Source organism: Microvirga rosea, assembly GCF_020595095.1.
Classification (GTDB): Bacteria; Pseudomonadota; Alphaproteobacteria; order Rhizobiales; family Beijerinckiaceae; genus Microvirga; species Microvirga rosea.
On record NZ_JAJDOP010000006.1, the window covers coordinates 115344 to 230686 of the forward strand.

95 protein-coding genes (1 of these 95 only partly in view) are annotated in these 115343 nt (G+C 59.1%); 53 read left to right on the plus strand and 42 right to left on the minus strand.

The genetic code is table 11. The features are described from left to right. Positions 1-468, minus strand: the start of a protein-coding gene (gene aldA, locus LJD17_RS16610; RefSeq protein ID WP_227385314.1) for an aldehyde dehydrogenase. Its footprint begins 1005 nt before the window's first position; the window shows 468 of its 1473 coding nt (coding positions 1-468); its start codon is at positions 466-468; its stop codon lies off the left edge, out of view. Positions 469-813: 345 nt separating this feature from the next. On the opposite strand from aldA, the gene LJD17_RS16615 reads away from it, so the two are divergent. The 10 genes from LJD17_RS16615 (at position 814) to LJD17_RS16660 (ending at position 12475) form a co-directional block, all read left to right on the plus strand. Next, positions 814-1542 carry an FCD domain-containing protein gene (locus LJD17_RS16615; protein ID WP_227385315.1) on the plus strand — a complete coding sequence of 243 codons (729 nt, stop codon included), beginning with the start codon at positions 814-816 and terminating at the stop codon, positions 1540-1542. Positions 1543-1759: 217 nt separating this feature from the next. After that, on the plus strand, positions 1760-2848 hold the full coding sequence (locus tag LJD17_RS16620) for an ABC transporter ATP-binding protein (RefSeq protein ID WP_227385316.1): 1089 nt from the start codon (positions 1760-1762) through the stop codon (positions 2846-2848). An 8-nt stretch (positions 2849-2856) separates the two neighbouring features. Continuing rightward, positions 2857-3957: an ABC transporter ATP-binding protein gene (locus tag LJD17_RS16625; protein WP_227385317.1), complete on the plus strand. Its 1101-nt coding sequence runs from the start codon at positions 2857-2859 to the stop codon at positions 3955-3957. Beyond that, entirely contained in the window at positions 3954-4850 is an 897-nt protein-coding gene (locus LJD17_RS16630; RefSeq protein ID WP_227385318.1) for a carbohydrate ABC transporter permease, read from the plus strand. Before LJD17_RS16625 ends, LJD17_RS16630 begins: the two co-directional genes overlap by 4 nt. Before the next feature lie 101 nt (positions 4851-4951). Then, positions 4952-5728, plus strand: a complete 777-nt coding sequence (locus LJD17_RS16635) for a carbohydrate ABC transporter permease (protein WP_227385414.1) — start codon at positions 4952-4954, stop codon at positions 5726-5728. Positions 5729-5741: 13 nt separating this feature from the next. Beyond that, positions 5742-6023, plus strand: a complete 282-nt coding sequence (locus LJD17_RS16640) for a DUF2160 domain-containing protein (RefSeq protein WP_227385319.1) — start codon at positions 5742-5744, stop codon at positions 6021-6023. 85 nt (positions 6024-6108) lie between these two features. Then, the gene (locus tag LJD17_RS16645; protein ID WP_227385320.1) at positions 6109-7863 is read left to right on the plus strand and encodes an ABC transporter substrate-binding protein; all 1755 of its coding nucleotides are present in this window, start codon (positions 6109-6111) and stop codon (positions 7861-7863) included. Positions 7864-8504: 641 nt separating this feature from the next. Further along, on the plus strand, positions 8505-9383 hold the full coding sequence (locus LJD17_RS16650; RefSeq protein WP_227385321.1) for an HlyD family efflux transporter periplasmic adaptor subunit: 879 nt from the start codon (positions 8505-8507) through the stop codon (positions 9381-9383). Continuing rightward, complete coding sequence (locus tag LJD17_RS16655; protein WP_227385322.1) at positions 9384-11354, plus strand: glycosyltransferase family 2 protein; 1971 nt, start codon at positions 9384-9386, stop codon at positions 11352-11354. A 17-nt stretch (positions 11355-11371) separates the two neighbouring features. Next, the gene (locus LJD17_RS16660; protein ID WP_227385323.1) at positions 11372-12475 is read left to right on the plus strand and encodes a cache domain-containing protein; all 1104 of its coding nucleotides are present in this window, start codon (positions 11372-11374) and stop codon (positions 12473-12475) included. 76 nt (positions 12476-12551) lie between these two features. On the opposite strand, the gene LJD17_RS16665 is transcribed toward LJD17_RS16660, so the two are convergent. Further along, positions 12552-13256 (minus strand): glutathione S-transferase N-terminal domain-containing protein, encoded by a 705-nt coding sequence (locus LJD17_RS16665; RefSeq protein ID WP_227385324.1) that lies wholly within the window; start codon positions 13254-13256, stop codon positions 12552-12554. Between the two features lie 284 nt (positions 13257-13540). On the opposite strand from LJD17_RS16665, the gene LJD17_RS16670 reads away from it, so the two are divergent. The 3 genes from LJD17_RS16670 to LJD17_RS16680 all read left to right on the plus strand — a co-directional run bounded on the left by LJD17_RS16670 (position 13541) and on the right by LJD17_RS16680 (position 18808). Further along, complete coding sequence (locus tag LJD17_RS16670) at positions 13541-14689, plus strand: amidohydrolase (protein ID WP_227385325.1); 1149 nt, start codon at positions 13541-13543, stop codon at positions 14687-14689. 238 nt (positions 14690-14927) lie between these two features. Further along, a complete protein-coding gene (locus LJD17_RS16675) occupies positions 14928-16907 on the plus strand; it encodes a methyl-accepting chemotaxis protein (protein WP_227385326.1) in 1980 nt (659 codons plus the stop codon). A gap of 1568 nt (positions 16908-18475) precedes the next feature. Then, positions 18476-18808 carry a hypothetical protein gene (locus LJD17_RS16680; RefSeq protein WP_227385327.1) on the plus strand — a complete coding sequence of 111 codons (333 nt, stop codon included), beginning with the start codon at positions 18476-18478 and terminating at the stop codon, positions 18806-18808. Positions 18809-19041: 233 nt separating this feature from the next. Here the strand turns inward: LJD17_RS16680 and LJD17_RS16685 are convergent, their stop codons facing one another. Beyond that, on the minus strand, positions 19042-19965 hold the full coding sequence (locus tag LJD17_RS16685) for a LysR family transcriptional regulator (RefSeq protein WP_227385328.1): 924 nt from the start codon (positions 19963-19965) through the stop codon (positions 19042-19044). A gap of 200 nt (positions 19966-20165) precedes the next feature. Here LJD17_RS16685 and LJD17_RS16690 point away from each other — a divergent pair, with 200 nt between their 5' ends. The 9 genes from LJD17_RS16690 to glgA (LJD17_RS16730) all read left to right on the plus strand — a co-directional run bounded on the left by LJD17_RS16690 (position 20166) and on the right by glgA (LJD17_RS16730) (position 31183). Beyond that, positions 20166-21140: an ABC transporter permease gene (locus LJD17_RS16690; protein ID WP_227385329.1), complete on the plus strand. Its 975-nt coding sequence runs from the start codon at positions 20166-20168 to the stop codon at positions 21138-21140. Further along, entirely contained in the window at positions 21137-22039 is a 903-nt protein-coding gene (locus tag LJD17_RS16695) for an ABC transporter permease (protein WP_227385330.1), read from the plus strand. The genes LJD17_RS16690 and LJD17_RS16695 overlap by 4 nt, the downstream gene beginning before the upstream one ends. Before the next feature lie 10 nt (positions 22040-22049). Then, positions 22050-23024, plus strand: coding sequence for an ABC transporter ATP-binding protein (locus tag LJD17_RS16700; protein WP_227385331.1), 975 nt, complete (start codon positions 22050-22052; stop codon positions 23022-23024). Then, the gene (locus tag LJD17_RS16705; RefSeq protein WP_227385332.1) at positions 23021-24052 is read left to right on the plus strand and encodes an ABC transporter ATP-binding protein; all 1032 of its coding nucleotides are present in this window, start codon (positions 23021-23023) and stop codon (positions 24050-24052) included. The genes LJD17_RS16700 and LJD17_RS16705 overlap by 4 nt, the downstream gene beginning before the upstream one ends. Before the next feature lie 18 nt (positions 24053-24070). Further along, positions 24071-25657 (plus strand): ABC transporter substrate-binding protein, encoded by a 1587-nt coding sequence (locus LJD17_RS16710; protein WP_227385333.1) that lies wholly within the window; start codon positions 24071-24073, stop codon positions 25655-25657. Next, complete coding sequence (locus tag LJD17_RS16715) at positions 25654-27588, plus strand: CocE/NonD family hydrolase (protein ID WP_227385334.1); 1935 nt, start codon at positions 25654-25656, stop codon at positions 27586-27588. The genes LJD17_RS16710 and LJD17_RS16715 overlap by 4 nt, the downstream gene beginning before the upstream one ends. Positions 27589-27891: 303 nt before the next feature. Beyond that, entirely contained in the window at positions 27892-28326 is a 435-nt protein-coding gene (locus LJD17_RS16720) for a DUF2934 domain-containing protein (RefSeq protein ID WP_227385335.1), read from the plus strand. A 140-nt stretch (positions 28327-28466) separates the two neighbouring features. Next, positions 28467-29735 (plus strand): glucose-1-phosphate adenylyltransferase, encoded by a 1269-nt coding sequence (glgC, locus tag LJD17_RS16725; RefSeq protein ID WP_227385336.1) that lies wholly within the window; start codon positions 28467-28469, stop codon positions 29733-29735. Beyond that, complete coding sequence (glgA, locus tag LJD17_RS16730; RefSeq protein WP_227385337.1) at positions 29732-31183, plus strand: glycogen synthase GlgA; 1452 nt, start codon at positions 29732-29734, stop codon at positions 31181-31183. The genes glgC and glgA (LJD17_RS16730) overlap by 4 nt, the downstream gene beginning before the upstream one ends. A 25-nt stretch (positions 31184-31208) precedes the next feature. On the opposite strand, the gene glgX is transcribed toward glgA (LJD17_RS16730), so the two are convergent. The 4 genes from glgX to treZ form a co-directional block, all read right to left on the minus strand. Further along, on the minus strand, positions 31209-33413 hold the full coding sequence (glgX, locus tag LJD17_RS16735) for a glycogen debranching protein GlgX (RefSeq protein WP_227385338.1): 2205 nt from the start codon (positions 33411-33413) through the stop codon (positions 31209-31211). A 64-nt stretch (positions 33414-33477) separates the two neighbouring features. After that, entirely contained in the window at positions 33478-35694 is a 2217-nt protein-coding gene (gene glgB, locus LJD17_RS16740) for a 1,4-alpha-glucan branching protein GlgB (RefSeq protein WP_227385415.1), read from the minus strand. Positions 35695-35911: 217 nt separating this feature from the next. After that, on the minus strand, positions 35912-40762 hold the full coding sequence (locus tag LJD17_RS16745) for a malto-oligosyltrehalose synthase (protein ID WP_227385339.1): 4851 nt from the start codon (positions 40760-40762) through the stop codon (positions 35912-35914). Beyond that, positions 40759-42576, minus strand: a complete 1818-nt coding sequence (gene treZ / locus LJD17_RS16750; protein ID WP_227385340.1) for a malto-oligosyltrehalose trehalohydrolase — start codon at positions 42574-42576, stop codon at positions 40759-40761. Before treZ ends, LJD17_RS16745 begins: the two co-directional genes overlap by 4 nt. A 305-nt stretch (positions 42577-42881) precedes the next feature. Between treZ and glgA (LJD17_RS16755) the strand changes: the two genes are divergently transcribed. Then, positions 42882-44408, plus strand: coding sequence for a glycogen synthase GlgA (gene glgA / locus LJD17_RS16755; RefSeq protein ID WP_227385341.1), 1527 nt, complete (start codon positions 42882-42884; stop codon positions 44406-44408). 97 nt (positions 44409-44505) lie between these two features. Here the strand turns inward: glgA (LJD17_RS16755) and LJD17_RS16760 are convergent, their stop codons facing one another. After that, the gene (locus tag LJD17_RS16760; protein WP_227385342.1) at positions 44506-46197 is read right to left on the minus strand and encodes a methyl-accepting chemotaxis protein; all 1692 of its coding nucleotides are present in this window, start codon (positions 46195-46197) and stop codon (positions 44506-44508) included. Between the two features lie 265 nt (positions 46198-46462). Beyond that, positions 46463-46717 (minus strand): PilZ domain-containing protein, encoded by a 255-nt coding sequence (locus LJD17_RS16765; RefSeq protein WP_227385343.1) that lies wholly within the window; start codon positions 46715-46717, stop codon positions 46463-46465. Between the two features lie 268 nt (positions 46718-46985). Between LJD17_RS16765 and LJD17_RS16770 the strand changes: the two genes are divergently transcribed. Then, positions 46986-47231 carry a DUF6894 family protein gene (locus LJD17_RS16770; protein WP_227385344.1) on the plus strand — a complete coding sequence of 82 codons (246 nt, stop codon included), beginning with the start codon at positions 46986-46988 and terminating at the stop codon, positions 47229-47231. 72 nt (positions 47232-47303) lie between these two features. Here LJD17_RS16770 and LJD17_RS16775 read toward each other — a convergent pair whose 3' ends face one another. The 12 genes from LJD17_RS16775 to LJD17_RS16830 form a co-directional block, all read right to left on the minus strand. Continuing rightward, positions 47304-48239 carry a sugar-binding protein gene (locus LJD17_RS16775; RefSeq protein WP_227385345.1) on the minus strand — a complete coding sequence of 312 codons (936 nt, stop codon included), beginning with the start codon at positions 48237-48239 and terminating at the stop codon, positions 47304-47306. 90 nt (positions 48240-48329) lie between these two features. Then, positions 48330-49385 (minus strand): ABC transporter permease, encoded by a 1056-nt coding sequence (locus LJD17_RS16780; RefSeq protein WP_227385346.1) that lies wholly within the window; start codon positions 49383-49385, stop codon positions 48330-48332. Beyond that, positions 49385-50125 carry an ATP-binding cassette domain-containing protein gene (locus tag LJD17_RS16785; protein ID WP_227385347.1) on the minus strand — a complete coding sequence of 247 codons (741 nt, stop codon included), beginning with the start codon at positions 50123-50125 and terminating at the stop codon, positions 49385-49387. Before LJD17_RS16785 ends, LJD17_RS16780 begins: the two co-directional genes overlap by 1 nt. A 142-nt stretch (positions 50126-50267) precedes the next feature. Further along, positions 50268-51551, minus strand: a complete 1284-nt coding sequence (locus tag LJD17_RS16790) for an L-fuconate dehydratase (protein WP_227385348.1) — start codon at positions 51549-51551, stop codon at positions 50268-50270. A 33-nt stretch (positions 51552-51584) separates the two neighbouring features. Next, entirely contained in the window at positions 51585-52430 is an 846-nt protein-coding gene (locus LJD17_RS16795; protein ID WP_227385349.1) for a fumarylacetoacetate hydrolase family protein, read from the minus strand. 23 nt (positions 52431-52453) lie between these two features. Beyond that, positions 52454-53185 carry an SDR family oxidoreductase gene (locus LJD17_RS16800; protein ID WP_227385350.1) on the minus strand — a complete coding sequence of 244 codons (732 nt, stop codon included), beginning with the start codon at positions 53183-53185 and terminating at the stop codon, positions 52454-52456. A 37-nt stretch (positions 53186-53222) separates the two neighbouring features. Further along, the gene (locus tag LJD17_RS16805) at positions 53223-54233 is read right to left on the minus strand and encodes a zinc-binding alcohol dehydrogenase family protein (RefSeq protein ID WP_227385416.1); all 1011 of its coding nucleotides are present in this window, start codon (positions 54231-54233) and stop codon (positions 53223-53225) included. Between the two features lie 14 nt (positions 54234-54247). After that, on the minus strand, positions 54248-55084 hold the full coding sequence (locus LJD17_RS16810) for an amidohydrolase family protein (RefSeq protein ID WP_227385351.1): 837 nt from the start codon (positions 55082-55084) through the stop codon (positions 54248-54250). 4 nt (positions 55085-55088) lie between these two features. Beyond that, complete coding sequence (locus LJD17_RS16815) at positions 55089-56102, minus strand: aldo/keto reductase (protein WP_227385352.1); 1014 nt, start codon at positions 56100-56102, stop codon at positions 55089-55091. A gap of 67 nt (positions 56103-56169) precedes the next feature. After that, positions 56170-57117 carry an ABC transporter substrate-binding protein gene (locus LJD17_RS16820; protein WP_227385353.1) on the minus strand — a complete coding sequence of 316 codons (948 nt, stop codon included), beginning with the start codon at positions 57115-57117 and terminating at the stop codon, positions 56170-56172. A gap of 95 nt (positions 57118-57212) precedes the next feature. Further along, the gene (locus LJD17_RS16825; RefSeq protein WP_227385417.1) at positions 57213-58232 is read right to left on the minus strand and encodes an ABC transporter permease; all 1020 of its coding nucleotides are present in this window, start codon (positions 58230-58232) and stop codon (positions 57213-57215) included. 43 nt (positions 58233-58275) lie between these two features. Then, on the minus strand, positions 58276-59919 hold the full coding sequence (locus LJD17_RS16830; RefSeq protein WP_227385354.1) for a sugar ABC transporter ATP-binding protein: 1644 nt from the start codon (positions 59917-59919) through the stop codon (positions 58276-58278). A 280-nt stretch (positions 59920-60199) separates the two neighbouring features. On the opposite strand from LJD17_RS16830, the gene LJD17_RS16835 reads away from it, so the two are divergent. Further along, a complete protein-coding gene (locus LJD17_RS16835; RefSeq protein ID WP_227385355.1) occupies positions 60200-60892 on the plus strand; it encodes a FadR/GntR family transcriptional regulator in 693 nt (230 codons plus the stop codon). A gap of 47 nt (positions 60893-60939) precedes the next feature. Continuing rightward, a complete protein-coding gene (locus LJD17_RS16840; RefSeq protein ID WP_227385356.1) occupies positions 60940-61395 on the plus strand; it encodes an RbsD/FucU family protein in 456 nt (151 codons plus the stop codon). 6 nt (positions 61396-61401) lie between these two features. Here the strand turns inward: LJD17_RS16840 and LJD17_RS16845 are convergent, their stop codons facing one another. Beyond that, a complete protein-coding gene (locus tag LJD17_RS16845; RefSeq protein WP_227385357.1) occupies positions 61402-62481 on the minus strand; it encodes an ABC transporter ATP-binding protein in 1080 nt (359 codons plus the stop codon). Between the two features lie 91 nt (positions 62482-62572). On the opposite strand from LJD17_RS16845, the gene LJD17_RS16850 reads away from it, so the two are divergent. The 8 genes from LJD17_RS16850 (at position 62573) to LJD17_RS16885 (ending at position 70006) form a co-directional block, all read left to right on the plus strand. After that, positions 62573-63262, plus strand: coding sequence for a GntR family transcriptional regulator (locus LJD17_RS16850; protein ID WP_227385358.1), 690 nt, complete (start codon positions 62573-62575; stop codon positions 63260-63262). After that, the gene (locus LJD17_RS16855; protein WP_227385359.1) at positions 63262-64251 is read left to right on the plus strand and encodes an alpha/beta hydrolase; all 990 of its coding nucleotides are present in this window, start codon (positions 63262-63264) and stop codon (positions 64249-64251) included. The genes LJD17_RS16850 and LJD17_RS16855 overlap by 1 nt, the downstream gene beginning before the upstream one ends. Before the next feature lie 16 nt (positions 64252-64267). Further along, the gene (locus tag LJD17_RS16860; RefSeq protein ID WP_227385418.1) at positions 64268-65476 is read left to right on the plus strand and encodes an ABC transporter substrate-binding protein; all 1209 of its coding nucleotides are present in this window, start codon (positions 64268-64270) and stop codon (positions 65474-65476) included. 60 nt (positions 65477-65536) lie between these two features. Continuing rightward, positions 65537-66457 (plus strand): carbohydrate ABC transporter permease, encoded by a 921-nt coding sequence (locus tag LJD17_RS16865; protein ID WP_227385360.1) that lies wholly within the window; start codon positions 65537-65539, stop codon positions 66455-66457. Positions 66458-66474: 17 nt separating this feature from the next. Next, complete coding sequence (locus LJD17_RS16870) at positions 66475-67290, plus strand: carbohydrate ABC transporter permease (protein WP_264478456.1); 816 nt, start codon at positions 66475-66477, stop codon at positions 67288-67290. A gap of 20 nt (positions 67291-67310) precedes the next feature. Next, positions 67311-68192 carry a sugar phosphate isomerase/epimerase family protein gene (locus LJD17_RS16875; RefSeq protein ID WP_227385362.1) on the plus strand — a complete coding sequence of 294 codons (882 nt, stop codon included), beginning with the start codon at positions 67311-67313 and terminating at the stop codon, positions 68190-68192. Beyond that, entirely contained in the window at positions 68189-69184 is a 996-nt protein-coding gene (locus tag LJD17_RS16880) for a Gfo/Idh/MocA family protein (protein ID WP_227385363.1), read from the plus strand. Before LJD17_RS16875 ends, LJD17_RS16880 begins: the two co-directional genes overlap by 4 nt. A 66-nt stretch (positions 69185-69250) precedes the next feature. Next, positions 69251-70006, plus strand: coding sequence for a hypothetical protein (locus tag LJD17_RS16885; protein WP_227385364.1), 756 nt, complete (start codon positions 69251-69253; stop codon positions 70004-70006). A 23-nt stretch (positions 70007-70029) separates the two neighbouring features. On the opposite strand, the gene LJD17_RS16890 is transcribed toward LJD17_RS16885, so the two are convergent. Genes LJD17_RS16890 through LJD17_RS16900 form a run of 3 tightly spaced genes read right to left on the minus strand, consistent with a single transcriptional unit; the run spans position 70030 to position 74993 of the window. After that, positions 70030-73170 carry an efflux RND transporter permease subunit gene (locus LJD17_RS16890; protein WP_227385365.1) on the minus strand — a complete coding sequence of 1047 codons (3141 nt, stop codon included), beginning with the start codon at positions 73168-73170 and terminating at the stop codon, positions 70030-70032. Next, positions 73171-74352 carry an efflux RND transporter periplasmic adaptor subunit gene (locus LJD17_RS16895; protein ID WP_227385366.1) on the minus strand — a complete coding sequence of 394 codons (1182 nt, stop codon included), beginning with the start codon at positions 74350-74352 and terminating at the stop codon, positions 73171-73173. Then, a complete protein-coding gene (locus LJD17_RS16900) occupies positions 74349-74993 on the minus strand; it encodes a TetR/AcrR family transcriptional regulator (RefSeq protein WP_227385367.1) in 645 nt (214 codons plus the stop codon). The genes LJD17_RS16895 and LJD17_RS16900 overlap by 4 nt, the downstream gene beginning before the upstream one ends. 202 nt (positions 74994-75195) lie before the next feature. Here LJD17_RS16900 and LJD17_RS16905 point away from each other — a divergent pair, with 202 nt between their 5' ends. Continuing rightward, the gene (locus tag LJD17_RS16905; protein ID WP_227385368.1) at positions 75196-75420 is read left to right on the plus strand and encodes a hypothetical protein; all 225 of its coding nucleotides are present in this window, start codon (positions 75196-75198) and stop codon (positions 75418-75420) included. A 200-nt stretch (positions 75421-75620) separates the two neighbouring features. Here the strand turns inward: LJD17_RS16905 and LJD17_RS16910 are convergent, their stop codons facing one another. Further along, the gene (locus LJD17_RS16910) at positions 75621-76295 is read right to left on the minus strand and encodes a helix-turn-helix transcriptional regulator (protein ID WP_227385369.1); all 675 of its coding nucleotides are present in this window, start codon (positions 76293-76295) and stop codon (positions 75621-75623) included. A 100-nt stretch (positions 76296-76395) separates the two neighbouring features. On the opposite strand from LJD17_RS16910, the gene LJD17_RS16915 reads away from it, so the two are divergent. The 4 genes from LJD17_RS16915 to LJD17_RS16930 all read left to right on the plus strand — a co-directional run bounded on the left by LJD17_RS16915 (position 76396) and on the right by LJD17_RS16930 (position 81772). Further along, the gene (locus LJD17_RS16915) at positions 76396-77799 is read left to right on the plus strand and encodes an MFS transporter (RefSeq protein ID WP_227385370.1); all 1404 of its coding nucleotides are present in this window, start codon (positions 76396-76398) and stop codon (positions 77797-77799) included. A 453-nt stretch (positions 77800-78252) separates the two neighbouring features. Continuing rightward, entirely contained in the window at positions 78253-79113 is an 861-nt protein-coding gene (locus LJD17_RS16920) for an urea carboxylase-associated family protein (RefSeq protein ID WP_227385371.1), read from the plus strand. 199 nt (positions 79114-79312) lie between these two features. Then, on the plus strand, positions 79313-80119 hold the full coding sequence (locus LJD17_RS16925) for a GAF domain-containing protein (protein ID WP_227385372.1): 807 nt from the start codon (positions 79313-79315) through the stop codon (positions 80117-80119). A 171-nt stretch (positions 80120-80290) separates the two neighbouring features. Next, positions 80291-81772 carry a methyl-accepting chemotaxis protein gene (locus LJD17_RS16930; RefSeq protein WP_227385373.1) on the plus strand — a complete coding sequence of 494 codons (1482 nt, stop codon included), beginning with the start codon at positions 80291-80293 and terminating at the stop codon, positions 81770-81772. 13 nt (positions 81773-81785) lie between these two features. On the opposite strand, the gene LJD17_RS16935 is transcribed toward LJD17_RS16930, so the two are convergent. Continuing rightward, entirely contained in the window at positions 81786-82250 is a 465-nt protein-coding gene (locus LJD17_RS16935; RefSeq protein ID WP_227385374.1) for a hypothetical protein, read from the minus strand. 197 nt (positions 82251-82447) lie between these two features. Between LJD17_RS16935 and LJD17_RS16940 the strand changes: the two genes are divergently transcribed. The 11 genes from LJD17_RS16940 to LJD17_RS16990 all read left to right on the plus strand — a co-directional run bounded on the left by LJD17_RS16940 (position 82448) and on the right by LJD17_RS16990 (position 96826). Beyond that, positions 82448-82705, plus strand: coding sequence for a DUF2171 domain-containing protein (locus LJD17_RS16940; RefSeq protein ID WP_227385375.1), 258 nt, complete (start codon positions 82448-82450; stop codon positions 82703-82705). A 950-nt stretch (positions 82706-83655) separates the two neighbouring features. Beyond that, entirely contained in the window at positions 83656-85482 is a 1827-nt protein-coding gene (locus tag LJD17_RS16945; RefSeq protein ID WP_227385376.1) for an ABC transporter permease, read from the plus strand. 48 nt (positions 85483-85530) lie between these two features. Further along, a complete protein-coding gene (locus LJD17_RS16950) occupies positions 85531-86769 on the plus strand; it encodes an ABC transporter substrate-binding protein (protein WP_227385377.1) in 1239 nt (412 codons plus the stop codon). Positions 86770-86804: 35 nt separating this feature from the next. Then, the gene (locus LJD17_RS16955) at positions 86805-87932 is read left to right on the plus strand and encodes an ABC transporter ATP-binding protein (RefSeq protein WP_227385378.1); all 1128 of its coding nucleotides are present in this window, start codon (positions 86805-86807) and stop codon (positions 87930-87932) included. 66 nt (positions 87933-87998) lie between these two features. Further along, positions 87999-88622 (plus strand): protein-tyrosine phosphatase family protein, encoded by a 624-nt coding sequence (locus tag LJD17_RS16960; protein ID WP_227385379.1) that lies wholly within the window; start codon positions 87999-88001, stop codon positions 88620-88622. Positions 88623-88636: 14 nt separating this feature from the next. Further along, complete coding sequence (locus tag LJD17_RS16965; protein ID WP_227385380.1) at positions 88637-89467, plus strand: inositol monophosphatase family protein; 831 nt, start codon at positions 88637-88639, stop codon at positions 89465-89467. A 361-nt stretch (positions 89468-89828) separates the two neighbouring features. After that, positions 89829-91694 carry an ABC transporter permease gene (locus LJD17_RS16970; protein ID WP_406600830.1) on the plus strand — a complete coding sequence of 622 codons (1866 nt, stop codon included), beginning with the start codon at positions 89829-89831 and terminating at the stop codon, positions 91692-91694. Next, positions 91694-92830, plus strand: coding sequence for an ABC transporter ATP-binding protein (locus LJD17_RS16975; protein ID WP_227385382.1), 1137 nt, complete (start codon positions 91694-91696; stop codon positions 92828-92830). The genes LJD17_RS16970 and LJD17_RS16975 overlap by 1 nt, the downstream gene beginning before the upstream one ends. Before the next feature lie 98 nt (positions 92831-92928). Next, a complete protein-coding gene (locus LJD17_RS16980; RefSeq protein ID WP_406600831.1) occupies positions 92929-94077 on the plus strand; it encodes an ABC transporter substrate-binding protein in 1149 nt (382 codons plus the stop codon). Positions 94078-94174: 97 nt separating this feature from the next. Further along, positions 94175-95044: an inositol monophosphatase family protein gene (locus LJD17_RS16985; RefSeq protein WP_227385383.1), complete on the plus strand. Its 870-nt coding sequence runs from the start codon at positions 94175-94177 to the stop codon at positions 95042-95044. 15 nt (positions 95045-95059) lie between these two features. Then, positions 95060-96826 (plus strand): metallophosphoesterase family protein, encoded by a 1767-nt coding sequence (locus tag LJD17_RS16990; RefSeq protein WP_227385384.1) that lies wholly within the window; start codon positions 95060-95062, stop codon positions 96824-96826. Here the strand turns inward: LJD17_RS16990 and LJD17_RS16995 are convergent. Together LJD17_RS16995 and LJD17_RS17000 are read right to left on the minus strand one after the other, a co-directional pair. Next, positions 96784-97809, minus strand: a complete 1026-nt coding sequence (locus tag LJD17_RS16995; RefSeq protein ID WP_227385385.1) for a LacI family DNA-binding transcriptional regulator — start codon at positions 97807-97809, stop codon at positions 96784-96786. The two genes, LJD17_RS16990 and LJD17_RS16995, sit on opposite strands and share 43 nt — an antisense overlap. Before the next feature lie 337 nt (positions 97810-98146). Beyond that, positions 98147-98458 carry an HU family DNA-binding protein gene (locus LJD17_RS17000; protein WP_227385386.1) on the minus strand — a complete coding sequence of 104 codons (312 nt, stop codon included), beginning with the start codon at positions 98456-98458 and terminating at the stop codon, positions 98147-98149. Between LJD17_RS17000 and LJD17_RS17005 the strand changes: the two genes are divergently transcribed. Next, entirely contained in the window at positions 98442-98624 is a 183-nt protein-coding gene (locus LJD17_RS17005; RefSeq protein WP_227385387.1) for a hypothetical protein, read from the plus strand. The two genes, LJD17_RS17000 and LJD17_RS17005, sit on opposite strands and share 17 nt — an antisense overlap. A 583-nt stretch (positions 98625-99207) precedes the next feature. Here LJD17_RS17005 and LJD17_RS17010 read toward each other — a convergent pair. The 4 genes from LJD17_RS17010 to LJD17_RS17025 all read right to left on the minus strand — a co-directional run bounded on the left by LJD17_RS17010 (position 99208) and on the right by LJD17_RS17025 (position 102837). Next, a complete protein-coding gene (locus tag LJD17_RS17010; protein WP_227385388.1) occupies positions 99208-99768 on the minus strand; it encodes a GNAT family N-acetyltransferase in 561 nt (186 codons plus the stop codon). Positions 99769-100378: 610 nt separating this feature from the next. Beyond that, positions 100379-101506 (minus strand): DUF2778 domain-containing protein, encoded by a 1128-nt coding sequence (locus tag LJD17_RS17015; RefSeq protein WP_227385389.1) that lies wholly within the window; start codon positions 101504-101506, stop codon positions 100379-100381. Between the two features lie 195 nt (positions 101507-101701). Next, positions 101702-102232, minus strand: a complete 531-nt coding sequence (locus LJD17_RS17020; RefSeq protein WP_227385390.1) for a GNAT family N-acetyltransferase — start codon at positions 102230-102232, stop codon at positions 101702-101704. Between the two features lie 251 nt (positions 102233-102483). Then, positions 102484-102837 carry a DUF1428 domain-containing protein gene (locus tag LJD17_RS17025; protein ID WP_227385391.1) on the minus strand — a complete coding sequence of 118 codons (354 nt, stop codon included), beginning with the start codon at positions 102835-102837 and terminating at the stop codon, positions 102484-102486. A 661-nt stretch (positions 102838-103498) separates the two neighbouring features. Here LJD17_RS17025 and LJD17_RS17030 point away from each other — a divergent pair. Both LJD17_RS17030 and LJD17_RS17035 read left to right on the plus strand, forming a co-directional pair. Continuing rightward, positions 103499-103906 (plus strand): DUF1236 domain-containing protein, encoded by a 408-nt coding sequence (locus LJD17_RS17030; RefSeq protein ID WP_227385392.1) that lies wholly within the window; start codon positions 103499-103501, stop codon positions 103904-103906. 587 nt (positions 103907-104493) lie between these two features. Continuing rightward, a complete protein-coding gene (locus tag LJD17_RS17035; RefSeq protein ID WP_227385393.1) occupies positions 104494-104766 on the plus strand; it encodes a hypothetical protein in 273 nt (90 codons plus the stop codon). An 11-nt stretch (positions 104767-104777) separates the two neighbouring features. Here LJD17_RS17035 and LJD17_RS17040 read toward each other — a convergent pair whose 3' ends face one another. From LJD17_RS17040 to LJD17_RS17080, 9 genes are all read right to left on the minus strand, one after another. Beyond that, on the minus strand, positions 104778-105755 hold the full coding sequence (locus LJD17_RS17040) for a nitrilase family protein (protein ID WP_227385394.1): 978 nt from the start codon (positions 105753-105755) through the stop codon (positions 104778-104780). Between the two features lie 189 nt (positions 105756-105944). Further along, positions 105945-106892 carry a dihydrodipicolinate synthase family protein gene (locus LJD17_RS17045; protein ID WP_227385395.1) on the minus strand — a complete coding sequence of 316 codons (948 nt, stop codon included), beginning with the start codon at positions 106890-106892 and terminating at the stop codon, positions 105945-105947. A 68-nt stretch (positions 106893-106960) separates the two neighbouring features. After that, complete coding sequence (locus LJD17_RS17050; RefSeq protein WP_227385396.1) at positions 106961-107989, minus strand: ABC transporter ATP-binding protein; 1029 nt, start codon at positions 107987-107989, stop codon at positions 106961-106963. Continuing rightward, the gene (locus tag LJD17_RS17055; protein WP_227385397.1) at positions 107979-108992 is read right to left on the minus strand and encodes an ABC transporter ATP-binding protein; all 1014 of its coding nucleotides are present in this window, start codon (positions 108990-108992) and stop codon (positions 107979-107981) included. The genes LJD17_RS17050 and LJD17_RS17055 overlap by 11 nt, the downstream gene beginning before the upstream one ends. Continuing rightward, positions 108989-109867, minus strand: a complete 879-nt coding sequence (locus LJD17_RS17060; protein WP_227385398.1) for an ABC transporter permease — start codon at positions 109865-109867, stop codon at positions 108989-108991. Before LJD17_RS17060 ends, LJD17_RS17055 begins: the two co-directional genes overlap by 4 nt. Positions 109868-109897: 30 nt before the next feature. Continuing rightward, on the minus strand, positions 109898-110818 hold the full coding sequence (locus LJD17_RS17065; RefSeq protein ID WP_227385399.1) for an ABC transporter permease: 921 nt from the start codon (positions 110816-110818) through the stop codon (positions 109898-109900). 68 nt (positions 110819-110886) lie between these two features. After that, positions 110887-112530, minus strand: a complete 1644-nt coding sequence (locus LJD17_RS17070; protein WP_227385400.1) for an ABC transporter substrate-binding protein — start codon at positions 112528-112530, stop codon at positions 110887-110889. A gap of 128 nt (positions 112531-112658) precedes the next feature. Next, positions 112659-113717, minus strand: a complete 1059-nt coding sequence (locus LJD17_RS17075; protein ID WP_227385401.1) for a D-2-hydroxyacid dehydrogenase — start codon at positions 113715-113717, stop codon at positions 112659-112661. Positions 113718-113879: 162 nt separating this feature from the next. Then, positions 113880-114773 (minus strand): LysR substrate-binding domain-containing protein, encoded by an 894-nt coding sequence (locus tag LJD17_RS17080; protein ID WP_227385402.1) that lies wholly within the window; start codon positions 114771-114773, stop codon positions 113880-113882. Positions 114774-115343: the final 570 nt, after the last annotated feature.

A 115343-nucleotide genomic window follows, 5' to 3' on the forward strand; every position in this document is an offset into this window, starting at 1 on the left:
GACGACGACGCCATAGGGGACCCGGCGAATCCAGACCTCTTCGTTAGGGAAGTCGGAAGGAAGGATATCACCTTCGATGCGACGTGCGCTCTCGGCAGCATAGGTGAGAAAAAGTGCGACGGCGTCAATCTCGCCTTCTGCTTGATTGAGCGGCTTGCCCTGTTCACGAACAACGATCCGGGCCAAATGGCCCTTGTCGCGCCGCACGGCCGCGGCGAGATCCTGGACATAGCCTGCGCGGACGATCGGCGGGAGCGCTGCCCATGCAGGCTGCGCCCGCCGCGCCGCTTCGAGGGCGCTTGTGGCGTCTTTTATGGTGCCGACGGGAACAGTGGCAAAAACGGTCTCGTCTGCGGGATTTTCAACTTCCATTCGCGCAGATGCGTGGCCATCCGTCCAGGCGCCGTCGATATACATCTGATAGTGAGTTGAGGTCACGCCGGAGCCGAGTGCCACGGATACGGTCATGGGATCCTCACGGCTGCCGGACTTGATGCATCAAGAAAATGCGATGCGGCGGGGCAGGGCACGAGAATGGCGTCACGCGTCTTTCCTCCGAGGTAGTTCCGCTGGAACTATGTCTTACCAAACGTCATTCTTTGGATCTTTTTGGTAAGACCATTGGAAGGATGGCGAGATGACCAAAACCTGTCAAGTGTAGTTCTCAACTGGGATCATCCAGGCATCTTCGTTAGAGGGTCGATGTGCAACTATTGAGGATACTGGTTTTTGGTCGGACCATATGCTAGGCGGACCGAAGGCGGATTTCCAAGACGCGGCTCTGCCGTGTGGCTGCTTCGAACCGGAGGAAATATGGATCACGTCGCGCGCCTGTCGAGCCGGGATCCCGCTGGCCGCCGATCGGACGTCGTTGCCGAGGGGCTGGCCCGTCTGATTCAGTCCGGCGGCCTCAAGGAAGGAGATCGTCTTCCGGCAGAACGGGATCTGATGCAGCGCTATGGAGTGAGCCGGGCGGCGATCCGCGAGGCTATTCTCGCGCTGGCAAACCGTGGTCTGGTGGTGACGCGGCTCGGTCATAGGCCTGTTGTCCGCAAGCCCGACTATGAGATCGCAATTGATAAGGTCGGAAACCTTGTGGGGCACTTGGTGGTGGACCGTAAGGGCGTTTGGAACCTCTTCGATACGCGTATTTTTCTTGAGGCTGCCCTTGCCCGTTGGGCGGCGTCAAACGCGCGGCGTGACGATATTGACGAGCTTCGGGCCGCTCTTGCGGCCAACCGTGATGCGATCGGCCACTCACACGATTTCGACGAGACCGATGCGGCATTCCATGCCATCTTATACCGCATTCCGGGAAATCCGATCTATCCGGCTGTCCATAAGGCATATGTCGAGTGGCTTGTTCAGCACTGGCGAACAATGAAGCGGGGAGGTGATATCGACCAAATGAACTATGCGGGTCATGTCGCCATCTTCGATGCGATTGCCGGGCGGGATCCGGACGAGGCAGAGATTGCTCTCAGGCGCCATTTGGTGGCGGCATGGGAGTTCGTCAGATCCACCTTCCCGGCCGAGGACTGAGGCCGTAAGGCGGGCCTTGCGCTCCGCCGACGCTGAACTTAAGCTTCGACAATAAGAATAAGAAGATTGCCGAATCGCACGAGGGCTTCAGGGAGGGAGCGCTTGGAAGAACGGTTCCGCTATGCTGGGAAAACACTGTCCTTCAGGACACGGCTTCTGGTTGTGAGGTTCTTGGCGACAGCACAAGGCGCTCATCGCTATCTTCGGGACATGAGCCATGTCCTTCGTCCTTGAAAAGATAGGCAAGACCGTAGGGGCCGAGACGCATATCGCGGATGTCTCCCTGTCGCTCGATCACGGCTCTCTGAACGTGCTGTTGGGAGCGACCTTATCGGGTAAGACCTCCCTCATGCGGCTCATGGCGGGCCTGGATGCCCCAACGACTGGCCGCATCCTGATCGACGGAAGGGATGTAACGGGATGGCCTGTGCAGCGGCGCAGCGTCGCCATGGTCTACCAGCAGTTCATCAACTATCCCTCTTTCTCGGTTTATGACAATATTGCTTCTCCGCTTCGTGTCGCCGGCTTGCCCAAGAGCGAAATAGAGAGCCGTGTTCGTCAAGCGGCAAAGCTTTTGAGGCTTGAGCCGTACCTGGACCGGAAACCCCTGAGCCTGTCGGGAGGTCAACAGCAGCGGACCGCGATTGCGAGAGCTCTGGTGAAACAGGCCGACCTCGTTCTCCTGGATGAGCCACTGGCGAACCTCGACTATAAACTGCGTGAAGAACTGCGCGAGGAGTTGCCTCGGGTCTTCTCAGCCTCTGGTGCCATCTTCGTCTATGCAACGACCGAGCCTTCCGAAGCGCTCTTGCTGGGTGGTCGTACAGCCACGCTCTTTCAGGGCCGCGTCACACAGTTTGGGCCGACACCGCAGGTTTATCGACAGCCGCATGATATCACCACGGCCAGGGTCTTTTCCGATCCGCCGCTCAATACCATGCGGGCTCAGAAATCGGGTGGCACCATGACTTTGAGCGCAGGAGGAAGACTCGATACCGCGAGCTTCTTTTCGTCCGTTCCTGACGGGGATTATGTCATCGGTTTCCGCGCCCATCATCTCGGGTTGGAGCCCGGTTCTGATGATGCCATTCCCATTCCGGCTACTGTTTCAGTCGCGGAAATCACCGGATCTGAGAGCTTTCTCCACCTCGACGCAGGCACGCATCGTTTCGTGGCTCTGGTTCCCGGAGTGAAGCGACTGGAGCCCGGCTCCTCCGTCACAGCTTTTCTCGATCCCCGGAGAGTGCTCCTGTTCAACGAAGCGGGTACCCTCGTCGCCGCCGTCCCGTCGCGACAGGCAGCTTAGGAGGCAGCATGGCGCGGATCTCTCTGGACCATCTCGCCCACGCCTACAAACCGGATCCGCAAGGTCCTCAGGATTATGCACTCAAAGAAATCGATCACGTTTGGGAGCAAGGCGGAGCCTATGCGCTTCTGGGTCCGTCCGGTTGTGGCAAGACCACCCTTCTCAACATCATTTCAGGTCTCGTGCATCCTACTCGGGGTCGTATCCTTTTTGATGATCGGGACGTAACGGATCTGCGAACTGAGGAAAGGAATATCGCGCAGGTTTTCCAGTTCCCGGTTGTCTACGACACTATGACCGTTCGCGAGAATCTTGCCTTTCCACTCAAGAACAGAAATGTCCCGAGCAGTAAAATTGCCCCGCGAGTTGAAGAGATCGCGCGGCTTCTCGACCTCACACCTGTTCTGGACCGGAAGGCGAGTAACCTGACGGCCGATATGAAGCAGAAGATCTCATTGGGGCGGGGCTTGGTGCGGGCAGATGTGGCCGCAATTCTCTTTGACGAGCCTCTGACTGTGATCGACCCCCATCTGAAGTGGCAGCTGCGCTCGACTTTGAAGGAGATTCACCGCGCGCTCGATATTACCATGATTTATGTCACGCATGACCAGACCGAGGCGCTGACCTTTGCAGACAAGGTTGTCGTCATGCACGATGGCGCGGTGGTTCAGACCGGCACGCCGGAGGAGCTTTTCGAACGACCCGCTCACACTTTCGTCGGTCATTTCATCGGGTCGCCTGGGATGAATATACTGCCATGCCGTCTCGACGGCATGACGGCTTATATCGGCGATGACCCGGTGATCCTTCAGCGCACCTATCCCGAGCTCGCAAGTCAGCGACAAGTCGAACTTGGGATCAGGCCGGAATTCGTCAGCGTCCAACGGACTGGCAACGGATTGCCAGCTCGGCTCAAGCGCATCGACGATATCGGCCGAACGAGGATCGCACGGGTCGAGATGGCAGGACGTCAGCTTGCGGCAAGTGTGCCGGAGAACTTTTCCCTGGATGGCGATGAAGTATCGCTGATCATGGACCCGCATCGCATTCATATTTATGCAGATGGGCATCTGCTTCCCGGCGAGCCAACTACGGGGGGGCACCAGTGACCAAGACCCTGAATCACAAAGCTTGGTTCCTGGTGCTTCCGGTCTTCGCCGTTGTTGCATTTTCAGCAGTTCTGCCACTCATGACGGTCGTGAATTACTCCGTCCAGGATACCTTCGGCAACAATCAGTTCTTTTGGAATGGGGTCGCTTGGTTTCAGGACCTGCTCGATCCTTCGACGGAACTGGGAGGCCGGTTCTTTGGCGCCTTGTGGCGCACGCTGCTCTTCTCGGCCATTATTCTGACGATCGAGATCCCGCTTGGCATTCTGGTTGCTCTTTCCATGCCTCGTGAGGGGTGGCGAGTTGCGTTCTGCCTCGTATTGATGGCATTGCCGCTCTTGATCCCCTGGAATGTCGTCGGCACCATTTGGCAGGTTTTTGCGCGCAGCGACATCGGACTGCTTGGCTGGGTGGTTAATCACATGGGGATTGACTACAACTACACCGGACATTCGCTCGACGCGTGGATCACCATCATTGTCATGGATGTCTGGCATTGGACGAGCCTGGTTGCTCTCCTGTGCTACGCAGGACTGAAGTCCATTCCAGATGCCTATTATCAGGCGGCACGGATCGACGGAGCGTCCCGCTGGGCCGTCTTCCGTACGATCCAATTACCGAAGATGCGCCGTGTCCTGCTGATTGCGGTTCTTCTACGTTTCATGGATTCATTCATGATCTATACGGAGCCATTCGTTCTCACTGGTGGAGGACCTGGAAACGCCACGACCTTTTTGTCGATCGATCTCGTGAAGCTGGCGCTCGGGCAGTTCGACCTGGGCAAGGCCGCTGCGATGTCATTGGTCTATAACCTTATCATCCTGGTCATCTGCTGGATATTCTACACTGTCATGACCAATGTGGATGCAGACCGCGAAAGGCGTGAGGCGTGACGGAGAGCATTGTCATCGACCGCAGCAATACATCGGAACTCAGGGCGGATGCGGCCAATCGTGCCGCTTACCGTCAGAGGATCAATGGAAAAGCGGTCGTGATGACGGTCTACCTCGTATTTCTCATGCTCCCGATTTACTGGCTCGTGAATATGAGCCTGAAGACCAATATGGAGATTACGAGTGGGCTGACCCTGTGGCCACGTCAGCTGACGTTCGGCAATTATATCAAGATTTTTACAGACCAAAGCTGGTACTCGGGCTACATCAACTCGCTTACATACGTAATCATCAACACACTCCTGTCGATCTCGTTTGCTCTTCCGGCTGCTTATGCTTTCTCACGTTATCGCTTTCTCGGGGACAAGCATCTTTTCTTCTGGCTGCTGACCAACCGTATGGCTCCGCCCGCGGTTTTTGCCTTGCCTTTCTTCAACCTCTACTCCGCCATCGGGCTGTTCGACACTCCTTGGGCCGTGGCCCTCGCGCACTGCCTCTTCAATATTCCGCTTGCCGTTTGGATACTTGAAGGTTTTATGTCCGGTGTGCCACGGGAAATCGATGAAACGGCAGCGATCGACGGCTACTCGTTTCCTCATTTCTTTATAAAAATCTTCATGCCTCTCATCGCCAGTGGAATCGGAGTGGCCGCGTTCTTCTGCTTCATGTTTTCATGGGTTGAGTTGCTTCTGGCACGAACGCTGACAACCGTAAATGCAAAGCCGATTGCTGCTACGATGACCCGAACGGTCTCGGCTGCGGGAATGGACTGGGGCCTGCTTGCTGCAGCAGGAGTCCTCACGATCGTTCCGGGGGCTCTCGTGATCTGGTTCGTCCGGAACTACATCGCCAAGGGCTTTGCCTTGGGACGGGTTTAGAGGAGGGCACCCCATGTCTGATTTCGCATGGATGGCGTGGACATGGCAGACGGCACTCTTCTTTGCCGGCATCGCTTGCCTGCTTGCCGTCATGACCGCGGCCGCCATTTATTGGCCTGAAACGGAGCGGGTCGGGGTACTGCGCATTCCTACCACCCGCGGGGATCGTCTTTTTATCAGCTTGTTGGGGGCAGCATTCATTCACCTGGCATGGCTCGGCCTTGTTGGGCCTGATCTATGGTGGGCTTTTGGTCTATCTCTCGCCTATGCGGCGCTCGTGTTCCGCTATGTCTGAGATAGGCCCGGAAGACTCAGCGGCGGTGCGCCGGTGAGAACACTCGATCGAACAAAGAGGTCGATCGATCACGGGAGGAAGATCAATGGTGCCAAGATCGCGTCTCAGGCTTCTCGCTTCAGTAAGTGTTGCAGCAATGGCGCTCGGATCGAGCGTGGCCTTCGCAGGGATGGACGAGGCTCGCCGCTGGGTCGAGACCGAGTTCCAACCGTCAACGCTGTCGAAAGACGAGCAGTTGAAGGAGATGGAATGGTTCGTCAATGCGGCAAAGCCGTTTGCTGGTATGGAAATCAACGTCGTCTCGGAAACGATCACGACCCACGAGTATGAAGCTCGCACCCTCGCAAAGGCATTTTCCGAGATTACCGGGATAAAGCTGACCCACGACCTCATCCAGGAAGGTGACGTCGTGGAAAAGATCCAGACGCAGATGCAGTCTGGTCGCAATCTCTATGATGCTTGGGTCAACGATTCCGATCTCATCGGGACGCACTTCCGTTACAAGCAGGCAATCGCTCTCGATGATTGGATGGCGGGTGAGGGGAAGGACGTCACGTCTCCGACACTGGATGTGAACGACTTTATCGGAAAATCGTTCACGACTGCGCCGGACGGCAAGATGTATCAGCTTCCGGACCAACAATTCGCGAACGTGTACTGGTTCCGGTATGATTGGTTCCAGCGTCCGGATCTGAAGGAAAAATTCAAGGCGAAGTACGGCTATGATCTCGGTGTGCCGGTCAATTGGTCGGCCTATGAGGACATTGCCGAGTTCTTTACGAATGATGTCAAGGAAATCGACGGCGTCAAAGTCTATGGACACATGGACTACGGCAAGAAAGATCCATCGCTCGGCTGGCGCTTCACGGATGCCTGGCTCTCGATGGCAGGTAACGGTGATAAAGGCATTCCCAATGGTCTCCCTGTCGACGAGTGGGGGATACGCATGGAGGGGTGTCGCCCTGTTGGATCGTCGGTCGAGCGCGGCGGCGACACCAATGGTCCGGCAGCGGTCTACTCGATCGTAAAATATCTCGATTGGATGAAGAAATATGCTCCACCCCAAGCGAACGGCATGAACTTCTCCGAATCTGGCCCCGTTCCCGCTCAAGGCAATGTGGCTCAGCAGATCTTCTGGTACACAGCGTTTACCGCCGACATGGTGAAGCCCGGTCTGCCGGTGGTGAACCAGGACGGCACCCCGAAATGGCGGATGGCGCCGTCCCCGCACGGTTCTTATTGGAAGGAGGGGATGAAGCTTGGCTATCAGGATGCCGGATCCTGGACGCTTCTTAAATCCACGCCATTGGAGCGTCGCAAGGCAGCTTGGCTTTATGCCCAGTTCGTCACATCGAAAAGCGTCTCACTCAAGAAAAGCCATGTGGGACTGACCTTCATTCGTGAAAGCGACATTTGGGATAAGAGCTTTACGGACCGCGCGCCCAAGCTTGGCGGTCTCGTCGAGTTCTATCGCTCTCCTGCCCGCGTTCAATGGACGCCGACGGGCAATAATGTTCCGGATTATCCCAAGCTCGCGCAGCTCTGGTGGCAGAATATTGGCGATGCCGCTTCGGGAGCAAAGACCCCGCAGCAGGCTATGGACGCGCTGGCTGCTGCGCAGGATGACGTTCTTGGACGCCTTGAAAGAGCCAATGTGCAGGGGGAATGCGGTCCGAAGCTCAATCCAAAAACCTCCGCTGAGGAGTGGTTCAAGAAGGCGGAGGCATCCGGTCATATCGCACCACAGCGGAAACTGGCCGATGAGAAGCCTAAGGGTGAAACGGTCGACTACGATACTTTGATCAAGAGCTGGCCCGCTTCGCCCCCCAAGCGTAGCTGATCAGTGGGCGAGTTTAAAAAGAAATGAAAGAGGTGCCGGAGCATTGACAGCATGCTCCGGCACCATTTGTTCTGGATGAGGCATTCCTAGCAATGCGGTTATATTCCAACCAAGCAGGAACAAATGTTCCATGGTCGTGATTATTTCAAGGGATGATGCGCCTTGAAGGATTTCTCTGGATTAGTCAGAGAAATTTCTATGACTTGAGGCGAAGTTCGTCATGAAAGCCTTGATGAACGGCGATATTCGTAGGAAGGAATGGTAGATCCGAAATCGCCGCCTTGCGATCAACTCAGCTACACTTCCGCAGATCAATGACCCGCTTACGTATTTTCATCGGTGCGCTTCTCCTCCTCGGAGGGCTTTATATTGTTGTCGGCGAGCATCTTGCTGGAACGAGCGCGGACGCCACAGTGAATGCGCGCACATCCGTACTACGAGCGCCCGTGGAGGGCGTCGTGGCGTTCAGTGTTCGCAGTATCGGTGCGAGAATATCGCCTGAGGAAGCCGTCGCCCATATCACGGATGATCGCTTTGATACGGCTCGGCTGATCGATCTGGAGCGCGCTCAGTCTGCCCTCGAAATCGAACGCAAGCGCCTTGCAGCACAGATCGCGGCTGTCTCGGATGCTCGTAAGATCATGCAGACGCAAGCGAAGGACTATCAGGAAGGGCGTATCCGGCAGATCCAGTCGCGCATCGGAGAAGCGCAGGCCGCACAAGAATCCGCTGCGGCCAAGCTTCGAGAAGCCGACAGCGCCTTGAAGCGGACGATTTCTCTGAATGATCGTGGCCTGCAAACAAATATTACCCTCGATAAGGCCAAGGCCGACTACGACGTTGCACAGCAGGACATTCAAGGCGCGCAACAACGTTACAATTTTCTGACAACGGAACTTGCTGCGGCAAAAAACGGGGTCTTCATCGGAGATTCCTATAACGATGCTCCCTCGTCGACGCAGCGAATTCGTGAATTCGATCTCCGGCTTGCGGAACTCAATGCCGAGTCGCAGCAGGCCGAGATGCGTTTGAAGCTGAGCACGGAACAGATCGCCGCAGAGCGCCTCCGTGTGAACAAACTCACGGCGGCTGATCTGAATACAGAGAATCCCAGCATCGTCTGGAACTTCCTGGTCAGTGGTGGCGAATACGTCAATCGTGGACAAGACTTGATGCGGCTTGTCGATTGTTCGACCACCATGGTGACGGCAAGCGTCAGCGAGAGCGTCTACGCGCGCCTCAAAGTTGGGATGCCCGCGCAGTTCCGCCTGAATGCGGACAAAAGAGTGTTCGATGCCACAATTACCCGATTGGGTGGCTCCGGCGCATCCGGCCTTTATGCGACGCTCGCGATCGGGCCGAGCACGGAACACCTGACGCGGTTTGATGTGGCATTGGACGTGCCGGGGCTTTTGGAAGATCAGGAACTTGCCTGCGCTGTGGGAAGAACAGGGCGCGTTCTTTTCACCGGCGGTCCGCTGTCGGGTGTTCGTGAGACCCTGGCACGGTTCGGCTTCTAGATGCTGACGCTTGATATATATTGGTCGAGCTATGCTCTCGTCGCGGTTGTCGTGGGGCTCATTCTTCTCGTTGGGCCGCTTGCACGGAGATCCGATTCGTGGGTGCGAGTCTCGCTGCTCATCCTGACTACCGTTCTCGCCTGGCGGTATATGATCTGGCGGATCACTGCGACTGTTCCGCCATTCAGCTTTACCTTCGACGCTATCGCGAGCTGGGTCTTTCTCCTCATAGAGACCCTGGCGTTAGTATCTTCCACGTCCGCCTATTTCATATTAACGCGGCGAAAGGAGCGCCATCAGGAAGCTGATGCGAATGTCGGATGGTGGGGAGATAACCCTCCACAAGTCGACCTCTACATTGCAACGTACAACGAGGAGCGGGCTGTTCTTGAGCGAACGCTGGCTGGGGCACGGGCGATCGACTATCCGAGGCTGCGTGTCTTCGTGTTGGACGACGGCAGGAGAGAGTGGCTGACGGAACTCTGCCGCGAATACGGCGCCGAGCATCGGACGCGGCCGGATAATCATCACGCGAAAGCGGGAAACATCAATTATACGCTTATGCAGCGCCTTCAGGATGTTGATCCTCCGGCGTTCGCGGCGGTTCTCGACGCTGATTTTGTCCCTCACGCAAACTTCGTGAAGCGCGTTCTAGCGTTGTTTCATGATCCGAAGGTCGGCTTGGTTCAGACACCGCAGCATTTCTTCAATCCGGATCCGATTCAGCATAACCTTGGCATCGCGCAGGCCTATCCGGACGAGCAGCGCTTCTTCTTCGATCATCTCGAGCCGGCGCGGGACGGTTGGGGAGTCGCAGTTTGCTGCGGTACGTCCTCGATGGTTCGGATCGCGGGCGTCCAGAAAATCGGTGGACTTCCGACCGAAAGCGTGACGGAGGATTTCCTCCTGACGATCAGGTTGGATGAGAACGGCTATCGAACAGTCTATCTCAATGAGCCGCTGACTGAAGGGCTCGCACCAGAAGGCCTTCAGGAATACATCGTACAGCGCGGCCGTTGGTGTCTGGGAATGATGGAGATCATTCGGAACGTCTATAATCCTCTGGGCGGCAACCGTTTGAGGCTGATGCAACGCGTCAGCCTCATGGACTCGCTCATGTATTGGACGACGACGTTTCCCTTTCGCCTCATCAGCCTCGTTTGCCCATTGCTCTATTGGTATTTCGGGATCATCGTCGTCAATGCATCCGTGAGCGATGTCGTCTCGTATTACATGCCGTATTACTTCGCAGTTCTGTTTACGCTGAACTGGATTTCAGGCGGCCTGATCATGCCAATTCTCAACGATGTCTCACAGCTCCTGGCGGCTTGGCCGATCACACGGGCTGTCTGGATGGGGCTGTTCACTCCTGGCCCTCATAAATTCCGTGTCACGGCAAAGGGGGGCGACCGCACCAAGGCTGTGGTCCAATGGCCCATCATGAGGCCGTTTGCGATCCTGTTCGTTCTCACAATCCTTGGCCTTCTGCTGCCGCTGACCAACGACGTGCTCTTCAGTCACGTCAGTAAGGCCGGCGACGGTCTGCGGATTATTCTCTTCTGGACACTCTACAACCTTGCGGTGCTGACCGTGACGATGTTGGCATGCATCGAACGGCCGCGCGCTAACCGGCCTCAGAGAATTGTCACCGAGCAGGCACTGCTTTCCATTGGAATCAATCGTTTCTATGGCTGGATAACCGATCTCGGCATCGATCGCGCCCGGCTCCGCGGGCCTGCTGGGCTCAATGTCGGTGACCGAGGAACGATTGAACTGAAGGGGGTCGGCGAGGTCGGGGTGCGAGTGAGCGAGGCCGTCGCTGACGGCTATCTTCTCGACATACTCACGACACCTCAGCAATATCCGTTGTTATTGCGCAAGCTTCATACGGCGGATGCGGCACCCGGTACGACCCGGGGCGATCTGAGCGTCATGATCAAGAGTTGGGCGCGACTATTTGCATCGCGATAAAGTACGAGGGCTACCGGATGCGACTGAATCTCAAGTCTGCCATTTTTCTTGGCGGAGCCATTCTGGTGGTGATCCCGGCTCTCGCGTCCGGACTGTATTTCGCCAATACTCTGCAGCAAAGGGTCGAAACGACGAATACGAATCGCCTGCGCTCCCTAGGAGAGCTGGCTGCGGATCAACTGGCGCGCCGAATGCACCAGCTTTGGCGAGATGTCGAGGGCATGGCTCGTACGACTAATCTCGCGACACCGGAACACCTTCGGGATCAATTTTCCTTTTTGGCGCAGCTGGATCCTCGCTATTCCTGGGTCGGTGCCGCGACCATTGACGGCAAGGTGGTCGCCGCGGCTCAGGGGCTGCTTGAAGGGCAGAGCGTCGCGGAGCGCCCCTGGTTCCGGCGTGGCTTGAACGGCCCGTCGGCGAGCGATGTGCACGATGCCAAACTGCTTGAGAGATTGCTCCCAGCTAGCCCGCAACCACGTCGATTTGTGGATTTTTCCGCTCCCATCAAGTCTCAGGACGGCAACGTGACGGGAGTCATCGGAGCGCATTTCGATTGGAACTGGGTAGGAGAGAACATCGGTAGTCTCGCAACTCCGGGGGTCGATATTCTGCTGTTGTCACGGGACCGAACAGTTCTCTACGGACCTGCGGATCTGCAGGGAAAGAAACTCTCTGTGGGGTCGGCCATTGCAGCCGGGCAGGCGACATCTATCTCCCTTGACGAGCGGTGGCCCGATGGCCGTCAGTACGTGACAGCCGTTGTGCCGAATGTGCAGTTCCAGGACATGCCGAGTTTCGGTTGGAGTCTGATCGTGCGCGCTCGTGCGGATGAGGTCTTCGCCCCGGTCCGTGCACTGATCCGCTCGTTCTGGACGGTTCTTATCATCGGAATCCTGTGTACGCTTGTTCTTCTCTATCTTTTCGCTCAGTGGGTTTCCGTTCCGATCAGAAGACTTCTCGCCTCGGCCGATGCTCTGGCAAACGGCAGCGCCAACGAGCCGGTCTATGAGGAAACACGCTATGAGGAGGCGTCCAAGCTGGCCGCTGCGCTTGTCCGGTTGCAATCCCAGTCCATGCGTCCCTATCAGAAACGGACGACTTCCGTGACGTCCGATTGACTGTCGTAAAGACCGCTCATGTCGCGAGGGGCCACGAGCCCGGCAGCCTGATGCCGGGCTTTTCTGCTGCTCCGCGCTAGCCTCTCTTGGGGATATCCAATCCCCGCTGCACGGCAGGCCGCGCAAGTCCACGCTCCAGCCATGCCGGAACATGAGTCAGCGTGTCGAACTCCACCAATTCGCCCGCTCCGTAGAAACCTACGAGATTTCGGACCCAGCCAAGAAGTGAGATATCGGCAATGGTGAATTCGTCGCCCATGATCCACTGCCGCCCGTCGAGCCGCCCTTCGAGAACGCCAAGAAGGCGCTTGGATTCGGCGCGATAGCGCTTAAGTGGACGCTTGTCCTCGATCTCGCGGCCGGCGAACTTGTGGAAATACCCGAGCTGGCCGAACATGGGGCCGACCGCCGCCATCTGGAAGAACACCCACTGAATGGTCTCGTACCGCTGAGCGGGATCGCGCGGGAGGAGTTTGCCGGTTTTTTCGGCAAGGTAAAGCAAGATCGCGCCCGACTCGAACAATGCGAGCGGTTTTCCGTTAGGCCCATCCGGATCGATGATCGCCGGGATCTTCCCGTTGGGATTGAGCGACAGGTATTCAGGTATCCAGGTTTCGTTCTTTCCGATGTCGATCAGGTGCGGTTCGTAAGGCAGTCCGAGCTCCTCGAGGGCTATCGACACCTTCACCCCGTTTGGCGTCGGCAGAGAATAGAGTTGCAGCCGGTCGGGATGCTGCGCCGGCCAGCGCGTGGCGATGGGGAAGGACGAGAGATCTGACATTCAAAGCTCCATAGTGAGGAGCGCCATCCGGACCGAAGAGGATCTTTCCGTCAAGAGATGATTGTGCAAGGGGGTCTTGCAGCCTTGTCCCTGGCGTATCCCGGCTGTCCTGCTGAAGGTCCGATGTCCGGGATGCCGTGCCTGTCTGCGGCCCCATTCGTCCTGAGGGGCCGCCCTGGACTCTTCCCCGATCTTATGCCTGTTTTGCAGGAAGCCGGACCGGAGGAGGCTTGCTCCTCCTGTCCTCCAGGCACGGAGCGGTGGTTCCACATATCGAGGCTATCATGTTCCTGACAGACCAGGATATTGCCGGACTGACGACATGGCGGCGTGAGCTCCATCGGTTTCCGGAGCTGTCCCGCGAGGAAGCCGAGACGGCCCGGAAGGTTCGCGAGGTTCTTCTCTCGACAGGAGCGGACCGCATCGTCACCGATCTCGGCGGCCACGGGATCGCCGGTATTTACGAGGGCAACGAGCCCGGACCTACGGTCATGGTGCGTGCGGAACTCGATGGCCTGCCTATTCAAGAGATCTCGAGCATTGCCCATCGCTCGACGCTGCCGGGCAAAGCCCATCTTTGCGGTCATGACGGCCACATGACCATCCTGACCGCGCTGGCAATCGGCCTCGGCCGGCAGCGGCCCGTGCGAGGGCGCGCGGTTCTCATGTTCCAACCGGCGGAGGAAGACGGTTCCGGAGCAGCGGCCGTCGTCGCGGATCCGAAGTTTTCGGAGATCGTGCCCGATTTCGCCTTCGCTCTGCATAATCTTCCGGGGATGCCCTTTGGCAAAGTCGCCTTGACCGAGGGGCCCGTGAGTTGCGCTTCGATGGGAGTCCGCATCGTCCTGAGCGGGAAGACGGCGCATGCATCCATGCCTGAATTCGGAATCTCTCCGGTCGGCGCCATAGCGCAGCTAATTCCCGTCCTAAGGGCTCTCGGGCGCGGAGGCGTCCTCGACGAGAGCTTCGCGATGGTGACGGTGACGCATATAAGGGTTGGCGAGCCTGCTTTCGGCATTGCGCCAGCTCATGGGGAGATCTGGGCAACCCTGCGGACCCTGACCGATTCCGGGATGGAGTATCTGCGAACAAGAGCTGTCGAGGCGGCGGAGACGATTGCCCGTGATGCCAACCTGGGTTTGGATATCACTTACCACGACGTTTTTCGTCATTGCGAGAATGCGCCAGAGGCTGTCGCCCATCTCCGGCGGGCCCTTGAGGCAGAGGGCGTGCCGTATGATCGGGGCGACCTCCCCATGCGTCCGTCCGAAGATTTCGGCCGGTTCGGCGACTATGCGCCAGCGGCCATGTTCTTTCTCGGCGCCGGCGAAAATCACCCAAGTCTCCACAACCCCGACTACGATTTCCCGGATGAGCTGATCGGTATCGGAGCGCGCGTCTTTATGCGGACCCTCCGCGACATTCTGGGGTGAGGCGATCACCGCCCGCCACTTTCAGGCATTCGGATCCATGAATGCAGATCAACATTTCTTGCAGCATTGTATCTTTCAAAATTCGGGCTGCGCGGATCTAAGGTTGTAGAAGCACCAGAAGATCTCGTCCGTTCAGAAGATGCAAAAGTACATTTTGCTTTTCTTTTGTTACATACTCTTAACGACCGAGTGCTTTACTGGCTGCGCAGTCTTTGAACTGCAAGCCGGGGGGCATTTCATGACGACGGTAAGATCCATAAAGATAAAGACGATTGGCGCGAAGCTCATGCTTGCCGTCACAGTTACGGCATTGGCCGCCGCAGGCGCCGTTGGACTTGCAGGGTACATCCAGCAGGACGCGCTGAGCGACATGACGATCGAGCAACAACTCTCGTCGCGTTACGAGGCCATTACGGACGCCATGCAGGAGCAGGGCAGGCGTGCCCTTGGCGTCGCCTACACGATCGCGAACGAGCCCGGCATTGCGGAAGCCTTCGAGAAGGACGATCGCGAGGGGCTGCTGTCTCATTATAAAGTGCTGGCTGCCGCGCTGAAGAAAGAGCTGAACCTCAGCCTTGTCAGCTTCCAGAAGCCGACGGGCAACAATTTGGCCCGAGCCCATGCGCCGGATTCGTTCGGCGATAACGTTTTCGGTCGCCGTCGCATGCTGGTCGACGTCGTACAGCAGAGCAAGCCTCTCCTCGGTATCGAGCCCGGACGCGACAACATCAGCATTTTCGCTGCCGTCCCTGTCCTGAAAGACAACAATGTCGTCGGAATCGTCGATATCGGGGCCACCCTCGGGGCAGATTTCCTTGCGGACCTGAAGCGTAGGTTCGGCGTCGATATCGGCATGAACCTGGTGTCGAAGGACAAGATCGATTCTCTGGGCGCGACGTTCAAGGACAAGACCTTGCTTGATCCGGCGAGCCACAGGGAGGCGCTTGAGCGCGCGACGCCGTGGCGCTCGGGTCAGCTTGAAGGTCACTCCGCCGGTATCCTCGTCGGTCCCCTGAAGAACTATTCCGGGCAGCCGATCGGGACGATCGAAGTGGTTCTCAATACCACAGCTTTCGTGTCGGCGCGTTCCGACGCGATGACGATCCTTCTGGCCGTACTTGGTCTTGTCGCTTTGGCGGGAATTCTGATCGCGCTGCTTCTGACCCGGCATCTCGGACGTCCGATCCGTGAGCTGACCGGCACGATGGCCCGTCTCGCCCATGGCGACTGGCGAGCTGAAATCCCCGGGCTCAAGCGACAGGATGAAATCGGCCAGATGGCGTCCGCCGTTCTCGTGTTCAAAGAGAACGGTATCGAGAACGAGCGCATGGCGGCGGCGAGCATCGCCGAGAACGAGGCGAAATCCCGTCGCGCTCTGATCCTCGACCAGATGATGACGCAGTTCGAGCGCAATGTGTCTGCCTTGACCCAGGGGTTGTCGTCCTCGGCAACCGAACTGGAGGCAACGGCGGAATCCATGGCGGCCATCGCCGACCAGACCAACAGCCAGTCGGTTGCCGTCGGGTCTGCGGCGGAGAAAACATCGAGCAACGTGCAGACGGTCGCGGCCGCGACGGAGGAGCTGTCCATTTCGATCCGCGAAATCGCGAGCCAGGTCAGTCAGTCCACGCAGATCTCCGAACGCGCCGTCGAAGACGCCCGTCGCACCAACGCGACCGTCATGAACCTCGCGAACACGGCGGAGAAAATCGGCGACGTGGTCGCGCTCATCAATAGCATCGCATCGCAGACTAACCTTCTTGCCCTCAACGCCACCATCGAGGCGGCCCGCGCCGGGGAGGCCGGAAAGGGCTTTGCCGTTGTGGCGACCGAGGTGAAGGAACTGGCCGGGCAGACCGCGAAGGCAACAGATGAAATCGGGTCCCAGATCACGCAGGTGCAGTCCGCCACCCGCGAAGTCGTGTCGGCGATTCAAGGGATCGCCAAGACGATCTCCGAGATGTCGCAGATCTCTCTCGGCATCGCGGCCGCCATGGAAGAGCAGGGGGCTGCAACATCCGAAATCTCTCGCAACGTCCAGGAAGCCGCGCGGGGCACGGAGCACGTGACCGGCAATATCGGCGAGGTGAAGCGGGGAGCGGGCGAGACGGGTGCGGCAGCCTCCCAGGTGCTTGGAGCCGCAAGAGAATTGGCACGCCATTCGAGCAGTTTGAGTCACGAGGTCGACGAGTTCCTTTCAGGGGTTAAAGCGGCCTAGCGCCTCGGCCCTTGCGGTGTGGGAGTAACAAAAGAGAGCGCGGCACACGTGCTCTCTTTTTGCTGTTGGCCTGACACCAGCGTTCGATGGACGCCGCACTCGTGGGGGATGATCGATCAGCATGGCTGCCGTCGTTCCCTATCCTGAGCCGTGAGCGGCGCAGTGTCATTGCGGGGCCGCGCAGCGGAAGGACAAGGCTCCACTGTCATTCCGGGACGGCCCTGCGGGCCGGCGAGGTTTGTGGAAGGATGCGCGGCTGCCATGGCTCCTGATCCGGGATCGTTGGCGGCTCTGGGTTCCGGGCTCTCGCGCTGCTCGCCCCGGAAGGACAGAGCAGCCCCGTCATTCCGGGGCGCCGCAGGCGAGCCCGGAACCCATACACGCTGCGGGTGCCGGAAAAGAACGCACCGGCTGCCATGGCTCTTTCTCCTGAACGGTCGTGTTGATGGGTTCCGGGCTCTCGCTGATGCTCGCCCCGGAATGACGGCGGAGTTCATCACGGCATGGGGCGGTGTCCTCCGGGCTGGGTGGCCCGGAGGGGAAGCGATCGAGGGTGGCGCGTCGGGCAGCCCGGCTCGCGGATGATGAGAAGGGAAGAGCCGGGAGGCCTCTTCGCGCACGGTTCTTTTAGGCGGACAGGAGAGGCAAGGCTCAGGTCTCGCCGCAGGCGGGATCCGTCTCGTGCGACGGGGGCCTGCGACCGATCCCGACAACCCGCCCAAGCATCCTGGGCCTCCCATCCGGTGCGGCTGCGTGACCGCACGGACGGGACCGTGTCCGGTCCCGCTCTTGCGACGCCTCGCGAGTGCGCCCCTCGTCAGGACCTGATCTGTGAAACGATATAGCTCAGCTTGTACCGTCAGTCAAGAACAAAATGAGAACATCGAGGTACTGCTCGATGCGCCGCCCCATCAAGCCAATCCTCGTTGCTGGCTTGTCAGGCAATTAGGCCGTCTCTCGCCCGTGCGGATGTCATGAGACATATGCCTAGAAGGCCGTTCGTCGCCTCTGCTCGCCTCTTTGCAAACACGCCCGCACGCGTGGCGTACGCCGGTGAGATAAAAATGCCGTGCGACAAGAATGATGAAACGGGCGTCACACCAGCAATAGGCAAGGCGCATGGTCAGGGGTGACAGGCAGTCGTGTTCTGTCCTGCGTAGCGCCGTCGTCTTCGTCGCCCCGTCGTGGCTGTTGCCGCCTGCTCAGCGCCGTCGTTCATGGCAGGTCGTGGGTGAGTGAAGGCGGCAGCCGTTTGGGTCTGCTCCGCAAAGGACCCATCCGTTTATCATGGAAACTCTCGTCAGTGGCGCGGCAATGCTCGGTCCGCTTTTCCTCCGGTATTGGCGGACGCGCCATCCGGATCCGGTGCGCAAGCTGAAGCGTCACTTTCCTGACGACTGATCAACGCAGAAAAACAGCTGACGACCATATTGGCAGCATGGACGCGAGGTCTGCGGCACAAGGCCGATGCAGCAGAGCGCCTCGTCATAAAACTGTCATGGAAACTTCACTGTTACCGAGACATTTTGCCTGCTACCGATGCCGCCACATTATCGAGGAGGCATTCGGTGCCACGCAAAAAATCCAACGACCGCATTGACCTGACATCCGTTTTCGAGAAAGCCCTGCGCCGCGCCAAGAAGCTGGAGCGGTCGCTGACCAAGATCGTGGCCCAGGGCGAGCCGGGCTCTGCCTTGGAGGATGTTTTGAAAAGCGTGCAGAACGGTCTTGCGACGATCAGGAAGGAATCGAAGGCCCACAAGCCGAAGAAGCGCCCTAACGCCCGCGCCAAGAAGCAGGAAGCCGCGACCCCTCGTTCCAAGAAGGACGTTGCAGTGATTCAAAAAGCCGAGCGTGTGGAAGCCAATGCGCAGGCTCCCAAGCAATCTCGAGAAAATTAACGATTTGTTAACCATTCTTAAGCGATAATGAATCGTGGGCAGCTGATGGGGGCTTCAGCTGCCTCTTCGGAAAATCTTTTGGACTGGCAAAGACTTAAGAGCACCGTAAAAGGTGCTCTTTTTATTTGTGCCGAGGGTGCCGCACGCGAACCGTCACGGGGACAGGATCCGTCGTGGGTTTCAATCAGACGGAACTCTGAGTGCTCGCCCGTGGAGAACGGCACACCGAACCCTTACGGCCGATGCTCGATTCGCGCGGTGCCTGTCGCGCCCGCAAGCACCTCCTCGATGAAGATGCCGATGAAATCCTCCGCGGCGCGCGAAAGCGGCAGGCCGGGAAGGCTCACGATGCCATAGTCCAGCATCCGCGTCGGGCGAAACGGACGCATTTCGATTTCGGGAGAGCGAAAGAAGCTCGCAATCAGCGCCGGGACGACCGCGATGCCGAGGCCTGCCGCCGCGCATGCGCAGGCTGCCTCGACCGAGTGGACTTCGATGCGGCAGTGATGCGGTGCCCGTGCTTCGCGCAACTCGTATTCCAATTCATGCCGCGCGGTTCTCTGGCGTCCAAGCAGAATGAGGTCGTTGCGCGCAAGGTCCCGCAGACTGATCTGCTCCTTCGCCGCAAGGGGATGGCTCTTCGACATGACGCATGTCGTCTCGCCCGTGAGAACCGGACGAATCTTAAAACCCTGATCTTCCGTGGGCAGACGCACGAACCCGAGATCGGCGCTCCGCGCTTGAATCATCTGCTCGATCGCCCCATACGGTCCCGACAGGGTCTCGACCACGGCTTTGGGATATTGGGCGAAGTATCGGGCGAGGACCTTCGGCAGAAGGGTTGTCGTGAGGCTGTGCGGGAATGCGACCCGCAGGAGCGCATCGCCGGTGGCGCCGGCCTTGATATCCGCCGCCTTGCGCTTGACCCGCGCCAGCACCTCCGTGAGCTCCTCCACCTCGGGCACCAGGGCTCTCGCTTCGGGCCGGGGGATGAGACGGCCCTTATCGCGGATGAAGAGCTCGAAACCGATCTCCGCTTCCAGGCTCGTCAGGTGCCGGCTGATGGCGGACTGGGAAATGCGCAGGCTCGTGGACGCTCCAACCGTCGAACCGGTAGCAATGACGGCCTTCAAGACCTCAAGCTGTTTGAGATTCATGTTTTTACGCGACCCTTTTTACACGCCGAGGCTTTCGCAAAATTTCATTAGCCTATCTCATTTGCTCATACTATTGCGCGCCTCTCATTGCGAAGCATAACGTTGCCGCAGCGACCGAATGAAAGGCCGTCGATGATACTTTGTTTAAATAGTCCCATGGCTACCCAGCCGGGCCGGAACCGGCGGGTGGAGCCGACGCCATGACCGTTTTCATCATCCGGCGCCTGTCGCAGAGCCTGCTGGTTCTGTTTCTGACGTCCATCATCGTCTTCGCCGGCATCTATGCCATCGGCAACCCCATCGATATTCTCATCGCCGGAGACGCAACCCCGGCCGAGCGGGAGCAGGCGATCCGCGCCCTCGGTCTCGACCGTTCGCTGATCGAGCAATACGGCACCTTCGTCTGGAACGCGCTTCACGGGGATCTCGGGCGCTCCTTCGTCTTCAATCAGCCGTCCATCGACCTCATCTTCAACCGGATGCCCGCGACCCTGGAGCTGGCGTTCGTGGCTCTCGCCCTCTCCTTGATCCTGGGAATTCCCCTTGGTCTCTGGGCGGGGCTGAAGCCCGGGACGGCTCTCGACGAGACGGTCATGACCGGATCGATCCTCGGATTCAGCTTGCCGAATTTCTGGCAGGGCATGATGCTCATCATGATCTTCTCCGTATGGCTCGGCTGGCTGCCGTCTACCGGGCGCGGAGAAGTGGGCAGCGTCCTGGGGATTCACACGAGTCTCGCGACCTGGTCGGGCTTGACCCATCTCATTCTTCCCGCGGTCAACCTGGCGCTGTTCAATATCTCCCTGGTGATCCGCCTGACCCGCAGCGGCGTCCGTGAAACGATGCCGCTCGATTTCGTCAAGTTCGCGAGGGCCAAAGGCCTCTCGGAGCGCCGCATCGTTTCCGTGCACGTGCTCAAGAACATCCTCATTCCGATCGTCACCGTCGTGGGCGTCGAGTTCGGCAGTCTCGTGGCCTTCGCCATCGTCACGGAGACGATTTTCGCGTGGCCCGGAATGGGCAAGCTCCTGATCGACTCCATCATGCGCCTCGACCGCCCGGTGGTGGTCGCCTATCTGCTTGTGGTCGTCACATTGTTCATCGTCATCAACTTCGTGGTCGATCTGCTTTATTCGCTGCTTGACCCGCGCATTCGCCTGGGGAGCGCATCATGACCGCGATCGCGCTTCGAAAGCCCAGCTCCGATACCCTCGTCGGACGCGCGCTCAACGGTCTTTTGAAAAGTCCGAAGGCGACAATCGCGGCCGTTATCTGCCTGTTGTTGCTTCTCACCGCATTGATCGGGCCCTGGCTTGCGCCGCAGGACCCTTACGACCTGATGCAGATCAGCATCATGGACGCGAAGCTGGCACCCGGCTCGGAGAGCATGTCGGGCGGCACCTATTGGCTCGGCACGGACGGTCAGGGGCGGGACATGCTCTCGGCCATGATCTACGGCCTGCGAACGAGCCTCGCCGTCGGCCTCGTCAGCGGCATCGTCGCGCTTGGGATCGGCACGACGCTCGGCCTCATGGCCGCTTATTTCGGAGGGCGTGTCGACACGCTGATCATGCGCCTTGTCGACCTGATGCTGGGCTTTCCGACCATCCTTGTGGCCCTGATGCTGCTCGCGACCATCGGGCAGGGCGTCGGCAAGGTCATGTTCGCGCTTGTGCTGGTGCAATGGGCTCTTTTCGCCCGTGCCGTCCGAAGCGCTGCGCTCATCGAGAAGAGCAAGGAATATGTCGAGGCAGCCGCCTGTCTCGATCTGAGCAAGCCGCGCATCCTGTTCGGCCACCTTCTTCCCAATTGTCTGCCGCCCTTGATCGTCATCGGCACCCTGCAAGTGGCAAACGCCATCTCGGCCGAGGCGACCCTGAGCTTTCTCGGGATCGGCTTGCCGATCACCGAGCCGTCCCTCGGTCTTCTCATCGCCAACGGTTACGAAGTCCTCATGTCGGGACAGTACTGGATCAGCGTTTATCCCGGTCTTCTGCTGGTTCTCCTCGTCTTCAGCATCAACATCGTCGGCGATCGCCTGCGCGAAGTGCTGAATCCCCGGCTCGAGCGATGAGGAGGCATCCGTGAGCAATCCAACCCTCGTCGTCGAAAATCTGCAGACACACTTCCCGACCGAGAAGGGGATCGTCAAAGCAGTGGACGGCGTCAGCTTCGAGGTCGGCCGTGGCGAGGTTCTCGGCCTGGTCGGCGAATCCGGCTCGGGCAAGTCGATCACGGGCTTTTCCATTCTCGGACTCGTGGACCCGCCCGGCAAGGTCGTGGGCGGACGCATTCTCTTTCAAGGACGGGACCTCGTCGGCTTGCCGCCGCATGAAATGAGGAAGCTCCGGGGCCACAAGATCGCGATGATCTTTCAAGACCCGATGATGACGCTGAACCCGGTGCTCAGCATCGGCACCCAGATGGTCGAGACCGTCCTGGCCCACGAGAACGTCAGCGTCAAGGAAGCGCGGGCGCGGGCGCGCGATACCCTCGGCATGGTGGGCATTCCGTCGCCGGAAGAGCGCCTTTCCGCCTATCCTCACCAGTTCTCCGGTGGGATGCGGCAGCGCGTGGCCATCGCGATCGCGCTTCTCCATCGCCCCGACCTGATCATCGCCGACGAGCCGACGACCGCGCTCGATGTGACGATCCAGTCGCAAATCCTGGCCCAGATCCAAGCTCTCTCCAGAGATCTCGGGATGGCCCTTGTGTGGATCAGCCACGATCTCGGCGTCGTGGCGGGTCTCGCGCATCGCATCGCGGTCATGTACGCGGGGCGGGTCGTCGAATCCGGGCCGACCGACCATGTTCTCGATTATCCGGTCCATCCATATACGATCGGGCTCCTGCAATCCGTTGCGGCGAATGCGCCGCGGGGCGCGCCTCTGCGGGCCATCCCCGGCATGGCGCCGTCGCCCCTCAACCGCCCTTCGGGCTGCGCTTTCAGAACGCGGTGCTCCTTCGCGACACCGATCTGCGAGAACGAGCCTCCGCTCGACGATGCGGGCTCCATGGCGTGGCGGTGCTTCCATCCGCAGGCAAGGAGGGTGGCATGACGCCGCTGATCGAAGCTGCCCATGTGTCCAAACGTTTCGTGCGCGATCTCGATTACGCGGAACGAATCGCACGGTTTCTCGGCGCGGATCTCAAACCCCAGACGGTGCATGCGGTCGACACCGTCGATCTGAAGGTCATGCCGGGGGAGGTGGTCGGCCTCGTCGGCGAGTCCGGTTGCGGAAAATCGACTCTGGGTCGGATGCTCGCTGGGATCATGCCGCAATCCGAGGGCACGATCCTCTGGAACGGGCAGGATCGCCGCACGCTCGTCGGGCGACCCGCGCGGGAAGCTCGCCTTGCCGCGCAAATGATCTTCCAGGATCCCATGTCATCGCTCAATCCGCGCAAGCGGGTCATCGACATCGTCGGCGAAGCGCCTGTCGCGCACGGGATCGTGCCCCGCCGTGAAAAGGATGCCTATGTGGCCGGCCTCATGGAGCGGGTCGGCCTCGATCCGAGCTATCGGGAGCGATATCCTCACCAGTTCTCGGGCGGACAACGCCAACGCATCGGGATCGCCAGGGCCCTCGCGGTCAAGCCGCAATTCATCGTCTGCGACGAGTCCGTCGCGGCGCTCGACGTGTCGATCCAGGCGCAGATCATCAACCTGTTCATGGATCTGCGGCGCGAGCTCGGTCTCACCTACCTTTTCATCAGTCACGATATCGGCGTCGTGAAGCATATCAGTGACCGGGTGGCCATCATGTATCTCGGCCGTATCGTCGAGAGCGCACCGGCCGAAGCGTTCTTCGCGCAGCCGAACCACCCTTATACGGTCGCCCTTCTGAACGAGGTTCCCACCATCGCCAACCGGCGGCGCGTGTTTTCCCCGATCAAAGGGGAGATCCCGTCTCCGCTGTCTCCGCCGAGCGGATGTCATTTCCATCCCCGCTGCCCGCACGCTTTCGAGCGCTGCCGCCGCGAAGCCCCCAAGCTTCAGGAAATCGCTCCCGGCCACATCAGCGCCTGCCACCTCAACGATACGTCCTCAACCCAACCTCGGCCCGAAGCCGTTGCTGCTTTCTAATCCGGAAGGAAGTCGTCCATGAAACCGCTCGCTCGTCTCAAAGCTCTCAGCCTCACCGTATCCATGGCCGCGCTTCTCGGCCTCGCGCCGGCCGGCGCGGCCGATCTCATCATCGGCAGCTCCACCGAGCCTTCCGCGTTGGATCCGCAGTTTTCCCGCACCGGCAACAATCAGAACATCGCCGCGCAGATCTTCGACCGCCTCATCACGCCTGACCCGAACCTTCAGGTGACGCCGGCGCTCGCCGAGTCCTGGCAGAATGTCGATCCCACGACGTGGCGTATCAAACTCCGCTCCGGCGTGACGTTCCAGGACGGCAACCCGCTGACCGCCGAGGACGTGATCTACTCCCTCAACCGGGCGAAGGACATTCCCAACAGCCCGGCGCCGTTCACCGGCAATGTCGGCGCGATCGCCAGCATGACCATCGTCGATCCCCAGACCATCGAGTTCAAGACCAAGGGGCCGACGCCCGATTTCATCGAGCAGATCGGGCTGGTGTATATCGTCCAGAAGAAGCTGGCCGAGGGCAAGTCCATCGAGGCCTTCAACGATCGTTCCGCTGCGGTCGGAACGGGTCCCTACAAGGTGAAGGAGTGGGTCCCGGGCGATCACATCACGCTCGTGCGCAACGACAGCTACTGGGGCAAGAAGCCTACGTTCGAAAACGTCACCATCAAGTTCATTGCCAACGACGCGGCGCGCGTCGCGGCTCTGCGCTCCGGCTCCGTCGACCTCATCGATGCCGTCCCGCCCGGCGACGTGCGCTCGCTGTCGAGCGCCGGCGGATTGAAGCTGTGGTCCATCGCGTCCGCCCGCGTGGTCTACCTTGCGCTCGACGCAAGCCGGGATGAAAGCCCCTTCATCGTGGGCGCTGACGGCAAGCCATTGAATCCCAATCCCTTGAAGGACGTTCGTGTCCGCCAGGCCCTTTCCAAGCTGATCAACCGGCGCCTGATCGTCGATCGCATCCTCGACAGCGCCGGCGATGCGGCCGGACAGATCGTTCCCGAGGGAATTGGCGGCGCCGATCCCACCTTGAGGGCATCCCCATTCGATGTCGCCGGCGCCAAGAAGCTGCTGGCTGACGCGGGATATACGCAAGGTTTCGGCATCACCATTCACACATCCAACGATCGTTTCCCGGGGGATGCCGAATCCGCGCAGGCCATTGGCCAGATGTTCGCTCAAGGCGGCCTCAAGGTGAACGGCGTGGTTGCCCAGCCTTACAATGTTTATGCCTCCGCCGCCGGCAAGCAGAGTTTCAGCGCCTTCATCTTCTCTCTCGGCACGACGACGCCGACATCCGCCACCAGCCTGCGCAATCTCCTGATGACTCCGAACAAGGAGGCTGGAACGGGATCCTTCAACCGCACCCGTTATTCAAACGCGGCGTTCGACGAGAAGATGAAACAGGCGACATCCGAATTCGATCCGCAGAAGCGCATCGCTCTTCTGCAGGAGGCGACTCGCATCGCCATGGAGGATGTCGGCGTCATTCCCCTGTTCTGGCCGAAGGTTTATTGGGCGTCGAAGGCGAACGTCACATACATTCCGAACCGCGGCGAGGATCTGCTGGCGACCCTGGCGGGAACCGCTCAATGACCTCACAAGCCTTACGGTCCACCATCGCCTCCACCGCAGACGCGGTGGAGGTCCTTTCCTCCGATGTGGTGGTGCATCGGGACGTGATGGTCAGATTGCGCGACGGAGTCCATCTCGCGACGGACGTCTACCGTCCCGCCGTGGATGGGAAGCCTGTCACGACGCCGCTTCCCGTGATCATGGAACGGACGCCCTACGGCAAGACCCAGCGCTCGCGCTCGGAGATCGAGCCCGGAATGAGCCAGCCCATGACAAGGGCCGAGGTGGCGATGCACTTCGTGCGGGCGGGATTCGTGGTCGTCTACCAGGATTGCCGCGGTCGCTACAATTCGGAAGGGACGTTCACCAAGTATCTCTCCGAAGGACCCGACGGTTACGACACCTGCGCATGGATCGTCGACCAGCCGTGGTGCGACGGCAAGATCGGCACCATGGGCCTGTCCTACGCCGCGCACACCCAGGCGGCGCTGGCCTGCCTGAATCCGCCTGGCCTTGCCTGCATGGTGCTCGACTCCGGCGGCTTTTCCAGCGCCTACCGGACGGGCATCCGCCAGGGTGGGGCCTTCGAGCTCAAGCAGCTGACCTGGGCCTACAACAATGCCAAGGAGAGTTCGGAAGCCCAGAGCGATCCGCTCGTGCTCAAGGCCCTCGAGGCGGAGGACCTGAAATCCTGGTTCACCGTGCTGCCATGGTCGGAAGGGCGTTCGCCTGTCCGATGGGTTCCAGAATATGAGAGCTATGTTCTCGAGCAATGGCGGCAGGGGACCTTCGGCGAGTTCTGGAAGAAAGTCGGCATCTATGCGGAAGGCTCCTACGAGACCTTCCCGAAGGTGCCGGTGGCGCTTCTGTCGAGCTGGTACGATGCCTATGTGCGAACGACGTTCGACAACTACGGAGGACTCGCGCGTGACGGATCGCGTCCGATTTCTCTCATCATGGGGCCATGGCTGCACGGCAACCGGAATACGACGTCGTCGGGCGATGCCTTCTTCGGCGAGAATGCCACTATTTCCGGAAACGTCACGCCGTCATGGCTCGAATTCCGGCGGCGCTGGTTCGAGCGGTGGCTGAAGGCCGTCGAGAACGGCGTCGAGACGGAGCCGCCGGTGCGGCTGTTCCTGATGGGTGGTGGAACGGGCCGCAAGACGAAGTCCGAGAAGCTCGATCACGGCGGGCGCTGGATCGAGACGGAGCGTTGGCCGCTCCCCGAGACGGAATTTTGTCCTTTCTACATTCATGGCGACGGTCGGCTCAGCGACACTCCGGCGGTGCAGGGGGCAAGGCCCCTGAGCTATGATTTCGATCCTTCCGATCCGGTTCCGACGATCGGCGGCGCCTTGACGAGCGGACAGCCCGTCTTTGAAGGCGGAGCGTTCGACCAGCGGGAAGCGCCCCAGTTCTTCGGATGCCGAAATCCTGGGCTTCCGCTCTCCGCGCGGAGAGATGTGCTGTCGTTCGAGACGCAGCCGCTCGAGCAGGATCTGGCGGTCATCGGCCCAATCACTGTCGATCTGTGGGTCTCGTCCGACGCGCTCGACACCGATTTCACGGCGAAGCTGATCGACGTCTATCCGCCATCGGAGGACTATCCGACGGGATATTCCATGATCCTGACCGACGGAATTCTGAGATGTCGCTATCGGAAGTCCTGGGAGGCGCCTGAACTGATCACGCCCGGCGAGATCTTCAAGATCACGATCGAACCCTTTGCGACAGCCAACGTGTTCGCCAAGGGCCACCGCATCCGTCTCGATGTCTCGTCGTCCAACTTCCCCAAGTTCGATGTGAATCCCAACACCGGAGAGGCGGAAGGGATGGGCCGGACGCGCAAGGTCGCGCGCAACACGGTTTACTGCGACGCGGTTCATGCGTCTCGCATCCTTCTTCCTTGCGTGCCGACGGGGCACATCAGAAACCTCAGGAACATCTGAAGCGAGAGGCCCTTCGGAACATTCGTCATTTCCACCGACGGCCGGCCTGCTTGAGACAGTCTTCTCAAGCAGGCATCGCCACGTGTTCACGATGTTCGTCCGGTCACGTGTCAGCGCCGGAGGAGCCGGGCTCGTTCGCGCCATTGGAGCGGAACAGTTTTTTCAGGCTGCCGTTGTCAATTCCGACAGGCGCCCAATAATTCAATCCTACCTGAACCCTATTGAACGCACTCCTCGTCGGCGGCTGTCGGAACGACTTGTATCCGCACGTGGAACGCAAGGGTGTAACGGAAGGCTTTGAGAATGATCATCGATAAAGATCTTGAGCGGCGGGTGCGCGAGCGGGCATACGAGCTTTGGATGCAGAACGGCTGCTTGCCTGATCGCTCTGATGAATATTGGTATCAGGCCGAACAGGAAGTTCTCGCTCGGCCGGCGTCGGAGGACGATCGGGGCCCGGTCCCGGAGAGCCTGTCTCCCGAGGTTGAGGCAAATGCGCCCGAGCCGGGCGTGATGCGCAGCTTCGAGCCGGATGAGGTCCAAGGTTCCTTCGACGTGAGCTCCGCCTCACTGAATTCCGATGACGTGGCAACCGATGAAGCCATGCCGGCACCGTCCGAACCCAAGACGCGCAGACGTCGCAATGTTGCGCCGGCGGTCAATCCGATCGACGGAGATGCGCCCGCAACGGGAGCGCCGAGGCGCAGGCGTTCACCCCGCACCTCCGGAGAGGTGTGATCGTCTCCGCTCATGGTGTCGGCGTGCGGAAGCTCAAGGACGGTAATCCTTCCGAATACGAATAAAGCCACAGAACCCGGACGAGCTTCGTGCGTCTACATGATGAGGCAAAGGTTGCCTTGTGATGTGAGGATCCCGTCTTGCCGAACGCTCCTACCGCTTCCGGACCGCTCGCCCGCCACACGATGGCTTATATTCTCGCAGGAGGCCGTGGCAGTCGCCTGATGGAACTCACCGATGTTCGCGCAAAGCCCGCGGTTTATTTCGGCGGCAATACGCGGATCATCGATTTTGCGCTCTCCAATGCCCTGAACTCCGGCATCAGGCGGATCAGTGTGGCAACACAGTACAAGGCGCACAGCCTCATCCGGCATCTTCAAAGAGGCTGGAACTTCCTCCGGCCGGAGCGCAACGAAACATTCGACATCCTGCCCGCGAGCCAACGCGTTTCCGAGCACATGTGGTACGAAGGTACGGCCGACGCCGTCTACCAGAACATCGACATCATCAGGAGTGCCGATCCCGACTACATCATCGTCCTTGCGGGCGACCACGTGTACAAGATGGATTATGAGCCCATGCTGCAGCAGCATGTGGACTCGGGCGCCGACGTGACGGTCGGATGTCTCGAGGTGCCGCGGATGGAAGCGACGGGTTTTGGTGTCATGGCGGTGGACGAGACGGACCGCATCGTCTCGTTCCTGGAAAAGCCGGCCGATCCTCCTGGAATGCCGGACAACCCAGAAATGGCTCTTGCCAGCATGGGGATCTATGTTTTCAGCACCGCCTTCCTGTTCGACCAGTTGCGGCGCGACGCCGCCGAGCCCGGATCGAGCCGAGACTTCGGCAAGGACATCATCCCTTATCTTGTCACACACGGGAAAGCCGTCGCGCATCGGTTCACCCGTTCCTGCGTCCGGTCGGGAAATCAGTCCCAGGCCTATTGGCGGGATGTGGGTACCGTGGATGCTTACTGGGAGGCCAATATCGACCTGACGGAGACCGTGCCGGCTCTCGATCTTTACGATCGGGATTGGCCGATCTGGAGCTATTCCGAGATGCTGCCACCCGCGAAGTTCGTGCATAACGATCACGGCCGGCGCGGCCAGGCCATCAATTCACTGGTTTCGAGCGGGAGCATCGTTTCGGGCGCTTGCCTGAGACGCTCTCTCGTGTTTACCGGGGTCCATGTGCACTCCTACGCGGATGTGGAAGGGGCTGTTGTGCTTCCCTATGTTGATATCGCACGCTCGGCACGACTGAGGAATGTGGTCATCGACCGGGGCGTGCGGATTCCGGAAGGGTTGGTGGTCGGTGAGGAGCCGGAACGGGATGCGCAGCGGTTTCGCCGCACCGACAAGGGCATTTGCCTGATCACCCAGCCGATGATCGACAGGTTGGCGGGATGATGCCTCTGAACGTTCTGTCCGTCACGTCGGAGCTTTTTCCCATCATCAAAACAGGAGGCCTGGCGGATGTCGCCGGCGCTCTTCCGGGAGCGCTTGCGAAGGAGGGCATTCGTGTCGTCACCCTGCTGCCGGGCTATCCGGCGGTCCTTCCGGGCCTCGACAAAATGGAAGTGGTGCGGTCTTACGACGATCTGTGGGGAGGGCCCGCGCGCCTTATAGCGGCGCGAGCCGGTCATCTCGATCTTTTCGTCATCGACGCGCCACACCTTTTTGACCGGCCCGGCTCTCCCTATCTCACGCCGGATGGCCGCGATTGGCCCGATAACGCTCGCCGCTTCGCCGCCCTGTCCCGCGTCGCCGCCGATATCGGTTTCGGGCTCGTTCCCGGCTTCGTGCCCGATGTGGTTCATGCTCACGATTGGCAGGCCGGGCTGGCGCCGGCCTACCTGCATTTCGACGACCGGCCCCGTCCAGGGACCGTGATCACCGTCCACAATATCGCGTTTCAGGGGCTCTTTCCCGCCGATCTTCTCTATGAGCTCGGCCTGCCGCCATCCGCTTTCACCATCGATGGTGTGGAGTATTACGGGCAGATCGGCTTCCTGAAGGCGGGTCTGCAATTGGCCGACCGCATCACCACCGTGTCGCCGACCTATGCCAGGGAAATTCAAACCCCTGAGGGAGGAATGGGCCTCGACGGCCTGCTGCGCGCGCGTGCGCCGGACGTGTCGGGCATTCTCAACGGCGTTGACGAGGATATCTGGAATCCCGCGACCGACCCGAACCTCAAGGCTCGCTTCGGACCTGACGCGATCGAGGCCCGGGCCTTCAATAAGGAAGCGCTTCAGCGCCGTCTGGGCCTGACGGTCGACCCGGATGCGATGCTCTTCGGGGTCGTGAGCCGGTTGTCGGAACAAAAGGGTCTCGACCTGGTGCTGGGTGCATTGCCGGTCTTGCTGGAGGACGGCGCTCAGCTCGCTCTTCTGGGGGCGGGAGACCGCATCCTGGAGAGCAGCTTTCAGGCCGCCGCGGCCGTATATCCCGGACAGGTCGCGTGCTTCCTCGGCTATGACGAGGTCCTTGCCCATCAGATCCAGGGCGGAAGCGACGCGCTTCTCGTGCCGTCCCGCTTCGAGCCCTGTGGACTGACGCAGCTTTGCGCCATGCGTTATGGCAACGTGCCGATCGTGTCCCGTGTCGGCGGCTTGGCCGATACAGTCATCGATGCAAACGAAATGGCTGTCGCTGCTGGAGCTGCCACGGGCTTTCAATTCTCACCGGTCAGCCTTCCGGCAGCACTGGAGGCGTTTTCCCGCGCGAAGCGACTCTGGTCCGATGCGGATGCTTGGCGGCGCCTTCAGGCCAATGGCATGGCTCTCGATGTGGGATGGAGCCGGCCGGCGCGGCAATATGCCGATCTGTATCGAGAATGTCTCGAGGAGATCTGACGAAGAGAGAGACCGGATCCCGGCCTCACGTTTTCCTGTCGCCGCTCTTCTTCGGGACTTCCGGCTTCAGCTGAAGCAGCAGAAGGGAATGGCCCGTAACGGGATACTCGTCGCCGAAGGCGAATTCAGGGGCATCCTGCAGATCTGGCTGGTTCGTGTCCACAAGGCACATCCATGACTGTCCCCCCGTGACGTCCGGCAATTTGCATTTCACCACGTCGTCGTAGGCGTTCAGGATGAGCAGCAAGGTCATATCCGTCCCACGCCTGCGAATGCCGGTGGGCTGCGCGCGGCCGTCGAGCAGCACGCTGATGCAGCGGGCATTGGGATTTTGCCAATGTTCAGGCGTCATTTCATCGCCCGTGGGTGTCAGCCAGGTGACATCCTTGACGTCCAGCTCCTCGTTGTAGACCCCTGTGAGGAAGCGTCCCCGCCGGAGGATAGGAAGCGCATGGCGCAGGTTGATGAGCTTGCGCGTGAAGTTCAGAAGCTCCAGCCCATCCTCGTCGATCCCGGCCCAGTCGATCCAGGAGATGTCGTTGTCCTGCGCATAGGCATTGTTGTTGCCGTGCTGGCTGCGGGCAAACTCGTCCCCGGCGAGCAGCATGGGCGTGCCTTGAGAGAAGAGAAGCGTTGCGAGCATGTTGCGGATCTGGCGAAGGCGTACGGACCGGATCGCCGGATCGTCGGTTGGCCCCTCGACGCCGTAATTGAACGACAGATTGTTGTCGTGCCCGTCCCGGTTATCCTCTCCGTTCGCTTCGTTGTGCTTGTCGTTGTAGGATACCAGATCGTTGAGCGTGAAGCCGTCATGGGCTGTCACGAAGTTCACCGAAGCCCACGGCTTGCGGCCCCGCTTGTTGAAGATGTCGGACGAGGCGGTGAGACGCGTGGCGAGTTCAGGCAGCTTGCCTTCGTCGCCTTTCCAGTATGCCCTTACGGTGTCCCGGTAGCGGTCGTTCCACTCGGCCCAACCGGGCGCGAAACGCCCGACCTGATAGCCTCCCGGCCCGCAATCCCATGGCTCGGCGATCAATTTCACCTCGCTGAGGGCAGGGTCCTGGCGGACCGTGTCGAGAAAACGCCCGTCTTCATCAAAGCCGTGCGGTTCCCGGCCTAAGATCGTCGCGAGGTCGAACCGGAACCCGTCGATGCGAACCTCCTGCGCCCAGTAGCGCAGGCTGTCGGTTACGAGCTGGAGCACACGGGTGTGGCTGAGGTTGACCGTGTTGCCGGTTCCCGTGTCATTGATGTAGTAGCGCTGATCGGGCGCCAGTCGGTAGTAGGACGCGTTGTCGATGCCCCGGAACGAGAGCGTCGGCCCAAGCTCGTTGCCTTCGGCTGTGTGGTTGTAGACCACGTCGAGGATCACCTCGATGCCTGCCTCGTGGAGATGGTTCACCATCTCCTTCACCTCGTTCACGAAGGGCGTCGCCAGATAACGGGGCTGCGGCGCGAAGAAGCCGATGGAGTTGTATCCCCAGTAATTCCGCAGGCCTTTGTCCGTCAGGTAGCTGTCGTCGACATAAGCGTGGATCGGCAGCAGCTCGACCGCCGTGACGCCGAGATTCTTGATGTAATTGATCACCTCATGATGCATCAGCCCCGAAAACGTCCCGCGCAGTTCTTTAGGGACCGCCGGATGCTTCATCGTGAAGCCGCGCAGATGCGTTTCATAGATGATCGTGCGCTCCCAGGACGTGCGCGGGCGTCGCTCGTGCCCCCAGGTGAACGCAGCTTCGACAACCCGGCATTTGGGCATGAAGCGCGCGCTGTCGCGCTTATCGAAGGAGAGATCGGCTTCCGGCGAGCCGATCGTGTAGCCGAACAGGGCCGGATCCCAGACCAGATCGCCGATAAGCTGCTTGGCATAGGGATCGAGAAGAAGCTTGTTGGGATTGAAGCGATGGCCTGCCGTTGGTTCATAGGGGCCATAAACGCGGTACCCATAGGTCGTGCCAGGGCGGGCGTCGGGCAGATAACCGTGCCAGACCTCGTCGGTATATTCAGGCAGCTCGATCCGTTCGATTTCGCGTTCGCCGTCCGGGTCGAACAGGCAAAGCTCAACCCGTGTGGCGTTGGCGGAGAAAATCGCGAAATTGACCCCCAGACCATCCCAGGTCGCACCGAGGGGATATGGCCGTCCTTCCCGCACGCGTGACTGGCGCCTCACGCCGGGGGCGACAACCTCCTCGGCTCGCAACTCACGGGTGTCGATTTTGTCGTTCATGAGATTTCCGGTCGTAAGCTGAGCAAATCACTTGGTGACACAACGCGCGAAAGCTCGGGAAGTCTCACAGGCTGTGCGTGATATTCGCCGAGACATCGCCCAGGGCCGAAACGAGGATAAGCGTTGCAAGCGGGGGCAGCGTCAGCGTCAGCGAGTAGGGCTGCCCGTGGCTCGGCGTGGCATCGGCCTCGATCCCTCCGAGGTTGCGGACATTGCTGCCGCCATAGAGATCCGAATCCGTGTTGACGACCTCGCGGTAGACGCCGGGCAGCGGCACTCCGATCCTGTACCTCTCCTGCGGTGTGGGAGTGAAGTTGGAGAGGATGATGGCCACCTCATCATCCTTCTCTCCCCTGCGGGCGAAGGCCAGGACGCTGTTGTCCCGGTCGTCCGCCACGAGCCATTGGAAGCCTCGGCTGTCACAGTCGCGCTCGTGAAGGGCAGGAAGGTTGCAATAGGCGCGATTGAGATCGCCGACGAGAGCCTGCACTCCTTTGTGAAGGGCATCGTCCAGCACATGCCAATCGAGGCTTTCGTCGTGATTCCACTCACGTTCCTGGCCGAATTCGCCTCCCATGAACAACAGCTTCTTGCCGGGATGCCCCCACATGAAACCGAAATACGCACGCAGGTTCGCGAAGCGCTGCCATCGGTCTCCCGGCATGCGGCCGAGAAGAGAACCCTTGCCGTGCACGACTTCGTCATGGCTCAGCGGGAGGATGAAATTCTCCGAGAAGGCATAAAGAAGGCCGAAGGTGAGATCGTGATGGTGATAACGGCGATAGACGGGGTCCTTGCCGATGTAGCGAAGGGTGTCGTGCATCCAGCCCATGTTCCACTTGAAGCCGAAACCGAGGCCGCCCGTATAGGTGGGTTGCGAAACGCCCGGCCACGCGGTCGACTCCTCCGCGATGGTGACCGCTCCCGGGGACGTAGCGTATGCGACCTCGTTCATGCGCCGCAGAAAATCGATCGCTCCCAGGTTTTCGTTGCCGCCGTAGCGGTTGGGAATCCATTCGTCGGCCTTGCGGGAGTAATCCAGGTACAACATCGATGCGACGGCATCGACCCGCAATCCGTCGAGGTGATACCGCTCCAGCCAGAAACGCGCATTCGCCACAAGGAAGGCCGCCACTTCCTTCCGTTCATAGTTGTAGATGTACGTCCCCCAATCCTGGTGGAAGCCCTGGCGTGGGTCCGCGTGCTCGTAGAGATGCGTGCCGTCGAAATACGCAAGCCCATGGGGATCGTTGGGGAAATGCGCCGGCACCCAGTCCAGGATGATGCCGATCCCGGCCGCATGCGCGGCTTCGACGAAAGCCGCGAAGTCTTCAGGTGTGCCGAAACGGCTCGTGGGCGCATAAAGAGAGATGGGTTGGTAGCCCCAGGAGCCGTCGAACGGATACTCGGTGATCGGCAGGAGCTCGATATGGGTGAACCCGAGCTCCTTCACATAGGGAATAAGTCGGACCGCCAATTCGCGATAGGTCAGGTAGCGGTTGCCCTCTTCGGGTACGCGGGCCCACGAGCCGAGATGGCACTCATAGATCGACATCGGCATTTTGCGCGGGTTCTGCGCACTTCTTCGTGCCATCCACTCAGCGTCACGCCAGGCGAAGTCCGGAGTGCTTTTCAGCACCGAGGCCGTTGCGGGAGGCTTTTCGGCTCCAAAGGCGATTGGATCGGCCTTGAGAGCCATGAGTTCTCCATTGAGACCGATGAGCTCGAACTTGTAGCGCTGGCCCTCGACGGGGCCTGGGATGAAGAGTTCCCAGATCCCACCCTCATGACGCCGCCGCATAGGGTGGCGCCTGCCATCCCAATCGTTGAAATCGCCCACGACGCTCACGCGGCAGGCATTCGGCGCCCAGACGGCGAACAGATAGCCGTCAATTCCGCTCGGGCTGATCGGATGAGCACCGAGCTTGGTATAAATGGCATCGCTCCCGGGATCCCGCAGGTTCGCAATGTCCTCATCGCTGAGAAAGGTGCCGAACCGGTACGGATCGTCCCGAACCTCCTCGCGGCCACCTTTGGTAACCCTGAGACGGTAGTCGTCGGGGCGCTCTGTTGCGTTGAGAGTGCCGACGAAGAGTCCTTCGGACAATCTCCTGTCCATCTCCGTGAGAGTGGTCGTTCCGTCCGGAGCCAGCAGGGTGAGGGATTCGGCATCCGGTGCAATGACGCGGATTTCCCAGAGACCCTGTGAAATCTCGTGCGGGCCCAGGATGGAAAACGGGTCGCCTTGATTGACGATCTCGGCAACCGTCCGGGCATGCATGGGGAGTTTCGTGTCCTCCCTCAATCCGCCTCGGCGCCGTGTCGTTCCGGCATCCCCTTTCATGTATCAACCTCTTATTGATGTTGGGCTCGCGACCGACCGAACGGCTTCTTGCCTTATGGAATGCGCGTGCCCTGATTATGGGGCGGAAGGCCAGTGCGACCAGAAGTGTCGCGAGCATAGCATCATTTCGGTTGCCCCCGGACATGCATCGATCCTAAGAGCGGCGCAAAACCACAAAGGGGATGGACGGCATCAGGTCTCCAACCAAGGAGGTCGTCCTCGCGATTGTGACAGAGTTGCCCGTCAGGAGATCGACCCACTCTCCGGGCGGGATCTCGACAGATGTGTCGCTCCAGATGCTTGGCTTCAGCGGCCACCCGCTGGCGCCGATCAATCCGGCCCACAGCCGCGGCACGATCACGACGATGCCAGCGGAGCCGTGCTGTCGCGAGAAGGCAAGCACCCGATCCGCGTGCTGCCCTCGGACCTCGAGAGGAGCATAGTCACCCTTCGCATAAAGGGATGGATGCTTCAATCGATCTTCGAGAAGGGACGCCAGGATGCGCTGCTTCACATGGCCGCTTTGCCACTGGGTGAGGCAAGTTTCCAGCGATGCGCCGTCGTCGAGCGCGTGCGCCCGCGCAGCATAATCGACCGGACGGCGGTTGTCCGGATCGACCAGGGAGAAATCCCAGAACTCCGTTCCCTGGTAAATGTCCGGAACGCCCGGAAGCGTCGCCTTGAGAACCGTCCGCGACAAGCCGTTCAGCATTCCTAGCAAGGAGAGACGCTGGAGGAATGGCTGGAAACGCTCGATGAAGCCGCTGCCGGGCTCAAGCAGTGCCTGCAACAGATCAAGCGTCGCTGTCTCATACGCTTCGTTAGGATTCGTCCAGCTGGTTTGCCGCTTTGCCTCACGGAGTGCCTTTGTGAGATAGGCTTTCATGCGCTCGTGAAATGCCGCGAGCGCCTTGGCATCGGCGTTGTCCAGGAGGTCGAGGGGCCACGCCCCGAGGAGTGCTTGAAGGAGGATGACCTGATCGTTCGCATCGGGAGCGGCAATGCCGTCCCGGCTGGAAAGATGCGGCGAGACGACCTCATGCCATGCCTTCAAGGCTTCGGCCCATTGTTCGGGGATCTCCGAGAGGGCAAGCAGGCGAGCGCGGGCATCCTCCCCACGCTTGGTATCGTGGGTCGCCGTTGCGACCATCGTGTGGGGCCACGCATCCGCCCGGTCCGCGTTCGCTTGATGAAATGCCTCCGGCGTGAGGCCGAAATGCCTCGGGTCGCCGCCGACCTCGTTCAAGGCGATCAACCGTCCATAGCGGTAAAACAGGGTGTCTTCGAGGCTCTTCGCCATGACGGGGCCCGTCAGCTGCTGGAAGCGGCGACGGAAACGCCGGACGTCGGCAGGATCGGCCTTTTCAGAACGGCCCAGCAGCGTGGCAGCGATGAAGTCGTAGACAGATCCATCCGCCTGAGGTGAGCTCGATTTTACGGACTCGAGAACTCCCTCGATGAGCTCCGCATCTTCGGAAGACGCTGCCGTTTCCGACAGATAGCTACGATAGACCGGGAAGGCGGCGATAAGGTCGACGAGCGCCCGACGGATGGCGAAGGGCGTAAAGTCCCGGGTGTGATAATCAGCCTCCGCAACTCTCTTCAGGTCCGATACGAGCGCTTCGAGTTCGCTCGCAAAGCTACGCTCGGTAATGTCTGTCTTGGCCTGCCGGAGGAGAGTGTCATATTCCGCCTGGAAGCCGCTTGCGTCCCGATAGGTTCTTTCGAGGGCCGCGCCGGACCTGTGATCGAGCAGGACGCCGTCGATCAGGTTGAGGATGTCATAACCCGTCGTTCCTGCAACCGGCCAGGGGCGCAGTTCTTCACCGGGTTCAAGAATCTTCTCGACCACGATGTAAAAGCCGGGTCCCACGCGATCCTGGAGAGCGCGCGTATAGCCTTCCGGATCCGCCAGGCCGTCGATGTGATCGATCCGCAAACCGTCTACGATGCCTTCTTCCACGAGACGAATGATCAGGTCGTGCGTGCGCTCGAAGATCTCCGGGTTTTCGACCCTGATCCCCGCGAGACTGTTGATGTCGAAGAAGCGGCGATAGTTAATCTCGCTCGACGCTACCCGCCAATAGGACAGCCGGTAAGGTTGTGCTTCCAGAAGGCGGTGCAGTCTCGAGAAGCTTTCGGTTTGGCCCGGGATCCCGTTGAAGGCCCGGACTGCCTGGTCAATCGCATTTTCGATGTCGGGACGGTTCGCGACGATCCTGCCGAGCTCATTCTTCAGTGTTTGGCCAAGATCGGGAAGAGAACGGGGGCCTTCAGCGCGCTGGGCTTTGCTCATGCCCCGGAGAGCGTCGGTCAGGCGAATGAGATCCGCAGCCTTTGAACGATCGCTCAGGGCAGCGACGGCATCATCGAGAACCAGCGGATAGGAGGAGGGGCAGATCGGGAAACGGTGATCCCAATGCCAGACACTGAAGCTCCCCTCATCAGGATCGAAGGCCAGCTTGAGATTTCCCTCTTCGAGAGACTTTCCGTAAAGATCGCCGAGAAACGGAACGATGAGTTTGCCGTTCGCGCCGGGCCGTTCCCAGTCGATATCGAATGCGTCCGCGACGGGCGACAGGCGTCCCCATTCGAGGACGGAGAGCCACCAGGGATTATCCTTGCCGCCGACGCCCATGTGGTTGGGGACGATGTCGAGGACCAGGCCAAGGCCGTGCGCCCTCAAGGCATCGGAGAAGCGTCGGAAACCTTGCTCGCCTCCGAGCTCCGGATTGATGGTGCTGTGATCGACGATGTCATATCCGTGCGAGGAACCCGCTGCCGCGGCCTGGATGGGCGACGAATAAACGTGGCTGACGCCGAGCTTTGCCAGATAGGGAGCGATCTTGGCTCCGTCGTCGAACGTGAAGCCCTTGTGAAGTTGAAGCCGGTAGGTGGCACGTGGCGGCGGCGAGGCCAGAACGGTCCCGCCAGGCCGACGAACTCGACCTTCCTCGGTCATGATGACGGCGAGCTTCGCGAAGGTGCTTCCAGGAGCAGTCATGTCGTTGATCGTCGACGAAAGCCGTCGTCGCCAGTTGGGGTGACCGGCATCCATTCCCGGCATGTTGGGCTGGTTCAGTTCGTTCGCCACATCCTCGATCTGCAGGGCCGTGAGCACTGACTTTGTGCGAGCAAGATAGCGGGCCGCCCCCTGGAGGGGAGGGAAGGCGGGTGTCTTGCGACCGGCCAGGATTCCTTCACTGGAAAGAGCCTCGGTGAAGCTCTGCCGGTCGGCGGCCCGCGCCGTGCGCTCTTCTTCTGCGCGCTTGGGATCGAAAACCCCGAAGGTCTGGCGCAGATCGATATCGAGGCCTTTCCACCAACCGGTGAAGGTCGGAAGGTCATGGGTCGTGAGGACCGCGAGCGCGGAGGAGGGATAGTCTCGGGGCGTTTTGAAGGCTGCGCCATTTCGCTCGAACGGCAGCACACGGTAACTGAGAAGTCCTGAGCGCATGATAGCGTCGGAGAAGCCTTCGGGTGCGGTGCCGAGATCCTCGGCAATCACGAGGCAGCATGCGCGATGGCTTTCGATCCGCAGGACGGCGAGCAGCGCCTCGAATGGATAATCGACATACGCGCCTTGCGATGCCGGTGCTCCCGAAGGGATCAGGAAAAGCCGCTGGAGTTGGAAGGCATGGTCGATACGGATCGCACCGGCATGACGCATGTTGGCCCTGACGAGATTCCTGAAGGCCGAAATTCCATGCTGCTCCAGCGCGAGCGGGTTGAGGGGAGGCAGTCCCCAATCCTGTCCCTGCGGACCTAAGGGATCAGGGGGCGCACCGACCGACAAGGATGGAGAAAAATGCACCGCGTCCGACCATATTTCCGAACCGCCTCTGTCGGCCCCAACCGCCAGGTCGCGATAAAGGCCGATTGGCATGCCGCAGGCGCGGGCTCGCTCGGCTGCCGCTCCCAATTGGAGGTCAGCCAACCATTGGAGCCAGGCATGAAATGAGACTTGCTCGTGATGCGTCTCACGAAAGGCGCGCACCTCTTCGGTCTCTGCCGTGCGATAGGCGTCGGGCCAGTCGCCGACCCACCAGAGATCCTGATTGCGGAAGTGCTCGGAGAGCGCCTCGAATGTGGCGTGAGCCTCCAAAGCAGCGTTGCCCTCCTGGCGGAACCGCAGAAAGGCCGATTGGTCGGCGTGTGCCTGAAAGTGCTTCCAGAGCAGGTCCAGAAGCTGGCGCTTGATACCCCAGACCTCCGCATAATCGATCAGTTGCGCGCTCCGAAGTCGCACGAGGCGCTCTTGAATCTTCGTCTCGTCGAGAAGCTCGCTCGCGCCGCTCTCGTAGGAGCCTTCGACGCGCGTCGGATCGATGTAAAGCGGTTCGAGAAAGAGGCGCGACGAGGGAGAGTAGGGCGATATCTTCGTGCGGTCCGCAGCGAACAGCGCGTGGACCGGGCTGAGGCCAAGAAATGCTCCTCCGCTTGCGCCGACCGCTTCCGCCGCATCTGCGACGGTGGAGAAATCACCAATGCCCAGATCTCTCTCGGATCGTAGTGAATAGATCTGTGCGGCAACGCCCCAGAGCCGGTTGTCCCCGTTGAGGGCGTCGGGCGTCCAGCACCGTGCAGGCGCCGCGATGACAGTGGCTTTTGCGTCGCCCAGCACCAGGCGATGGTAGCCTGCCGGCAGGGCCGGGATATCGATGCTCGTTGCGCTTGATCCGGCTAGCCGGCCTTCATGAATATGTCCGGTCTCCGATGTCAGTCGCCAAGTTGTTGCCGGAGTGGCTTTGCGAAGATGGATCGTTGCGGGTTTGTCCGCTTGAACAGGGATAAGAGATGGGAGCGGTCCTGCCTTGAGGATCTCGAGCGTCGCAAGGCTGTCGCGAGCCTCCCGCTCCGTTCGAACGGAAAGGCCAAGGCCTTCCAGCAGTGCCACGCGCGTCTCGTGATTGGTATCGACACTTTGTCCGAAGGCGTCCGTATAGCGCGGCGCAATTCCGATCAGAGCGGCCATGCGCTCGGTGAGTGCATCCAAGGTGCTCATCGAGATGCGACCTTCATGATGATTGCCGCCCAGGAGGGAAGAGAAAGCGTTGCTGAGAGATCGACGCCTGGACTTGCCCAAATGATCTTCACGGTGTCGTCCACATGGTCCTTCAAGGGCTCCCCGCCGAAGTTCGCCAGGAGACGGAGGCTCCCGGCATCAAACGTCCACAGGATGTCCAGCGCGTTCGTGGAATGACCCTGATGGCGCGAACCGCGAAAGCCGCTGGCGGTCAACGGTACGATGAATGTTCTGCGCATCTCAAGCAGTTGCCGTGTTTGATCCAGGACGATCCGATGCGGCTCCCGGTCCCTTTCCGACCAGTCGAGCTTCGAACGCTCGAAGGTTGCGCGATCGGTGGGATCGGGGACACGCATCGAAGCTTCCAGACTGGCAAAAGCCTTGAACTGCTTGAACTCGTTTCGCCGTCCCTCGCGAACCGCTGTGGCAAGATCCGGCTCGTCTTCATAATCCACGAAGAACTGAAAGGGGGCCGACGCGGCCCATTCCTCTCCCATGAACAGCAAAGGGATGTGGGGAGACAGAAGGAAAATTGCGCGCGCCAACGCGAGGCGGTCGGCGGGAACGAGATGGGAAAGTCGCTCGCCGAACGCCCGGTTGCCGATCTGGTCGTGATTCTGCAGGAACGATACGAATGCGGATGGAGGAAGGTGGGAGGACGGCTCTCCGCGCGTTCGACCGCCTTTATGAGCGGATGGCTCGCCCTGATATGCGAACCCCTCCGCAAGGGCCCTCCCGAGGCGTGCCAGCGGCTGATCCGCGTAGTCTTCGTAGTATCCTTCGCTCTCGCCCGTCAGCAGCGCATGCCAGGCATTGTGTATGTCGTCCGCCCACTGGGCGGTATGAAGGCGAGGCTTGGCGTCCTGCCGCCTTTCGAGCCACCGCGCCTGATTGGCCTCGTTCTCGAGCACGAGGTGGACCTGGCGATCCGGGACGGCTTGCCTGATGCGCGATGCCAGTTCTTCGATGAAATGAGGTTCGCTGTCGTCGGAAATGGCATGGACGGCGTCGAACCGTAAGCCGTCGATGTGAAACTCTTCGAGCCAATACAGGGCGTTGTGGACAAAGAACTCTCGAACGGTACGGCTTTCGTCCCCATCCACATTGATGCCGCCGCCCCACGGTGTCTGATGCCGCTCCGTGAAGAAGGAAGCCGCGTATGCGTGCAGATAATTCCCGGAAGGTCCGAAGTGATTGTAGACGACGTCCAGGAACACCATCATGCCGAGACGATGCGCATGGTCGATGAGGCGTTTGAGATCGTCCGGCCGGCCATAGGCGGCATCGGGCGCGAACGGCAGGACACCGTCATAGCCCCAGTTCCGGCGTCCGGGAAACTCTGCGATGGGCATCAGTTCGATGGCCGTGATCCCGAGATCCCGCAGGGATTCCAGCTTTGCCATTAACCCGCCATACGTCCCTTCAGGCGTCGCGGTCCCGATATGCACTTCGTAGAGAACGGTTTCCTCCCAAGGACGACCCGTCCAGTCCGTGTCTGTCCAGGCATAGGATGCCGGGTCGGTAACCTCGCTCAAACCGTGGACGTCATCCGGCTGGAGCCGGGATGCGGGATCCGGCACGATCAGTTCGCCATCGATCCGGTATCCATAGCGGGACCCGGGCCGCGCGCCGGAAGCGATCAGGCGAAACCACCCGCCATCCTCCGCCATCATCGCATGCTCGGTCCCGTCCAAGACGATACGGACATCCTGAGCTGTGGGAGCCCATAGGGCGAAGCGGACGCCTTCAGGGGTGACGGCCGCCCCGAAGGGCATATGGTGGATGCGCTGCATCGGGTCTCCGGCATTGGAAAAGCGATAGCGAACGACGCGCCTTGGATGTTGTTCCCGCCTCGCAGGAAAATGGCCAAGATTGCCGTGTCGCCAGTTTGATGGAGTGAGAGACTGTCTTCAGAAACCGCCGCACACGGATCCTGCTGCCTCTCCCTGTGCGCGACATGTTCCAGCCGGCTGATCCGACAAGACGGAACCTGAAAAAATAAATTGCAGCCAAGTTTGGAACATTCCCGCTCCCGGCCGGTTAAGGGCGCGACCTACCTTCGGCGCAGGGGTCTTCGGGTTCGCGCCTTTGTGACAAAATGCTGACAACTGATCATCTCGAAGCCAAATCGGCTTGCCTGCGCTTGCCTCATGCTGCGCTCAAGCCGCTGTCTCAAGTCGTGTCGATTCAACGACGGCAGTCCATTCTTTTCGTAACCTCCGAGATATCGGACTACGTGAAGGCCGGGGGCTTAGGCGAGGTCTCGGCGGCTTTGCCTCGGGCCCTGCGGCATCACTATGATGTCCGCATCCTCATCCCGGGGTATCGTCAGGTTCTCTCCCAGATCGGCCCGGTGGACGTGATCGCCCATCTGCCGGGCGCGTTCGGAATTCCTCCTTGCAGCATCGGCTACGGCCGCACCAAGGACGGCTTGACGGTTTACGTCGTGCTCTGCTCCGAACTCTATGACCGCGAGGGGTCGCCGTATGGCGACGATGCGGGACGGGACTGGGACGACAACGATATCCGTTTCGCCCGCCTGGGCCTGGCGGCCGCGGACATCGCCTGCGGCAAAGGTGATCCCCTGTGGCGCGCGGACCTTCTTCATCTCAACGATTGGCCTTCCGGGCTGACATCCGCCTACCTTTCATGGCGCGGGCAGCATATCCCGACGATCCTGACGATTCACAACCTGGCCTATCAGGGCCTCTTCGAGCGTGATCGCTTGCCCCGGCTGGGGATCCCCGATGCCGCCTTCGACATCAACGGGGTCGAGTTCCATGGCAAGCTTTCCTTCCTGAAGGCCGGCATCTACTACTCGTCCCATATCACGACCGTGAGCTCCACTTACGCTCATGAGATCACACGGCCGGAATTCGGCTGCGGTCTCGACGGTCTGTTGCGGACGTGCGCGGATCAGGGACGTCTCGACGGCATCATCAACGGCATCGACGACAGTTGGGATCCGAGCAAGGATCCATCTCTTGTCAGTCCGTTCACGGCCGGAAACTGGCGCGGTAAGCGGGCCAATGCGACTCACGTTCGTCGATCCTTCGGCTTGGCCCTTTCACAAGGGCCTCTCTTCGCTGTCGTTTCGCGTCTCGTTCATCAGAAGGGAGTTGACCTTGCCATTTCCGCGGCCTCGACGATCGTGTCGCAGGGCGGGCAAATCGCCGTGATCGGGCGCGGTGAGGAGCGCTTCGAGCGCGCCCTGCGGGAACTGGCCATGCATCACCCAGGCTCCGTCGGCGTTCGGATCGGCTATAGCGAGCAAGAAGCACGCCGCATGTATGCGGGAAGCGATTTCCTGCTCATGCCGTCACGGTTCGAGCCGTGCGGGCTGAGCCAGATGTATGCACAGAGGTTCGGCTCGCTGCCGATTGCCCATAAGACCGGAGGGCTTGCGGACACCATCGAAGACGGCGTGAACGGATTTCTCTTCGGAGAGCCGTCGCTGCGCCGCTTCATCGATGCCATCGAACGGGGCCTTGAGGCTTTCAAGTCGAGAGTGCGCCTGAAGGCGATGCGGCAGGCTGCCATGAACCGGCCCCATGGGTGGGATCGGTCCGCGTCCAGATACAGGGAAGTGTATGAACGCGCTTGCCGCGTCGCCGCCGCAGCGTAGTCACCGAGCCAAATTCTCGAGGCGAAATGAAAGAACCCCGCTGGGCTTTTACACCCAGCGGGGTTCGAAACGTTTCGATCTTGAGCGAGGGATCGGATCAGGCAGCTTTGACATCATTGAGGAAGTTTGCGACTTCGCGTCTCAAGTCTTCCGAATGATGTGACAGTTCCTGGGCGGCCCCGAGCACCTGCGATGCGGCAGCGCCGGTGTCTCCCGCGCCCCGACGGACATCTTCGATATTGCCCGTCACCTGCTCGGTGCCACGCGCCGCCTCCTGCACGTTGCGGGCAATCTCGGCGGTCGCGGCTCCCTGCTCCTCCATGGCCGCCGCGATGCCGACAGAGATCTGCGACATTTCGGTGATGGTCCTGGCGATCTCCTGAATGGCCGCCACCGTTTGCTGGGTCGCCTGCTGAACCGAGCCGATCTGCTGCGAGATTTCCTCGGTCGCCTTGGCGGTCTGGCTGGCGAGATCCTTCACCTCGGAAGCCACCACCGCAAATCCCTTGCCGGCCTCACCGGCACGGGCCGCCTCGATGGTGGCATTGAGGGCCAGCAGATTGGTCTGCGAGGCGATGTTGTTGATCAGCTGCACTACATTGCCGATCTTTTCCGCAGTGGCTGCAAGATCCTGAACGGTGGAGTTGGTGCGCTGTGCGCCGGAGACAGCGCGGTCGGCGATCTCCGATGACTGCGCGACCTGCGATGCGATCTCGCGGATGGAGATCGACAGCTCTTCCGTCGCGGCTGCCACGGTCTGCACGTTGGCCGAGGTCTGCTGGGCGGCCGACGCCACCGTGACGGATTGATTGTTGGTCTGGTTGGCAACCGAAGTCATCGATTGAGCGGTGGCCTCCATTTCCGTGGCAGCGGAGGCGAGGCCCTGGGTCAGGGCGGAGACGTTGTGCTCGAACGTCTTCGTCAGCTGATCAAGCACCTCGGCCCTGCGCATCTTGGCTTGGTTCTCCACCTCCTGCTCGGCGGCGAGCCTACGCGCTTCGATGGCATTTTCCTTAAACACCTGAAGCGAGCGGGCGAGGTAACCCACTTCATCCTTCCGCTCAATGCCAGAAACCGTGATTGCCAGATCTCCGTTCGCGAGACGGCCCATCATGGCAGTAATGGCGGAAATCGGACGGGTGATACCGTAAATCGTAATCGTAACGATCAAGATCAGCGCGACCGCGATGCCGGCAGCCGCCGACAGCATCAGCGTCATGGCTGTGTTTGAAGCGAGGTCGTCAGCATCATCCTTCGCTTTGTCGAGAGCCTTTTTGCTAGCTTCAACCCGTTCGCCGAGAGAATTGCGAATCTTGATGCGCGTGTCGCGTCCCACACCGTTTGAAATTTCAGCAGCCGCGGCGTCGTCGTTGGTCTTGCTGTATCCGGCGCTCTTATCCAGGATGGCGAAGTAGTTGACGATACTGGCCTTGAGTTCCTCGAAGCTCGCCTTCATGGCCGGATTTTCCGCAAGGGCGATGAGTTCGTCCATGTGCTGGAGCGTCATGCCTTTGTATTGATTGAACGTCGCTTCTCCTGACTTGATCCTGTCCTCGTCGTTGACCAGAATCAGGTTCTTCTCCTGCGTACTCGTCTCGTTGACTTCGGCATTGATCTGAAGAATGAGACTCAGACGTGTCGCCTCAAACTCGACGAGTTCTTGCGTGTCCTGAGCCATGCGTTCGAGGCCCGTCTTCGCAAGAAAGATAAGCCCAACCGTGATCGCGACGAAGATGCTGACCGGAATTGCCAGCTTTGTAAGAAGTTTGAGATTGTTGAGAGTCTTCATTTTTCTGTCAGGCCCGCCCGCTACGCCGCAGGAAGCACGCGCCCCCCACAGGCGCGACAGATTCAGGCTCTTTGTTGTACGATTTTTCGATGAAGATACTCTTAAGTTTAGAAGAACTCGCAATTACAAATACTGTTAGGAATAATAGCTAGGCTAAGTCTAAATTCTTATAACTTTGCGGTAGCGCAGGGGCCGCATGAGTTTGATCTGCAGAGATGCGGCAAATATTGTTACATCTCTGCAGATCAGATTCTGCTGTGAATACTTAGATGAATTGTCCGCCGAGTTCGGTCCCAGTAGACCAAATCAGGCGGACCGAGGCGATCGCCCCCTCATCCGGTATTTCAAGATTGAACTCTAGGGGAATTTCACTGGGTTCCGAGAGGGCAATGCGCACGCCTGTGTCGGAGAGATCCCGAACGACGCAATGGACGGGCTCCAGATAATCTTCATGTGTGATCCTCCCTTCGAGGTGGGTCGGAAACCGGCGACTTGATCGGCGCTCGATGATTGTTGCCATGTGGGACGGTCCTATGGATGAGCCCGTCATGTATCGGTCATGAACCTGACGTGAACCTGACCTCTCAAGGGGGAGGGGGGCACGCTTCGACCAAAGTTGGTGCCGCCCGGTCCATATAAGTTATTAGGCGCAGGAATAAACAAAAATCGCCCGCCCGAAATAGTCGCTGGAGATTCTGTCTCAATATTCCTGACAAACAAGATGATTTATCTTAGTTTAACAATTCGAGGAGATGCTGTTTAGGCAAGACAGCAGGTGGGGGTCGTGTATGCCCCGTTACTATATCGACGTACGAAGTTATTTCGGAACAGATGAAGACCCAACAGGGATCGACCTGCCGAATCTTGCTGCTGCCCGAGATGAAGCCCTGAAGGTCGTTGCCGGGCTCATGGAGACCTGGGCTGGCGTGAAGCCGGCCTATAGCGGTGAAATCGCCATCGAAATCGTCGGAGAGGACCTTCGTCCGATCCTCATCATCCCTTTCTCTGACTTGAGCAACATCCCGCAGAAGTAGCCCGGTATTGCAGGTTGCTCTCCCGGATCGGCAGCAGCGTTCCAGGAGAGCATCCGCGCGGCAGCGCCGGGACTATTTCAGCATGGATGCCACGTTGTCTTTCGTCACGCGGTCAATCCCGGCATAGACGATGTCCTCGACCTTCTCGCCCTTCTTCAGTTTGAGAAGGATATCCATCGCCTTTTCGCCCATCTCATAGGGCCGTTGCCCGACCAGTGCATTGGCATAGCCGTCTCTCAGGAGTTCCAGCTGCACCTTCAGAGTATCGGCGACGACAAGGGTGAACTTTCCTTGATCCATGGCGCTCTTGTTCTTGTTCACGAAGCTCTTGTAGGCCTCGGGAACAAACATCGGCCAGCCACCGACCGGTACGATGGCCGCAAGGTCCGGGTTTGCCGTCTTGAGATCCTGCATCTGCTGCACGGCGAGGGCGAGATCGTCATTGCAGTAGGTGGGCGATCCGGAAACCTCTGTCCATTTGGAGCCTTTAAGTGCGTCGTGCACGCCCTCGACGCGCTCCTTGAGGTTCGCGGCAGCAGGCCCGCCGGAGACCATGGCGTATTTGCCGCCCTCCGGCCGAAGCTTCAAGAGCTCTTCGCCAAGTGCGCGGCCCATGGCGCGATTGTCGGTTCCGACATGGGCTTGGCGCACAGAACTGGGTGCATCCGCATCAAAGGTGATGACCGGAATTCCAGCATCGCGCGCAGCTTTGATCACACGGACCGCAGCCGAGGCGTCCGCGACGGAGATCGCGATTCCGTCGACCTTCTGGCTTATGAGATCCTGTATGATCTGTGCCTGACTTGCCGGCTCGTGCTCAACGGGACCTTTGTAAATGCACTCTACGTTGCCGAGCTCCTTCGCACGCTTGATGCATCCATCGCGTGAGAGATCGAAGTACGGGTTGTTCATTGCCTTCGGAACGATGGCGAACTTGTAGGTTTGCTGAGCAGCCGCCGGCGCGGTGAGCGCCACGGCGGCCACTGCCGCAAGGATCAGTCGCTTCATGGTATCTCCTCCTGATTGAACACTGCCCATTCGGGCCTCCCGCCAGCTTCTTCGGCTGGCTCGTTCTTGCATCGTCTCCCGTAGGAGCGATCAAAGCGTCAGGCGCAGGGTCCGAAGGCGATCGACCAGAACGGCCACGATAATGATCACGCCGACAAGGACGATCTGCCAGTAGGCGTTGATCCCTGCCAGGACCAATCCATTTCGGATAACCTCGATCAGAAGCGCGCCGATGACCGCTCCCGCCGGCCCGCCCACGCCGCCTGTCAGGTTGGCACCGCCGATGACCGCCGCTGCAATGATCGTCAATTCATAGCCGGTTGCCAGGTTGGCGGGCGCCGATCCGAGCCACCCCACCATCAGAATACCGGCAAAGCCCGCTGAAAGAGCCGACAGGATATAGACGGCGATCTTCACGCGTTCGACGGCGATACCCGTAAGAGCCGCCGCCTTCTCGTTGCCGCCGAGCGCGAACACATGTCGCCCGAAGGCTGTGTGGTGAAGAACGAGGCCAACTAGAACAGCCAGAACCAGGAGATAGATGATCGCAACCGGAAAGCCGGCGAGGTTTCCGTCGGTGATGCCGTAGAACAGATCGACATCGGGCCCCGTGGGGGCCTGCCCGCGCCCCTCCGTGACCGCATAGGCCAGGCCACGCACGATGGAGAGCATGCCAAGAGTCGTTACGAAGGGTGAGAGGCCGGCGCGGGCGATCAGCAGGCCGTTCACCAGCCCGACAGCCAGTGCGGTGGCAAGGCCGGCTCCAAGGGAAATCAGCATCCCGAGCACGGGAATGCTGTCGAGGCTCGTGCCGGCTACGGCTTGCATCGTCATGGCGCAGATGATCGCGGAGAGCGCCATCGTCGATCCCACCGACAGATCGATGCCGCCTGTGACGATCACAAGGGTGACGCCCAGCGTCACGATGCCGACGAAGGAAAAGTTCTTTGCCACGTTGGCGAGATTGCCCGGGCTGAGAAAGGCCGGACTGAGAACCGACATGACGATCATGATGATCACGAGGGCAATGGCCACGTAGGCCGTCTGGCTGGCGAAGAAGCCCCGCTGCCACCAGCGAACACGCCCGACATTGGAAAAGCCGCTGACGTCGTCTCGAGACGAAGCCGGTGGGAGCGCATGATTCATCAGGCCGCCTCCTTCGCACCGGTAATCAGGGCCGTGACCTCCTCGGGGCTGGATTGGCTGGTCGGCTTATCGGCGACCTTGAGCCCCCGCCGCATGACGATCACACGCTCGCAGACGGAGAACACGTCGGGCATGCGATGGGATATCAACACGACCGCGATGCCCGCCTCCCGCAGGCGACGGATGAGATCCAGAACCTCTGCCACCTGCCGGACCGAGATGGCGGCCGTGGGCTCATCCATGATGATCAGCTTGGCCTTTGAGAGACGTGTTCTGGCGATCGCGACGGCCTGACGCTGTCCCCCAGACATGGACCGCACGACGTCATCCGGCCGCGTCTCGGATTTGAGTTCACCAAACAGCTCGGCGGTACGCAGATTCATGGCCGAATGATCGAGGAAGGAGAAGGGGCCGACCTTCCGCTTCAGCTCCCGCCCGAGAAAGACATTGGCCGCCGCCGTGAGATTGTCGGCCAGGGCGAGATCTTGGTACACGACTTCGATCCCGACGGAGCGAGCATCGACCGGCTTGGTAAAATGAACTTCCCGATCCTCGAACAGGATCTTTCCATGGGAGGGAGGGAAGTTCCCGGCGATAATCTTCACCAGGGTGGACTTGCCAGCGCCGTTGTCGCCCATCAGGCCGACGACTTCGCCGGGCTGGATCGTGAGATCAACATGGGACAGCGCTTGAATGGCGCCGAATTCCTTCCCGACATCCTGCAACACCAGGAGTGACAAGGCCGTTCCTCCCTCTGTTCCTGGCTTTAATTGGTCCAGCGTCTGCGCGCTTTTACCAATATAAGCATGGGATTACGGACGATGTCACTCGATATTTCGTCGGAGTCCAAGGCCGGCCGAACTCAGCAAACCGGCACTGAGATTACAGGGCTCCGGAAAAGGTATGCTGGCGAATGGAGGCCTCCTTCATCTCGATCGAGAAACCGGGCCTTTGCGGGGGCATATATGCGGCATCGCGAATGACGCAGGGATCGATGAAGTGTTCATGAAGGTGATCGACATACTCGATCACCCGGTCCTGCTTAGTGCCGGAGACGCACAGATAGTCGATCATCGACAGGTGTTGCACATACTCGCAAAGCCCGACGCCTCCCGCATGAGGCCACACCGGAAGATCGTACTTCGCCGCCATCAGCAGCACGGCCAGAACCTCGTTGAGGCCTCCGATGCGGCAGGCGTCGATCTGTACGATGTCGATGGCTTTCCGGGTGATGAACTGCTTGAAGAGAATTCGGTTCTGGCACATTTCGCCGGTCGCGACCTTCATGGGAGCGATGACCTCCCGGATCTTGCGATGTCCTTCCACATCATCCGGACTGGTCGGCTCTTCGATGAAATACGGATTGGCGAACTGCAGCTTGTCGAGCCATGCGATGGCCTGGTCGACCTCCCAGACCTGATTGGCATCGATCATCATCTTCACGTCGGGGCCGATCGCTTCGCGGCAGAATCTCAGCCGCCTGATATCGTCCTCGAGATCGCGGCCGACCTTCATCTTGATATGCCGAAAGCCAGCCGCGACGGCTTCGCTCGCCAAGCGCGAGAGCTTTTCGTCGCTGTAGCCGAGCCAGCCCGCCGATGTGGTGTAGCAGGCGTAACCGTCCCGCAGAAGAATTACTTTGCGCTCAGCCTTTCCTGTCTCCGCACGCCGGAAGATCTCCAATGCCTCTTCCGGTGTGATGGCATCGGTCAGATACCGGAAATCGATGATCCGGACGAGTTCCTCCGGGCTCATGTCCGCGACAAGCTCCCACACGGGCTTCCCGGCTTGTTTCGCCCAAAGATCCCAGACGGCATTAACGACGGCACCCGTGGCCAGGTGGATGACGCCCTTGTCAGGGCCGATCCACCTCAACTGGCTGTCTCCGGTCAAATGACGCCAAAACCGGCCTGGATCCTCCTTGATCCAGTCGAGATCCAGGCCGACGACGCGATGGCGGAGTGCTTCAATTGCCGCACAGCAAATCTCGTTGCCACGCCCGATCGTGAAGGTCAGCCCATGACCGACCAAGTCCGGCTCGTCGGTCATCAGCACCACATAGGCCGCGGAGTAGTCCGGATCCGGATTCATTGCATCCGAGCCATCGAGATGCTGAGATGTCGGAAAGCGCAGATCGAAGGTCTGCAGGTCTGTGATGCGGGTCATGCTGGATCTCTTGTCAAGGAAAGCGAGATACCGTCAGGCGTCTGCTTCAACACGCTGTCTCTGCGAGCCGAGATTCTCAATCCCGAGCTCGACGACATCTCCGGGCTTCAGATACCGGGGCGGCTTCATGCCCATGCCAACGCCCGGCGGCGTGCCGGTGGTGATGATGTCGCCGGGGTGCAGCGACATGAATTGGCTCAGGTACGACACCAGGTAGGCGACGCCATAGACCATGGTGCGGGTCGAGCCGTTCTGCATGGTCTGTCCGTTGACCTTCAGCCACATGGAGAGGTTCTGTGGATCGGGAACCTCGTCCTTCGTAACCAGCCAAGGGCCGATGGGTCCGAATGTGTCGCAGGATTTGCCCTTGGTCCATTGGCCGTGGCGTTCGGTTTGAAACGCCCGTTCGGAAACGTCATGGACCGTGCAGTATCCCGCCACGTAATCGAGCGCCTCCGCTTCCGTGACGTACTTGGCCTTCCGGCCGATCACGACACCGAGCTCCACCTCCCAGTCGGTCTTCTCGGATCCTCTCGGGATCAGAAGGGTGTCATGAGGTCCGACAATTGCTGACGTCGCCTTCATGAAAATGATGGGTTCCGGCGGAACCGTGGCGCCGGTTTCAGCAGCATGGTCGGAATAGTTGAGGCCGATGCAGATGAACTTTCCGGTTCCGGCAACGCAGGGGCCGATGCGGGGCTCACCTTCCACGACCGGCAGCGACGCGGGATCGATACCGGCGATTTCCTCCAGGGCTTTCGGGTCCAGAACTTCTCCGGCAATATCGCCGATCCGTGCCGAAAGGTCCCGAATTTCCCCATCCGGTCCGATCAACCCTGGCCGTTCGGAACCTGCTTCTCCATGGCGTAGGAGTTTCATGGCTTCTATCTCCTCGATTGTCGTCAGATCGTCCAGCCGCCGTCGATGCAGTAGGCCTGTCCGGTGGTGTAGGTTGCGCCAGCCAGATAGACCGCGAGATCCGCGATCTCCTCAGGCGTGCCGATCCGTCCCATGGGCTGGCGTGCGATGAAGGCTGCGCGCGTCGTCTCGTAATCGCCCTGCGCCTTGAGCCTCTCGACGAGGGAGGGGCTCTCCACGGTGCCCGGGCAAATCGCGTTGCAGCGGATGCCCTGCGCCACATAGTCCACGGCAACCGACTTCGTGAGGCCGAGAACCGCGGACTTCGTGACGCTATAGGCAAACCGATTGGGAACGCCTTTCACGCTGCTGGCCACCGAGGCCATATTGATGATTGCGCCATGCCTGCGTTGGATCATGCCGGGAAGTACGGCGCGGATGGTCCTCACCATGGCCTTGACGTTAAGGTCGAACGCGAATGCGAGATCGTCATCCGTCGCATCGAGCACCGTTCCCGCATGAACGAAGCCGGCGCAGTTGAACAGAATATCGACCACACCAATTTCGTTGACCGTGGCGTCGACCTGCGATGCATTCAGAACGTCGAGCTTGCGCGTTTCGACACCGCCTTTGCCGTCCAGCGCGGCGAGGGGATCCATGTTGACATCGGTCGCATAAACCTTGGCGCCAGCCGATGCAAAGGCCAAGGCCGACGCGCGGCCGATCCCTTGCGCCGCTGCTGTGACTAGCACGGTCTTTCCTTCCAGAGATTTCATGGATACCTGCTTTGATGTGGAGAATGGATCGGGCGCGTCAGACGTCCACCAACGCCTTGATGACCCCAGCGGAAGGGTCCAGAAGATCGGAGAAACGTTCAGGAACCTCGGCGAGCGCCATTCGATGGGTGTTCATCGCCTCTGTCGGTACCTTCCGTGATCGGATCGCCGCTATGACGGTTTCGAAATCCTCGGGTGTGGCGTTTCGACTCCCCATCAATGTCATCTCTCTCTTGTGAAATTCCGGATCCGAGAAAGTGATGTCGCTGCCGACGATTGAAACCAGCACATAGGTCCCCCCATGAGCGACAAGGCGGAAACCGCGTTCCATGGCAGCGGGATTTCCGGTGGCGTCGAAGACGATATCAAAAAAATCTCCGGCTGTGAGGGCTGAGAGCCTTTCCTCGTCACCGGGGTCTGCGATGACAGTATGCTGCACGGAAAGATGATCGGCACAGAAGGCGAGGCGGTCCTGGCGGCTGTCGATTACCGTGACTTGGGCATCTCTCAGCTTGGCGAAGAGAGCGACTGCAATCCCGATCGGGCCGGCGCCCACGACCAGCACGCGCTGGTTCTCGCGGGCATGGCTGCGGCGCACCGCGTGGGCCCCGATTGCGAGGAACTCGACCATGGCGGCCTGGTCAAGGCTCAAGCCTTCAGCCGGGTGCACGAACCTTTCTGGAATACTGACATATTCGGCCATGCCACCATCGCGGTGGACCCCGAGCACCTGGATTTTCTGGCAGCAATTGCTCTTTCCTTGGCGGCATGCGTGGCACTCGCCGCAGGAAATGTAAGGCATGATACACACGGTCTCTCCAGGGGTGAGACGGCTGCCGCTTGGCGCTTCCTCGACGGTCCCGGAAAGTTCGTGCCCCATAACGCGTGGGTAGGACAGGTAGGGCTGCTTTCCCGAGAAGATATGAAGATCGGTTCCGCAGACTCCGACGCGCCGGATGCGCACCAGAACCTCGTCATTCTTTCTGATCGGTCTCGGCCGTTCGCCGGCGGAAAGGGTCCCGGGCGTATCGCAGGTGATGGTCAGCATCGTGTGGTTTGTCTTCATGGTTGGGACGGTCCCGACTCAAGTCCATAAAACGCGATGGCGTTTCCGCCGAAGACGGCGTCGTGATGCTCAAGAGGAACGATGTCGAGGCACATGGATAGCCACACTTCATATGATCCGGCGAGATTGAGCACGGGCCAGTCGCTACCCCAAATGAGCCGACGCTCTCCGAAGAGATCGAGGAGCGTCTCGGCATAGGGTCTGATTGCCGCAATACCCGGCGCGGATCCTGCCTCGGTCAGCAGGCCGGAGAGTTTGCATTGGACGTTGGGAAGAGCCGCGAGGCGTCGCATATCCGCATGCCAACCCCGAAAAAATCCCTTTGCGATGCGCGGCTTGGCCCCGTGATCAATGACGATCGGGAGGTCGGGATGACGCTCCGCGAACATTGTGAGTGCCGTAAGGTGCTCCGGCATGACAAGAGCGTCGAAGCGCAGCTCATGAGAGATCATGGCGCGAATGGCCGGGTTGAGGATTGGATCGTTGATCCAGTTCACATCCGCAATATCCTGCAGCATCGGCCGCAAGCCCTTGAGCTTAGGATGGGCTGAAAGGCTCGCGATCTGCGCAGGAGCTTCAGGAGCCTTCAGTTCGAGCCATCCGACGACACCGCGGACGAACGTGCTTTGATCGGCAATGTCGAGCAAGAAAGTGGTATCTTCGACGCTCGGGAGCGACTGAACGAGGACCGTTCCTCCAATTCCGCATCGCGTCAGCACCGGCTGCAGATCATCCGGCACGAAATCGCGATGGATCGCCGCAAGCTCCGCGGGAGGCCACTGGCCGGTTCGGTCTCGCATCAACCAAAAATGCTGGTGAGCATCGATACGCATAGGATCAGGCACCTCTGCCGGGAAGAGGGGCGCGTTCGTCCACGAGACCTCTGGCGACCAGAGCCGTCCAGAGTTCATTCGGGAGAGTGCTTTCGAACCAACTGATGTTCTTTACGAGCTGATCGGCTGTGCGGGCGCCCGAGACACATGTCACGACCGCCGGATGAGCCATGGGAAACTGGAGGGCGGCGGCAGGCAGCGGGACGTCGAACTCCGCGCAGACCGTTTGAAGAGCCTTCGCACGCTCCACGATTGCCGCAGGAGCATCGTCGTAGTTGAATTTGTTATTGCCGACCAGAAGGCCGGAATTGAACGGTCCGGCAATCACAATAGCCGTTCCGGCGCGGGCGCATTCATCGAGAAGCGGCAGGCTCTCCTGCTCAAGGAGCGTGTAGCGGCCCGCTAGCATGGTGACGTCCAGGTCGAATTCCTGCAGAGCGGCGTGGACGACCTCCGCCTCGTTCACTCCAAGGCCCACTGCCGTCACGTGGCCGCTGTCCCGAAGCTCAGCCAGCGCGCGGAAGCCGCCGCCGGAGGTCAGCTGCGCCCAATATCGGTCATTATCGTCGCCGTGAGTGTAGCGGCCGATGTCGTGAACGTAGAGGATATCGATCCGAATAATTCCGAGGCGCTGCTGGCTGTGTTCGAACGACCGCAGAATACCGTCATAGCTGTAGTCGTAGGTCGGCCGGAAGGGCAGGGGACGCACCCAGCCATTTTCATCCGCCCCCACCGTGGCATCCGGCACCATCAGGCGGCCGGCCTTGGTGCTGACCACGAATTCCTCCCGCGGCCTCTCGCATAGCAACGCTCCGAGCCGCCGCTCGGATCGTGTGTAGCCATAGTAGGGTGCGGTATCGAAGTAGCGGATGCCGTCAGCCCAGGCTGCGTCCGTGACCGCCATGGCCTCCGCATTGCTCGTCGCCTTGAAGAGGCCGCCCATCTGGGCGCAGCCCAGCCCCATTGTCGTCAAGGACAGGTTCCTGCGCGGCAGAGAGCGTCGATCGGTGATCTTCATGGAGTTTCGCCTAAGCTGGAATATGTGCCGCCCGCCTGCCGGGCGGCACATGCGGAGAGTTTGGTTCTCAGTACAGAACGTTCTTTGCTTCCGGCTGCTCAAGGTTCTCCTTGGTCACCAGAACGACGCCGGTATCGAGAAATTTCTCGACTTTCTCGCCCTTCACGACCTTCGCGATGGTCTCTACACCCAGCTTGCCCATCTGGAAGGAGCCCTGGACGGCGATCGCCGCCAGAGTGCCGTCGCGCACGAAGGATTGAAGATCCTGATTGCCGTCGAAGCCAATGGCGACCACACGTCCGGCTTTGCCGGTTTGCACCAGAGCCCGTCCCATGCCGATCGCCGTCGGCTCGTTGGCGCCGAAAATCCCTTTCAGATCAGGATTGGATGCGAGAACGTCCGTCGTCTGGTTGAGGGCGGTGGCCATCTGGGACTGAGAGTAGAACGGTCCGACGATTTCGAGCTTGGAATGATCCTTGATGTACTTGGTAAAGCCGCCGACGCGACCGATCTCCGAGCCGGATCCCGCCACATACGACATGATGGCGATCTTGCCCGTGGTGCCGATCCGGTCGATCAGAGCCTTCGCTGACAGCTCGCCCGCCTTCTGATTGTCGGTGGCCAAGAAGGACTGGTAGTACTGCTTGCCGCTATCGGCGATCTGCGAGTCGATGAGCACGACGGGGATCTTCGATTCCCACGCCTTTTTGATCGCCGGAACGAGGGCGTCGGGATCGGAGGGGGCCAACACGATTCCGGCTACCTTCCGGTTGACGGCATTTTCCACCATGTTCACTTGATCGGCGATGGCGGATTCCGAGGCCGGGCCTTGAAAGGTGAGGGCATAACCGCTTCCGAGGTCGCTCTTCGCGGCTTCGGCGCCTTTCTGAACGTTCTGCCAAAACGTCGAGTTTACCGTCTTGACGATAACGGCGATTTCCTTGTCTGCGGCCTGGGCCGAGCAGGCCCATAAGGCGATGACCGATGCAACGATGCCGGGAACGATCTTACGCATGTTTCTCTCCTCTGAACTTCAGATCAGGATGTCGTGACTGTTAGGCTGGTGGGGAAGTTCGGCTTCCCTCTTCTGTCGAATATCGAGCCGTGGGCTCAACGGCGATTGCGGAGTTGGTCGATCCAAACGGTTCCGAGAATGACCAGGCCGATGATGATCTGCTGCGTAAAAGCAGAGACGCCGTTCATATTGAGGCCGTTGCGCAAGATGCCGATTACGAAGGCGCCGATGGCCGTGCCGGAGATCGTGCCGACGCCGCCCATGAGCGAGGTGCCGCCGATAACGGCGCTTGCGATAGCGTCGAGCTCATACATCACGCCCTCATTGGGCTGGGCGGTCACGAGGCGCGACATCAGCACGCATCCCGTGAGCCCGGCCAGTGTCCCGGACAGGACATAGGTGAAGAGCGTCACGCGCGCGACGTGGACACCCGATAGCCGGGCGGCCTCTGCGTTCGACCCGATCGAGTAGATGTGGCGTCCCAGCACCGTGCGGTTGAGCATCAACGCCACGGCGACCGCAATCACCACCATCAGGATCACCGGATAGGGGATGCCCGGAAACACTACGTCGGGAAAACCGTTCTGATCGATGTTGACGATCCTGAGGAACGCGCCGTTTCCAAGTTCGCCGAAGGACTCTCCAAGGCCAGATACGGCTCTTGCGCCCGTGATCTGGAGAGCCACGCCCCGGGCCACCATCATCATTCCAAGGGTTGCGATGAAGGGCGGCAGCTTCAGATGTGTCACGCAAAGGCCGTTGATGAGGCCGCATAAGGAGCCGATCAGGATGCCGGCGAGCATCGCGACAGGCACCGGCATATTGAGTTCCTTGACAGCAAGAGCCGCGACGACGCCTGCCAGCGCCAGGACGGAACCCACCGAGAGATCGATGCCGCCCGTAATGATGACGCATGTGGCGCCGATGCCGAGAATGCCGATTGAGGTGACCTGCAAGGCAATGGTCATGCCGTTGTTGACAGTGAAGAACGCGTTGCTTGTGAGCGAGAAGATCAATGTCAGCGCGATGAGACTCCCCAGGGCCGCAAATTTCTGCAGGAGGTCTTTCTGCCGGTCGCTCAGTTGAAAGCGCTCGTTCTTTCCGCCAGCCGTCATTTGATTCTTCTGAGTTTCGCTCGTGAGACTCGTCATGGGGCCCTCAGCTTCTGGTCCCGGCATAGCCGGAGGCGTAGTGCATGATTTCTTCCTGGTTGGTGTCCCGCGTATTCAGGGTCGCGGTCAGCTTCCCTTCGTGGAAAACCGCCACTCGATCGGTGACACCAAGAATTTCCGGAAGTTCCGAGCTGATCAGAACGACCCCGATCCCTTGTGCTGCGAGCTCGTCCATCATCTTGTAGATCGCGAACTTCGCGCCGACATCGATACCTCGCGTGGGTTCGTCGAAAAACAGGATCCGCGAGTCCCGGAAGAGCCACTTTCCAATGACGATCTTCTGCTGGTTGCCTCCCGAGAGAAGGCGCACGACCTGATGGATCGAGGGAGTGCGAATGTTCAAAAGGTCGACATACCGCTGCGTGGTGCCGGTTTCTCTCTGGAAGTCGATGACGCCGAAACGATCGGCCACGCCCGCCATATTGGCCAGTGTGAGATTTTGTGCGACCGACATCTTGACCGCCAGGCCTTGACCCTTGCGGTCTTCGGACAGATAGGCAATTCCGGCTGCGATGGCGTCGCGGGGAGACCGAATTTCCAGGGGCTTCCCGTGCAAGGCGATCTGTCCGGCGTCGAGCGGATCTGCCCCGAAGATGGCTCGGGCGACCTCGGTGCGTCCGGCACCCATGAGACCGGCAAAGCCAAGAATTTCTCCCCGGCGCAGAGAAAAGGAAATATCGTGAAAGGCGCCTCTTCGGGTCAGGCCCTCGACCGCCAGCAGCACGTCGTCGGTAGGGGTGGACGTACGCTCCGGAAACTTGTCTTCCAGGGGGCGTCCGACCATGCGAGACACGATATCGTCCACAGTGACGGCGGAGAACGCATCCGTCGACACGTGGCGTCCGTCACGCAGGATCGTCACGCGATCGACGATCTCGGCCATTTCATCCAAACGGTGCGAGATATAGACGATGCCGACGCCCGATTGTTTCAAATCCCGAATGACGTCGAACAACAAGGTTGTTTCCGCCTCCGTCAGGGATGAGGTCGGTTCATCCATGATGAGGACTTCCGCCTCGAGGGATAGGGCTTTGGCGATTTCCACCATCTGGCATTGAGCGACGGAGAGAGCCCGAACCGGAGTGTCGGGATCGATATCGACTCCCAGTCGCTCGAGGCAGTGGCGAGCGTCCGCGCGGAGCTTGGCCTTGTCGATGAAGATACCGTGCGTCGGTTCGCGGGCGAGGTAGATATTTTCCGCCACCGTCAGGTGCGGCACCAGGTTCAGCTCCTGGTGGATCATCGCGATCCCGACAGTCTCCGCATCGAGCGAAGAGCCAAAATGGTGCTCGCGTCCTTTGAAACTGATCGTTCCGGCATCCGGCTGGTAAACGCCACTGATGATCTTCATCAGGGTCGATTTTCCCGCGCCGTTCTCTCCGCAGACAGCGTGAACTTCGCCTCGTTTGAGATCGAAAGGTACTTGGCTGAGCGCGCGGACGCCCGGAAACTCCTTGGTGATCGCTTCCAGCCGAAGGATGATCTCGTCGGACGTCTTTGTATCGAAAGTGGGGCGATCAGGGTTGGACGCGCCATGGCCCCGCTTCGAGCGTAGCGCACCTTGAGCATGCCTCCGCTCGCGGGGCGGCAGATCAAGCCGATCAGCAAGATTGGCCAGGAAGCCTCGCATCTTTCCTCCTCCGGTGCCTCAAAGGGCTTTTTGCCTCGTTCTTTGCGAGACTTTGCCGAGCCTGATTTGGGCGGCCCGATATGGCAAAGGCATAGGACCTTCTCGAAAATTGGTCAAGCCAGTTGGCCAAATTTCGGATATTGGTCTGACAGGAATAGGTTTTTGCGAGAAAATTCATCTGGTGCTTGGAAGCCTGCACCATGAACTGAAGTTGCTTCCTGCTATGGGCGCAGATATGGTCTTACCAATTCAGTCGGTAGAGGGTGAGGCGGGTCGAGCAATGTCGAGCCAGATCAGACAAGTTGAGCCGCGGCGCCTTTATCAGCAGATCGCCGACCAGATTCGCGCGCTCATTCAGAGTGGGCAGTTCCCGCCATCGACCCGCCTTCCGGCCGAGCGCGAGCTTGCGCAGCAGCTCGGAGTTTCCCGTCCGTCTTTGAGAGAAGCGCTGATCGCGCTCGAGATCGACGGCAGCGTAGAGATCAGATCGGGCTCTGGAGTATATGTCTGTGCGCCGGAGGAGCGGCCTGCAAATATGACACGCTCGATGGGTGAGAGCCCAACGGAGCTCATGCAGGCGCGCGCAGCGATCGAGGGGACTGTCGTAGCACTTGCTTGCGCGCGCGTGACCGAGGAGGGGCTTGCGTCGCTGCGTGAAACGCTGACGATCATGCGCTCCAAGATCGCCAAGGGACGCGATCCTTTGGAGCAGGATCGCAAGTTTCATCTCACCATTGCGTCTCTTTCCGGCAATTCGGTGCTCATGAGAATCGTCCGCGACCTATTCGATGAGCGACATAGCCCCATTTCCGCTCAACTCAGCGTTCGCTTCGACAATAAGGAGACATGGACCTGCGCTCTCCGGGAGCACGAGGCGATCTACGCAGCTCTCGAAACGTCGGATCCATTGCTTGCACAGGCTGCGATGCGTACACATCTGCACGCATCCATGGAGCGGTGGGTCGGCGGATAAGGACTCTTTTTCCATTACTCGACAGGCAATCTTCTAAAGGAAAGACCATGCTCAAGGCGCTCGACCCTGTTCTTTCTCCTGATCTGCTCTGGGTCCTGGCCTCGATGGGGCATGGTGACGACTTGGCGTTGGTCGATGCGAACCACCCGTCCGAGACGATTGCGAAGGCCACAACCTCGGGGAGGCTTATCCTGCTTCCCGGCCTCAGCATGGCACGGGTGGCGCGGGCAATCCTGAGTGTCCTGCCCCTCGATACCTATGTGCCCGATCCTGTCCGGCGGATGAGAGTGGTGGAAGACGCCGATGCTTTTCCGGAGATTCAGCGTGAGGTTCAGGCGGAAATCGACAAATCGGCGGGAAAAGCCATTCCTCTGATCGGTATCGACCGTTTTCCGTTCTATGATGCTGCCCGCGCGGCTTTCGCGGTTGTTCAGGTGGGAGATCCGCGGCCTTACGGGTGTTTCTTGTTCCGCAAGGGTGTGATCGCGGGCGAGGCTCCCTAGAACTGCTCAGTTCAGCCGCCGGCCATCCTGCGCAAAAACGTGGACCGCATCGATTTGTCCTTTGACCGACAAGGCCGTTCCTGGGGACACGTCGCTGGTTCGCGGAAGCTCGACGGTCAGGAGTCGGTCGCTGCCGATATCGAGATAAGCGAATGTCTGTCCACCCAATCGTTCGACGACCGAGGTTTCTCCCGTAAACCAAGCATTGCTTGCATCGCAGATGCTCATGTCTTCCGGACGAATGCCAATGGACACCGAAGAGCCGACGTCAGCGCTTCCCGAATTGATGGGTATCTCGATGGTGCACAGCTGCAGATCGGCTGCGAGCATGCCCGATGTTGCGGCTTTAACTGGCACGCTGATCACATTCATTGTCGGGCTGCCGATGAATCGCGCGACAAACAGGGTGTCGGGTCTATGGTAGAGGTCTAGGGGGCGCCCGATCTGTTCGACCTTGCCGGAATTCATAACGACGATGCGATCCGCCAGTGTCATGGCCTCGACCTGATCGTGGGTGACATAGACCGTGGTTGCGCGCATGCGCCGATGGAGCTTTGCCATCTCCAGTCGCATTTCCACACGCAGGGCGGCATCAAGGTTGGAGAGCGGCTCGTCGAAAAGAAATGCCTTGGGTTCCCGGACGATAGCTCGCCCCATGGCAACGCGCTGACGCTGCCCTCCCGACAATTGACCCGGCAAGCGGCCGAGCAGGGGAGCAATCCTGAGAGTATCGGCGGCCTGCGTGACGCGGTCCTGGATATCGGCGGGCGGTGCATTGCGCATCTTAAGGCCGAAGGCGATGTTCTCGGCCACGCTCATATGCGGGTAGAGCGCGTAGTCCTGAAAGACCATGGCGATGTTTCGTTCGGCGGGCGGAAGGGCCGTGACAGTGGCGCCTCCGATCTGCAGGGTTCCTGAGGAGATGTCCTCAAGGCCGGCGATCATTCGCAGCAGAGTCGACTTTCCGCACCCTGAAGGGCCGACCAGGACCACGAATTCCCCATCCTCGATGGTCAGGTCGACTCCATGAACAACCTCAAGGTTTCCATAGCTTTTTCGAAGTTGGTCAAGCTTGATCTGCGCCATGAACATTTCCACCCAGAGCAGCCATTCGGCCATTGATTATCAATAATGATAATGATAATACCGGATTTGCGCAACAGCGGATTAGCCATCGATGCCTGAGATGGATTTGCAGCGGCCACGACGCGATTTTGCTCTTCGTCCGGCACGCTCCGGCGAAGTGTTCGAGGCTCTGAAGAGAGACATCATGCTGGGAGAGCTCTCGGCCGGCGAGCCTCTCATCGAGCTCGACCTGGCCGGTCGTTTCGGCTGCAGCCAGGGTCCGGTACGCGAAGCTCTCCTGCAGCTTCAGGAGGAGGGGCTGGTCATCCGCAAGGGGCATCGCGGCACCCGCGTCTCCGAATGCACGGTCGACGAGGCCGTCGAGATGTTCCGCCTTCGCCAATCCATTGAATGTCGCAGCGTCGCTCGAGTGCTTCAGAACCCCAGCAAAACGCTTGTCTCGGACCTCAGGCAACTTGTCGAAGCCATGGAAGATTCTGCCAGGAAGCGGGACGAGTATCGCCTCGCGGAGTTCGATCGCGACTTCCACCGTCGGCTTCTGCGCGACGCCAATCTCCCGGCCCTCGAGCCGATCCTGCACCGATGCCTGGTGCATAATCACCGTTTCAAAATTTCTCAGTCCGATGAAACGCGTGACCTGGTGGCGACCGCCCGGCGTCATATCGCGATTATCGACGCCATCGATAAAAATGATGCAGCCGCCGCCTCTCAGGCCCTGGCCCATCATATCGCGACCATCGTGGATCTTGGTCCGAAAGTCTTTTCCATAGGGGATCAGTGATGCAGGACCGGACCAAGCTGTTCAGCGGCGCCCTGACGCCTGAAATGGCGGCCCTCATGGCGCAGGTTGAGCGGGAAAGCGGCCCGCAACCTGATCCAACTCTGCTCTCTGCTGCGGAAGGGCGCGCCCTTTCGGCCAAGAACAATCTCCGGTGGAACGTGGAACTGCCGGAAATGGCGGACGTGCGCGAATGCGTCGTGCCTGCAGATCCTGATCTGGGTTCTGGATCCTGCCGCGTCCGTGTGCTTATCCCGGAGGGGCGGCTTCCGGGCGCGCTTTTGTATGTTCATGGCGGCGGGTTTGCATTTTGCAGTCCTGATACACATGAGCGATGCGCGCGTGTTCTCGCAATCGAGTCCGGACTGCCGGTTCTTTTGCCGGACTATCGGCTCGCACCTGAACATCCCTTTCCCGCAGGCTTGATGGATACGGTGGCCTGTGTCCGGGCACTTGAGGCAAATCCAGAAGCGTTCGGCCTTGATCGAGGTCCTTTGCTCGTTTCAGGTGACTCGGCCGGGGCCAACCTCGCCCTGGCTGCCATCGTGCACGAGCATCGCGCCGGACGGGTTCTGCCGCAGGGTGCGCTCCTGGCTTATGGGGTGTTCTCGGCTGATCACGATACGCCATCCCATCGGCAGTTCGCAGACGGGCCCGGACTGACGACGGGCAAGATGCGGCGGTATTGGGATTGGTATGTACCGGATGAAAACGGCCGGAACGATCCCCTCGCGGCGCCGCTTCAGGCGTCGGACGCCGAGTTGGCCGCTTTGCCGCCTCTTTGGCTCATGGCGGCCGGCATTGATCCGCTTTTGTCGGACACCTTGAATCTTGCGCGACGCCTTGAAGGACTTGGGCGAAAAGACCCGGTCGCGATCGTTCCGGGAGTCGTGCATGGTTTTCTGCAAATGAGTGTGGCGCTTGAGGCGGCACGTTTAGCATTGGCCGAGGCAGGGGCCGCGGCCCGAAAGTTGGCACAGACCAACATTTGAAAGCAGAGGAAACATGATGAAGCGTCTTGCAAGAAAACTTCTAGCCGTCTGCAGCGTGGCGGCCGGCTTGGCCTTTGCTGCTGGAGCACAGGCCGAGACAGTGAAATTCTGGTATCACTTCGACAACCCGGACAATCCGATGTCGAAACTGGTCGAGAAGTTCGAGGCCAAGAATCCAGGGATCAAGATCGAGGCCGAGAATATTCCCTGGAACAGCTATTACGACAATCTTTACACATCGATCGTCGGCGGCAATGCTCCCGACGCCGCCATGGTAAAGTTGTTTGCGCAACCGCGTCTTGTGGAAATGGGGGCACTTGAGCCCATCAAGCAGCGTATCGATGCGTGGCCTGGCAAAGCGGATCTTCTCGACAATCTTCTGGAACTCAACAAAGGTCCCGACGGGCAGCAGTATTACCTGCCCGTCCAATACGTCGTTCTCTATCTTTACTACAGGACCGACCTGTTCAAGGCGGCGGGCCTTGAGCCGCCGAAGACCTGCGACGATTTCCTCGCAGCCGCAAAAGCTCTCACGAAGGCTCCCGACATATACGGCTTCGGGTTCCGAGGAGGAAAGGGCGGCTGGGATCAGTGGGGTACGTTCGTTCTGTCCGGCGGAGCCAAATTCGAAAAAGGCGGGCTCACGACACCCCAGGCGATCAAGGCCAATCAATGGTTGATCGATCTCTACAGGGTTCACAAGGTATTCCCTCCGTCCGCTCCGAATGACGGCTTTCAGGAAATCCTTGGGGCCTTCAAGGGTGGCAAGACGGCCATGACCATTCACCACATCGGTTCGTCCGCTGATATCGTGAAGGCACTCGGTGACAAGGTATCGGCCGCCCCTGTTCCTCGCTGCGGCGAGCGCGCCTGGACATCCTACGGCGACGAGTCTCTGGCGATCTTCTCGTCATCGAATGCCAAGGATGCGGCCTGGAAGTGGATCTCCTTCCTGGCGGAGGGCGAAAACAACGTGTTGTTCAACCAGGCAACGGGCCAGCTGACCGTCACGAAGAGCGGATCCAAGGACTGGAAGCTGCACGAGCAGCGCTTCGTCGACGCGACTGTCGCATCGCTCCCGTTCGCTGCCGTTCTCCCTCAGACGTCCGCGACGGCGGACTTCGTCAACACGGTCTGGCCGACGTCCATGCAACGTGCCTTGACCGGGCAGATTACGGCCGAGCAGATGATGAAGGAAATCGAGACGCTTCTGGCGTCCCAATGATCGATCAGGCTGCGCCCTCAAGGGCGCAGCCGCTCCATCCTCGCAGAAGATTTTGATCTGATGGCTCTCTCTGTTGCCCTGCCCAAAGAAGCCGTTCCGGCTCGTCCGTGGCGTACACGGTTACTTCCCTATGGCTTGCTCACGCCTGCGGTAATCGTGACGGTGATCATCGTGTTTCTCCCGATGATCGAAGCCGTGGTGACGAGTCTCTACGAGTTCATGCTGTTCAGGCCGAACGCGGCCCGGTTCGTCGGCCTCGGGAATTACGTAAAACTGGTTCAGGATCCCGTTTTCTGGATCACATTGGGGCATACCGCGATCTGGATCGGCTTGACGGTTCCCCTACAGATGGGCCTCGGCCTGATCGCGGCGCTCATCCTGAATCGGGAGTTTCCATGGCGAGGACTGGCAAGAGCCCTCGTGATTATTCCATGGGCGCTTCCGAGCGTTGTGATCGCTCTCATGTGGCGCTGGATCTACGATGCCAACACAGGTGTGCTGAACGAGATTCTGCTTCGTCTCGCGATCGTTCAGTCGGCGGTGCCGTGGCTGGCGGATCCCGATACAGCCCTCTACGCGGTGATTGCCACTCTGACCTGGCAAGGCTTTCCGTTCTTCGCAGTGATGATCCTCGCAGGTTTGCAAGGAATTCCGCGAAGCCGCTATGAGGCCGCGGCGATCGATGGCGCAAGCGCCTGGAGACAGTTCCGTCACGTGACATTTCCGGGAATTGCCGGTGTTCTGGCAACGGCTGGGCTTCTCCGCATCATCTGGGTCGCCAACTCGATCGACGTCATCTTCGTCATGACCGGGGGCGGGCCCGGATACGCGACCCAGACACTGCCTCTGTATGCCTTCGTCAAGGCGCGTCAAAACCTTGATTTCGGCTATGGGACTACAATCGCGGTCATGTTCACATTGCTCCTCGGCATCGTTGTCGCATTCTACATCGCCCGGACCTCGCGGGAGGTGGAACGGTGACCCAGAAGCCCAAATTAATGCGGAGAATTCTTACTGTCGATCTGCCGGCTCTGGGGATCGTCCTGCTCGCGATTGGCCCTTTCGTGTGGATGCTGATGACGTCAGTAACGCCACAGGCAAGGCTCGCTGCCTTGGGAGTTGCCGTGACGCCTGTCGACTGGTCGTTTGAAAATTACATTCGACTGGTGTCTCGGACATCATTTCTCGGAAACATGTGGCACAGCCTTGTCGTCGCTGCAGGAACGATGGTTCTGGGGCTCATTGTTTCGGTGACAGCGGCTTACGCCTTTTCCCGATTCCGGTTTCCTGGCCGGCGGCTTTTGATGCTGCAATTCCTCCTCGTGAACATGTTTCCCGTCGTGCTGCTGATCCTGCCGCTCTTCGTGATGATGCGGCGCTTGGGATTGCTTGACACGCATGCGGCGCTCATCATCGCCAATGCGACGGTCGCCATCCCGTTCTCGGTCTGGATGTTGACGAGCTATATCAACGCCATTCCGAGGAGCTTGGACGAGGCGGCAATGACGGACGGGTGCACTCGTCTGCAAGCTCTCCGGCGCGTGATCCTGCCGCTTGCCATGCCAGGTATCGTGTCGACCGGGATCTATATCTTCATCACCGCTTGGAACGAGTATCTCTACGCCCTGACGCTTGGCGGGCGTAATGTTCGCACGGTGACAGTCGCCATTCAGACCTTGATCGGGGAATACCAGATCGAGTGGGGACTTCTGTCCGCCGGGGGAGTGGTGGGGGCGTTGCCCGCAACAATTCTCTTTCTCATTGCGCAGCGCCGTCTCATCGGGGGGCTGACACAAGGCGCCGTCAAAGGCTGATCTTGCAACCAGGGGCAATCATGAATCCTGTCGGACTCATTTCCATGCAATACGCGCGGCCGTTTACAGCCGAGCATTTTCGACTTTTCAGGCAGATGAAGTCACTCGGCTTCGATTTCGTCGAGCTTCTTGTGCCGGAGCCTGGAGAAATTGATCTTAACGGAGCTCGTCATGCTCTTGACGACGCCGGCCTTGATGTCGTTCTTGCGGCTCGCGTCAATCTCCAGCGCAACTTGTCCAGCGATGATGCGCAAGCGCATCAGGCGGGCATCGACTATCTTCGCTATGCGGTCGATTGCGCGATTGCTCTTGGGGCCAAGATCGTCGGTGGTCCTTTGACCGGAAACCCGCTTGTCTTTGCAGGTCGTCCCCCCGCACCTGTCGAAGAGGGGGAGCGGCTGGCGCGTCAGGAACGATGTGTCTCGGGTCTTCAGAAAGCAGGGGCGCATGCGAACGAGACCGGCGTCAGGCTTGCGGTCGAGCCGCTCAATCGTTTCGAGAGCGACGTTCTCTGTACGACTGCACAAGCCATCGAGTTGCTGGATGCTGTTGATCATCCATCTGTCGGGCTCATGCTCGATACCTTTCATATGAATATGGAAGAGGCGTCGATCCCGGAGGCGATACGGCTCGCCGGTGACCGGACGATCCACTTCCAGGCCAACGAAAACCATCGCGGTTTCCTCGGCACCGGTGCGATCGATTGGGTCGAGGTTTGCCGCGCCCTTCATGATGTGGGTTATCGGGGGCCGATCTCACTCGAGCCTTTCAGGCGCAACGACGATCGGTTTGGCGTGCCGTTCGCCCAATGGCGCCCGCCTCATGAAGATGAGAGCGAGCGCCTTGCCGCGAGCGTCTCATTCCTCAATTCACACCTGACTTTGACGAGATATCGGCGATGACCCTTAAAATCGGCTGGATCGGCTGCGGCACCCATGCAACGCAGATGTTGCTCCCGCAGCTCCTACGGCACGACGTAGCCATAGAAGCGTTGTGCGATGTCGACGGCGCCCGCTTGGCTCAGGCGGGCCGGCAGTTCGGCGTTGGTAAGTTGACGTCCGATGCGAAGGAGCTCATCGGAACCAAGGGTATCGACGCAGTCAGCATGGCCGTCGGACCCGATCAGCACCTGATGTTCGGCAAGGCCGCGCTGGATAGAGGACTTGCCGTTTTCATGGAAAAGCCTCCTGCCGCAACGGCGGAAGGGGCCCGGGAGCTTCTCAAGGCATCGGAGCGAACCAAGAAGCCTTTGGTTCTGGGCTTCATGAAGCGCTATTCCATCGGCAACAGGATTGCCCACAACGTCGTGGCATCGGGACGTTTCGGGCGCGTTCTCGGATTGACCGGTTACTACATGACCGCTCCGACCTATTTTGCCGGAAATGTCGATTATACCGGATTCTTCCTTCACCACTGCGTGCACTATATGGATCTGGTTTCGTATCTCGTCTCTCCCGTCCGTTCCATAAACGCGCGAAAGGTCGAGGCATCTCCGGGCCGAATCCTCTTTCACGTCGGGTTCGACTTCGAATGCGGGGCAATCGGCACGATCGCCATGGGCACGATCCAGTCGCGCGGAACACCCGTGGAGCGCATCGAGCTGATGGGTGATCATCAGAGACTTGAGGTCGAGGACGTGATCGAGGTTCGTTGGAATCGAAACCCGCCGTTCAAGACGGATAATCTTGGTGCTTCCCTGGACGACGATGTCGACACGCTCACCTGGAAGCCGAACTTCACGGCGGCGGCGAACGAAGACCATAAGGGGTATCATGCACTGCTGGGCGATGGGCTGAAGCTTTTCCGAGGCGAGGCGTCTTCCGCTCCGACGATCAAAGACGGCGTTGTTGCCATGGAGCGCCTGGAGAAGCTTAGGCAATTGTTAAATCTCTAGAGCGAAGTTGGCTCGAGCGAGGTTCTCGCCATCCGAGTGATGTTCTGCAGGCGGTGAGAACCCATCATGTCGACTTGGCGGCAGGAGAGAAACAGCAAGGCCCTGGCAAGGCTGGAACGCCGTCTTTCCGGGTCGTTTCCTGCGTGTGTCCTGGCTCATGCATATCGGCAGCCTCTCATCCCTCCAACTCAGCGCAAGGCTGTCGAGTCGTATTGGAGACATCGGCCCCTTCTGGCCGACAGGCTTGCTCGGGCTCTTGCGGCCAAAAGCGGGACGCCGGAAGGTTGGCAGTGGCACCTCGGGGAGGAGAAGGCCAACGGCAGCCCCCTGTCATTTCGAAGCCCACCGGCGCCTTTTCGCCAGCCGGCTTTCGCCCTCGGCCCCGGCCATTGCTGCGTCTGCGGGCAACCGGTCTTTCGTTTGGGGTGGCATCGTGACCTGTGGGGGGACGGCAAGCCCAACAAAAATGCGAGCTGGCACTCGGCCTGTGTGATCGCTTGGCAATTGTGGAACGCACCGAGCGATCATATCAAAGTGCTCAAGAAGCGACAGGACCGGAAGTGTTTGCTGACCGGGCGCCGCCTGCTCAGGAATGCCGAGGTGGACCATCGCGTGCCTTTGTTCGCGGTCTGGTCGGAGCATCGCTTTCGCGCGTGGCCTGAACTGCTCGGTTTCTGGGGCGCTCCCAATCTTCAGGTCATCAATAAGACAGCTCATCAGGAGAAGTCGTCCGAAGAGGCCGGAAGACGGGCAAGGCAACGCCTGGCCCCGTCCCCAAGTGCATCTCGGATCATCACCGCGCTGCTGAGCGCCGACAGTTGACCACCGGCTCGTGCCGCTTGTTTCTATTCCGCCGCTAGTTTGGAAGGCCGGTCATGATGGTGCGGAGCTTTCATTGACCGAGGTTCAAGGTCGCCGCTCTCCGCAGGCTCGTCGCGGGGGCCGACGAAGCGACCGAATATCCTGCCCAGCAGGCGCGAAAGATCGTCCATCAGAATGAAGAAGGCAGGCACGAAGACCAGCGAGAGCATGGTCGAAACGATGAGGCCGCCAATGACCGCGATCGCCATCGGAGCGCGGAACTCGCCTCCAGCCCCCAGAGCCATAGCACTCGGAACCATGCCGGCCGCCATGGCGATGGTGGTCATCACGATGGGGCGCGCCCGTTTGCGCCCGGCATCGACGATGGCTGTGGTACGGTCAATTCCTTTCGCGACCTCTTCAATAGCGAAGTCGACAAGCATGATGGCGTTCTTGGTGACGATCCCCATCAGCATCAGGAAGCCGATGACCACCGGGAGACTGATCGCTTTCTGAGCAAGCACGAGAGCCAGGATCGCGCCGCCGATCGAGAGGGGCAGGGACAGCAGAATCGTGAATGGCTGAAGGAAGTTGGCGAAGAGCAGAATGAGAACGCCAAGAACCATCATGATACCGGCGCCCATCGCCTTTCCGAACGACGTGAAAACCTCCGTCATGACCTCGGCGTCGCCGGTCTGCTTGATCGAGACGCTTGGGGGCAAGTTCTTGGCTGTGGGTAGGTTATAGATCGCCTCCAGAACCTCTCCGAGAGCATCCGTTCCCCGCATATCTGCTTCGAGGGCCACGCGAAGGGATCGATCATAGCGATCAATCGATGTGGGACCCTGACCGAACGTGATATCCGCGACTGAGGAGAGTGGGACTGCGGCGCCACCTTTCGCAGGCACCTTCAAGACGTCGATTAGGTCACGCCGGCCACGGACGTTGTCGGGCAGCTGCACACGGATGGGAATCTGCCGATCCCCGGCATTGAACTTGGCAAGGTTGGCGCTCACGTCGCCGATCGTGGCGACGCGAACGGTTTCCGCCAACGCGTCCGTCGATACGCCCAGATCAGCGGCAAGCTCGGGTTTCGGGCTGATGCGGATCTCGGGCCGGTTCAGGGGAGCTGTCGAGACCGGGTTTTCCACGGTCGGAATCGTCGCCATTTCCCGTTGAAGCTTCGCGGCGGTTTCAACGACGACGTCCTGGTCCGGACCGGCGACGATCAGCTGCAGGGCCCGTTGGCCTCCGTCGTTGAGAAGGAAGAAGCGAATATCCGGGATGTTGCGGAATTCGTCGACGACCTGTCGCTCCAGTTGCCGCTGCCGCAGATCACGTTTGTCCTTCGGTACGAGGTTGACGGTGAAGGTCGCGAGGCGCACCTCCTTTTTTCCAGGAAGCTGCACGCCCCCATTCACGAAGACCGATTTCACCTCCGGCAGGGCGCGCAGTCGCTCGACCATCGTGTCCGTCAGCTTTTCCGTGTCGGCCAGCAACGATCCGGGTGGCAGTTCGGCCACGAAAAGGGAACGGGAAATATCCTCCTCCGGTAGAAACGCGGACGGGAGAAGGTTCGTCGACCAGATGGAGGCCGCAAAGAACCCGATTCCCAAGGTGAATGTCAGGTACTTATGACGCACCGACCAGCGTACCAGCCTCGTATAGGATCGCATGATGATCCCATCATGCTCCTCGACCGGTTTATGCGGTCGCATGAAGTAGGCCGCTAGCATCGGCGTGATCAGCCGCGCAACCAGCAAGGAGATCAGCACGGCTGCCGCGACCGTCAGGCCGAACTGTTTGAAGTACTGACCGGCAATGCCGCCCATAAAGCTGACCGGGGCGAAGACCGCCACGATGGTGAAGGTGATGGCGATCACCGCAAGCCCGATTTCGTCGGCCGCTTCGAGCGCAGCGCGATAGGGTGACTTGCCCATATGCATGTGTCGGACGATGTTCTCGATTTCCACGATAGCATCGTCGACGAGGATGCCCGTCACGAGGGTGAGGGCCAGGAGGCTCACCAGGTTGAGGGAGAAGCCCATGGTGCTCATGACCCAGAAGGTGGGCAGCACCGACAGGGGGAGAGCCAAGGACGCGATCAAAGTCGCGCGCCAGTCCCTCAAGAAGATCAGTACGACGATGACGGCCAGCACAGCGCCTTCAATGAGCGTCTGCATGGCCGAGTGATAATTGCCGACCGTATATTCAACCGTGTCGTCAATCAGATCGAAGCGCACATGCGGATGTGCCTTGCGCAGCTCTTCGATCTTGGCCGAAACGGCTTGGCCGACCACCGCATCGCTCGCGCCCGTGGCTCGTGTGACCGCAAATGCAACGACAGGTTTCCCATTGAAACGCGCAAAGGTCCGCGGTTCCGCGGCGGTGTCGCTGACAGTTGCCAGCTCATCGAGCCTGACCCGCCGATTGCCCGGGAGAGTAATGCTGGTTGCAGCGAGGTCCTCGAGCTTTTCGGCCGCGCCAAGCGTCCGGACAGACTGCTCCTGTCCGCCGACTTCTCCCCGTCCACCTGTCAAGTCGACGCTCGTGACCCGCAGTTGACGGTTGACATCGGCGGCGGTGATCCCGAGGGCGAGCAGCCGGTCGAGCTTCAATTCGATGCGGATTTCCCGATCGACGCCGCCGACGCGTTCGACCCGTCCGACACCGGTGACGCTTTGAATCTGGCGGGCCACCACGTCATCGACGAACCAGGACAGCTCCTCGGGCGTCATGGCAGGTGCCGATGCGGCGTAGGTTACGACCGGCAAACCCGCCACGTCGAGACGCTGGATGATCGGCTCGTCGATCGTTCGCGGAAGATCCGCCCGAACCTTGGCGACCGCATCCTTCACATCGTTGACGGCACGGTCGGAATTGATCTCGAGACGGAATTCGATCGTGGTTGTGGAAACGCCCTCGGCAATCGTCGAGGTGATATGTTTGACGCCGTTGACCCCTGCGACAGAGTCTTCGACACGCTTCGTAACCTGGTTCTGGAGTTCTGACGGAGCCGCACCGGCTTGCGTGATCGTCACCGTCACCAGAGGGACGTCGATATTGGGAAAGCGCGTAATCGGCAGTCCTTGGAAGCTGACGATTCCAAGGATCAGCAGGACGATGAACAGGACGATCGAAGGAATGGGCTTGCGGATCGCCCATGCGGAAACGTTGAGCTGCATTTAGCGCTTTCCCTCGGTCTGGAGGGCTCCGACAGTGACCGGCCGCACGGGATCGCCATGCTGCAGGAAGCTGCCTGCCCGCGTGACGACGATTTCCCCCGAGGCAACGCCTTCCTGGATCTGAACCTGTCCTTCGGCCGAAAGTCCGATGCGGACACGACGGGATTCCACACGATCCCCCGTGACAACCTGCACCGTTGTGCCTTTGGCATCGTAGAGAACGGCGCTGAGCGGAACGACGACGCCGGTTTCACGGGCAATCTCAACGGATCCGCGGGCGAAGGCACCGATCCGAAGGGCAGGGTCGTTCGGAAGGGAAATACGAACCCGGCCAAGGCGCGTGGCGCGGTCGACCTCCGGTGAAATGTTGCGAACCTTCCCTTCGATGGTCTTGTCAGGGCCAATGACCACCCGTGCCGCAGCTCCGTCCTTAATGCGCACCAATTGGGTTTCGGTGACCTCGCCTTCGAGTTCGATCTCGCCTTTTGCGATGATGCGGAAGAGAGGATCGCCGGCAACGCTCGCGGTCGCGCCGATCTTCGCATTTTTTCGAGCGACAATGCCGTCCTGAGGCGCCTTGATATCGGTTCGCGAAAGACGGACCTGAATTTCGCGGGCCTGCGACTCGGCTGAACGCTTCTCCGCCTCTGCTATGCGCAATCCATCATGGGCGGCCGCGAGGCGACCCTCTGCGGCCCGGGCCACCGATACGCGCTGTTCGAGCTGCACTTCCGTTGCGTTTCCGCCCCGGATCAACGTGCGGGTTCGCTCGAGGGCTTGAGCGGCTTCGACCTGAGCAGCTTCCGCTTGGACGATCTGGTTTCTTGCCTGTGCGATGGCGGCATCCGCGCGGGCGAGGGTTGCGCTGTTCTGCGAAAGCTCGGTTTCCAGCAGGTCGCGGGAAAGCCGTGCAAGAACTTGTCCTTTGGAGACTTTGTCGCCCTCGTCCGCCAGAACCTCGGTGATCCGAAGACCTTCGAGTTCCGGCGATACGAAGATCTCTTCGCGCGGGATCAAAGTGCCGGTAACCACGGCTCGCTCAACAAGCTCCTTCGTTTCCGCGCGGGTGACGGAGACGGATGGGGGCGGAGCTGCTTGGTTGTTCTGTTGCGGCTCGCCAGCCGCGAGGGCGACAGCCGGGCCGAGAAGACCAAGGCTTAAGCAGAGAACGCGGAGAATCATAGCACGGGTTCCTTGGCATCACGTTCTTCTTCGGCCCCGTTCAAGGCGATCCGCCCTGCAAAGGCAGCTTCCAGGACAGCCATCAACGTGCGGACCTCGCGCTCCGCATCGAAGCTTGGAAGGATCGCGCGGCGGACGAACAGCCCATCGGCGAGGGTTGAAACGAGAGACGTCAGCATCTCGGGATCGACGCTGGAGGCAATGGCACCCTGATCCTGCGCCTGCCGGAACAGCGCGGCCATTCGGCCGAAAATGTCGTTGTCGAACGTTTCGGAAAGGGTCGCGAAACCCTGATTGCGCGTGGCTTCTGCCCAGATCTCAAGGCACAGGATCGCCCGCTCCCGTGGCTCCTCCACAAAGTGCTTGTGGGCCAAGTGCCGGAAAATCCCGAGAAAGTCGCCGGACTGGCTGAAGGTATCGAAATCGTTCCCGATCCGCGCGCGGTCCCGCTCCGCAAGTGCGCCAACGATCGCATCCTTCGACGGGAAGTAGCGGTAAAGGTTGCCCGGACTCATTCCGGCCTCCGCCGCAACATCCTGCATGGTTGTCCTGTGGAAGCCCGAGCGCACGAAGCATCGCTCCGCCGCGTCGAGAATCCGCGTATGCCGTTCACCGGGCGAGAAGGGATCGGACTGATTCATGGGACCATATGAGAATGAACATTCATTCTCATATGATGGGATTGGCTCGTGAAGTCAACCGAACTGCCTTTAGGGGAGGGCGCGTGGGCGGGGCCGGATTGCCCAGGCTGCGGGGGGCAGGTACGCTCAGCCGTGGCTTTTGGGAACAGGCGCACTGAAGCCACGTTTCCAAGGCCGACAGGCTATTCCAGACACAGGATGGATGATGACTTCCGAAGAAATTCAGGTGCTGACCGCTGCTCGCGAAGGTCTTGTGAAGCGGCGTCTTGAGGTTGCCCGGCTGATTTCGGAGACACCGCTTCCCTCGGTCGAGATGGCCGAGGAGCTGACCAAGGTGTTGCGGGCCATCGAAGGGCTCGACCGGGCGCTGAATGAGGCCGGACATCCGTATATGAGCAAGTCCGTCGTCGAACAGGCGAAAGCGTGACCAGGTCGGCCAATGGGTTTCAAAATGGGTTTCAAGGAGCTTCTATGACCCTGCACCAGCATATTCAAAAGCACTGGAGGATAGCGGCTCTTCTCGTGGTGCTCGGGATCGTGACCTACAGCGTCTCAACCTTCTGGTGAGATGGCTCCCTTACGTAGATAAAGAGAGAGCCTCTCCTTGGGCCCGCATGCATGGTCGGCTCATGGAGCATTCGCGCCCGGAAGGGGAGCGCTGCGGCCCGCCGGCCTTTCCGCAGGGATAATCCTGTAGGCACAGCGGCGGGCGCCTTCCAGGACATGCTCGACCCGGTGAACGGAAGCGTCCGGGCCGAGCACGGTCCCAAAGACTGAAAGCTCCGACCGGCAGAACCCTTGGCACGTGGCGGCCGCCACGCAGATCGGGCAATGATTCTCGATCAGGAGAAAACTGCCGTCCGGCTCCTGAGTCCAGGCCGCCATATAGCCTTCCTCGTTGCGAATGGCGGCCAGCTCGGCGATCCGTTCGGCAAGGTCCCGCCGTTCACCGATTCTCTTGCCATAGCTATCGAGGGTCTCGCGTTCGCGGTGGGCGATCAGGCGGTCGAGGCCCTTCGGGCCAAAAAGGTCGACCACGCCTCGGAGGATTTCAGCGGTGAGGCCGGCATGATTGTCGGGAAACCGGCCATGACCCCTATCGGTTAGGAGCCAACGCCGCTTGGGACGTCCGACGCCCGTGCGCTCGTCCTCATAGCTGACCAGATGTCGTTCGCTGAGGCGATCGAGCTGCTGCCGAACCGCCACGACCGTCGTGCCGAGGCGTTGAGCAAGCGCTGCAGCCGATTGAGGACCATGAGCTTTCAGGACATGGAGCAGGCGATCCGAAGGACGGTCGTTCATGCGCACACTTTAACGGGGATGTTCAATAAAACAAGTCATGACTTTCTAAATCGACTCGCATAAAGAAATAATTCTCTTTCTTAATTGTAGCGAGGCGATCATGGATCTTGGAGCGGATTATTCGGAACCGCGTGCTCTTTCCCGAGGTCAGGCCGCCCTCGCCGTAACCTTGTGCCTGGGGGAGGGGATCTATGCTCTCAACAGCTTTCTGGTTTCCACCTCACTTCCGTCAGCCGTGATCGAACTGGGCGGCGTCGGCCTCATCAGCTGGGCCTTCACCGTCTATCTGGTCGCGGCCATCGTCGGCGGAGCGGCTGCCGGTTTCCTCAAGCAGAAGATCGGCTCGCGGGCCGTTCTCGTCATGCCGGCCATCGTGTTCCTGATCGGCACCTTGTTCGCAGGCTTTGCGCCTTCCATGGTGGTCGTCCTCGTGGGCCGGACCCTGCAGGGACTGGGGGAAGGGATCATTGCGGCGGCCTGTTATGCCTTGGTCGCGGAGTTGTTCCCTCCTCGTCTTGTGCCGAAGTTCTTTGGTCTGCTCGCGATTACATGGGCTGGATGCGCCTTCGGCGGCCCATTGCTTGCCGGGTTCGTCACCGAGACGTGGTCGTGGCGGATCGCTTTCCTGATGAACGTACCGCTCATTCTCATTTTCCTCGGGCTGGTCTTTGGGATCATTCCCGCAACACGGATGGCCCCGAAGGCCATGGCGCTTCCGATAGGGCGCCTCGTTGGGATTGCGTGCGGGATCATGCTGGTCGCCGTCGCCAGTCTGCAGGCCGAGGCTTGGCGCAGCGCGGCGCTGGTGATTGCGGCCGTGATCGTGCTGGTTGCCGTTTTCCTGTTCGACAGAAATCGCCACGAACGGCTGTTTCCGAGCGATGCGTTCCAGCTGACCTCGACCGTAGGAGCGGGACTTTGGGTAGCCCTGCTGATGCCTCTCGCACAGGCTTCCACGTCCGTTTACTTGCCGCTCGCCATCCAGCGGCTATGGGGTTATGGCCCCACGGCTGCCGGGGCGATCTCCGCCGTCATGGCTCTCTCCTGGTCGACAGCGGCGTTCCTTGTCGCTTCGGTCACGCGTTCGCCATTCCCAACTCTTCTGATCCGCGGCGGCCCGGTGCTTCTCACCCTCGGGCTAAGCGGTGCCGCGGTCGCGATCGTATGGGAGCAGGCTGCGCTTCTGGTAGCGGCGCAAATCGCCATCGGATGCGGATTTGGAGTTAACTGGGCATTCCTCAGCCAGGCTATCATGAAGGCGGCGCGACCGGGCGAGCAGGACATCGCCTCCGGTCTTGTGCCGACCACCCAGTCGGCCGGCTACGCCATTGGAGCCGCCACGGCAGGGCTGGTGGCTCAGTTCTCGGGCTTTACCGGGGACCTCGCGTCACAAGCCTTTGCTCCGGCCATGGCCATGGTCTTCACCGTTGGAGCAGTCATTGCGATGGGGGCTGTACTGGCGAGCCTGAAAGTCCGTCACGACGTGCACCTCCCGGCTCGATAGCGCCACATGAAACATCCTCTCGCGTAGTTTCCGGGCCGTTGAGCATGCAGGAGAAGCCGCAACGGTCACCGTCGCATCTTTCCCGAAATCGTTAGCAGATATGAGTTCCGGGCTCTCGCTTTCGCTCGCCCGGGAATGACAGAAGCGCCGCCACCGTCATTCCGGATTGCCGCCAGGCAAGTCCGGAACCCATAACCTCAATCGATGGAGAACAAGGGGCTACGGCAGCCGTTGCACCCTGTTCGGTCTGTGCCGACAAGGAGATCTTTGTCAGGGACGGTTGTAAAATGATATAGCAGTAGTTGCTTCCAGCCATAAAAAGGGGTGCAACCGCTCGCTCGTGAAACCCGCCCGATTGTTACGCCGCGCGGAGCTTGTCAGGATGTCGCGCCTTCTGGCCAAGCCGACTTCGTTTTGGATAAAGTGACCGCTCATATCCCGCAGGAGACACGAATGAAGCTGGAGAAGGCCGAAACGCCGGAGCCCCGTGATGCAGAAATTCGCCGGAGCATTAAGCCCGTCATCTGCTATCCGGTCGACAGTTTGGCTCCTCCGGATCTGTCGGCCTATCGGGCTGCACGGGAAGGGTGGACGAAGATCGGCGAAACGATCGTGCCTCCTCGGGAAGCGCGATGCTTCGAAGTTCCGGCGGGCTGCTTCTTCCGGATCGTTTCCATCGAAGGTTCTCAGGTGGGCGATTTGAATCTCTGGGCGGTCGATGACCTTCGCGAACGTTTCTTTTCCGGAAAAACACGGGCGTTGCACGGCACCCATCTCTCGACGGGGGATCGGCTCTGGTCATCCTTGCCGTTTCTCCGGCCGATGGCGACCATCACGCAGGATACGCTCGATTGGTACGGCTTCGATGAATGGGGAGGGTCTGTGCACGATGTGATCGGCACGCGGTGTGATCCGTATACTCACCGTCTCCTATCAGGCCATGATTATCATCATTGCTGCCATTCGAATTTGACCCGGGCCCTTGCCGATCACGTGGGGCGCCCACGCGATGCCATCGAGCCGGCCGTCCATGACGTGCTGAATGTCTTCATGTGTACGGGATTTACCCGTGATACCGGTCAGTACTTCATGAAGGCGAGTCCCGTCAGGCCAGGGGACTTCCTCGAGTTCTTCGCCGAGATCGATCTTCTGGGCGCTTTGTCGGCCTGTCCGGGTGGTGATTGCAGCACCGAACATTCCACCGACACGGCTGTCTGTCACCCATTGTTGGTTGAGATCTACCGGCCTCAAATGCCGCCTGAGGGTTGGGATTCGCCTCCACGCAACGCATATTCCGGGACGCACGGCGATTGAGGACAGAACGGTCACGCTTGTTGAGAGCAGACCCGGCAAGGCCGTCGCATCGTGCCTCTCGCCCGCCACGGCTCTTGCGTGCCGGCTGCGACATTGTCGATCCCATGCCTTGCTTTACAAATCGGAACAGGGCTGCTCTGAAACGGCAATCCTGTTCTTCACGAACGACGATTTTTAAGAAGTACGGCCTGTCTTTCACATGAAATTGCCTTTTCCGATAGGACCCAATGAGGAAGAACGACTGCACGTCCTCCATCGACTGAAGGTGCTCAACGGGCACCTGCCGGCGGGACTTGATCGGATCTGTTCAGTTGCCGAGGATCTGTTTCGGGTGCCGGCGGTCTTCATCGTTTTTCTTGATGAAGACCGTGCTTGGGTCAAAGATCGGCAGCAGCCTGCCTTTTGGCAGGCTCCCCGAGAAATCTCGTTCTGCAACTATACGATCCTCCACGACGAAGTATTCGTCGTGCCCGATGCGAGGGCGGATACGCGGTTTGCCGAGCATCCCCTCGTCTCGGCCGATCCCTCTCTGCTCTTCTACGCGGGAGCTCCCATCACCGTTGAGCTTGGCGTACGGATTGGGTCCCTGTGCATCATCGACTATAATCCTCGCGACTTCACGCCTCGGGAGATGGGTTGGCTGAGCAGCCTTGCTCGTCTGGTGGTTGACGAGTTGTGGCTGTTTCATCTCGAGCAGACGGGAATGGCGGGATCTGTCGATGGCATTCCTGCACTGCCTCCGAATGTGGCCCACGCGGACTTCGCCGTCGCACCTGCCGTGACCGGGGCTCAGATCCGTGCCGGACGCGGAATGGTGAAATGGTCGGTTCGCGAGTTGGCCGAGGCGGCCGGGATCGCGCCCATGACCGTCAAGCGGCTGGAAGCGCAAGAGGACGCCTTGAACCTTCGGAGTCAGAGTGCGCGCGCCGTGCAGGAGGCTTTGGAGGGAGCGGGAGTGGAATTTATCTTCCAGCCTGGTGCGCGACCCGGTGTCCGACCGCGCTGAATTGTTTCGAATTTCGTTGGGTTGATGCCCATCCTAAGGCTTCCTTAAGATATTCTGGTCCAATTTGTTTCGGTGCGGCGGCGGTATGAGCTTCCGAAGCCGTGTCGCGTCGACCCTCTGTCGAGGCCGTGTCGCGCGCTAGAGCAAGCATCAGTTTGAAAGTTAAGGATCATGATCGTGTTTCGGTCGGCTGACGAAATGAAGGCCAAGCTCACCGCGCTCTTCCGATCACAAGCTGTCATCGAGTTTTCCCTCGACGGAACGATCCTCGCTGCAAACGAAAATTTCCTTTCCGCATTCGGCTACGCGTTGTCTGAGATCAAGGGCAAGCATCACAGCCTGTTCGTCGATCCTTCAGAGCGGGACAGTGCCGAATATCGAGAGTTCTGGGCTTCGCTCCGTCGCGGAGAATATCAGTCCGCCCAATATAAACGTATCGGCAAGGATGGGCGCCACGTGTGGATCCAGGCGTCCTATAATCCATTGATCGGTCGCAACGGCAAACCCTACAAGATCGTGAAGTTCGCGACCGACGTCACGAAAGACAAGCTGCGAAATGCCGAATTCGAAAGCCAGATCATGGCGATCGACCGGGCGCAGGCCGTTATCGAGTTCAATCTCGACGGAACGATTCTGACCGCGAACAACAATTTTCTTGCTGTCATGGGATACCGGCTGGACGAGATCCAGGGAAAGCATCACAGCATGTTCGTCGAACCCGCGGTCCGCGACGGTCAGGAGTATCAGCAGTTCTGGTCGGCGCTGGCACGCGGCGAGTTTCAGTCGGCCCAGTTCAAGCGGATCGCAAAGGGGAAGCGAGAAGTTTGGATCCAAGCTTCCTATAATCCGATCTTGGACGCAGAAGGCCACCCGTACAAGGTGGTGAAATTCGCGACCGATGTGACGACGCAGGTTCGGGAGCGCATGCGCCGCGCGGAACTTCAGAAGTCGATCGTGGCCGATCTTGGTGAAATCACCGGTGCCGTCGCGGATGTCACCCGTCAGACATCCCACGCGGCCGATGCTTCGACGCAGACATCCGCCAACGTCCAAGCCGTCGCCGCGGGCGCAGAGCAACTGGCCGCCTCCGTCGGAGAGATCAGCGAGCGGGTGAGCCACGCACTGACGATCTCGACGGAGGCCGTCGAGCAAGGCAAGCAAGCCAACGTGATGGTATCGACGCTTGCCGCGGCGGCCCAGAAGATCGGAGAGATCACGACGCTGATCCAAGCGGTTGCCTCACAGACCAATCTGCTGGCCCTGAATGCGACCATCGAAGCGGCACGGGCCGGCGAGGCCGGTCGAGGTTTTGCGGTGGTCGCGTCCGAAGTGAAGGATCTGGCGACGCAGACCGCGAAGGCCGCGGAGGACATCAGTCACCAGATTGGCCAAACCCAGGCGGCGACGCGCCAAGTGGTGGAGTCCATCGACACCATTACCTCGACCATCGTCAGTGTGAACGAGATCTCCCTTGCTATCTCCGCCGCTATCGAGGAGCAGTCCACGGTGACGCGGGAGATGTCCGAGAACATGCAAACCGCATCTCAGAGCGTTTCCGCCATCAGCCGCAGTATGAATGAAATCGCTCTTTCGGCAGAATTGGCAAACACCGCGACCATGAAGGTTCGTGAAGCTTCATCCGCACTGGGCTAGGCTTCCGTTGGCCTTATCGGCACTCGTCCTCTCGTGTCAGACACTGCGCCAGCAGCGCAGTGGCCGCATTCCACTTACCGATTGCATCTCCTCGCGCCTCAGGGGATGCGGATCGGAGGGCGGCGTAGGTGTCGCGGATAGCGTTCAATCGCTGGCGTAATCCGTTGATCGCGCGCTCGCCTTTCTCATATCGGGCGATGGTGGCCTCCGGCAGGGGCACCACTTCAAGAAAGCACTCCCGGGGCATGCAGACCACATTCGCGTCGGCGGAAATGCCTAACGGCGTATCGACGCGCTGGTAAACCTCGTAGTCCTTGCTGTTGGCCGTCGTCACCAGAAAGAGACCCCCATACCCTTGTTCCATGATCCTGACGGCCACGGGGCGGGTCGTCTCGTCGGCATTGCCGGAGCTGATCCAGGAAAAGGGGAGGCTGCAGGCAAGGCACGCCGTCAGAACGGTTTTGAGATCATAAGCCATGGGTCTTGCTCCCACGCGATATCTGGGCGGGAAGTGCTTGACGTCAACATCAGCCGGCAGCCTCGTGGGTCCCGGACAGGAGACGGGCCTCGGGCAGATTGTGACTGGCCTGCTCATGACCCTTCGGGTTCGCGGATGGCACGGCGTGCATCCAAAACCTGCTTCTCGCGTTATACGGGGGCATTGGAGGAACTCCCATGGTTGATAGCAGCCAAATCCGCGAACATATGGACGTGATCGGCGCCGATGGTGCTCATGTGGGAACCGTGGACCGTGTGGAAGGCAACCGCATCAAGCTGACAAAGCAGGACAGCGGCGAGGGCTCTCACGGGGGACATCATCACTTTATTTCCTTGGCCTTGGTTGCCGATATCGAAGGCAACAGGGTTCGCCTTTCAGCCAACGGCGACGTGGCCGTGACGTTTGAGGAGGAAGCTGGGGGCTCCCAGGCTTGACGGTTTCGATGGCGGTTTAAGGACTAGCGCAGGGCAGGCGCGCGGCGCTAAAGGTCAAGCTTGCTCCCTATATGGCGCTGCCTTGACAGTCTGTGCTTTTGCCGGAAAACGGCACGGTAGAGCGCAGGCGCCCTTGTATGTCGGCATTTCATGCCCATATCAGCCTTACCCCAGCGGACATTATGTGGACTTCGGAAGAGCAGGCGTCACTGCTTTCTTCCGCCGTGATCGGCTAGGACGGATGTACTCCGGCCGATCAGATCCTGCGCTCGCCTGACGATGCGAGCGCCCGTCTGGTATCCTATCAGCCCAGGCCCGTAGCTGGCGCGGCGCGAGATGCGAAGGCATCCGGCCCGTTCGCCCCGGAGCCTGGGCTTATTCCTTTCGGCGGTCGATCGATCTTTGCCTGCTTTAATGACGCACCAACGCAACAAAGGCCGCCCGCAATGGTTTGCGATGGTCCCTCTGGACAATTTCCTCCCAAACTTCCTCGCCAGCGGACAGCTGGCGAGGTTTTTGTGTCGGGGCGTCTCGTTCGCACTATGAATAGCCGGAAACCGGTTTGGGGTCTGGGTCACAGCTACCCTAATGCAATCCATTGCAAAGGCGAACAGCAAGCTCCGCGCATAGTCAGGAATGATTGCTCTGTGCCGGTAGTCGTACTCCAATCTGTTTCTTTGTAGCTTTCAGACAAAGCCTGAATTTCCTCAAGCTCTGCCGATGACCGGCTTGCAGGGCAAAGGAGGCCCTTGCCAACGTTGCACGCGTGTGCAAATCTTGCCTCCTGTGAATGATCCTTCGGGTCCGCTCGGCACCGGAGATAGATCATCAGAGACGAGAGCGAACTGAGTGCCACACGGGCGATGCCCGAGCTGAGCACACCAAAAGTCAGTCGCAGGTGAGGAACGCTTCGGAGCTGTCCCAGATGGCTCCAGGAGGAACATTCGAGCATGAGCAGTTCTGCGACTAGGACGTCAGCGTATTCCGTAGCAGGTCCCTTCCTGAGTCGCTTGTGGCACTCCTTCACGCAACCTGAACGTCTTCTGGGCCTTCTGCTGGCTCTCATTCTAGGTGCGTTGGTTCTCGTTCCTCTCTTCGAACTGATCCGTGAAACCCTGACCGTCCAGCCCTATGATCGCGCCTATTTGCCCAAAGCCCAGCCGGGCGAATTTACGCTGTTCCACTACGAGCGTGTATTTGCCGGACGCCTGTCCTGGGCGATCTTTTACAAGCCGTTCTTCAATTCGCTGATCACTGCTTTCGCGGCAACCGCCATCTGCTTGTGCCTCGGCGCTGGTCTTGCTTGGTTGGTCGTTCGCACGAACATCCCGTTCCGCGATTTTCTGCATACGCTCGTCATGATCCCCTACATGCTGCCATCCTGGGTGATGGCTTTGGCATGGATCACGTTTTTCAAGAATGATCGTATCGGAGGCGCTTCCGGCGCGTTCGCATACTTCTTCGGGATTCAGCCGCCGGATTGGATTGCCTATGGCCCCCTTCCGATCATCATCTGTCTGTCCCTGCATTACTACGTTTACTCGTACCTCTCCGTGTCGAGCTCGATCACGAGCGTCGATAGTCAGCTGGAAGAGGCGGGAGCCATGGCTGGGCTCTCACGCATGAAGCAACTTCTTTGGATCACAGCTCCGCTTCTGCTTCCCGCCATCGGTTCGGCGGTGGTGATGACCTTCATTCGCGTGGTTGGTTCGTTCGGCACGCCCGCCGTTCTTGGAATGCCCGTGCGCTATTACGTTTTGCCGACGCAGATCTACGCCGCCATGGGCACACGCAACGCCGGCGATGGATTCCTGCTGGCGCTCGTGCTCGTCGTTCTCGCGTGTCTGTTCATCTTCATCAATCAGCGGCTCATCGGCGTCCGCAAAAGCTTCGTGACGCTTTCCGGCAAGGGCTTTCGGACCAAGGAGATTGATCTCGGTCGTTGGCGTTGGCCCCTTTTCGCCATGGTCATGTTCCTCATGACGGCGGCGGTAGCTTTCCCGCTTGTTCTTCTGGTACTTCAATCGCTGATCAAGACGGCGGGCAATTACAGCCTCAGCAATCTGACCCTGCATTACTGGTTCGGAGGCGGGGGCGAGGGGGTCGACCAATTGCAGGCGGCTCTGGTTGATAATGCCAACATCATCGATGCGACCTGGAACAGCCTGAAGCTGTCCTTCCTCACCGCGATGACGACCGGTATCTTCGGTTTTCTCATCGGATATGTGGTCGTGCGGACGCGTGGCTCTCTCACATCGCGAGCCTTGGAGCTGGTGGCGTTCCTGCCCTACATCTTCCCGGCGCTCGCCTTCGGGGCAATCTATATCGGCATGTTCGCGCGTCCGTTCGGGCCCATCCCGGCGCTTTACGGGACATTTGCGCTTCTCGTCCTCATCTGCTCGGTCAAGACGCTGCCCTTCACATCTCGCACCGGGATTGCCGCGCTTCTGCAGATCGACAAGTCTCTTGAAGAGGCTGCCCGCGTCCAAGGGATCGGCTGGTTCCGGCGCATGCTCAGGATCGTTGTTCCCATTGCGGCTGGCGGGCTGCTCTCCGGCATGTTGCTCAGCTTCATCAGCATCATGCGGGAATTGTCTCTGATCATCCTGCTCGTAACGCCATCGACCAATGTGCTCGCCGGCGTCATCTACAACTATCAGAATCAGGACATGCCTCAGCTCGTTGGCGTCGCAACCGTGTTGCTCGTGGCGATCGTGATTGGTGTCAACCTGATCGTTCGCGCTCTTTCAAGAAGAACGCGCATCGGAGCAGCCTGATCGCTCTGGCTGCGCCCATACAACGAGAAGAACCGGAGGAAGCTTACCATGATCCCGACACTACGAAGCGCCAAAGCACTGTTCGCGGCTGGAGCACTCGCCGTAACTCTCTCGGCGCCCGTGCTGGCGCAGCAGGCAGACCCGAAGTGGGACGCCTGGTTGCAGAAGAGTCAGCTCGGACCCTACCAGAAGGACGAGAAATGGGACGACGTGGTCGCCAACGCCAAGAAGGAAGGCGAAGTCGTCGTATACTCGTCCACCGGTACGATGTTGAAAGTGGCTGAGGATTTCGCGAAATTCTATCCGGAGATCAAGGTCAAGGCATACGATCTCGGCTCGGAAAAAACGATCGAGAAGGTCGTGCGCGAGCACCAAGCCGCTGTCTATGCGGCCGACGTCGTCTATTCCGGCGGCACCGAGCAGATGGTTTTCGATCTTTTGCCAAACCACCGCATCGTCAATTACGTGCCGTCCTACCTGAAGGACAAGGTTCCTGATGAGTACCGTGAGCCGCTTCTAACCCATGTGATCGAAGCATACGGTATTTTCTATAACTCGGAGACCTATCCGCAGCCGCCGATAAAGAGCATTTGGGAGTTGACCGAGCCGCAATGGAAGGGCCGCTTCTCAATGAAGTCGCCGGCGGGGTCTCTCACCACGCTCATGACGCTTGCAGCCATCGTCGAGCATTCGGACGAGATGCAGAAAGCCTATGAAGAACATTATGGCAAGAAGCTGGAGCTTTCGTCGGGCATTGAGAATGCCGGTTACGAGTTCCTTCATCGGCTGATCGGCAACGACATCGTCATCTCTGATAACAGTTCCAAGATCGCAACGGCCGTTGGACTGCGCGGGCAGGCCAAGCCTCCGATGGCGTTCTCGGTGATCCACTACTTGACCAAGAACCAGAGCGACAACTATGCGAATGCGATTCCATACGATCTGAAACCCTCCGCGCTCTATTCCTACTCGACCTATGTGGCCATTGCCGGGCAGGCGCCGCACCCCAATGCCGCGAAACTCTTCGTGGCCTTTCTAATGGGCAGCAAGGACTTGAACCTATCCTCGGAACTAAAGCCGCCGTTCCGGTCGGGCAAGTCGTTGGAACTCCTTCAGGGAATGGCCGCCTTCTATCAGATCGGGACCTTCTCGCCTCGTACCGATGTTCCGCCGCCGCCCTACAGCGAGATGTGGCCAAAGGCCAAGAAGCTCACCGCGTCGCCCGAATTCGTAAAGGACAATATCGCCAAGATCAGCGATTTCTGGATGGCTGAGACAAGCCGATAATTCCTTCCCGGATACCTTCGAGCGAGAAACATCTTATGTCTGAAATCGTCCTCAGAAACATCACGAAATCCTATGGAAGCCATACGGCAATTCCCGGCCTGGATCTCGACATTCCAAAGGGTAGCTTCGTGACGCTTCTGGGGCCGTCCGGATGCGGCAAGACGACCACCTTGCGCGTCATCGCCGGTCTGGAGCAGGCGACGACCGGCGAGGTGTCCCTTGGCGGGAAGACCGTCTACTCCAGCCGGACCGGGACGTTCGTGCCGCCCGAGCGGCGCGGGCTCGGCTTTATCTTCCAAAGCTATGCCCTTTGGCCCAACATGAAGGTCGATAGAAATATCACCTTGGCGTTGTCGGAGGCCAAGCAGTCACCGCCGGTGATCAAGGAGCGCCTGGCGGAAGCTCTGGCAAAGGTTCAGCTCACGGGTCTTGCCGATCGCTATCCTTCGGAGCTGTCGGGCGGCCAGCAACAGCGTGTGGCGGTCGCCCGTTTGATCGCGGCCCGCAATTCCATTCTTCTGATGGATGAACCGTTGTCGAACCTCGATGCGAAGCTCAGGACGGAAATGCGCACTGAGCTCAAGCGTCTGCATCGTGAGCTCGAAGCCACGACGGTCTACGTCACTCATGATCAGGTCGAAGCGCTGACGATGTCCGATATTATCGTCGTGATGAAGGACGGTATTATTCAGCAGCAGGGATCGCCCTACGAAATCTACCACGATCCGGCTAATCTCTTTGTTGCGGAGTTCATCGGCGATCCGAAGATCAATCTCCTTGATGGCGTGCTTGCCACCGTTGCCGGGGAGCATGTCATTCGTTTCGAGGGGATGGAAATTCCAGTCGCGGCCGGGCTGGAACGGGCAGAAGGACCGGTGACGCTAGCGATCCGACCGGAAAATATCTCCATTGTCGAGCGGCCGGGCCCGGCTAGCCTCCCGGCGGAGGTTGACATCGTTCAGCCGACTGGTTCGCAAACGATCATTTCCCTCTCGGTCAAAGGGCATAGGATCACAGCCCTGATCCCGCGCTTCGAAACCAGTTTGCCGAAAAAATCGATCTGGATCGACTTTCCTGCTGACCGCCTTTCGTTTTTCGACAAGGGAACCGGTCAGCGCATTCCACTGAAGGGACCGGCGCTTGAGGCGTCCCATGCCGCCTGAAGATCAAGGCATTCCTACCGAATGCCTTCAACAAACATGACGCGAGACTGAGGACCACAATTTCGCATGACGAACCCGTTCAAATTCAACCGCCCGCCTATGAGCCTCATCGTCGAGGATCTGCCTCCTTTCGGCGTCAAACTTTTCGTAGGAGGCGCCGCGGCTGCGGCCGATAGGGATCTTCTCGAGCGCAATGATATCGCCATTGCCGTCAATTGTGCGGTGAATCTGGATATCGACTATCTGACGGGAGCCGGGGAGTCGGAAGTGACCTCCGTGCACGGGCCAATCCGAAACTACAAGCTTGGTCTCATCGATGATGCGGGAAACCCCGATACCATGCTGCTCGCCGGTTACTATCTCCTGGATGGAGCACTCCATCAGCAATTGCCGGATCGGAGTACATATCCACATCGCAGGCGGGGCAACGTGCTCCTGCATTGTCGCGGTGGGCGCAGCCGTTCGGTCATTCTCGCCGCTCTCTATATCCACATCCAGATGCCGGACCGATTCCCGACCCTCGATGCCGCGATCGATCATCTGCGCGCCACTCGTGAATTGCATCCGAGTGAGTGGATGGAAACGCCAAAGCCCATGCTTGTCGAAGCCGCTCGCCACGCCGCGTCCTGGATCAGGCGGATCGAGCAGGAAAAGCACCCAGCTCCGAAGCTCGCAGCTTCCCAAGGTTAAGCAGGAATCTCACGATGTTGGCAAACAATATGGCTCAGGCGGTGAACGTGGTCGCTGAAAGCCTCGACGAAGGGGCCGGTCTGAGACTTCCTGTTGCATGCGCAGCAGCGCGCGAAGCAGGGTTTCTGGCTCGGCGCAGGTTCAACGGACGCCCCGGTCTCTCCAGTATCAATCTCAAGGGCCATCAAGACTATCTCTCGGCGGTCGACGCCGAGGTGGAGGGGCTGTTGAGGTCCCGCTTGCTGTCAAGCTTTCCGGACGATTCCTTCTTCGGCGAGGAAGGAGGAGGCTCGTTCGACAATAACGTGTGGGTTGTCGACCCGATCGACGGCACAGCAAATTTCGTTCGCGGCATCGCGCAGTTCTGTATCTCACTTGCCTATGTGCGGGATGGGAAGACCCAGATTGGGATCATCTATGACCCCATGGCGGATGAATTGTTCGTTGCCGAACGGGGCAGGGGGGCGACGCTCAATGGTGAACCCATTCGCGTGAGCGGCCTCGACGACATCAAATCTTCGACAATCGAGGCAGGATGGTCCAACCGTTTGCCCTTCAGTCGCTATGTGGAGATGGTCGCCCGCCTTCTGGACGATGGGGCAGGAATCCGACGGGGCGGATCAGGTGCGCTCGCGCTCGCCTACGTCTCAGCCGGCCGGATAGACGGATATTGCGAGCTGCACATGAATTCTTGGGACGCGCTAGCCGGAATGCTGTTGATCGAGGAGGCTGGCGGGTGGGTCAATGATTTTCTCGCCAACGACGGTCTGCGCGACGGCAACAGCGTTCTTGGTTGCACGCCGGGCTTGCGGAACAGCCTGACACGTCTGACCGGTGTCGCCTGATACGCGACAAATCAGCGTTATCGCCGATCGCCAGCGAGAGCATTGTATCAAAGGAGAAACCGCAAGGAAGTTTGAACTGCAGACGTAGACCTGTGGAAGCGAGGCAAAGATCAGGAATCGGATCAGCATCCGAAAGAACCTGGCGGCCTTCAATCGACAAGATTGCACAGGTAACGAGGACCAAGGGAGGATAATGTGAGACGTATTACGGCCACAACCATTGGCTGGATTGCACTTTGCAATCATGCCCACCTGCGCAAAGTTGGGCTGCACGATGTTCCTGATGAACTCAGGGGAACGAATATTCTTCGGCCGCTGCCAGGAGGTGCAACTTCTATACGATCAATGCGGGTGACGGCCTATGCAACCTCTTAGCTCGTCCGCCAAAGACCCTGACACGGTAGATGGCGAACCCCGTGTCGCCTTCGTGCAACCGTCGTCGTATGAGCGCCTCCGGTACAGATTGATGTCGGCCCTGAGGGAGCCGACGACCATTATTGGTCTCTTGACAGCTCTTCTGTTTGCTTACCTGATCGTCGTGCCGGTAGCATCCATGCTGACCGATGCGGTGCACGTTCAATTTGGCGACGAAAGGCGAGTGGGCAAACCGTTCGGCGAGCTGACCGTTTATTACCTTTCGAGAGCATTCGTTTCACCGATCTCGAGTACATTGTTCTGGACACCGCTCTTGAACACGCTCTCGGTATCCTTCGGCGCCATCCTTCTTTCGTTTCTCGTCGGCAGCCCACTGGCTTGGCTTCTTAGCCGAACCGACATGTTTGGACGCAAGTGGTTCGCCACGGCGCTGATCGTTCCGTACATGCTGCCGGCCTGGACCTTCGCCCTCGCCTGGACGACCTTGTTCAAGAACCGGACGGTGGGCGGACAGCCTGGGTGGATCGAGGCGCTGGGATTTACCCCGCCGGATTGGCTGGCTTATGGCCAGGTGCCCATCACCATCGTTCTGGCCCTGCACTATACTCCCTTCATTATATTGCTGTTCGGAACGGCCCTCCGGCGGTTCGACTCTCAGCTCGAGGATTCCGCGCGAATTCTCGGTGCGCGGCAGCACCAGGTCGCCTGGCAGATCATCCTGCCGCTCATGCGCCCGGCGTTGCTCTCAGCCATGGTGCTGATTTTCGCCAAGTGCTTGGGTGAATTCGGTGTGCCTTATGTTCTCGGCCTGCCGGTCAAGTTCGAAGTGCTCTCGACATCGCTGTTCAGGAGCATATCGTCCCGCCAGAGCGGGGTGGCGGCCGTTCTTGCAGGGGCGATCATGCTGATCGGTGTCATCACGCTCCTGGTAGACGCCAAATTGGTGAAGGAAGCGCGCCGGTTCGTCACGGTCGGCTCCAAAGGCACGATGAACCGGCTGACACGCCTCGGACGGATGCGGATCGTCGCGGCTCTGTTCGCCGGAACGGTCTTTGCTCTCAGCGTCGGACTCCCATTGCTGACGCTCTTTTTGTCCACCATCATGGAGGCGCCTGGCCGCTTCACCCTGGACAACTTTACCCTCGACTACTGGATAGGGCGCGATCTGAACAATGTCGCTCTCAAGACAGGTATCCTCCTGAGTCCTGATCTCTGGAATGCAGCCTGGAACACCATGTGGATCGTCGGCTTGGCCTCGATAACTTCCGGCATCCTTGGGCTTCTCGTCGGGTACGTCGCTGTCCGGACGCCGTTTCGGCCGCTCGCGACGTTCCTGCGTCAGGTCACGTTCCTGCCTTATCTCGTTCCCGGCATTGCGTTCGCGACCGCGTATCTCTCGCTGTTCGCCGTGCAGCGCGGGCCTATTCCGGCCCTCTATGGCACGACGGCGATCCTCATGCTGGCTCTCATCGCTGATCAGATGCCGTATGCGTCGCGTGCCGGCGTTTCGGCCATGATGCAGCTGGGAAAGGACCCGGAAGAGGCAGCGCAAATTGCCGGCGCGGGGTGGCTTCGGCGCATGCTGATGATCGTCATTCCCATTCAAAAGGGGTCATTAGTGACAGGAATCCTGCTTCCTTTCATCTCGGGCATCAAAGGTCTTAGCCTGTTTGTTGTGCTGGCGGTTCCGAGCACGGACGTCCTCACGACGTTCTCCTTACGCCTTGTGGATTATCATTACACCCAGGCCGCGAATGCCGTCGTTCTGATCGTTGCAGGCATTGCCTATGCAGGAACGCTCTTGGGGCAAAAACTCACGCGGACCAACATCGCTGAAGGACTAGGTGGCTAATGCCGACAATCACTTTGCATGATGCACAAAAGACCTATGGTGCCGGTGCCGCCAATGCGGTCTCCAACCTCGATCTCGAAATCGGCGACGGGGAGTTCATGTGCCTGCTCGGGCCGTCCGGTTGCGGAAAAACCACAACCTTACGGATGATCGCCGGTCTCGAAAATCTCTCCGGAGGAGAAATCCGGATTGGTGAGCGAGTTGTCGATTCCGTTCGGCAAGGAATTTTCATTCCCCCCGAAAGGCGGGAGATGGGCCTTGTCTTTCAAAGCTATGCGCTCTGGCCTCATCTGACCATCGAGCGTAATACCGACTTCGGTCTTCGGCTTCGGAAGGTTCCGAAGAAGGAGCGGGAGGCCCGGGTCGAGCAGGTGATGCGTGCCCTGGACATCGAAAAGTACCGGACACGTTATCCATCTCAGTTGTCCGGAGGGCAACAGCAACGCGTTGCTCTTGCACGCATGCTCGCCGTCAATCCCGGCATCCTGTTGCTCGATGAGCCCTTATCCAATCTTGATGCCAGATTGCGGCTGGAAATGAGGGCGGAGCTCAAGAGGATACACCGGGAGTACAGGACGACCATCGTTTTCGTCACCCATGACCAGTGGGAAGCAATGACGCTTGCCACTCGTATTGCCGTGATGAACGAGGGAACTCTTCAGCAAATCGGCACGCCAAATGAGATCTATGACTACCCCGCCAACAGATTTGTTGCCGAGTTCGTCGGTAGTCCACCGATCAATATTCTGCGCTTGGACGACGCGAACCGCACGGGCTTCGCCAATGCGGCCGGTCGATTCCTGGATCAGTGGCAGGCAGGATCAGAGGGAGCGGGCTCTCTCGGCATCCGACCGGAGGCTCTGCGTCTTTCCCTAACCGCGGAGCGAGTTCCGGAGGACTGCTTCAACTGCCCTGTCGAGGTGACTGGGATCCTGCCGACTGGCGGAAGCTGGATTCTCGAACTTGCCGGAGAGGGAGATCCTCTTTTCATGACCATGCATGAGGCACCTGAGATGGAGTTAGGCACCAAAGCGCACCTTTGGGCTAAACCACAGGCAATCCATGTCTTCGACGCTAACGGGCGACGATCCGCCGCCTTTGATCGAAGCGTTCGCCAACGCGCATTCGTCCAATAGCAAGATACTTCGTTCGACGCCATCGGATAGGGTGAAAGGGGCGCCTTTACGGTATCCCCTCATTGAAACGGAAGAAGACAACAGGGAGAGGAACGACGATGAGGAACAATCAGAAAATCCTGCCTCGTGAATTGAGGGCAGCCGCGCGGCGGGCCGCAGGCATTGCATCCCTCATGCTGGCCCTTCAAGGCACAGGTGCAACCGCGCAGGAGGCCGACGTAGAAGCGCTTCTTGCGGCGGCCAAGCAAGAAAAGCCGATCAATGTCTATGACAGCACCGGCAAGATCGTGGAGATCGCGAACGCGTTCAGCAAGAAATACGGGCTGAAAGCAACTGGAATGAAGGTCTCCGCCAACAGCCAGCTCGAGATGATTATCCGGGAAGGACGCGCAAATAACGTCCAGGGCGATGTCGTTCTGATCACGGATGCGCCAGCCGCATTCGCTCAGCTTGTTCCGCAGGGGTTCGTCGAGAGCTGGGTCCCACCCAGCATGACGACGAAAATCCCCGCCCAGTTCCAGAAACCGCTCGCGATTTCGACGAATGCCAACGTCTGGGCATACAACACGGAAGTGTATAAAAACTGCCCGATCAAGAACATGTGGGAGCTGACGGATCCCAAGTGGAAAGGGAAGGTCGCCTTTGTCGATCCGCTCACCAAAGGCAGCTATACCGACTGGTTCAACCAGATGGCGAAGCACGCGGATGATAAGGTCGCGGCTGCTTACAAGGAGCATTTCGGCAAGGAACTGAAGACCAGTGAAGCGAGCGCGACGGCAGCTTGGCTAAAAGCGTTTGCGAGCAATGGCCCTCTGGTTACGGACGGGGATGACCCTATTTCCGAGGCCGTCGGTGCGCCAGGGCAGAAAGCACCGTTCTTTGGCCTTATGAGTTCGGCCAAGTTTCGTGACAACCTGGACAAGGGCTACAAACTTGGATTGTGCACAGAGATCAAGCCTTGGGTCGGCTGGACCTATGTCAAGCTCGGTCTTATCGCGCAGAAAACAAAGAGTCCGAATACCGCTAAGCTCTTCATTCACTACCTTCTCACTCCCGAGGGAATAGGACCTCAGATGGAGGACGGTAAAATCCCGACAAACGCCGACATCAAACTGCCGAAGGACGAACCCTCAGGGATCGCCAACGTCACAGATCGCCTCTTCCAGTATGATGCATCATCTGGCCTCAGTGACTGGGACACCAGGCAGGACTGGCAGGACTTCTGGCGGATAAACTACAAAAAGTAAGTGCTTCCAGACGCCGATGGAGAGCCGCAACGCGCTCTCTGATCGGCGTCTCTCCAATGCCGGTTTTGGCCGTCTTTCTGTTTCCTGAGGTGCCTTTATGACTGATTTACGAGACTCGACCCGTCTTCATGACGTTGCTCGCCGGGCGGCGCTTGAGGTCCGCGATCCGTTGCTTGCAGCATTTCGCACAACAATCGCCGTTGATTACAAGGTCGATCTTCACGATGTGGTCACCGAGCACGACAAGCGCTCCGAGGAAACGATTACAAAGTTCATCATGCGTGAGGTTCCAGACTCCATGCTACTGGGCGAGGAGGGCGGCAGCGTGGGGAGCGGAGCGGTACAATGGTACGTGGATCCAATCGATGGTACCTCGAATTTCGCGCGCGGGCTTTCCTTTTGGTGCGTCTCTATTGCGGCGGTAATCGAGGGAGAGATCGTGGCGGGTGTCGTTTATGACCCTGTCGCCGATAATCTGTTCTCGGCGGATCTCAACGGCGCGTATCTCAACGGCCGGTCGATCAGGTCGAATGCTGTCCCGGACGAGCGGCGGGCGACACTTATTACCGGATATCCTGTCGCGCGGGATTTTCGGCTGGATGGCAAGCAACGAGCATTGGAGGACATCGGAGTTCTCATCGAGACATTCTCGACTGTAAGACGCCCTGGAAGCGCGGCACTCAGCATTTCGCATGTGGCTGCGGGTTGGGTCGATGCGGCGGTGGGCTTTGGCGTCAACCCATGGGATGTCACTGCTGCCATTCTGATCCTCAAGCAGGCACGGGGGAGCTATACGCCGTTGACGCTCGGCAAGGTTGCTTCCTCGTCGAAGGACTATCTCTGTCCAGGCTATGTTGCTTTAGGAGAAGGGGCGAATTATCCGACCTTAAATCGTATCGCCGAGAATATATCGCAGCGGCGGCAGGAGACTTCGGCCTCATCCAGCCTTTCCGTGGCTCGTGCTTGAACAGGTCGAGCGTTCATGAGGTTTGTCCCTAAACAGCCGGAAGCGGCCGTCCCGAAAATCGCGATCATTGCCGACCCCCATCTCCATGATATGTCCTTCCATCCCGATGAGGCAGGTGGAGACCTCAGATCGGTCCGGACTGTTGCCGACACAGTCACGTCAACCAGAATCTTCAACGAAGGCAGTTTTGCGTTCCGTGCCGCGCTCAAGGATATCGCGGATCGGGGCATCTCTCTTGTCGTAATCGCCGGCGACCTCTTGGACGATGGTCAAGTCTTCAACCGAGACGCAGCTGTTTCCCTGTTGCGAGAGTATTCGACCCATCATGGCATGCGTTTCTTCGCAACGCCCGGCAATCATGACCTGTTCGCAATGCCCGGGCGTCACATGAGCAAACGCTTCCTTAATCCGGATGGAACACATTTCCTGCTCACGAGCGATAAGGATATTCCACGAGGACGATCGAACCGGCGCATCATTACCGATGCTGCCTTCTGCGATGGCTATGAGGCCGCGCTCTCAGGGATGCGTGATCTGGGATACTTCAGGAGCGAAACCGACGTTCACTGGGAAAGCCCGTTTGGGTGCCACGATGCACTCGACGGACGAACATACGACGTTCAATCCGATGATGGGCTGACGAAAGCTGTGATGATCGACGCATCCTACCTCGTCGAACCGGTTGAAGGACTATGGCTGCTCTCGCTCGATGCGAATGTTTATAAACCGAAGAATGGCCAGGAACCAGGCTTCCGGGACATGAGTGAAATCGGGTGGAATGCTGTTCTGGAAAGCAAGCCATTTCTTCTCTCTTGGATTGAAGATGTCGTCCGGCGAGCTTCTGCATCGGGAAAGCACCTCTTGGTTTTCTCGCATTATCCGGTCATTGGGCCGCTGAGTACGACGTTGGATGATGAGATTCAGTTATTCGGCAAGACAAGCTTTGCTCGAAGAATGCCGCATTCCGCCGTCGCGGATGCCTTCCTTCATGCCGGCGTCAAGGTCCATTTTAGCGGTCATTGGCACGTCAATGAAACCTCTGCTCTGCACCGGGACAATACGTTTCTGATCAACATAGCCGTTCCATCACCGGCTGCGTTTCCGGCTGCGTACAAGATCGCCGAGTTCGAAGGAAAATTCCTCTCGATCGAAACGATCCCTCTGCATGACGCATCGGGGTTTGACTCGGCGTTCGAACTCTATGCGGTTGAAGCCAAACGCACTGCCCAGGATTACGGAGGGATTTTCGGTGCGGGCAGCTACCAAGAGTTCCTAAGCCGGCACCTCTCTCAGCTAGTGTATCGCCGTTATCTACCCAGGGAATGGCCGGACGATTTTGCTTTCACTGCGCAACGGCTTTCGGTCGGAGATCTTTTTGATCTCGCAGAGGGTAGGGAAATGCCGACTACCGCCGACCGAGATGAGAGCAATGCCCACACACAGGAGCGCGGCAAGGGTCGCGGCGCAGCTGTTATGAGGCTCCCATTCCTGGAGATGGTCGCTGATTGGTACAGGATCAGAAAGGGAAGACGGCTGGCGCTCGACGAGATCGCCGATGAGAGGATCGAGATCTATCAGGCTCTTATCTCTCGGTATGCGGCGAAATCCTGGGGCCCTACAACCCTCCAGTTCCGAATTGCGGGGCTCACGCGGATGCTGCAGCAGTATTTAGCTGGCCCACCATCCAAGGATTTCGTGATTGATCTCGTAACGGGTGAGATCGTCGATCTGTCGCCGCCCTATTTTGGCCGTACCGACTTGCGCCAAACCGGCAGAGGCTGAAGCCTGATGGGGGCGTTTTCCTGACGCACGTCCACTGGCTTCTCCAAGTGTTGCACGATGTGATCGGCGATCTGGTCTATAGGCTGGCGGAACGTCGTCAGATTATATGATGTCCACCCGGCCTGCTCAATATCATCGAATCCGATCACGCATAGGTCGTTTGGGATCGACATTCCGAACTCGTGTCGGGCAACGTCCATGAACCCGAAAGCCAAAAGGTCTGTGACACAAAACGCCGCATCGGGTGTATCGGACCGGCTCAGCAACATTCGGGCTGCTTCGGCACCGGACGCATAAGCGGTGGGCCCGCAGCGAGCTACAATGACTTCTATGCCAGCCTCTGCGGCAGCAAGCTGAAAGGCATTCTCACGGCCGACGAGGCTTGGTGTGCCAGCTTGAGAGGATACCACTGCAATTTTCCGGCAGCCTGCTCGCCGGAGCATGTGAAAGGCTTCTCTCGCGGCAATCGCGCTATCAACGATGATGTTCTCAGGACCATTCAGATGATCGTCTCGGTTGATAAGAATGATATGCTGACCGTTGTTGATGCACGTGTCGATCAGCGAAGCATTCGGCGCTCCGGAGAGTACAACTGTCGCGTCCGCTCGATAGTTGAGGGACTTACGCAGCGCACCCGTCACGCTTTCGTTCTCGCCGGAGGTATTGATGACCATGGCGACCTTGTCGATCTCCTGGAGACGCCGAGTCATGGTCTCGAGCATTCTGGCTTGGTAGGGAGTATTGATGTCGGCGGCGATGAGGCAGACGATATCGCTGCGCTCGTGAATAAGGCCGCGCGCGAGGTGGTTGACGTGGTAGCCGAGAGCCTCTGCTGCTTTCATGACCTTCTTGCGCGTCGCATCCGAGACGCTCGCGCCAGAGGTAAATGTGCGAGAGACCGCCGAGCGTGATACTCCCGCAAGTTCTGCGACCCGCTGGGCACTGACGAATGTTCTGTTGGGCTTGATCTCTGGCACCGCCATACTCACAGCAAAGGTTGCGACTTGGGCCCCTGAACTAAAGCCAAGGCAACTCTCCATTCTATTTTAAGGCAATCCGAGTGGCAGACAAAGGGTCGTTTCATCCGAGGAACTGCGCGTTAGCTATCGGATGAGCGGGAAGCCTTCAAGATTTCTCTGAATTCAGAAGAGGGCAGCGGATGAAGAGGCTATTGGAAAATCGCCCGGGGACGCCTGTCCTCTGGGCCGCCGAAAGGACGGCTGGGCGCTAACAAGCAAGACGGTATTTGGCCAGACTTCGCATAGAGAGAGGCGCGTTGCGGAAGGGACCGATAGCCACGTCCCGCAACGCGCTGCATTGTTAGATCGACTCTTTCAGGTCCTTGGCTGGACGGAACGCGATCTTCTTCGAAGCCTTGATCTTAACGGGCTCGCCGGTCTGGGGATTGCGTCCCATGCGGGCCGCACGCTTTCTGACCTGCAGGATGCCGAGGCCAGCGAGGCGGATCTTCTCGCCCTTCTTGAGGCTCTTGGTGACCAGCTCCACGAAATCCGTCAGGATCTCATTGGCATGACGCTTCGGGAGTTCATGAAGCTCGGAGATCCGCTCGGCGATATGTTTCAAGGTCAGGATCGCTGCCTTGTCGCTGGTTGCCTTGGCGGAAGCCTTCACGGACTTCGAAGCTTTTGCCGAGGTTTTGGTTGCAGCTGCCTTGGTTGCGGCCTTTGCGGGCTTCTTCGAGGCTGCGCTTGCAGTTTTTGGTGTCGCGGCCTTGCGACTTGCTGTCGTCTTCGAAGACGCTTTAGATGCGGTTCTTGCCACTATGAGCTCCATATGACTTTGACCTGAATGTGGATCAGGCGCTGCATGAGCCTACTGCATGAATGTAAATCTGTGTAGTCGCCTCAGGGCGACCTCCACAGCCATAATGTACATTTTGCCGCCCGTCAGGTTATTGGCTCGATGCTCTTTAAGATGCGATTTTTTAATGCAGCGTTCTATGAATTTCATCGAAAACGAGTTGAGTGAGGGCATTGCAAAAGAACGTGAAAGTTGTTGAGTAGTATCAAACGAAACCCCAATTCCTTATGCTCGCTTCCTATGAAAATCTATATTTAGTCGCATTTTGGGGATTTGGAGCCAGATGGCTCTCGGATCTTGAGGGGCAGGCATTGTCTCTAAGTATAATTTCGATTTGTCGAAAGCCCTTGTGACGCAAGCTTGCTTGCGTCGTCCCTTCAGTTTCGATCAGGAGGCACATTGAACGAAGGCCCTGAGTCGCACGGTGGAGACGGCGAGGCCTCGGAATGTCAGAATCGCTTTCGAATGAATTTGGGGTGTCAAACAACCAAGCCGTCGAGGCAAGGCTGTTCCTGGACAACCCTGGCACGGTCTAAGTCGGAATAGGAGCGGATTGACGGTCAATCCTTCTCTAGCGACGACTTGTCCTCAACGACGTCCTCGTAGCTGCTGGTCAGCCGCTTCTCCATGGCAAAATTGTGGATGGGAACATTGCCGAGGAGGAACTCGCGCTTCTCAAGGACTTCGAGGCCGTGGCGTAGAAAAAAGCGTCTTGCAGCCGCGCTCGCCTCGACAAATATTCTGGCGGTGCCCGCCTCGCGGGCAGTGGCCTCCAGGACCCTATAAAGTGCTGCAGCGACCCCAAGCCCCACGACTTCGGGCGCACAGTAGAAATATCCGATATGTCCGTCCTGCTCGATGTCTCCGAACCCGATCAATCTGTTTTGCTCATCCGTAGCAACCATGGCTGTGCGCCCGTCGCCATATCGTTGACGCATCATCTCGACCGACGGAGTCAGCGAGGCCCAGGCTTCCACTTGTGCAGCAGTGTAGTCCCTCGGACCGAGCCCGCGCACAGACCTCTCATAGAGTTCCACAAGACCTGAAGCATCAGCATCGCGGTATTTTCGAATTCGCATCGCAGGCCCGTTGGAGTTTCTCTGGTCGGGGGAAATTTCCATCTGCCTGGGAACTTGGCATTAAATCAAGCGCTCCCGGACCCACGCGCATTTTTCAAACAGCAGTTCCTTTAGTGCCTTCTGGCTATTCACGGGACGCGGCATGCAAGACAAGCGGGTAAGGGCGGAAGGCTCTGCTCTTGGACGATGGTCTATTCCTCTGCTAGGTGTGAGCGTTGCATGGTCCATGAAGTGCATGTTGCGGAGGCGTCCATGAATCCAGTGTCTGCGATCCTCGTACATGTTGCGGACATACAGAAGGCGGTCTCGTGGTACCAGGCTGCGTTTCCGCAGGCGGTTCCCACAACCAGCGAGCCGTCTGGATTCGTGTTCCTCAAGATTGGCGGGATACAGCCGGAGCTGGTTTATGCCGATGAGAAGGTGTCCAGTGGCGCTGCAGGCACTGTCGTTTATGGCGTGCGGAGGACTTCGGCGCCTCGCTCGACCATCTCACGCAGATTGGCGCAGTCCTCTATCGTGGCCCCATGGAGATCGACGGAGGCCTTTGGATGTGCCGAGTGCGGGATCCATGGGGTAACTACATCGGAATCAGAGGCCCGCGCCTTTGAAGCATTGGCACCGCTAAGTGTCGGAGTGCGGGCCCTGGGGCTCGTCAACCGTCGCGGGCCAAGCGCGATCCGTTGCGGTTGTTGACGATGCGCGGCAAGACATCCTGTCCGCGTCCCGTCACGACAACCAGTCGCTTCACTTCGCCCCTTAAATAGGCTTGCAGAAAGCGGTCATAATTTTTGAAGGAAACGCATCCATTGGAGTCTCCGTTCGGACCCAGCATGTAGGTATGCGCGAGGATGCCATCCCGTCCATAGATGGCGGCGCTGCCGCCGATTGGGTTGAGCCGCAAGGCGCGTACACCATGGAAAAGCCTCTCGCGTTCCGTGAGATCATATGTGCCGGGCGGAGTAGCACCGCGCATGCGCACATGCACATACCGCGGATCGTCGAGCTTGTCCCCTAGACCGGAGTGGGCCTCCAGGCGTTCGCCATTTGGCATATAGACCACCTGGGCGCTGATATCGTAGACCGCAACGCCGGCGCTAGGGGCTGCGGTGGAGTTGAAGCGGGACGTCGGCGCAATGCTTCCGGTGCCATTTTCCAGCGCTGCGTAACTCATGGCGGCGGCAGGCGGAGACGGTGGCTGCGCAGAGGGTCGTATTCCGAAAAGCTTCTCAAAGAACGAGGGATTGTTCGCCGATGTCGTCGGCTGAGTGGTTGCCGTACGCGTTGCTGCGGTTGATGTGCTTGCCATCCGCGGCAGGTCCGTCGACTTTTGAGGCGTCGGACCCGCGGGGCGTGGCACGGGGAGGGGTACAGGCTGAGTGGACAGGGCCATCCTCGCCGGGGGGATCGGCGGCAACGGCTGGACATTCTCCTGAATATTCGAGGCAGCAACCTGCTCCAGAGGAATAGCAGGAGGTGGTGGCGAGCGGAGCGCCGCCGCCAGCGGCGCATTGCGTCCCAAGTCCAGCGCCTCCGGTTTGAGTGCCGGAGCAGGGTCAAGAATGGCCCGATCGTACGTTCTGACCGAAGCTGTCGCGCTAACCTCCGGATTAGTGAATCCGGAAGAGGAACGCTGTTCGAGCTGTCGATTGTCCTGAGGAGAATGATCGATCAAAAGTGCCGCAGTGCTCGTCAGGATCGTCGCGAGCATCGCGACCAGAGCAAGCTGGGATCGCCTTTTCTGCCGCACGCGACCGCCGGACGGATAAACAATGTGCACCATGGCAACTCTACGCAACTACACGGCCGGGTATGGCAAGGCTCCATAAAACAGGGAGTCTCCTTTGCAGGAGCGGAGCCGTCATACGCAGGACCAAATCTACTTCGGCTCAGTTAAACGACAGTTTGGTTAAATTATGGATAATCGGGCAAGTCGGCCGATGGTGCTAAAAGTGGGCGACATCCTTGGAACGGATGTCTACGCGCGAGCCGGGTTTTGAAGGTTGAGGGTGTAGAGTTGACTTTCCGCTTGATCTTCGAAGATGTGGGTTTCAAGCAGGCGGAAGCCTTCGTCGATCAGAATATGGGCTGATTTGATATTCGACGGGTGTACGGTTGCTCGCGCCTCCATCAGGCCGACAGTGTCACGGAGATAGGCTATGAGATTGTTCACGAACTCTCGTCCATAACCTCGTCCCCAGCGCGTCTTGCAAAAGCCATAGATGATCTCCGGAGGCGCGTTTGGAGGGCGAGCAAGCCCGCCCCAGCCAATCAGAGTCGAGGAATGCCTTTCTATGATGGCTCCGGTCCCGAACCCATGGCGGGAAACGTTGCTCCGCGACACCCTAATCCACTTGGCGGTGGTTTTTCGGTCAAGTGGTTGTCCATCGCCCACATACCTCACAACCTCAGGGTCGGCGACGATAGTGGAAAGCGGATCAAGGTCTTGGTTCTCGAACGGACGAAACAACAATCTTGAAGTCGTAAAGAAAACCTCGGGTAGCTTCATGCGTGTTCTCATAATGACACGTCGCATTCTTCAATAAGATGCTCTTAGCTTTGTCAATTCATGAGAAGCGTTCAGGAATGCTGAAGATTTGCGCCGGACGTGAAATGCCGATTGCTCCAGAAGCGAGAATGTGAATGCCAATCGCATCGGTCAGAGTTGAACATCCCCACATTTGAAGAAGAGAGCGACGCCCGTGGGCGTCGTCCATAGGGATCGAAATATCAGGCGCTAGAGCTTCACAAGGCGTGCGTCTAGACATCAAGGATTGGGGCGAAGCCTCCGAAGATCATGCGCTTTCCGTCGAACGGCATCTGTTCTCCCATGGCCTTCATTCGCGGATCGCTCATGATTTTCTTGTTGGCGGCATCCCGAACTTCTTTTGACGGATATTCGATCCAGCTGAAAACGACGACCTCGTCATCCTTCGCTTTCACGGCACCGCGAAAATCTGTCAACTTGCCGTCCGGAACATCGTCGCCCCAGCATTCGACCATGCGGGTTGCGCCAAACTCCTTGAACAGGGGAGCGGCTTCCGCGGCGTGTTTGCGATAGATCTCTTTGCTAGCCGCCGGAACAGCAATTACGAAACCATCGACGTATTTCATCAAGCGTCTCCTTGGATGATCTTGCGGATCACTGCCGCAAAATTCGAATGTTGGATGTATCAACCCGCCCTATAGGTTGATATCAACGTATAGGGCGGGTGTCAAATTCCAGACAAGCCCGTTTGTGGACTGGTACGAGGAATAGCCGCCCCCGAACCCGCTGCGCCTCGCTTCAGAGTTTGCTGGAAGGGCTTATGCCGAGGTTCCTATGGCGGTCTTGCCTGCAACCGTCTGGAAGTGGTCCTGCATCTTTGAGCGGACTGTAAAGACTGCAATCACGAGTGATGTCCAAGCTCAGCAATCGGAAGTTTCGCCCGAATTTCCAAAATGATTTTCTTGATACTATAAGCTAAAAATCAAGCATAACTGTTATTGATTGTGCGTTTGAAAAAAGGCTCATAAGAACAAATAACTTGTCGTTTTGAAATTGGTTCCATGGCGACAATATTCGCCGCTTTAGCCTGGGTCATGGTTTGATCGTCAGGTGCCAAAATCTGAATCAAAAATGAATAAGAAAGTTTGCTTGCTTTAAGTTTACGGGATTTATCTTTCCGTCGAAGTGGCCCCAAACTCTCCTGCCGCCTGAGCTTTGCATCAGAGGTGTCGCGGTGGGGGAAGAGGTTTGGAGCTGCGTCGAAAACGAAAACTGAGGAGTCAGCTTATGTCGAAGAATGTTCTTCTCGTTGGTGCCGTGCTTGCAGCCCTTATCCCCGCAGGCGCCTATGCTCAGTCCGGTGGTGCTGCCGCAGGCGCCGCAACGGGTGCAGTCGGCGGCGCTGTCGTCGGCGGTCCGGTCGGTGCGGCTGTCGGTGGAGTGACCGGTGCAATCGTTGGGGGGATTGCCTCTCAACAGCAGCCGGAATTTCGTGAATATGTAACAACTCAGAAGGTACCCTCCTACACCTATAAGGAAGAGGTCCGTGTCGGCGCTGTGCTCCCTTCAAGCGGCGTAACGTATTACGAGGTGCCAGCTGAATATAAGGTCAAGGGCTATCGCTATACGGTGGTCAACAATACCCCGGTCTTGGTCGAGCCCAAGAGCCACAAGATCGTTCAGGTCATTCGCTAGTCCGCTTCTCAGTGAATAAGAAGGGGGCGGCCGTCAGGCCGCCCTTTTTGATGAGGCCGAACGCAAAAGGCTTAACCGGCACCCCTTCAGTATAAGTGCCACAATCGAGGCAGGACTTCGCGCTATGCCTGCATATCCTGCATTGGGAGGCATATATGCGAGCCTTGAACAAAATCGTTATCGCGGCCGGCGCTGCGTACGCAATAAGCGCTATGGCGGCGCTAGCCGCCCCTGGCGGCAATCCTGGTCCACCCCCTTGGGCTGGCGGCCCTGGCGGCAACCCCCAGGCGCCCGGTCAAAACAGAGGCGCCCCCGGCCCCCTCGCAGGGGCAGGCCTGCCATTTCTCCTTATCGCCGGCGGATATGCCTTGGTAAGGCGCTACCGCAACCGCTCGCGCTTCGAGGCGCCTTCAAGTGACATCAGGCGTGAATAGAGCAGGCCTTCTCTGAGACTCAGGCCTACCAAACATCTTGAAGTCGCAGGGCCGACCTAAAGGCCCTGCGCCATTCCCGATTTTGTATGAAACCAGCTCAGGTTTGTGACGTTAGGTCTAGGCTAGGAAGACCGTCGTCCGGACACCGTCATAATGCAACGAGCAAGCTGGTTGGAATCGAAGCCGAAGGCACAGCAGGCGCATCGCTTGTGGCAAGTTTCCCTCGCCGCCTATCAAGGAGCGAAGCTGGGATTATTGATCACCTTGGCGCATCATCTCTATCACGCGATGCATGGTGTTACCCCCGGTGAAGAAATTGTTGCACATAGGCTCCTTGAGCTAGTGGGCTTCACTGTAGGCGGATCCATTGGCCTTGCCGCCATCGCTGTTCTCTATAATTGCTTCGTTCAGGCCCGAAGCTGCTAAAGACAACCTCGTTACATGAGCCGGCCGGTCGGTGTTTCTGAAAATCGCGCGTCTTGCGGGCGCAATTCATCGCCGCGTTTGTCCGCGAGGACCTGATATAGCTCAGGGCGTCGGCCTCGAATCCAACGGCGCCCCGTGGCGAGCGGTAATAGGTCAAGATCGAGCTCGCTCACAACCAAAGCGTCTTCCGCCTTCCATGTTTCGGCAAGTATTCGTCCGTAGCAATCGATGATCATGGCGTTGCCTGTCCGAACTTCCCCGTCATCCTCACCGACCCCATTGCTGAACAACAGGAAATAACCGTTGTCATGCGCGCGGGCGGGAAGCCAACGCAGAAGCCATTCTCGGCCTTTCGGCCCGCGAAACTCTCGTTCGATGGCTTCCGGATTCCGGTGACGGTTCTCCCATAGCGCCGGATCGATTAGACCCATGGCCTGAGGACTGCGCGAGTTGCAGCCGCCAGTCTGATGGGGTGCCATGACGATATCAGCACCAAGCAAGGCCGTGGCACGGGCGTTCTCGACGAGATTGTTGTCCCAGCAGATAAGGATACCGATTCTAACGCCCCATGGCGTGTCGAAGACGGTGTAGCTGTCTCCGCTCGAAATCTCGTCATGCTCGAAAGCATGAAGCTTGCGATGGCGATGGACCTGGCCGTCCGGCAGGCAAACGGCGTAAGTATTGAACAGCCGCCCGTCCTCTGCCTTTTCGATCAGCCCGATGCCGATCGCCATGTCATAGTGGGCTGCGAGATGAATGACTTTCTGCACCGAAGGGCCGGTGGGAACCGGCTCAGCCAGGGCTTCGATCGAGCTGCGCGGCAGATTTCGGACATGCCAGTAGCCCGACAGGCACATTTCCGGGAAGGCAAGGACTTTAACGCCTTGCTCAGCGGCCTCCCGGCAAAAGCGCTCTACCACCGACATGTTATAGGCCTTGTCGTTTGCCTTATGGTGAAACTGAACCGTTCCACATGTGATGATTGGCACCCTTGCCTCCTTTGAAGCGCGACCGCGGAAGCAGTCGGCGCAACAGTATTATCCGAGGATTTCTCGGTTCGGAAGCTCCGTCAGGAAAATGGAGTGTTCGCGTCGAGGCGGCTGTCGCCAGCCCCGGCGGGATCCGTTGTCATGGACCTGACAACGGATATTTCAGGAAGCAGTCACGTCTCCAAGGGGTCAGGCTGCATGATCGAGAGGGGCGAGCCTTGCGCGTTTATCCGCACGCGCCAAGCGGCCGAGCAGCATCTCGATATCCCCACGCGCGGGCGCCGTCAGCGCCGGGCCGGGCCTGCGTTGAACATCCGACGAGAGTATTCCGCGGCGCATCATGACATATTTGCGAATCGCAAGCCCTATGCCCTGTTGCTGCTCATAGCGGAGGAAGGGCAGGTGAGCGTCATAGAGATCCTGCGCCTCAACCTGCTTGCCTGCCTGGAAGAGCGATACGATCTCAACAAGGGCGTCGACAAAGGCATAGCCTGTCATGGCCCCATCGGCGCCTCGCCGCATTTCCATATCGAGGAACAACCCCCCGTTTCCACATAGGATTGAAAACGGACGCAACGAGCCGTCCGCCTGCGATTTCCGCAAGGACGAAATCTTCTCGAGTCCTGGCCAATCTTCATGCTTCAGCATCACGCAGGAAGGATTCTCGTTGACGATTTTCTGGATCACCGATGGGGTCATGATCACATTGAGGGTGAGCGGATAGTCCTGTAGCACCCACGGAATATCGCTGCCGATTTCCTCGATGGCTTGTCGGAAGTACGAGACGATTTGATCGTCGGTCCGGAGGTTCGGTGCCGGTGCAATCATCACTCCGGCTGCACCTTGATCCATGGCGAAGTGGGCCAGCCGGCGCATGGCCGCGAACCCAGGAGCTGAGACGCCGATCACAACTGGAATTGAGGCTCGCTTAATGATCCTTGCCGCGACCGAATGAGCCTCATCGGCCTCAAGCTTATGCGCTTCGCCCATGATGCCAAGCGCAGTGATACCCTTGCAACCGGTTTCCTCATAGAAATCCGTCATGCGGTCAACCGACTCATTGTCGATCTGTCCGTTTGCCAGGAACGGGGTCGGCGCGATGGCGTAGACACCCGTTTCTTGGGATGTGAGCTTCACTTGATGTCTCCTCAATCTTGTCTGTAGCCCACCCTCGGTGTCAGCCGCGGTGGTGCTTCCGTGTCGTTCTAATGGTCGTTAATGCCTGCCAATGTTAGCTCTTCTATTCGGTGACAACTTGCCTGTTGATCGGGCCCCGCGTCGCGGAGAGCCGGCACCTGCTCTCGGCATTGGGCGGTTGCGTAAGAGCACCGAGGATGAAACGGACAGCCCGGTGGGGGCGCGCTCGGATTTGGAACGTCGCCATGCAGGCGGATCCGCGCACGGGCTGAATCGGGATCCGGGATCGGGACCGCGGAGAGCAACGCCTCGGTATAGGGATGCTGGGGGCGCGAGAAGACGGCCTTGCTGCTGCCGATCTCCACAATGCGCCCGAGATACATCACGGCCACGCGGTTGCTGATATGCCGGACGACGGAAAGGTCATGAGCGATGAAGAGGTATGTCAGTCCCATCTCCGCCTGAAGGTCCTGAAGCAGATTGACGACCTGGGCCTGGATCGAAACGTCAAGCGCCGAGACCGGTTCATCCGCCACGATAAACCGCGGAGTCAGGGCAAGGGCGCGGGCAATGCCAATTCTCTGGCGCTGGCCGCCGGAAAATTCGTGCGGAAACCGCTTTGCGTGGTCGCCGCCAAGTCCGACTGCCTCCAGAAGGTGGATTACCCGGTCCCGACGCTCGGCGCGGGTAAGAACGCCTTGAATCCGAAGGGGTTCGCCAACGATGTCGGCGACGTTCATTCTCGGGTCGAGCGAGGAATAGGGATCCTGAAAGATGATCTGCATCTCGCGGCGCAGCAGCTTCATCTGTGACGAGGAAAGCGTCGCGACGTTGACTAGGGTCTCGGACGAACCGCCTATTGCCCGGCTCCTGAAGAGGATTTCTCCTTCGCTCGGTTCGATCAGCCGCAGAATGGAACGTCCCGTAGTGCTCTTGCCGCAACCGCTCTCGCCCACAAGGCTAATCGTCTCGCCTGCCTTGATGGTTAGATCAACGCCATCGACGGCCTTAACCGCGCTTCCTGTATGAAACAGCCCGCTTCGGGTCGGAAAGTGCTTTCGCAGGCCTGTGACCTGAAGAAGAACGTCAGGCTGCATGCGCCTGCTCCTCGGCAACCGCGTGATGAAGAAAGCACGCGGCTCGATGGTCCTGCTGGACCGGAGCAAGAGCTGGAGTGTCCTGCTTGCAGACCGGCATTGCATGGGGGCAGCGAGGTGCGAAGGCGCAGCCGCGAATGCGTTCGGTCGGTCGTGGTACCGATCCTTCGATCGTCGCCAGCCGCTTGGCGCCGCGTCCGGCTATGGACGGCACTGAGCGCAAGAGACCCTGTGTGTAGGGGTGAAGCGGATGGCGATAAAGATCGCGCACCGCCGCGCGCTCCACGACTTTGCCGCGATACATCACCATGACATGGTCCGCCATGGTCGCCACGACTCCGAGATCATGCGTGATGAACATGATCGCACCGGAGAAGTCACGTCGCAAATCCTTCATCAGGTCCAACACCTGAGCCTGGATCGTAACATCGAGCGCGGTCGTCGGCTCGTCCGCTATGAGAAGGGAAGGATTGCATACCAGCGCCATAGCGATCATTGCACGCTGTCTCATGCCGCCTGACAGGTTATGTGGATACTCGTCGAACCGCTGTCCTGGTGATGAAATACCCACAGCCGCAAGGCTGGCAATAGCACGTTCCTTGGCCTCGCTTTTGGATATCTTCTCATGCAGAAGAAGCGGTTCCATGATCTGCGCGCCGATTTTCAGCACCGGATTGAGGGCGGTCATGGGCTCTTGAAAAATCATCGTGATTTCCGAGCCGCGAATGGCATTGATCTGCCGTCCGTTCGGCGGCAGCTGGGCCAGATCTGTGGGACCCTGTCGCGCGGCAAACCAAATCTCGCCTCCTTCGATCCACCCTGGTGGCTGGATCAGCCCCATGATGGCCCGCGATGTCACGGATTTTCCGCATCCGCTCTCGCCGACGATGGCAAGGGTTTGACCCGGTGCAATGGACACATCGATCCCGTCGACGGCCCGGGCTATACCCGCTTCCGTCATGAAGTTGACCCGGAGGTCCCTGATGTCGAGAAGGTCCTTCATGATGTCGCAATCCGCCCTGTCAAACGTGGGACGATGCGCTTGATGCGGCGCCCCTTCAGTTTCGGGTCGAGGCTCTCGTTGAGACTGTCTCCTGCCATGTTGGCGGCCAAAACGAAGAGCGAGAGGGCTATGGCGGGACCCACGATCAGGTAAGGAGCGTTGGTCAGGAAATCTTTGGCTTCGTGGAGCATCTGTCCCCACTCGGGCGTTGGAGGCTGAACCCCCAAGCCGAGATAGCTGAGAGACGATGCGCCGATGACGAAGCCGGGGAGGGCAAGGGTCGATTTGACGATGATGGGTCCGGAGATATTGTGGAGGATGTGACGCAGCAGAATATCCGGCCAGCTTGCTCCGGCGGCGACTGCGGCCTCCACGTACAATTCACGACGGACCGACAACGCGGCGCTGCGTGCAATCCGAATGAAATTTGGAAGCTGAGACAAGCCCAGGGCAATGATGACGCCGTTTTGAGATGGCCCTACGACCACCACAATGATGATGGCAATCATGATGGTTGGAAAGATCAGTAGCATATCCGTCAGCCGCATCACCACGGCGTCGGCGATGCCGCCGAGATAGCCCACCATCATCCCAATCGGTACGCCGATCAGGAGGGAAAACAGCAGGGATACCGTCGTGATCTTCGCCGTCACCTGCGTCGCAAGAATGACGCGGGAGAACGTATCTCGCCCAAACTGGTCGGTCCCGAACCAGTGAGCTGCCGAAGGCGGCTGAAGGCCCTCCGACAGATTTGTTTCGAAGGGATCCACCGGCGTAATCCATTGAGCCGTGATGGCAACCGCATAGAATCCGAGCAGGATGATGCCGAAGAAAAGCCCTACTCGGTCGCAGGCGTAGCGCCTAAGGATTTCCATCTTCAATGGCTCCGGCGAATGAGAGAGATGTCAATCATTGGCAATCCTGGGATCGGCCCAGCGGTACAGCAGATCGACGATGAGATTCACGAGGATGAAGGTCATCGCGAAGAAAAAGATGCATCCTTGAGTAAGTGGCAGGTCGCGGGTCAGGATCGAATCCACCATGAGGCGTCCAAGTCCTGGCCAGTTGAAGATTGATTCCGCCACCGCCGCTCCTCCGAGCATATGGCCAAGGCCTAGGCCGAAAAACGTAATGATAGGCAAAAGGGCATTTCCAAGCCCATGCTTGAATACGATGGTTCTCTCCGGAACACCTTTGGCACGTGCTGTGGTGATGAAGTCGCGACCGAGCGCATCGATCATGCAGGCACGTACCATGCGGGTGAAGCCGGCCGCTTGTGCGAGGCCAAGAGTCAGAACCGGCATGACATAGTGCTTCCAAGAACTCATGCCGCCAATGGGCAGCCAACGCAGGTGCACACCGAAGAAATAGATTCCGAGGATGCCCGTGACGAAGATCGGCGTGCAGATTCCCACGAGCGAAAATGCGGTCACGCCGCGATCGAGCGGTCTGTCCCAGTACATGGCCGATAGGGAACCGAGAAGAAGACTCACGCTCATGGCAAGGAGCATCGACCACCCGGCGAGCTTGGCGGTATTGAGAAGCCGAGGCCCGACGATCTGGAGCACAGGTTGACGCGAGAAGTTCGAGAGACCGAAATCGCCGTGCAGGACGCGGCCCATGTAGGTGGTGTACTGGGTAAGCAAGGGTTGATCGAGGCCGTAGGCTTGGCGGATGCTCTGTACCAGGGCCTCCGGTGCGCTATCGCCCGCGATCAGGCGGGCCGGATCACCTGGTATGGCGTGAAAGAGGCAGAACAGGAACGTCAGCAGGACGAAGCCTGCCGCCACCATGAAGGCTAGTCTCGCGAGGACGAGTTTCAGCATGACGATGTCCGACGTTCCACGACGTTGTGCATGGAGGCCGGGGAAGGAACCCCCGGCCTCCCGCTGGACTACCGGGAAATGCCCTGCTGCCCCTTTGCCGCCTTGTCGATCCAAGCTGACGTGGCGTCATAGGTGCCGGCTGGCAGATACTTCGCGTCATGGACATAAGTCCTGTACGCTTCGGTGAGATTGACGGTCGGCAGGTAGATGACGGGTGCCTGCTTGAGCAACTCCGCCATCCACAGGCGGACGTACTCGGCGCGCTTTTTCGTGTCCGGTTCCGCATGAGCCTGTTCGGCCAACCGATCGGTTTCAGCATTCGAGAAGAACATCCGATTGGCACCGGCTGGCTTCCAGGCCTTGGTATGGGTCATATACATCATCGGCTCGTCCGGATCCGCTGTCGGGATCGTCCAGGCGAGCAGCGCGAGGTCGTACTTGGCCTCCTGCGGTCCCAACGAGAGAGCTGCGCTGAATGTCGCACTCTCAAGCACCGTGAGTTCGATCTTGATGCCGAGCTTTTCCAGGAAGTTCTGAACAAGCTGGGCAATCTGATATTCACCCTTGCCCGCCTTCCTGGTCCAGAGCTTTAGGGAAAGAGGCTCGCCCTGTGCATTCTCGACGACTTTATCTCCGTTGCGATCTTCATAGCCCGCTTGCTTCAGGAGGTCCTTGGCCTTGTCCAAGTCGAAGGCGAAGATAGTGTTCTTGCCGGGCTCGCGCATATCCGTGAACCCGAAGACACCAGGGGTCAGAGTCGGTGCTTGCGAAAGGGTGGCTCCCGTCCCAGCAAAGACCGATTTGACAATTCCCGCCTTATCGACGGCATAGTTCAATGCCTGACGAACCCGTGGGTCGTCCAAAGGCTTCTTCAGATTGTTGATGACGACATAGTTCTGTTGAAGGCTCGGAATTGTCGAGACCTTCAGATTGTCGTCCGATGACAAGCGCGGAATGTCGAAGTCGGGAATGCCGGCCGCCCGATCAACATCGCCGCTTTCCAGCATCGCCACCCGGGTCGTTACTTCAGGGACGAAGAGGATGCGAATGCTGTCGAGATAGGGTTTTCCCTTCTGCCAGTACTTGTCATTTCGCTTGAAAAGCACGTACTCGCCCTTCGAGAAAGCGGACAACACAAACGGGCCGGTGCCGACAATCTTGCTGCCCAGGCCCTCTTCTCCCGTGGCTTTGTAGGCGGCCGGACTGAAGATACACATGGTGCGATAGGCGAGATTTGGAATGAGCGCGGCCGACGGCTTCGTCAGCTTGAATGACACTTGGTATTCGCCGTCGGCCACAACCTTTTCGAGCCCTTCAAGCAGGCTGACATAAAGAAATTTCTTCGCGAGAGCTTCGTTGAACACGAAGGCCACAGCTTCGGCGTTGAAGGGAGTTCCATCATGGAACTGAATACCCTCGTTAAGCTGAAATGTAATCGTTTTCAGGTCATCCGACACCGACCAGCTTTTAGCCAGAGCCGGCTTGATCGTGCGGTCCGCCGTCATCTCCACGAGGTTTTCGCAGGCATTGAGGTACACATCCATGCCTCCCGCGTCCGTGTTGCGGCCCGGAAACATCGTTTTGTCGAGCTGGCCTGTCAGAGCGAGCTCGCCGCCGTATTGCGGCTTTGCATCTTCAGCATTCACGGAGATCGATAGAAAACTCGAGGCAGTCAGCGTCGCGGCCGCCGCCATCAGTGCATAATATTTCATATGAAGGCTCCTCTGGCTTTTTTGACGTTCTGCTCGGTTCTGGCTTTCCAATCCCGTCCGGGGACGTCTTTCCCGTTTTGCTCAATTGTCCTTTGCGATGATGTCGAACTTCGTGCTGCTTTCCTGCCTCAGTACATCCGCGCCTTGTCCAGCACGTTGATCATCCGGTCGGGTTCTCCGCGGACATAATGATTCAAGTTCTGGATGAAGATATCCGTGATTTTGCGGTTCTCACTTGGAGCGGTGCTCGCCGAATGCGGGCTGATCATCACATTGGGCATGGACCACAAGGGCGAGCCCGGCGGCAAGGGTTCCGTCGTCGCCACATCAAGTCCCGCCATTCCAATATGTCCGTCCGCCAAAGCCTGGATCATGGCGGGTTCGTCGACGACCTGGCCGCGGGCGATGTTGATGAACACCACGCCCTTTTTCGTTGCAGCCCAAACCGAAGCATCGATCATTCGCTCGGTTTGGGGGGTATGAGGAGTGGCTAGAACAATGTAGTCCGCGTTGCTGACAGCTGTCTTCAAGTCGGATTGCCCAAAGACGGCGTCTGCGAAAAGCTCGTCCCGCCGCTCAGGGGAGGGGCGGTTGACGACAGCATTGACCCGCATGTTGAAGGCGCGCGCCAAGCAAGCGACACGCGCTCCCACTTGGCCTGCTCCGATGATCGTTAGAGATTTTCCGGAGAGTTCACCACAGCAATATCGCTCCCATCGATGGGCCTGCTGATCTCGTTGAAGGCGCGGCAGATCCTTGACATGGGCAAGCATGACGAAGATTGCGAATTCGGCGAGCGCGTCGGCATGCACGCCGCGGGCGGTCGTGACGATCACATCCGTTTCGGCAAGCCCCATGCTGGCGACCGCCTGTCCGACACCGGAGCTCGTCGTCTGTACCCATTTGACTTGCGGCGCCAGTGATAGCCCTCTTGTGCCTTGCGACCCTGAGGGAAAGTCCCACAGGATCGTTGCTCTCGAAAGGGCTTCGCGCCAGCGTGTCTCCTGACTTTGCGTGCGTACAAAGCCGTCGCGGCCCTTGTGGTCGGCCACGTAACGGGTTGGCGGCAAAAGGTCTGGTTCGTAGAGGACCTCGGTGCATTCAGGGGCCGCCGCGCGGATACGCTCTACATGTTCATACTCAAGAGGGGACGTGATGAAGACGACGTGGGACGGGGAAGAGGTCATGGATGGCGTGAGCCTGCAGCGCGAGGAGCCCTCGGGTAACGAATGAAGAGGCGCGCTGCCGTTCAAACATTGCCCTACAGGAAAGAGCTAACATGAGCTCTACTCACAACACAAGAGAGTCTTTGCCTAGTTCTTAAGCAGCACTGGCCTGAATTTCGGCCCTTAAAACGGTTCGTTCTGGAGCTCGAGGTGTAGCCAACGCCGGAAAGCCAGTACCCGCGGGTCCGCCTGCCGTTCCGGGCTGCACATCAGAAAATAGCCCTGCTGCCGGCGAAGGGTATGGGGGGAGGCGATGACAAGTGTTCCCTTCGCTAACTCTTCGCGGATGAGAAATCGTGGCAAGAGGGCATAGCCGATGCCGACAACTGCGGCCTCGATGACCATGAAGAAGTGCTCAAAACCCAGGCCTGAGGCTTGCCGGGAGGGTAGATGCAGACTCTCGAACCATTCGCCCCAGGCTTCCAGTCGTGTGGTGTGTCGGATCATCTGATCGGACCGGAGTTGTGTGGGATCGATTTCGCCTTCGTTCAAAAGAGACGGCGCGCAAACGACAATCAGTTCCTCATCGAGGATCCGGTAGGATTTGGTGCGGGCCCAATCGCCTTTTCCATAACGAATTCCAACGTCTACCTGGTCATTGCTGAAGTCGATGGGTCCCTCGCCGACAACCACATCGATCTGCATGTCGGGGTACTGTGCCTTGAAGCTAGGCAAGCGTGGGATGAGAAGCCTGAGACCGAAGGTCGGCAGCACGTCGATTCTCAAGGCGCGGCTGTCTTCCTCTGCCTTAAGGCGCTCCATGAGCTTTTTGATGCGATCGAATGAGTAATGAAGCTCCGCGAAGACCGCTTCGCCGAGCGGGGTTAGTTCCAAGGCCGGCTTTGTCTTGGCAAGGAGCGGGAAGCCCAGTTCGGCCTGTAGCGCCCTGATAGCGCGACTGACGGCCCCCTGAGTGACATCCAGTTCGGCGGCTGCTTTCGTCATGCTGCCGTGCCGCACGGCCGCCTCGAAGCTCCTAAGTCCTGTCAGAGACGGAAAGAGTGTCGGTCGATCCATATTCGTTGAGGCTTCCAATCATGATATTTTCTCATGTTACTTGAGATTAAGTCTTGTTTCTAGAGGGCTGCCAACCGCATCTGACCTTTTTGAATGACCGAGCAGGAATGCGTAGCGACGAGAGACTTAGGAGCGGCTTCCGTATTGAAGAGGAGTTTGGTGAAACCCATTCACAAATAGGCCTTTGAAATAATGAACGAAGTTGCCTCGCATTCGACGAGCGTCAAAGCGAACAAATTCATAGTCGACAACATAGTATCCTAGAAAAGGAATATCGATGGGATCATCGAAAATAGGATAGTTCTACCTAGTGTGGGTAGATTTAACTTCGTCTTTTGAAGGCGTAAGTTGATCTGCGAGGATTGATTTAAGCTATTGTTCCCACGTGGCCGTGTTCTGAGAAAATTCGCGAGAAGCCTGCAGCAGGAAAATGCAGGCGCCCAGATCAGGAACCGGCATCGGTAGCGTGCTGAGTGTTTTCCGAATTTATTTCCGCTCAATCGTACGCGGGAGGCGTCCTATGTCCTCAATGTTCGATGCGCAAGACGTCGCCCCAGGAGCGGGCCGCGC

What these genes read in the sequence shown, in the direction of transcription:
- LJD17_RS16860 (WP_227385418.1), top strand. Translation starts at nt 64,268, where the DNA reads ATGAAGCGTCTTGCAAGAAAACTTCTAGCCGTCTGCAGCGTGGCGGCC.
- LJD17_RS17055 (WP_227385397.1), bottom strand. Translation starts at nt 108,992, where the DNA reads ATGAAGGACCTTCTCGACATCAGGGACCTCCGGGTCAACTTCATGACG.
- LJD17_RS16980 (WP_406600831.1), top strand. Translation starts at nt 92,929, where the DNA reads ATGAGGAACAATCAGAAAATCCTGCCTCGTGAATTGAGGGCAGCCGCG.
- LJD17_RS16615 (WP_227385315.1), top strand. Translation starts at nt 814, where the DNA reads ATGGATCACGTCGCGCGCCTGTCGAGCCGGGATCCCGCTGGCCGCCGA.
- LJD17_RS17080 (WP_227385402.1), bottom strand. Translation starts at nt 114,773, where the DNA reads ATGGATCGACCGACACTCTTTCCGTCTCTGACAGGACTTAGGAGCTTC.
- LJD17_RS16650 (WP_227385321.1), top strand. Translation starts at nt 8,505, where the DNA reads ATGCAGACGCAAGCGAAGGACTATCAGGAAGGGCGTATCCGGCAGATC.
- LJD17_RS16640 (WP_227385319.1), top strand. Translation starts at nt 5,742, where the DNA reads ATGTCTGATTTCGCATGGATGGCGTGGACATGGCAGACGGCACTCTTC.
- LJD17_RS16690 (WP_227385329.1), top strand. Translation starts at nt 20,166, where the DNA reads ATGACCGTTTTCATCATCCGGCGCCTGTCGCAGAGCCTGCTGGTTCTG.
- LJD17_RS16880 (WP_227385363.1), top strand. Translation starts at nt 68,189, where the DNA reads ATGACCCTTAAAATCGGCTGGATCGGCTGCGGCACCCATGCAACGCAG.
- LJD17_RS17060 (WP_227385398.1), bottom strand. Translation starts at nt 109,867, where the DNA reads ATGGAAATCCTTAGGCGCTACGCCTGCGACCGAGTAGGGCTTTTCTTC.
- LJD17_RS17020 (WP_227385390.1), bottom strand. Translation starts at nt 102,232, where the DNA reads ATGAAGCTACCCGAGGTTTTCTTTACGACTTCAAGATTGTTGTTTCGT.
- LJD17_RS16885 (WP_227385364.1), top strand. Translation starts at nt 69,251, where the DNA reads ATGTCGACTTGGCGGCAGGAGAGAAACAGCAAGGCCCTGGCAAGGCTG.
- LJD17_RS16675 (WP_227385326.1), top strand. Translation starts at nt 14,928, where the DNA reads ATGACGACGGTAAGATCCATAAAGATAAAGACGATTGGCGCGAAGCTC.
- LJD17_RS16935 (WP_227385374.1), bottom strand. Translation starts at nt 82,250, where the DNA reads ATGGCTTATGATCTCAAAACCGTTCTGACGGCGTGCCTTGCCTGCAGC.
- LJD17_RS16925 (WP_227385372.1), top strand. Translation starts at nt 79,313, where the DNA reads ATGAAATTGCCTTTTCCGATAGGACCCAATGAGGAAGAACGACTGCAC.
- LJD17_RS16855 (WP_227385359.1), top strand. Translation starts at nt 63,262, where the DNA reads ATGCAGGACCGGACCAAGCTGTTCAGCGGCGCCCTGACGCCTGAAATG.
- LJD17_RS16655 (WP_227385322.1), top strand. Translation starts at nt 9,384, where the DNA reads ATGCTGACGCTTGATATATATTGGTCGAGCTATGCTCTCGTCGCGGTT.
- LJD17_RS16920 (WP_227385371.1), top strand. Translation starts at nt 78,253, where the DNA reads ATGAAGCTGGAGAAGGCCGAAACGCCGGAGCCCCGTGATGCAGAAATT.
- LJD17_RS16765 (WP_227385343.1), bottom strand. Translation starts at nt 46,717, where the DNA reads ATGGCAACAATCATCGAGCGCCGATCAAGTCGCCGGTTTCCGACCCAC.
- LJD17_RS16850 (WP_227385358.1), top strand. Translation starts at nt 62,573, where the DNA reads ATGCCTGAGATGGATTTGCAGCGGCCACGACGCGATTTTGCTCTTCGT.
- LJD17_RS17035 (WP_227385393.1), top strand. Translation starts at nt 104,494, where the DNA reads ATGCAACGAGCAAGCTGGTTGGAATCGAAGCCGAAGGCACAGCAGGCG.
- LJD17_RS16645 (WP_227385320.1), top strand. Translation starts at nt 6,109, where the DNA reads ATGGTGCCAAGATCGCGTCTCAGGCTTCTCGCTTCAGTAAGTGTTGCA.
- LJD17_RS16865 (WP_227385360.1), top strand. Translation starts at nt 65,537, where the DNA reads ATGGCTCTCTCTGTTGCCCTGCCCAAAGAAGCCGTTCCGGCTCGTCCG.
- treZ (WP_227385340.1), bottom strand. Translation starts at nt 42,576, where the DNA reads ATGCAGCGCATCCACCATATGCCCTTCGGGGCGGCCGTCACCCCTGAA.
- LJD17_RS16845 (WP_227385357.1), bottom strand. Translation starts at nt 62,481, where the DNA reads ATGGCGCAGATCAAGCTTGACCAACTTCGAAAAAGCTATGGAAACCTT.
- LJD17_RS16795 (WP_227385349.1), bottom strand. Translation starts at nt 52,430, where the DNA reads ATGAAACTCCTACGCCATGGAGAAGCAGGTTCCGAACGGCCAGGGTTG.
- LJD17_RS16840 (WP_227385356.1), top strand. Translation starts at nt 60,940, where the DNA reads ATGCTCAAGGCGCTCGACCCTGTTCTTTCTCCTGATCTGCTCTGGGTC.
- LJD17_RS16790 (WP_227385348.1), bottom strand. Translation starts at nt 51,551, where the DNA reads ATGACCCGCATCACAGACCTGCAGACCTTCGATCTGCGCTTTCCGACA.
- LJD17_RS16705 (WP_227385332.1), top strand. Translation starts at nt 23,021, where the DNA reads ATGACGCCGCTGATCGAAGCTGCCCATGTGTCCAAACGTTTCGTGCGC.
- LJD17_RS16665 (WP_227385324.1), bottom strand. Translation starts at nt 13,256, where the DNA reads ATGTCAGATCTCTCGTCCTTCCCCATCGCCACGCGCTGGCCGGCGCAG.
- LJD17_RS16720 (WP_227385335.1), top strand. Translation starts at nt 27,892, where the DNA reads ATGATCATCGATAAAGATCTTGAGCGGCGGGTGCGCGAGCGGGCATAC.
- LJD17_RS16805 (WP_227385416.1), bottom strand. Translation starts at nt 54,233, where the DNA reads ATGCTGACCATCACCTGCGATACGCCCGGGACCCTTTCCGCCGGCGAA.
- LJD17_RS16975 (WP_227385382.1), top strand. Translation starts at nt 91,694, where the DNA reads ATGCCGACAATCACTTTGCATGATGCACAAAAGACCTATGGTGCCGGT.
- LJD17_RS16620 (WP_227385316.1), top strand. Translation starts at nt 1,760, where the DNA reads ATGTCCTTCGTCCTTGAAAAGATAGGCAAGACCGTAGGGGCCGAGACG.
- LJD17_RS16915 (WP_227385370.1), top strand. Translation starts at nt 76,396, where the DNA reads ATGGATCTTGGAGCGGATTATTCGGAACCGCGTGCTCTTTCCCGAGGT.
- LJD17_RS16800 (WP_227385350.1), bottom strand. Translation starts at nt 53,185, where the DNA reads ATGAAATCTCTGGAAGGAAAGACCGTGCTAGTCACAGCAGCGGCGCAA.
- LJD17_RS16810 (WP_227385351.1), bottom strand. Translation starts at nt 55,084, where the DNA reads ATGCGTATCGATGCTCACCAGCATTTTTGGTTGATGCGAGACCGAACC.
- glgA (WP_227385337.1), top strand. Translation starts at nt 29,732, where the DNA reads ATGATGCCTCTGAACGTTCTGTCCGTCACGTCGGAGCTTTTTCCCATC.
- LJD17_RS16835 (WP_227385355.1), top strand. Translation starts at nt 60,200, where the DNA reads ATGTCGAGCCAGATCAGACAAGTTGAGCCGCGGCGCCTTTATCAGCAG.
- LJD17_RS16990 (WP_227385384.1), top strand. Translation starts at nt 95,060, where the DNA reads ATGAGGTTTGTCCCTAAACAGCCGGAAGCGGCCGTCCCGAAAATCGCG.
- LJD17_RS16955 (WP_227385378.1), top strand. Translation starts at nt 86,805, where the DNA reads ATGTCTGAAATCGTCCTCAGAAACATCACGAAATCCTATGGAAGCCAT.
- LJD17_RS16895 (WP_227385366.1), bottom strand. Translation starts at nt 74,352, where the DNA reads ATGATTCTCCGCGTTCTCTGCTTAAGCCTTGGTCTTCTCGGCCCGGCT.
- LJD17_RS17075 (WP_227385401.1), bottom strand. Translation starts at nt 113,717, where the DNA reads ATGACCTCTTCCCCGTCCCACGTCGTCTTCATCACGTCCCCTCTTGAG.
- LJD17_RS16875 (WP_227385362.1), top strand. Translation starts at nt 67,311, where the DNA reads ATGAATCCTGTCGGACTCATTTCCATGCAATACGCGCGGCCGTTTACA.
- LJD17_RS17010 (WP_227385388.1), bottom strand. Translation starts at nt 99,768, where the DNA reads ATGGAAATTTCCCCCGACCAGAGAAACTCCAACGGGCCTGCGATGCGA.
- LJD17_RS17030 (WP_227385392.1), top strand. Translation starts at nt 103,499, where the DNA reads ATGTCGAAGAATGTTCTTCTCGTTGGTGCCGTGCTTGCAGCCCTTATC.
- LJD17_RS16780 (WP_227385346.1), bottom strand. Translation starts at nt 49,385, where the DNA reads ATGAATCATGCGCTCCCACCGGCTTCGTCTCGAGACGACGTCAGCGGC.
- LJD17_RS16870 (WP_264478456.1), top strand. Translation starts at nt 66,475, where the DNA reads ATGCGGAGAATTCTTACTGTCGATCTGCCGGCTCTGGGGATCGTCCTG.
- LJD17_RS16965 (WP_227385380.1), top strand. Translation starts at nt 88,637, where the DNA reads ATGTTGGCAAACAATATGGCTCAGGCGGTGAACGTGGTCGCTGAAAGC.
- glgB (WP_227385415.1), bottom strand. Translation starts at nt 35,694, where the DNA reads ATGCATGCCCGGACGGTTGCCGAGATCGTCAATCAAGGCGACCCGTTT.
- LJD17_RS17015 (WP_227385389.1), bottom strand. Translation starts at nt 101,506, where the DNA reads ATGGTGCACATTGTTTATCCGTCCGGCGGTCGCGTGCGGCAGAAAAGG.
- glgA (WP_227385341.1), top strand. Translation starts at nt 42,882, where the DNA reads ATGCTGACAACTGATCATCTCGAAGCCAAATCGGCTTGCCTGCGCTTG.
- LJD17_RS16685 (WP_227385328.1), bottom strand. Translation starts at nt 19,965, where the DNA reads ATGAATCTCAAACAGCTTGAGGTCTTGAAGGCCGTCATTGCTACCGGT.
- LJD17_RS16905 (WP_227385368.1), top strand. Translation starts at nt 75,196, where the DNA reads ATGATGACTTCCGAAGAAATTCAGGTGCTGACCGCTGCTCGCGAAGGT.
- LJD17_RS16770 (WP_227385344.1), top strand. Translation starts at nt 46,986, where the DNA reads ATGCCCCGTTACTATATCGACGTACGAAGTTATTTCGGAACAGATGAA.
- LJD17_RS16695 (WP_227385330.1), top strand. Translation starts at nt 21,137, where the DNA reads ATGACCGCGATCGCGCTTCGAAAGCCCAGCTCCGATACCCTCGTCGGA.
- LJD17_RS16745 (WP_227385339.1), bottom strand. Translation starts at nt 40,762, where the DNA reads ATGAGCACCTTGGATGCACTCACCGAGCGCATGGCCGCTCTGATCGGA.
- LJD17_RS16625 (WP_227385317.1), top strand. Translation starts at nt 2,857, where the DNA reads ATGGCGCGGATCTCTCTGGACCATCTCGCCCACGCCTACAAACCGGAT.
- LJD17_RS16670 (WP_227385325.1), top strand. Translation starts at nt 13,541, where the DNA reads ATGTTCCTGACAGACCAGGATATTGCCGGACTGACGACATGGCGGCGT.
- LJD17_RS16825 (WP_227385417.1), bottom strand. Translation starts at nt 58,232, where the DNA reads ATGACGGCTGGCGGAAAGAACGAGCGCTTTCAACTGAGCGACCGGCAG.
- LJD17_RS17065 (WP_227385399.1), bottom strand. Translation starts at nt 110,818, where the DNA reads ATGCTGAAACTCGTCCTCGCGAGACTAGCCTTCATGGTGGCGGCAGGC.
- LJD17_RS17070 (WP_227385400.1), bottom strand. Translation starts at nt 112,530, where the DNA reads ATGAAATATTATGCACTGATGGCGGCGGCCGCGACGCTGACTGCCTCG.
- LJD17_RS16960 (WP_227385379.1), top strand. Translation starts at nt 87,999, where the DNA reads ATGACGAACCCGTTCAAATTCAACCGCCCGCCTATGAGCCTCATCGTC.
- LJD17_RS17025 (WP_227385391.1), bottom strand. Translation starts at nt 102,837, where the DNA reads ATGAAATACGTCGATGGTTTCGTAATTGCTGTTCCGGCGGCTAGCAAA.
- LJD17_RS16660 (WP_227385323.1), top strand. Translation starts at nt 11,372, where the DNA reads ATGCGACTGAATCTCAAGTCTGCCATTTTTCTTGGCGGAGCCATTCTG.
- LJD17_RS17050 (WP_227385396.1), bottom strand. Translation starts at nt 107,989, where the DNA reads ATGCAGCCTGACGTTCTTCTTCAGGTCACAGGCCTGCGAAAGCACTTT.
- LJD17_RS16970 (WP_406600830.1), top strand. Translation starts at nt 89,829, where the DNA reads ATGCAACCTCTTAGCTCGTCCGCCAAAGACCCTGACACGGTAGATGGC.
- LJD17_RS16940 (WP_227385375.1), top strand. Translation starts at nt 82,448, where the DNA reads ATGGTTGATAGCAGCCAAATCCGCGAACATATGGACGTGATCGGCGCC.
- LJD17_RS16950 (WP_227385377.1), top strand. Translation starts at nt 85,531, where the DNA reads ATGATCCCGACACTACGAAGCGCCAAAGCACTGTTCGCGGCTGGAGCA.
- LJD17_RS16945 (WP_227385376.1), top strand. Translation starts at nt 83,656, where the DNA reads ATGAGCAGTTCTGCGACTAGGACGTCAGCGTATTCCGTAGCAGGTCCC.
- LJD17_RS16760 (WP_227385342.1), bottom strand. Translation starts at nt 46,197, where the DNA reads ATGAAGACTCTCAACAATCTCAAACTTCTTACAAAGCTGGCAATTCCG.
- LJD17_RS16830 (WP_227385354.1), bottom strand. Translation starts at nt 59,919, where the DNA reads ATGCGAGGCTTCCTGGCCAATCTTGCTGATCGGCTTGATCTGCCGCCC.
- glgX (WP_227385338.1), bottom strand. Translation starts at nt 33,413, where the DNA reads ATGAACGACAAAATCGACACCCGTGAGTTGCGAGCCGAGGAGGTTGTC.
- LJD17_RS16775 (WP_227385345.1), bottom strand. Translation starts at nt 48,239, where the DNA reads ATGAAGCGACTGATCCTTGCGGCAGTGGCCGCCGTGGCGCTCACCGCG.
- LJD17_RS16995 (WP_227385385.1), bottom strand. Translation starts at nt 97,809, where the DNA reads ATGGCGGTGCCAGAGATCAAGCCCAACAGAACATTCGTCAGTGCCCAG.
- LJD17_RS16890 (WP_227385365.1), bottom strand. Translation starts at nt 73,170, where the DNA reads ATGCAGCTCAACGTTTCCGCATGGGCGATCCGCAAGCCCATTCCTTCG.
- LJD17_RS16710 (WP_227385333.1), top strand. Translation starts at nt 24,071, where the DNA reads ATGAAACCGCTCGCTCGTCTCAAAGCTCTCAGCCTCACCGTATCCATG.
- LJD17_RS16815 (WP_227385352.1), bottom strand. Translation starts at nt 56,102, where the DNA reads ATGAAGATCACCGATCGACGCTCTCTGCCGCGCAGGAACCTGTCCTTG.
- LJD17_RS16635 (WP_227385414.1), top strand. Translation starts at nt 4,952, where the DNA reads ATGACGGTCTACCTCGTATTTCTCATGCTCCCGATTTACTGGCTCGTG.
- LJD17_RS16715 (WP_227385334.1), top strand. Translation starts at nt 25,654, where the DNA reads ATGACCTCACAAGCCTTACGGTCCACCATCGCCTCCACCGCAGACGCG.
- LJD17_RS16985 (WP_227385383.1), top strand. Translation starts at nt 94,175, where the DNA reads ATGACTGATTTACGAGACTCGACCCGTCTTCATGACGTTGCTCGCCGG.
- LJD17_RS16910 (WP_227385369.1), bottom strand. Translation starts at nt 76,295, where the DNA reads ATGAACGACCGTCCTTCGGATCGCCTGCTCCATGTCCTGAAAGCTCAT.
- LJD17_RS16930 (WP_227385373.1), top strand. Translation starts at nt 80,291, where the DNA reads ATGATCGTGTTTCGGTCGGCTGACGAAATGAAGGCCAAGCTCACCGCG.
- LJD17_RS16900 (WP_227385367.1), bottom strand. Translation starts at nt 74,993, where the DNA reads ATGAATCAGTCCGATCCCTTCTCGCCCGGTGAACGGCATACGCGGATT.
- LJD17_RS16820 (WP_227385353.1), bottom strand. Translation starts at nt 57,117, where the DNA reads ATGCGTAAGATCGTTCCCGGCATCGTTGCATCGGTCATCGCCTTATGG.